Genomic DNA, 115,343 nt, shown 5'->3' with positions numbered 1-115,343 from the left:
TAATCATCGTACCCTATTATAATCATTTTAGCAATTTCCATCATTGAAGTTCTTTTATCCATACTTAATTTTCTTATTATATTGTATGCTTCATCCTCAGAAACTTTAAACTCTCTTATAAGTATACCTTTTGCTCTTTCTATTAACTTTCTTTCATTTAATTTAGAATTTACTTTCTCTAAATCTTTTTTCATTCTTTCAAATTCATTTACTTTATTTAAACACATTTCTATAGTTGGTATAAGTGATTTTTCACTTGCTGTCTTTACTAAATATCCATAAGCACCTATACTTTTAGCTTTTTCTATGTATTCTTTATCTTCAAATGAAGTTAATAAAAGTACTCCACCTGCTAGATTTTCCTTACATATTATTTTACCTGCCTTTATACCATCAAGAATTGGCATTTCTATATCCATTATAACTAAATCAGGCTTATGTTTTTTACAAATTTCAACAGCTTCAAACCCATCGCATGCTTCTCCTATTATTTCATAACCATTATTTTCTAGGACATCTTTTATATCCATCCTTAACAGTGGTTCATCATCAACCAATAGTATTTTTTTCCCCATGTTCCTACCTCACTTAAAGATTAAATCTTCTTAAAATAGTTTTATATATATTTTTATGTTTTTATAAAATGCTAAATTTATATTTTATTTAACTCTCTGTTTAATTTAATTCTATCATATTTTTGAGTTAAAAAAATATTTTCCCCTAAATTTCGTCTATTTTTTTAGATTTTTCTAGATATTCAAACAATTTTTCAAGTCCTATACCATCAATTGTATCTATTTTAAATATTTGACTTGCTCCTGCTAGTGATAATCGTTCATAAGCTATATTAATTTCATCTTCAGTAGACATATTTATTTTGGTTATAATTCCTATTACATCTTTACAAAACATACTTGCAAATCCTGGTGCTATATAATTTTCTTCTTGTGTAGCATCATATACTATTGCTATAATTTTTGCATCTACAGATGTTGTTATCAATGCATTGTACAAGCTTCTATTTTCCATATATTCACCTGGAGTGTCTATTGCATCATTGTAAAGTTCTACTGATTGGGTTTTCTTGTATTTCAATTCCAATTGGTCTAGTTTTTGGCACAAAGTGGTTTTACCACTTCCTGTTTTTCCCATAAAAATTATATTTTTCATTGTATTATTATGTCCTTGTTATTTTAGTAGATGAGAAGTTCAACATATTTCCTAAAATTTCTAAAACATCATTTAATGCTGATTCTACAGAACTTACATCACCTGATATTACTACAGAACCACTAAATCTATCTATAAACCCCAAAGATACATTTGAAGATTTTGTAGCAACATCTGCTGCTATTATTGATGCTTCACTTGGTGTTATTGTGAGTATTCCTATCGCATCTTTTTTATCAAGCACTAATCCTAATTTCTTATATATATCTTCATTAGGATTGGCTATTATATGTGCCAATGTAACCTGTTTTCCAGGAACATATTCTTGAATAACTCTTTGCTTAGATTCTTCAGCCAAATTTATTCCCTGCTTTCTTTAAGTATAGTTTATTAAAAAATTACTTGCTAAAAATAAAAGGAGCTCCATAAGAATAATATTAATATTCCTAAGAAGCTCCATTGCTTTTTTACTAAAATATCACACCTTTGTGATACCTTTATTATAGTTTTCTGCTTTATATTTGTCAATATATAATTTATATTTTTAAAAACATTTTCCCTATTTGTATAATATTATGTTTACATGTAATAAAATGTAGTTATTTAATATTATTTAATATGTTTATTATATCCTCTTCAGTTGGTACCTTAGGGTTGGTTAATGTACAAGTATCTTTTATGGCAAGCCTTGCTATTTCTCTCTCTTCATTAATTATATCTTCTAGACTTAATTTACACTGTGTCAATTTAGTTGGCATATTCATTTCTTTTTGCAGTTTCTTTATTTCATTTACTAAGTTTTTAACAGCTATTCTTATATTACCATTACCAAACCCTACTAATTCTGCTATTTGTGCATATTTTATAGCTGTATCTGAGTAAGCTATGTTGGTATATCCTATTATTGATGAATTATATTCTATAACATGTGGAAGTAATATTGAGTTTGTTCTTCCATGTGGTATATGAAATTTTCCGCCTAATACATGCGCTATAGAATGATTTATACCAAGTGATGTTTGGTTAAATGCCATACCTGCTAAACAAGATGCATTGTGCATTTTTTCTCTAGCTTCTATATCATTTCCATCTTTGTATGCTTTTAATAAATACTTAAATACTAATTTTATAGCTTTTTCAGCAAGTGCATCAGAAAAATCATTAGCATTTGTGGATACATAAGCCTCTATTGCATGTGTTAATACATCTATACCTGTATCTGCTGTTATAAAATTTGGTACAGTTTTTACAAGTTCTGGGTCTAGTATTGCCATATTTGGAAGTAAATCATCACTTACTAATGGATATTTACACCCTTTTTGATTATCTGTTATTACAGAAAATGATGTTACTTCTGAACCTGTTCCACTTGTTGTTGGTATTGCTATAAATTCTATATCATTAGCATTTAATATTTTTTTAGAAAAATCCATTATAGATTTTGCAGCATCTATAGCAGAACCTCCTCCTAATGCTATTATTATATCTGGATTCATAGATTTAAATTTTTCTACTCCTGCTACTATTGTTTCTATTGGTGGGTCTGGTACTATTTCTTCAAAAACTTGATATGTTGAATTTATTAAGTTAAATGTTATTTTATCTATTGTTTTTGATTTAACCATAAATGGGTCTGTTATTATTAATACATGTTTATCTTTTAATTCTTGTAGTGCTTTTAATGCTCCTTCTCCAAATTTTATTTTGGTTTTAATTTCAAAGTTATTCAAATTTATCTCCTCCTTAAATTCAATGCACAAAAAAGCTCCATAGATAAAATCTATGGAGCTCCTTTGCTCTTTTAACACTTCATTGTGTTATATTAAAATATACTATTTGATTAATCTAATGTCAAGTTAATAGTATATAAAATACATCTAGATATTTTCTCATTTGTATATCTCTTTTTTATATTTAATCTTTAATTTTCTAAATCAATAATCGAAATTTATGCATCAGTTTTATTTACTTTTAAGTCTTCTTCTAAAGTATTAAAAGCTTTATCCAAAACTTCTTTAGAATATTTTTTGCTTACTATATTTACAAACCATCTAGCTTTAGCCATTTCTATTTCATTAAGTTTAGCCTCATCTTTAGGAAAAATCTCTATAACTTTGATTTCCATACACAAACCTCCTACAAAGTTTTTGCTATAAGGCTTAATTTTAAAAATTCTTCCTTATAAAATCATTTAGATTATAACTTTTTATATTAGTTTATGAAGTTATAGATTTGTCCTGATACAACTAAGTACTAAATTTAATGTATCTGCTGATTATTTACTAGATTTTTCGTGATATAGAAGTAAAATCTAAGAGACTGATAAAACTGATTTAGAATTTAAAAAGCAAAGAAATAAAAGAAATAAATAGTCATATATTATAAAGAATAGATTTATGATATTGTTAAAAGTTATGGTATTTTTTTAGCATTGAATACAATATAAATAACTACCTAACTTATAGGAGGTTTTAATTTTGAAAGCTGCAATTTATTCAAGAAAATCAAAGTTTACTGGTAAAGGTGAATCTATAGAAAATCAAATACAACTATGTATGGACTATGCTAAGTCTGTTGGTATAAAAGATTTTTTAATATATGAAGATGAAGGCTTTAGCGGTGGTAATATAGATAGACCTCAATTTAAGAAAATGATGCAAGATGCGAAAGCAAAAAAGTTTGATTATCTTGTGTGCTATAGATTAGATAGAATATCAAGAAATGTATCTGACTTCTCTACTTTAATAGAAAAACTAAATAAACTAGATATATCTTTTATATCTATCAAAGAGCAATTTGACACTTCTACCCCAATGGGAAGAGCTATGATGTTTATATCTAGTGTATTTGCACAGCTTGAAAGAGAAACAATAGCTGAACGTATAAAAGATAATATGTATGAACTTGCTCGTACTGGAAGATGGCTAGGTGGCAAAACTCCTCATGGATTTAGCAGTAAAAAGATTAAATACTTAGATGAAAACCTAAAAGAAAGAAGCATGTATCAGTTAGAAGTTAGTGATGGTGAAATGGAAGTTGTTAAAATAGTTTATGCTAAGTATCTAGAACTTAGGTCTCTATCTCAATTATACAAATATGTTTATCACAATGGAATAAAGGGTCCTCGTGGTGGTAAATTTGACCCTAGTTCATTATCTGGTATACTTAGAAGTCCTGCTTATGTGAAAGCTAATGATGATGTTGTAGAATATCTTAGAAATAACAATATGGAAGTTATCGGTACTCCTGATAATGAATGTGGAATACTTACTTATGCTAAAAATACATCTACACCTATAGCAGCTATTGCTAAACATAAAGGAATTATAGATTCTACTACTTGGCTTGAAGTTCAAGGTTTACTTGATGCTAATCGTGATAAGAGTCCAAGAACTGCTACTGGTAAAGTTGCTTTATTATCAGGACTTTTAAAATGTTCTAAGTGTGGTTCTAATATGAGAATTACTTATAAAGGTAAACGAACTGATGAAGAATTAAAGTATTATTATGTATGTGGTACTAAAAAGAATCTCGGTATTGATGCCTGTAATTGTAAAAATCTTAATGGGCCTTTAGTTGAAGATATTATTATTGAAAGAATTAAACATTGTAATGTCGAATCTATTATAGATGTTTTTCATGAAAATAAGATTAAAGTTGATGATGTATCAAATAGCGTTAAAAATGAGATTGATTTATTTAGGAATTCTATTGAGGATAAGGAAAAGAGCATTGGGAATTTGGTTATGGAGCTTGCTAAAAATACTGGTAGTGTTGCTTCTGATTATATTATCTCTCAGATTGAAAGTTTAAATAATGAAATTGAAGAATTAAGGATTAGGTTTAGAAACTTAGAAGATAAAAGTGTTGATATTAAAAATGCCAGTGTTAATTTAGATATTGTTGTTAGTAATTTAGAAAAGTTTAATGATATGGTTGATAATGCTAATCTGGATAATAAGAAGTTATTGCTTTCTACTCTTGTTGATTCTATAGTTTGGGATAGTTCTAGTGGTACTCTTAGTATTGTTTATATGGGTGCTGACATGGATGACTTAGTTTCTGTTGTCTGATAGGTCGCACTTCTGTAGTGATGGCAGAAGCAATAAGCATATCAGATAAAGTTGCAATACTATCTAAAAGACCAGCTACTATAAAAAATATTTATGACATTGAACTTAATATGGATGGAACAAAAACGCCTCTCAAAACACGTAAAGTTCCCGATTTTCAAAAGTATTTCGACATATTATGGAAGGAGCTAGATACACATGAGGCTTAATAAAAGATCTGAAGGATATATAAACTATATTAAAGGTGTAAAAAGAGAAAAAAGAAATGTATTATTTTATCAACTATTAATTTTAATTGGTTTTATTATAATTTGGGAGATTTTAGCTGATTTAAATGTTATAAATACTTTTCTATTCAGTAAACCAAGTGATATTTACAATTTGTTTATTCAATATGCATCTAGTGGCCAACTATTTAAACATATTGGAGTATCTGTATATGAAACAGTTCTTGGTCTTGTTATAGGAACTGTTTTAGGTATTCTAGTAGCAATTGCTCTTTGGTGGTCAGAAAAATTATCAAAAATATTAGACCCATTTTTGGTAGTTTTAAATGCTCTTCCTAAGACTGCTTTAGCTCCTATAATTATAGTTTGGGTTGGTGCTGGAATAGAAGGAATTGTAGTAACAGCTGTAACTATTTCTGTTGTTGTTACCATACTTTCAGCCTATAATTACTTTATTAATATAGATGAAGAAAAAATTAAGATGTTAAAGAGCTTTGGAGCTAGCAAATCACAAATCCTATTTAAACTTATATTACCTGCAAATACAGGAAATTTAATAAACTTAACTAAGATTAATATTGGTATGGCTTGGGTAGGTGTTATAGTAGGAGAATTTTTGGTATCAAGATATGGAATAGGATACTTGATAGTTTATGGTAGTCAAGTATTTAAGCTAGATTTGGTAATGATGGGTGTATTTGTATTAGCTATTTGTGCATGGGCAATGTATGCTGTAGTCAACATTATCGAAAAAATATACAATTCTAGATAAATAAAAAATCTTATTTAGTAAATTTAATCATCCTAGTATTTATACTATAGGATAGTTTTTTAGAAGCACTTTAATTGTACAATCAAAAAATTATAACTGTATAACTTTAATATTTGAAACTGTAGGAATATTTGTGAGAAATATAAAACAAATTTACCTACAGTTTTTAGTGTATAAAATCAGTAAAACAAGTTAGATTTTTACTGATTTTATTACATAAATCCAATAGCACAATTCATCTTTCTATAATATCTGGAAATGTGTCATACAATATTATTTTTTATTGAGTATATTATAAAGTAATAGAACAATTAAAATACCGATTACCCTATTTTGCAACCTACACAATTGTATATGAAAGACAAAAAATAATTACTATCAAATTCATAATTTTAAGGCTTAATGCATATAATTATATGTCGGTTAAAGGCGTATGAAAATAAAAGGAATTCATAAGTTATATGTTGTATAGATATTGTAGATGTAATATGTAAGAAATTTCAGCACTATTTATATTCTATACAAAAAGATATTTGAAGGGAGATTGAAAATGGGAATATTAGAAGGAGCTGCAATGATAAGAGAAATTGCAATTAAAATAGCTAAAGAAAAAGGTATTACAGAACAAAAGGCATGGCCTGAAGCTGTAAAAGAGTTTAAAGAAAAATATGAACTTGTATTATAAATTTTGATTATAAAAAACTGTCTTGATTTGATTAAGACAGTTTTCATATTTTATGATGAAATTTTTATAAAAAAGTTTAATGTAATAGAATTTAATTATTAAAAAAATAATTTGAAGTTTATTTTATATTTTATACTTTTATCTATAAAATAAATTTGTTTTTAATGCTATTTTTAAGGTATAAATCTTATATATTAAATATAAGATTTGGAGGTATTTAGTTTGGAAAATAAACTTGAAAATAGATGTTCATGGCAAGAGTATTTTATGAGATTATGTGAGACAGTAGCTGAAAGAGGTACTTGTGATAGAGCTTATGTGGGTGCAATAATCGTCAATTCAGAAAATAGAATCGTATCTACTGGATATAATGGTAGCATATCTGGAGATAAGCACTGTAGTGAAGTTGGTCACGAGATGAGAGATGGACATTGTATCAGGACCATTCACGCTGAACAAAATGCACTTTATTATTGTGCAAAAGAAGGTATACCAGTTAAAGATTGTTCTATTTATGTAACTCATTTTCCTTGTTTAAATTGTACTAAGGCTATAATTCAATCTGGAATTAAACATATCTACTATAAAACTGGATATAGGATGGATGAATATGCCTTGAGATTATTACAATCAAGCAATGTGTTATATACAAAACTGCAATTTTAATACTTACTACCTATTATTCTATAATTTTACAAAATATTTTATATTAGATAATTAAAGTATAAAAAGAAACAAAATTTTAAATAGCACATATATTAAATAGAAGTTAAATTTAATCATAAAGGAGATGTATAATTTGAAGGTAGTAGTAATACCAGGGCACACTTTAACTGGAAAAGGCACAGGAGCTGTTGGATATATAAACGAAGGTAAAGAAACAAGAATAATAAGTGACTTAGTAGTTAAATGGCTTAAATTAGGCGGGGCTACTGTTTATACAGGAAGGGTTGATAAGTCAGATAATCATTTAGCTGACCAATGTGCTATAGCAAATAAGCAAGAAACTGATTTAGCTGTTCAAATTCATTTTAATGCAAATGTCATAACTTCAGTTCCAGAAGGTACAGAAACAATATATAAAAGCAATAATGGAAAGACATATGCAGAAAAAGTAAATTCTAAATTAGCTACGGTATTTAAAAATAGGGGTGCAAAGGCTGATGTTAGAGGTCTTTATTGGCTTAATCACACTAACTCAACAGCAATATTAATAGAAGTATGCTTTGTAGATAGTAAAGTAGATACAGATTACTATGTTAATAATAAAGATAAAGTTGCTAAATTAATAGCAGAAGGAATATTAAATAAATCTATATCAAATTCTCAAGGGGGAGATAAAGTGTATGAAAATGTAATAGTTTATAAGGGTGACGCTGATAAAGTTGCTGCTCAAATTTTATACTGGCAATTGAAAGATGCTTTAGTAGTAGAAGCATCTAGCTATAAACAAGGCTTAGGCAAAAAAGTTTATGTTGTAGGTGGAGAAGCTAATAATCTTGTAAAAGGTGATGTAATAATAAATGGTGCTGATAGATATGAAACTGTAAAATTAGCATTAAGACAAATAGGTAAATTATAAAATAAATAATATTTAAATATTGTTTATTTTACAAAAAATATAATAAAAAGATGTATCTACTTATTATGTTTATTCATCAATAGATACATCTTTATTTATTCATACTTTATAAAATATTTTCTAAAAAATTAGTTTAGTAAGGTTTTAAATTTACAGAAATACTAAAGCTTATAGTATTAATATTTTTTATCTGAAAAAACATTTTTAATTATAGTTAATATATCAACTATGACATCCATGTTTGATTTAACACTATCTTTAGTAACAAGAAAGTCTGCTGTAACTTCAGTAACAGCTTCTGTTACATCTTTCATATTCTCGCCTACTTCTCCAAAACTATCTACAACACTAGGAAGATTATTTAAAGTTGTATTTATATTTTGAGTATTTTCATTTAATACATTTCCAACATTGTTTAAAATCTTATGTAATTTAGCAAGTACAATAATTAAATAAATTAAAGCGATACACCCAAGTATAGCTAATAATACATATATTATACTAATATTAATTGTTATTGTGTTATTCATTATTATTCCTCAGTGGCACTTACTGGCTCAATAATGTCTATTACTCTATCTTCCTCGCTAGAATCTTCAACTCGTTTTTTATTATCTATATAATTTCTTATTTTTTGCTTTGATTCAATGAAATTTCCTTTTCTGTCTTCTAATTTTTCAGATATTTTACCTTTTGCATCCACTGTTTTCATGTTTATTTTATCAGCAATTTGTTGAGATGCATCCTTTATATCCTCTCTTGTTTCTTTTCCTGATTTAGGTGCTAGTAATACTCCTCCAACTGCACCAGTAACAGCTCCTAATACGACACCAGCTGTTGCAATTTTAGCTTGTTTGGCTTTTTCAGCTCTTTGTTTAGCTTTTCTTTTATCTTCTATTTTTTTTGATAAACTCATATCCAATCGCTCCTTATTATAATATTTCTACATATTATAATACATTTTTTTCCATAATGATATAGTTTCTAACTAAATTTTTAAAAACTAATAAAAAATTCTTTCTAGTATTTCTTTTGTGCTAAATATCTCCATATTTTTTCACCCTTTTAAATAAATTAATTTTAAAAAACAAAAAGAGAGGAATTAATCCTCTCTTTTAAATTTAATTAGACTTGGCAGGGCGGCGTATCCTGCATCTCTATTAACTACTCTATAAGTAGCGTATTGGGTGCCTTTTCCAACCTCAAATCTAATTAATAAATATTTACATATATATTTATATTATAAGCTATTTGACAATATTTTTCAATGCTTTAGGAAAAATTAATAATATTATGTTAACCATCATATTGTAATACTCTTCCACTACTAATTCTACTTTCTAATTTTGCTTCTTTTATGGCATATAATGAAGAGACATATAGATATCCTTTTTTTGTATCTAGTTCTGTAGCAACTAATATATAATTATCAAGTTTTTTTACAAATTCTACACTTTTACCAGGTTTTTTAGGATGACTTCCTATATACTCAGGAGATTTGAGCACTGTTTTTATAGTTTCTAGTATATCGTTAAAAATGTCTTTACTTAATTGACCTCTATGTTTTTTCTTTATATGTTTTATAACACCAGAAGAAGCATAAATTTTACCAGTATATTTAATTCCAGCGAGTTCAGCTAATTCTTCATCTATGATTCCAACAACTTTGTCTGTAGACATATAAAGCACATTCCTTTCTAAGATAATTTACTGCTAAAATTATTAAATTTAAATATCTATATTTAAAGTATAGTTTATTCCAAAAAGAAAAGATAGTATAATATAGTTTTTTCATATCTGACTTTATATAACCTCTTTTTATATGATTTATAAATGGTAACTAAGTCTCTATTTTCAAATTATTTTTGGAAAATTTTTAATTTTTAAAGCTTATATTATATATATATAATTTTTTACTTGAAAATATATATATTCTGAATTATTATAATAGTAAGAATTAAAATGAAATTAGGCAAAACTAGGGAAATCTAGTAACGCAAAGCTATAGGGGCTAAAATTTGATAATATTATTTTTATATATCAAATAAATTACCAATAGGAGGAAATTATGAACGCTCAACAAGAAGTATATAAAAAATTGGATGAATTAAATATATCTTATGAAATTGTAAATCATCCTGCAGTCTATACAATTGATGAAATGGAACAATTAAAAACACTACAAATGGAGTTTGTTGTAAAAAATTTATTCCTTCGCGATTCTAAGGGTAAAGAGCACTTTTTAGTTGTCTTAGGTAAGGATAAAAAAGCAGATTTAAAGGATATACGCCAAAAAATTGATAGTAAACCTCTTAGTTTTGCTTCTGAAGAAAGACTTGAAAAATATCTAAAACTTACTAAGGGAGCTGTAACACCTTTTGGTATATTAAATGATACCGATGCTATTGTAAAAATTGTATTTGATAAAGATTTATTAAAAATGGATAAAATAGGTATACATCCAAATGACAATACTGCTACTGTATTTTTAAAGTTTGAAGATTTAAAAAAGCTTATAGAAGAAAATGGAAATGAAATATACTATGTAGAAGTATAAGTTTATTATTTTACATATAATAAAAAATAGATAAAGGGGATGTCTCAAAATAAAAATTTGAATTATCTCCTTTTTTATACAAAAAATAGAAAGGGGGTTCATAAGAACCCCTAATCTAATTCACATTACTTCTATATTATGAATTCTGTATTTTCAATGTCTAAATCGCCTTTCGGAACGATTGTGAATCATTTGAACTCAATCACACAGATGTTTCTTTAATTTTCTATTAAGTCATATCATCCCTAAGTGCATCAATAATATTTTCTCTTTTTATCTTACTAATGGCATACAACATTGTAATGAACACTATAAAGAGAACGACAAATACGCTGATTCCGATGCTGGCCCATGGAAGTACAAAATCTATATCATCCGTGACCATTCCTTTATGAATTAGCCAGGAAGAAATTACCGCTATAGGAAGTCCAAAGAGCAGAGCCCTCATTCCATAAAAGGCACACTCAAAATTCATCATCTTCTGGAAATCGCGTTCAGACATTCCCACAGAGCGAAGCATGGCAAGCTCACGACGGCGCAGCTTAATATTTGTGGAAATTGTGTTGAACACATTGGCGACTGCAATCAGTGAGATCATAATGATAAAAGTATAGGCGAACACGTTGGCAATGAAGATGTAATTGCGGTTTTCGTCCATCATTCCATACATATTGTACAGGTTGTACTCGGCTGTAATCCCCTCACTCTCGATGATTTTCTCTATTTCTGCAACTGACTGAGTGGGATTCTTTGATTGAAAGCTCAGACTTTTAATTCCTGTAGAAGCATTTGGAGTCTCAAACGCATCTTTGACAGAATAAGGTGCCAGCACTCTGAAGGAGGCTTTTCTCATCTTGGAGTTTCTGATGCCTGGGGGAGAATCTGGTGGCACGGTTTTGACAAACGTAATGTTTACGTTTTGTCTCTTGGACACCTTTGAATCGTCATTGGTTTCAGGAGTAAGGTCAACATTCGTAGAAGAATTTGTGAAGATATCAATAGTATGGTCATCCTCCACCATCATGGAAACGGCAATCATTTTTGCATTTTGCCCAGTATATTCTTCTTTTGGCAACCCCAAATCTTTGATAATATTGAGATAAGTACTGTCATCAAGAAACTGTATATCTACTGGCATATCAACCGTTTCATGTGGCGAATGTGAACCCTCATAGTTCAAGTAATCATCTGTAAGTTCACTTACTTTAACAACGCATGAATAGGTCATAAGTTCTTGATACAAGCCTTCGTAAACACCATTGGCAGTCTTCAGTTTATCGTAAAGCTGTAGCATTTTGCTGTCATTCATATCCTGCGTGGAAAAAATGATGTCCTGGTCAGTAACCTCTGACGCCTGATTTGAAACCCGTTTCAGATCTGCTACCAAAGCACTAGTTGATATGAACAGCACTATGCTTAAAACAAGCGACAACACAATGCTACGATAGCGTTTCTTGTTTCTTTTAAAATTTTTCAGTGCAAGAGTTCCCTCCAGACCGTAAATACGCTGTGCGAGCTTTGATATTTTCACGGCTTTGGATTCGATTTTTACCTCGTTCGTCTGGCGAATACACTCCATCACTGGTTTGCTAGCGGCCTTTCTGGCCGGAATATAAGCCGAGATTAAGATGGTAACCATGCTGACCACTGCCGCAACGACGATTGCGGGGATGGACAACGTCAAGGTCAAAGAGACGTTGGTGTAGAGAACATTTGCAAAATTTTTTGCGATAACAGAAATCACAAGCCCAATACTGACTATACCAACCGCAACACCAATCGGTATTCCAACAGCACCAATGCAAAGACCCTCAAACAGCACCGAATTACGTAGCTGCTTTGCTGTTGCTCCAACAGATGAAAGGATTCCGAACTGCTGTGTGCGTTCGTTCAACGACATGTTAAACGAATTATAGATTAGAAAAATCGAGCCGAGCATGATTATGGCGACTACAATACCCCCAACTGAGTACAAAAGCATATTGAACAAGTTGTTGTCGGAAATGCCCATAAAACGCAACACATTATCATTTAAAACGTAAGCATGGTCTCCAGTGCTTCTTGTATAGGAATGAACCTGATGTGGATTTTTCAACGTGACAAACAGGCTGAGGCTGTCCGATTTGACTTGTGCATCCGCTTTGGTTATCAATGTGTATCCTGGTGCGGAAGATTCCTCAAATACAGGCTTTCGGTAGGTACCAACAACTGTATAGCTTCTCTCGCCTTGTGACACAAGAGTTTCATCCCCAGCAGTATATGGATCACTCTGACTAAGCTTCTTATTTCCATTCATACGGTTTACCACGGGCAAGGAAATAGTGTCACCCACCGCGAATTTGACGCCACCGTCTGTTGCAACTTTCCCAGAAACAAGAATCTCACCACTGTTTTCAGGTAATCTTCCAGAAATCAAAGTTATAGGCAAAGTATCAAAGGCTTCTTTGCTGAATCCGGCTATAAAAAGATATGGCTTGCTCGGATTTCTGTTGCCATCAAGCGTTGCATAGCCAATATTTTCAAATGTTGCGGTATTTGCAACTTCATCGTTTCCTGTCTGTTCCTGTACGAAAGAGGGATTAACGTCCAAAAACTCGACATGCCAATCGCCATACTTCTCAATCGAGCCATTTACCATATAGTTTTGCAGGGAAATGGCAAGTGTAGCAACTGCTGTAATCATGGCAGCAGACAGAACAACTCCGATAACCGTTACAATCGTTCGTGTGCGTCTCTTTTTCATGTTTTGCAGAGCAACTTTGTTGAAAATGTTCATGACCTATCTACCTCCTCTCATCTCGTGTCACTTTGCCATCTGATATGCAGATAATGCGGTCTGCTTGCAAGGCTATATTTTCGTCATGTGTGACGATGATAAGGGTTTGACGATATTTTTTATTACTTAATCTCAGTAGATTGATAATTTCATGACCATTTCGGCTATCCAAACTGCCTGTGGGTTCGTCAGCAAGCATGACCGCTGGAGCGTTCATCAAAGCACGTCCTATGGAAACTCGCTGTTGCTGACCTCCAGAAAGCTGATTGGGTAAATGTGTTTTACGGTCTTTTAGCCCAAGCAGATTCATCAAGTCATTCAAGCGTTCCTCGTTGACCTTTCGCTTGTCCATCAGTATAGGTAAAGTGATGTTTTCCACAACATTCAGAGTGGGAATGAGGTTGTGAAACTGGTAAATCAGACCGACTTGTCGTCTGCGGAAAATGGCTAGCTTTTCATTGCTTTGGGCGTATACATCCTGCCCGTCCAAATACACCTTTCCGCTTGTTGGTACGTCCACTCCACCGATGATGTGAAGCAATGTAGATTTTCCAGAGCCAGATGAACCTATGATTGCGGTAAACTCCCCCTTTTCTATTGTAAGTGAAACATTGTCAAGTGCAGTAACTTGGTTCTCGCCCTTGCCGTAGACCTTGCATAGATTTTCAATTTTTAAGAACTCCATTATGTAAGTCTCCTTTCTTATGGTTTACCCATATAATATAACTTTCAACTTACATCTCTGTGACTTTCAGGTGAGAGATTAGTCACTTTGGGAAACGAATGACAAATATCGCGCCACCTTGTTGGTGATTTTTTGCGGTAATCGTCCCCCCCTGACGTGTTATAATTATCTTACAGAGAGCCAATCCAATTCCATATCCTGTGGCTTCTGAGTTTTTCCCACGATAAAACCTGTCAAACAAGTAGGGTAAATCTTCTTTTTCAAAGCCTGCTCCACTGTCATGGATAGCAATCTCAGTAAACAGTGGGTTGTCCTCACAAACAATCTCAATCTTCCCACTATCACCTGCACTTTCTATGCAATTTTTGAGAATATTTTGAATTGCTTCCGAAAGCCAACCTGAATCGCCCTGAATAATCATTCCTTTAGGCACGTCTATTTGCAAAGCAATGTTATGCAGTTCAATTGGGATTAGAAATGGTCGAAGTGAGTTGCATATCAAGTTGTTCACATCTATCTGCTCGCTTTGGAAAACTACAATACCTGCGTCCAAGCGAGATAATTTCAATAGGGAAGTAATCAGCCAATCCATCTGTACAAATAATTCCTCTGTTTCCCGCACTAATGCTTTTCGTTGATTTTCATCAAGGTTATTTGATAGCAATGACAGAATAATGTTCGCAGATGTGAGAGGTGTGCGGAGTTGGTGGGCTATGTCAGCTAACGAATCGGCAAGATGTTCTTTTTCTTTTTTTAGCGCATCATTTTGTTCCCGAATACACAGCGTCATTTTTGTTATCTCGCTGTGCAGAATGGAAAGTTCGCCTTCATCCGATTCACCAATATACAGATGGTCATCATTATGAAGCACAAGATCGATTTGATTTGAAATCTGTGCAATGCTTTCATATCGAGCTTTGGTAAAAGCGAAAAACGCTATGCCAAAAGCAGTAACAGAAGCAATGGCAAGGATTCCCGCAGCCATATTTATTGCAAATCCAAGTGTTACAGTGGTGACAGCCATTAAAGAGAATAAAATGGCAAACTTCTTAAACTCTCTATTCCGAAGCATAACCGCCCCCCAATCTATATCCTGTACCACGAACGGTCAGAATTATTTGTGGGTTTGCTGGGTCACTCTCTATCTTCTCCCTCAAGCGCTTTATGTACACAGTCAATGTATTATCATTGACAAACTCACCCGCCGCGTCCCATAATTCGTCAAGTAGCCTGCTTCTTGTAATAATACTTTTTGGGTTACTGATAAACACCAACAACAAGCGGTACTCTAAAGCTGAAAGAAAAACCTCATTTCCATTTTTTTTCACGACACCACTTGCCATATCTACATGAAGTCCACAGATTTCAAAAGCCGATTCTGAACGTCCGCTTTTTCGTAGGGCAGTTCCAATTCGCGCAATCAATTCACGCGGACGAAAAGGCTTGGTTATATAGTCATCTGCCCCTATATTCAGTCCAGTAACAACACTCGCCTCATCGCCTGAAGCTGTCAGAAAGATAACGGGAACATCTTGCATTTCTTTAATTTCCGTGCAAACTGTAAAGCCATTTCCATCAGGCAAGGAAATATCAATCAATGCCAAGTCAAACTTATTACTGGCAAGTGTGGCAATAGCTTCACCTCGCGTAGGAGCGTGGGTAACTGTAAATCCCTCTGATTGTAGCAAAAGCATAAGATTTTTAGCAATTGCCTTATCATCCTCAACCAAAAATATTCGTTTCATTTATTTTCACCATCCTTTAGTTTATACTACTATGTAGTCTGTTAGCTGAAACAAACCACATATTCCTCATTTTTTTGCCCACTTAATCCGCATAGCAGAGCAACGGCAGATTACCATCCAGGTTTGCTCCAATTTGCCCATAATCACTTGCAACCAAAATTCCACTATTTTTTATTACTTTTTCCTTGCAGAAACAAGTAACATCATAGGTCTACGTAATTCATCTTTCATTTCAGCAATTGTATTTAATAATTTCTCTTCTGGTTGAGGTTCAATGATTTCTAATATCTCAAATCCAGCTTTAACTAAAGTATTTAGATAAGTAGTTAATGTTTTATGATATTTTATAACTTCTTCACCTAAAAAATTTGATTTTCGAAGTCCCTCTGTAAAATAGTTATCTACCGGCCAGTGTAAATTGTTTCCATCTTTATCACAGTACCATTCTTGAGTTCCATATGCAGTGAATATAGGATGTTCAACCGAAAATACAAAATCTCCTCCGCTTGAAAGACAATTACTTATATTTTTACATATCTCTTCAAATGATTGAATATAATGAAAAGCCAAAGAACTAATTACTACATTAAAACAATCTTTTGGGAAATCTATATCTTCAATAGGCATACATATGTATTTTATATTATCAGATTTTGTTTTATTTCTTGCTTCTTTTAGCATCTTTTCTGAAATATCAATTCCAATAGCAGACTCTGCACCATTTTCAACTGCATATTGACAGTGCCACCCAAAACCGCACCCTAAATCTAATACTCTTTTTCCCTCGAAATCAGGTAACATTTTTTTTAGAGTGTGCCATTCTCCAGCACCTTCAAGCCCTTTTTTAGAGCGGTCCATATTACTGTATTTGCCAAAAAATTCATCATTGTCATATTTATTTTGTTTCATTTAATTTCCTCCATTTTAACTGTACTTGTTTAAATATATTCGTTAGAGTATAAAATGTAAACTTTCACTACCTTACATAAAAATATTTTTAAATTTATAGAATTAAATTATTGTTTATATGGATTAATTTAATATCTATTATTAATAAACTTTATGCCTATATAATTTATATAAAAATATTACTGTTTTAATTTTATATCTTAATTTACAAATAATCAATACAATCTATTTAATATAGTTGATTACTTGAAAATCAAACATAAAAATTATTTTTAAATCTTGTAGAAATAAATTCTATATATATGTATTTTTGTAACAACTACAATAAATATTTAATATTATATATTATTCGGATGTCTTATAGGAGGTATTTATTATGTTTAAAAAAATAATCGCAATTGCAAGTTCTATTGTTATGAGTACAATATGCTTAACTGGATGTGATTTTAACTCTAACGATAAAAATGATAACTCTGCTTCAGCTAAAGATTTAGATAAAGTAACTATTGCAGAAGTTACTCATTCTGTTTTTTATGCTCCACAATATGCTGCTATTACAAAAGGATTCTTTGAGGATGAAGGAATAAAGGTTGACCTTATAAATACTCAAGGTGCGGATAAAACTATGGCAGCTTTAATTTCAGGTGAAGCAAATGTAGGCTTAATGGGTCCTGAAGCTTCCATATATGTATATAATCAAAACAAAAACGATTATGCTGTAAACTTTGCTCAATTAACTAAAAGAGATGGGAGTTTCTTAGTTGCTAGAGAAAAAATGCCTAATTTCTCCTACGATGATTTGAAAGGTAAAGAAATATTAGGTGGTAGAAAAGGTGGAGTTCCATTAATGACTTTTGAATATGTTTTAAAAGACAAAGGGCTTACTATTGGAGAAAATTTAAAAGCAGGCAATGTTAATGTAAGAACTGATGTACAAAAATCAGTCTATTTATAACTGTGATTTATAGCATCTAAAATACATATTATATAATTATTACTAAGTTTAATTTCAATATAATCTAAAAAAGATATAAATGAAGAATTCTTCGTTTATATCTTTTTTATGTTATTATTTTTATATTATGTATTTTAACTAACTTGATGTTTTCTAAAGTTATTCTTAATAAAAGGTAAAATAATAATTGATAATATTAAACCTGTAAAAATAATCATTGTAGGTAAATCTATTATTAAGCTTCCAAATCTGTAGTTTATATACTCAGAAAATGAGAATGAAATAGCATTTGATGGCAAAATTCGAAGAATCTGATTATATAGCCAATTTGTCTCACTATATTTTAAGAACAGTGGTATAAATAGTAGCGCTATATCTGTAATTAAAACAGGAAAAGGCGATTTCATGCAAGAGGATAATAAAAGTGTAAATCCAATTAATGCTATTAATATCATATAGATAACCAAAATACTCAATAAAGTTGCCTGTAAAAATGTAACTGGGTATGGTGTTGAGCTTACAGTAAGTTGTAATGGTAAATTCCATCCATCTACTCCAAAAGACAATAGAAGAATTCCAATAGATATAATTGTATTTATTGTAAAAACAATTGTACCAAATAGAAAGGAACTTATTATTTTAGCTGTTATAACTTTTGTTTTTCCATATTTAGAAGACAATATCACTGAATCAGTGCCTGATTGATATTCTCCTGAAAATACAGAAGCTATACTTATACATATAGCTAACATAGTAAAAATTAGTAGGTCTCTACCCAGTAAAAAATAATTCCATCCTTCATAATATCCATTTAAATAGGGTTCATTTATTTTCTTATTCTTAGATAACCAAAACTCTTTTTCTTTTTGTGTATAATTTCCATCTGAATATTCACTATTTAATATTGTATTTACCTTTTCATTTCTAAACTTATAAAAATTAGTTCTATTTTTTAATGATATTGATTGAAGTATCATAGAATTAATATCATTTGGTTCACTATATGATTCTGTTATAAAGTTATAAAAAGTTTTATTTGGGTAAAAGAATCTCAAATAAACATCTTGTTTAAAATTTGAAAAACCATTTTCATCTTTTACAATATTATTTGGATTATTAAATATCTTTTGATATTTTCTGATTGAGTTTTCTACTTTTTTATCTGTTATGTATCCCTCGTTTAATTTAGATTGTTGTTTTCCAAGTTCAATAGCTTGTAGACCTCTATACTCTTTTCCATTATCATCATAAGATTTTTCTTTAAGTGGCATTAAGGCAAAAAGAAATATACTTAAAACCAAACTTCCTAAAATAACTGCTATTGTAGATTTTCTTCTTATTATCTTTTTTAATTCAAATTTAATTAATGTAGACATATTTATCACCTCACACACATTTATAGTACTTCATTAAAACAATATAAATATAAATCTTCTAATGTTGGCCTTATATTACATGCATTATCATGTGGCTTTGTATTACTTATAATTCTAAGAGTGGCAACACCTCCAGAGTGATGAATATTTGCTAAACAATATTTACCAGTCATATAATCTACTTCATTTTTATTAACCACACATTTCCATACTTTATCTTCTATTTTCGATGTTACTGCTTCTACTGAGCCCTCCAAAATGAGATTTCCTTTTTTCAGTATTAAAATTTTATCTGCAATATGTTCTACATCAGATACAATATGAGTAGATAAAATTACAATCTTTTCCTTAGAAAATTCTGAAATCAAATTACGAAAACGGACTCTTTCTTTTGGGTCCAAACCTGCTGTTGGTTCATCTAGTATTAAAATTTTAGGGTCATTAAGTAACGTTTGAGCAAATCCAAGTCTTTGTTTCATACCACCAGAAAATGTTCTTATTTTTTTATTAACTACACCTGATAATCCAACCATCTCTAATAATTCTTGTGATTTTTCTTTTGCGTAGCTAGGAATTAACCCTTTTAATGAAGCTATATATAACATAAACTCTTTTGCAGTAAAGTCTGGATAATATCCAAAGTCTTGAGGAAGATATCCAATCATATCTCTAAAATCTTCTCCCATATCTAAATTATTTTTACCATCTACCTTCACTTCTCCAGAAGTTGGGATTAATACCCCACAAATCATTCTTATAAGAGTTGTTTTTCCTGCTCCATTTTCTCCCAAGAATCCATATATACCTTCATTTAGCTTGAATTCTATCCTATCTACTATAATTTTGTTATCATATTGTTTTGTTAGACGTTCTAAACTCAGTTCCATACAATTCCTCCTAATACTGTATATTGTTATTTATTATTTAAATGATAATGTTTTCAAATGAACAAAGATGTTTCCACGTTTTTTTTATTTCATATATTAATATTACTGATGTTACTAAAAAAATAATTAACCATTGGTCTATTGCTTCAAATTGATATATACTATTTTTGAAAGTACCAAGCATAAATATTAACAAGACAAGAGATATACCATAAATCATACAATAGTAATTTGTATACTTACCTTTATTTCTATTTATAATTTCTAAGCATCCAATACACATTAAGTTAAAAGGTACTAATATATAAATTATTATATACAAGATATTGATATCAATTATTTGTTTTGCTAGTAATAAGATAACGCACATAAATAATAAATCGCTTACTCCAAAAACAATCATTCTAGTAGCAATAATTTTATGTAATGTATTTTTTGTTGAAAATTCTATTTCCAATACACTATTATTATATACTTTTGCTATCTCCTCTATATTGGTCAATATAAAAAGTGGAGCTGCTACAGAAATCAAGGCTAACATCTCATAAAATGAGTTATTATCTCTTGATGTATTGAATAGCAATACACATATTGTACATAACACTAGAAATTGCATAATCCAAGTTCTTTTTCGTATAAAACCAATTTGAGACATAAAAAAATCTATACTATTCATTCTTTTATCAGTATTACTAAATGTTATTTTATGTATGGTTTCAATAGTCTTTTCAAAAGCTGAAGCTTCATATTTAGGAACTGTATACTCCATTAAGCTTTTTTTAATTTTTTTCTTGTTCATAGTTTACCTCCTTCCATATATGTTTCTAATTTTTTTAAGGCCATATTTATCCTATACTTTGTAACAGATACACTTGAATTCATAATCTTAGCAATATCCTTAAATTTTAAATCATGATAATACCGCAAAATTACTACTTCAAATTCTACTTCTGGCAATTTAGTCAAAGCTTCTTTTACAAATATTTTGTTTTCTATATCTACTAATTCTTGCTTAGACTCCTCTTTGTCTAGTGACTCTAAATAGATGGGTTGTTTTTTCTTCCAAAAATCCTTACACTTATTTCTAGCAATAACATATAAATAATTTTCAAATTTACCATAATGTTTATAATTACTTATATTTTTTATAACTGTTACAAATACATCTTGAGTCAAGTCCTGTGCAGTCATTTGATTATCTACATGGCGATAACAATAACAATAGACGCTATTATAATGTTTTTCAATTAAAGTATCAAACAATTCTTTTTTACCTGCTTTTATCTGTGCTATAATCCTAGCATCACTCACTATTATCACCTCCGTCACTATATATAACGATTTAAATTAAAGAAAAGTCAGTATTAAAAAATTTAATTTATTATTTTACATTTAAAAACAAAGGTAATCTTTAAGTAACTTTGCACCTTTAGATAATACCTTATTTATTCTTTATTTTATTTATCATCAAATTTTTATAGATAACTATTTTAAATTTAAATATAATATATAAAACTAAGCATTGACTATAATTTAATTATCCTCTCTTAAAGTATCGTGTTTATAACTTTTAATATCATCCTCAAGAACCTCTTTTGAGTTACTATTTAATTCCTTATTTATGTATATCTTGTCTATAAAATATTTAAGCTTTCCTCGATAAGACAATTTAAATATAATGTATGCAATAAAACCACCTAAAGTATTCATTATCAAATCATCTATATCTACAGCCCTTAACTGTGAAACTATAGATAAGCAGTTCATGATTAATTGAATAATTTCTATTGATAATGATATTAAAAAGGTAACTGCAATTGCCTTTTTAATATTTCTTACACTTGATTTTATTAAACATAGATATAATGTAAATGGGAACAACAACAAGGTGTTTCCAACTAAATTATTTTTTAGAAGATTTATATTTTTATATTCACCCTCTAAAAAATCTTTAAATGGTAATAGATTTATATTCATTTTTTCATAAATAGTAAATCCCGAAAAATAGCTTTCATTTGTATCTATTGGCAAGATAACTAAACTTATTAATATAAATAAATAAAGAACAAATAGATTAACAATTATTTCTTTCAAAAAAATATACTTTTCCTTATTCTTATACTTATTTATAAGTGAAATTACTCTAACTATTACCCATATTGGTAATCCATACACAAATAACTCCATTATATCAAATTTCATAATCTTCCTCCTTAGTATTTTGTAAATTGAAAACTTCAAGTAATTTTATCCTTATAAATTTGATTTATATAGTATAAATTACTTTTACTATCTTATATAACGATTTAAAGCTTCAAAAAGTCAGTATTAAAAAAATACTTTCTAATATTTATCAACAATGATTTGAAATTTATATACTGTCCAAAAAAATAAAAGCTATCTCCAAACATTTCACAAACTTAGAGAAAGCTTTTATTTTTAATAAATATATTTGATTTTCAATATTAAATATTGTAATGAAGGTATGTTATTATGATAAAAATAATTTAAGGTACAGTTTATATAAAGTCTATCTTTTATTTAAAAGTATAAATGTATCGTACATCAGTAATTTTTTTATCCATAATCTCAATAGTATGTACATCATTATTATAATAAAATTATCATATATAATCAAAGTCTCAATAAGTATATTATTAATTAAAGATTTATTATAAATTAAATTTTGTAGTTTTAATATTAAGTTTTTAAAGATATTTGTCCTACTTTATTTCATAAAGAAGTGCTAATTACTAGCAACTTCTTTACTTGAGTTTTGTACTTTTAATTGTCTATCCATCATTATTTTTTCTATTGCTTCATATATTATATCATCTTTATCCCGTTTTTCTTCTACTGTAAACTTTCTTCCTAGGATTGTTTCAGGAGATACTACATGGCATACAGTATTTCCATGTAGTACTGTCATGGATATTTTATAACCATTACCGTCTGTTGGAACATCTACATCATCAACAAGGTATGTTATAGTAGTTGTACCATCCAAATCTTTTTCTATCTTTGGCATGCAAATCCCCTCCCTTTTTACATTTTATGTATATTAAAAATTGTCCTATTCTCAATTAATATTTATAAATACTTGATTAGTATAAATTGTGAAAAATATCAATATATAACCAAAATCATCTATACAATTAAGTATTTAATTAGAGGTTATATATATCAAATTAAAACTATTATGTTCTAATAAAATTAAGTGTTAAACTATGATATACTAAATATAAAAAAGTTATATAATTAATAACTTTAATACTTAAGTTAATTTTTAATATTAAATTTATACTTTATTATGCTAGTTAATTTGTGCATAAAAAGAGAGGAAGAATTATTTAAAAATACGTATTATAAAAAGTATAAGGAGCTGATTTTATGGAATGGATTGAAAGATTAAACAAAGCAATTAACTATATTGAAGAAAATATAACAAAAGAAATTGAATATGAACAACTGGCAAAAATAGCTTGTTGTTCTACATATCATTTTCAAAGAATGTTTGCTTATATGGCAGATGTACCTCTTTCTGAGTATATTCGACGCAGACGAATGTCTTTGGCTGCTGTAGAATTACAAAATGATAATAAAAAAATAATTGATATAGCTTTAAAATATGGATACTCTTCTCCAACAGCGTTCAATCGTGCATTTAAAAGTATCCATGGTATTGCACCATCGATTATAAAAAAAGAAGAAACAATAAACTTGAAGGCCTTTCCTCCAATTAGCTTTAAAATTACTATAAAAGGAGCTGAAGAAATGAATTATAGAATTGAAAAGAAAGAAGCATTTCGTATTGTGGGTGTATCTCAACGCCTTCACACTGAGTTAGAAAAAAACTTTGAGATTGTTCCAAAAATGTGGCAACAATCTGCATTAGATGGAACCATTCAAAAACTACTACCTATGATGAATAGCCAACTAAAAGGTGTGTTAGGTGTAAGTGTGTGTAATGATTCAGAAGAGTGGAAATACTTTATCTCTGTTGCAAGCACAGCGTCCATAGATGATACATTAGATGAATACACTATTCCACCTTTTACTTGGGCAATATTTTCTGGAGAAGGACAATGCCCACAAGCGATACAAGAACTAGAAAAACGTATTGTAACAGAATGGTTACCTACTTCTGGATATGAGTATGAAAATGGTCCTGATATTGAACTTTACTTAAATCCAGACCCACAAAATGCTAAGTTTGAAGTATGGATACCTGTTATAAAAAAGTAGTTTTAAATTTAAGTTATATAAAAATATAAGATTGAAATTTATAAAAATGTAAATTTCTGTTTCAAAAATAAAAATTCTGATATCTGTCAAAATAAACATGTTAAAAGATAAAATCTATTTTTTACATGTTTATTTTTTATGTTTTAAATATAATCAGTTTACTGCTGAATATAATATATTCAAGGAGTGTGATTTAATGAATGTTTCTATTTATTTACGAAAAAGCAGGGCTGATGAAGAAGCAGAACACAGAGGCGAGTTTGAAACCTTAAGTAGACATAAAACAACTCTACTAAAACTAGCAAAAGAACAAAACTTAAATGTAATTGATATTAAGGAAGAGCTTATTTCTGGAGAAAGTATAGAATATAGACCTAAGATGTTGGAATTACTAGATGAAGTTAAAAATAATAATTATGATGCTGTTTTAGTAATGGATATTGACCGCTTAGGACGTGGGAATATGCAAGATCAAGGGTTGATATTAGATACATTTAAAAAATCCAAAACAAAAATTATTACTCCTAGAAAAATCTATGATTTAAATGATGAATTTGATGAAGAATATTCCGAATTTGAAGCTTTTATGGCTCGCAAGGAATTAAAGTTAATATCTAGGCGTATGCAAAGAGGAAAAATTAAAAGCATTGAAGAAGGTAAGTTTATTGCTCAGTCTCCTCCTTATGGATATGATATTAAATACTTAAACAACAAAGAAAGAATACTTGTAGTAAATAAAGATAAAGCAAATGTTATTAAAATAGTATTCGATATGTATCTAAAAGGAGTTGGAGCCTGTAAAATATCCAAGTATTTAAATGAACTTGGTTATAAAACCACAACAGGTAGAACTTGGTATGAAAAAGGTGTAAGGGATATTATAAAAAATAAAGTATATTGCGGATACATAGTATGGAATAAAGTTGAGAGGAAAAGAAATTCTAGTAGAACTAGAGGTATTGATGAACAAACGGAAGCAAAAGGAAAACACGAACCAATAATAAGCGAAGAAATATGGAATAAAGCACAAGATATAAGAAAAAAACGCAGTAACTCACCTACTCCAAACAGTAAAATAACCAATCCTCTAGCTGGAATTATAAAATGTGGATATTGTGGCCATACTTTAGTTGCAAAATCTAATACAACATCAAGTGGATATGAGAAATATATAGTCTGCACTAATTGTAAAAATAAATCTACTAAATTATACATATTAGAAAATAAAGTTTTAGAGGTTTTAAGTAAATGGCTAACAGATTATAAGCTACCTTTAAAACAAGAAGAAGTTACTTTTAAAGATAAATTTGAAGATAATTTAAAATGTACTTTAGCAGGTTTAAAAAAAGAACTTGAGAACCTAGAAAAGCAAAAGGGAGGATTACATGATTTTTTAGAACAAGGAATATATAGTTCAGATGTATTTATAGAACGTTCAAATATACTTACATCACGCATAGAAGATGTTAAAAGTTCTATAAATAAAGTAAATATAGATATTGAGATAGCAAAGAAAAAAAGTACTATTAGAATGCAAATCATTCCTCAACTTGAAAAAGTCTTAAGAGAATACACAGAAGAGAAAGAACCTTATCTAAAAAATATATTACTTAAAACTATGATTGACCATGCTGTATATAAAAAAGAACCTAATCAAAAATGCGATGACTTTTCTTTAATACTATACCCTACCATACCAAAGGACTAAGTGTATGTTTCAATGTTATAAACAAACTGATTACCAATTTGGAGTAATGGCTGGAGCTTTTGCAGGTGGTGAAGGTGACTTTACAACAGCATTTGAACCTACAGCAACTGCTATGGAAAAAGAAGGTAGTGGATATATAGTAACATCTATAGGAAAAGATTCTGGAGAAATACCATTTACAGCTTACTCTACTACTAGATCTTACATGAAAAATAACAAAGATTTAATTCAAAGATTTACAAATGCTGTTTATAGAGGTCAATTATGGGTTCAAAAAGCTCCTAGTAAAGAAATCGCAGAAGCTATGCAACCTTTCTTTGAAGATATCTCTCTAGAAGATTTAATAACAGTTGTAGATAGATATAAGTCAATAGATGCATGGTCTCAAACCCCTGTATTAAAAGAAGAAGGCCTAAATAAACTAATGGATGTTATGAAAGAAGCTAAGGAATTAGACAAAGAAGCACCTTACAAAGACATCGTAAACACTGAGTTTGCAAATAATGCAATAAAAAATATAAAATAAATATGTATCAGTTTTAACTAAAAGCTTACAAAACTTATAAAAAGAGTCTTTTAAAAGACTCTTTTTATAAGTGAGATTAAAGTTTATATTAAAAAATAGAAATCAAAGTATTGTAAGAATACCTATATATCTATCCTCTGTATTCTGCTCCAGCATTGATTTTTGTGATTTGAACAGCAACCATTTCCTCATTGCTTCCATTAGTAATTTCATGCCATTCTCCTGTTGGCACAAAAACAGTGTCGCCTTTTTTTACATCACATTCATGTTCTCCAAGTTTCATTTTCCCTTCTCCTTTTAAGAAAACAAATATTTGTTCACCATTAGGATGTCTATGGGCATTAAGAACTTGATTAGGTTTAAAATAATAAACTTCTGAAGTTATATCATTACCAGCAAATACTGGTATTTTTGGTACTGCTGCATCATTATATTGAGCTAAGCTTCCATCTAATAGATTCTTTTTATTTTCATGCATACTATAAATACCTCTTTTCTATATTATAGATTTACTATTATTATTCCAATATAAAAAAATAGTATTCTCTTCATATACAATAGGAATAAAATTCTTTTCTAAATATAATAAATATGTGTTACTATATTTTAAATAGTATATATCCATATATTTATAAAAAAAGGCATAAAATATACTATTTTATGCCTTTTTTTATAAATGCAGCTTTTTCAATACTTACATAAATATAATTTATTTATTTGTCAGTGAAATGTCAGTAATTTTTTTGGATTTTTTTATTGATTTTTCCTCTTTTTATGATTCTCATAAACATTATCTTTGTATTTATATTTTTAAAATTTATAGAAATCAAACATATTAATTTATTACTCTAAATAGTTTTTGCATTGAATTATTTATACTTTATAATTTTTTTGTTTTAGCTATACCATATTTCTATCATAAAGAGTTCATCTAATTTTATTTCCATTCAAATTCTTTTTAAATTAAAAATTAGTTATACTACATAAATTTCCATCGAAAATATTTGCGTTTCTGTTTTTTTATTTTAACAAACTTCGCTTTTAATTTTTTAATTAAATTCATAAATTTTATTTTTTATAAATTTCATCTAAAATTTACCTCTTTGTATTTTAGATTTTAAATACATTCTATAAAATCATGCGGTGTTTTATACCTATCCCATATAAAATTCCTTAAAATCCATTTAAATGTGTAATTAGATGCTTGGGTTATAAATGTGCCTAAAAAGTTAACTATATTTATATTATGTAAACTTAAATGGATTTTGAAAGCTTCATTTATATTTTTAAATAGTCAAGATAAACTTACAATTATTTTCGTAGTGATTTATATTAATATTATGAATATTTATTTTATATTCATAATATTAATATAAAATATAAAGGGGGTTTAGTTACGGAAAAAATAATGAATTTTTTTAAAGAAAATCCAATCTTCTACTTTGCTACAGTTGAAGATAATAAACCAAGAGTCAGACCATTTGGATTCCTTTATAATTATTGGATTTTTACATAAAAAATACTAGATATAAATTTATGATTTATATCTAGTATTTTTATTTGTCGCCTACTACTTTCATCTATCAAAAACAATTGTTTTCCATATTGCAAAAAATTCTCTTGTATAATATGTCGGAACAAATGAAAGCTTTGACTTACTAGCGTAAAAAGCAATATTTTTATATTCATTTCTAGATGCTAGTATTTTACTTCTAAGAACATGAAAATCAGTTGTTACAATTTTTACTTTTATATCTTTTATTCTTTTTCTACTATGCTCTTCTATCTTTAGCTTTGAATATTTAAAGTTTTCATAAGTATTTGTAGATTTATCTTCTTCTATTATTCTATTATTATCTATACCATTTTTAACAAGACAATGCTTCATAGCTTTTGCCTCAGTTATATTTTCTCCATTACCCTTACCACCTGATACTACTACATAGCACTCATTATTAACTTTTAAATATTTTAAAGCAGTGTTTAATCTTCCCTTTAATGTAGTACTTGGCGTAGTCTTTTTTACAGAAGCTCCTAAAATCAAAAGATAATCACTTTTTGTCTCAAAACTATTTTTAGGATAAAAGATTATTAAGCTTTCAGTAATTATGAATACTATTAAGAAAACACTAATTAGTATTTTTAGCACTTTATAAAAAACCTTCTTTTCTTTAATTTTCTTTTTTAAGATTTGATAAACAATTAATAGCGTTCCTATAACTAAGAAAAATCCACTAAATGAAATACCACCAAAAACTATTTTAAGATAGAAATAGTAAATTATAAATATTAAACCCAATATTAAATTAATCATATTTCCATAATCCTTTTTATTTGTTTTTATTTTTATATAAAGAAATATCTATGCACTCTATAAGACAGTTATATTCTCCATCTATCCAATTAATCCAACTTGCCATCGATACATTTTCTCCAAATATATTTGTCTCCGTTTTAAATTTTGAATCTTTATTTTCTTTTAATCCATTAATCGGACAGTTATTACAAGGAATATTAGATTTTAATAACGACTTATAACATTTATCTCCTATTTTTATTTCTAAACCTAAACTTGAGACCTTGTTATTAACAAAAAGAAGTTCATAAGTATTCGTATTTACTATATATATATAATTATCAATAGAATCAAGAACTTCTTTTAGTGATAGATTAGAATCTTCATATTCAATTTCCTCTTTAAGATTTTCTTCTTTCACGCTATCATTACTTATATTAGTTTCGAGTTTATTTTCACATATGCAATCATTATAAAGTGCATACTTATCTTTCCCTTTACTCTTTGCATAGTAAAGTGCCATGTCTGCTTTTTGATAAAGCTCTTCAAATACAGTTCCATGTTCTGGTACAAATGAAATCCCAACTGTACCAGATATCTTATACGTTTTTTTATTTTCAGTATAAGAATTTCTAAATATATTACATATTTTATCTGCTTTACTTTTAGCATTTTCAAAAGATTGTATATTCTTTAAGAATACTATAAACTCATCACCACCAATACGCCCCACTATATCATCTCTTCTAAATATAGGCTTTAATTGTTTAGAAACTTCATACAGAACTTTATCTCCAAAAACATGTCCTAAATTATCATTTATTGATTTAAAATTATCTATATCAATAATAAAGAAAGCATGAATCCCCGAATTTGATTCTTCTGAATTTAGAAAATCTTTAATAAGATTTTCTGTAGTACCTTTATTATATAATCCCGTCAAAGTATCTCTTTCAGCTTTTAATTTTAATTTGATTTCTTCATTTTTCTGTTCGTCGATGTCTTTAATATAAGCAAGTGCTTTTATATCATTCGTAATAGAATCTTTTATTAAATGCATTGTACAAAGCACCCAAATCATTTTATCATCTTGATTCATTCTTCTATATTCTAACTTTATTTCACTTATATTATTTTTATAGGCTTCTAATAAATGTTTACATAAAAATGTATTTAAAAATACTTCTTTATCATCTTTATGAATAACAGTCTCTGATATAGACTTCACAATTTCAGAGTAGTCATTACTTGGTTTAATTCCAAATTGTTGATACCAATTTTCATTTCCCATTATAAAAATATCCTTTGATACATTTATTTCATAGGTTATTATCGCTTCTGATAATATAGCAGAATGATATTTGTCTGCTTGATTATATCTTATTTCTGCTTCTTTTTGTTCACTTATATCTTCTTGTATCCCAATAGCTCTTATAGGTTTACCATCTTCATCAAAAATAGTAGTTAGTGTAATTTTGTTCCATATGTAGCCTTCATCTGGAACTCTTATTTTGACAACACAACTTGCAGTTTTTTCTCCATTTATTATCTTCTCATACATTTTTATAAAATCTTCACTAAAATCTTTATAAATAATTCCCGCTTCAACTAAAGAGTAAGGAACATTTTCATTTATTTTATCAATATTATAATTTCCCATGCTCTTATTAGTATTTACAAGCGATTTTGTATTTATATCATACTCAAATATAATATTTGATGTTTGATTTAATGCAATTCTAAATCTTTCTTCATTAATTTTGAGTTTTTGTTCTGCATTTTTTAAATCAGTTATATCAGTTAAAATCCAAATTCCTTTTTTACTACCATCGCTATCAGTAATGAGCCTTCCTTTGAGAGAAACCCATATAATATTACCATTGCGTTTTTTTATTCTATGTTCACCTACAGCAATATTTCCAATAATCAACTGATGCCTTATATTTTCAAGAATCTTTTTTCTATCATCATAAAAAACAAGATTACATGATTTATATTGAAGTTCCTCTTCTAACTGTTTACGTGTATATCCAATCATTGATAGATAACCAGAGTTAGCATATTGTATAGTAAAATCCTCATCAAATTCTGTTATAAGTATTCCACCTAATATATTTTCTGATACCATTTCAAGTTCTAAATTCTTTTGTTCCATCTCTTTTTCTAATTGTTTTGTTTTAGTAATGTCTACTGTAACACAACAAAGATATTTTTTACCATTAGGTTCTACTATAAGTTCCCCCTTATCAGCTATCCATACTGTATCACCACTTTTAGTTATAACTCTGTATTCCAATTCAATGGTTTTATTTTTATAGAGTTGTTCAGAAATTTCTTTTTTTACTCTTTCAACATCATCTTTGTGTATTATTTTATAAAAACTATTATTAAATAGTGTTTTTATTTCTTCTCTTGTATAACCAAATAAATCAACAAATCCATCACTTAAAAATTCAAACTCACATTTTTCATCAACAGTACATTTTTGAACTCCTCCAGGAATGCTATTTGTAATAGATGATATTTCCTTATTAGCTTTTAGAATATGCTTTTGCGATTTATTATTTTTATAAAAGATATATATTATTAGTACAATAAATAATAAGAACACTTTACAAATTAAAGAAAATGCTAATTGATTTATTTTATCAATATTTTTTCTTACAGTGTATTGTGGTATTACTGAAAGGACATACCAGTCATTTACACCTATTGGTGTATATGTTGCATAACGTTCTTTACCTTTATATTTATATGAAATAAAGCCACTCTTTTTATGTTTTGTATCTTCATATACTTTTTTATAGCTATAACCAATATCAAAAGAAGCTTCCTTGAATATATCATATATATTACTACTTGCTCCAACTATAGCATTTGTATGTGAAGATTTCAAAACAAATTGTCCACTAGATTCAAATATATCTATATATCCTTCACTATTGAAACTTGTTATATCAATAAATTCAGCTAACTTGTCATTATAGTATGAACCATATAAAACACCAATAACTTTATTGTTTTTATATACAGGTGTAGCTATAACAAAAGTATCCTTCCCATCAATAGGAGATTTTACTACTTCAGATATATTACTATCTCCACTAATTGCTTTCTTAAAATATTTATAATTTGATATATCAACAACTTTTCCATCGCTAGTATGACTTCTTCCATCAGGAGAAGCAATAGAAATTCTTTGAAAATCAGATTCCTTTGATATTTTAGCCAACAATGGAATTATCTCAGGATTATCTATAGTATCAAAATATGAAACCATATTCGCTACACTCTTAACAAATGATAATGAACTGTCTAGTTTTATTTTTATGGCATTAGAGCTCTGTAAAGATATTTCTTTTAAATTAACTCTATTGTTTTCTTCTTCTTGAACATTAGTTTTAAATGCAAAATCAGAAAAAGAAATTATTGTGAATAAAAATATTAAAATAATACTCATTGCGCTTTTTAACGATTTTGCTCTTATCACTTACTTACCACCTCCAAATTAAAATTCATTGACCTATATTTTATAGACTAATTTTTCAAATTCTTTAACTGGTAATGGTTTTGAAAAATAATAACCCTGAATAATATCACAATTTGCTTTTCTTAACATTTCTACCTGACTTTTAGTTTCAATTCCTTCAGCAACTACTCTTATTCCCAATTGCTTAATAAGCGAAACTATACTTTTTATGACAATTTGACTTTTATCAATATTCTTATCATCAATAAAAAATCCTCTATCTAGTTTAATTACGTTTAAAGGTATATTTTTAAGCATATTCACAGAAGAATATCCTGACCCAAAATCATCCATCGAAAGTATAAATCCAATATCTTGTAGACTTCTACTTACCTCAAACAGAGTATCCGTATCTCCAAACATACTAGATTCAGTAATTTCAATTTCTATTAAACTATATGGTATTTTATATTTATCACATATATTAACTATTTTTGTAATAAAATCTTTTTTAAAAAAATCAACTCTTGAAAAGTTTACAGATATAGGTAAAGGTGAAATACCTTTATCAAATAAAGTTCTAATTTCTTTACAAGCTTGTTCTAATATGTACATATCAATTTTTGTAATAAACCCATTCTTTTCAAATATAGGAATAAAATCACTTGGATATATAAATTCTTTTTCTGTATATTGCCATCTAACTAGTGCCTCACTTCCACAGAATTTCTCTGATTTAATATTGTATTTTGGTTGTAAATACATTATGAATTGATTATTTTCAAGTGCATATTCCATCTTTTTTTCTATTTTATCTTCAAGTAATAACTTATCTCTTAGCTCGTCATTAAAAAAAGCAAAATTTATATCTCTATTATTTTTTATTGATAATTTAGCAAGTGAAGCTCTATCACTATATGCACTTATAGATAAGCTCTTATCCTTAATTTCATATATTCCAAAAGATAAGTTTACAACATCATTATTGATAATGATTTTTTTAATAACATTTATTATATCTTCTCTTGTGTCATACGATAACAACATATTAAAATTATCAGAACTCACACGAGCAAAAGTTTCATTATTATGAGTTATACTATCTAATGTATCCGCAATATCTTTTAAAATTGAGTTTCCTTTTTTATGACCATATATATCATTAATTGCTTTGAATTTATCAATATCAAATATAACCATTGCATGTTTATCATTTTGTGATGCTTTCTTTAGCAGATTTCTAACATCTAACTCAAATTTTCGCCAGTTTGAATAACCAGTTACAAAATCTGTATATGCCATTTTTTCTATAGTTTTTTGACTCTTTGCTTTTGAATATAATATGTACAGTATAACACCTAAAAACAAAAATGAAAGTATAATCCATCCAATAATTGTAATTATCATTAAATTATTTAGTTTTTTAGATACGACCATCTTTGGAACGACTGATATTATAAACCAATCATTTATTCCTAAAGAAGTATATGCCATATAAAATTCTTTTCCTGATTCTTTAGCCTCTACTACGCCTTTATCTGATATTTTCATATTTTTAAAAGTAAATATTTTTTTAAAATTAACTTGTGAAAGATTTGTAATATTTGAATTTGAATTTTTATGATAAGATGGAATGATTATTTCACCATTGCTATCACATATAAGCGAAAAACCTTCACCATTAAAGGTTGAAATAGACAAAAATTCAGATACAAACTCAACATCATAATCAGCTGCAATAACAGCAACAATTTTACCATTATTGTATAATGGGACTGCATATGTTTTAGTCAATTTTCCAGTATCTTTATCTATTAGGGGCTTTGATATATTAGCTGTACCTTTAATGGCCAACTTAAAATAATCCCTATCTGAAAAATCTGTTCCAAAAATACCTTTAGCATAACCTTTACCATTCGGTAAAATCATACCAATGTTATTATAGTTGCTATTTTTATTATATGATTCCAAAATTTTCAAAGTTTCTTCTAAATCAAATTTATCTTCTATTTCTAAAAGCTTAGAAATATTTTCCAATTCGTTTAAATTACTTTTTAATTTACTATTAATTGCAATTTTACTCTCTTCACTAATTTCTGACAAGTAATTTTTTGTTTCATATTCAAGTACATCATCCATATTACTTATATAAAAAAACGCAAATACACTAAAAAAGAATACTACTATAAATGATATTAATATACTTTTTAATATTTGCCTACTGTATTTCAAGTGGCTACACCTCACCCTCTCAATTAGTTATATTTAGTTGATTCACTTTATTTTACTATTAAAAACTCTTTTTTACAATTGAGTTTCATAAATTGTTAATAAAGAACAAGTTAAATAAATATATTACTTATGGAATAATAAATTTAAAGGGTATAAATACAACAATAACATATTTAATCATATTAGTCTTATAGTTACTAATGTAATTAAATATGCTATTTTTTATATTTATACCCATTGACATGTACTTTTAAATTTATATAGCTTATATGAAGGTTTCTATTTTTCTAAATGTTCTCTTCTTATTGAAGATGTTTTAAAATATTCAACTAGTTTATTTTTATCGTTATTAAAGATAGCCTCTTTTATTAAATTTACTTCTATCTCAAAATTTTCTATACATTTTAATAAATTATCTCTGTTTCCTAAAAAAAGTTCACTCCATAGGTCTTCATTCATATTTGCAATACGAGTTAAATCTCTATAACTATCTCCAATAAATTTACCTGTATCTCTACCTTCTTCGTCACTATTTATAAGAGCAACTGCCATTACATGAGGTAACTGAGATGTAAAAGCTATCATTTCATCATGTTTTTGTGCAGTCAATTTTTTTACTCTTTTAAAACCTATTTCTAAAATTAAATTCTCAACAAACTCTAAGTTTTTTATATTATTTCTGCCAGTTGGAGTAATTATATAATTTGCTTTTTTAAATACCTCATCGCTAGCAAAATCAATTCCCTTTTTTTCTCTACCTGCCATTGGATGACCAAATATAAAATCTACATCATCTGGAATAATTTTCAAGACATCATTTATAAGAACTTCTTTTATTCCTGTGGTATCAGTAATTATAGTTCCTTTTTTGAAAAATTCTTTGTTATTTTCTAAAAAATTTACAATTAATCTAGGATATATAGACAATATAATCAAATCAGCTTGTTTAAAAAACTCCTTACCTGTAGTACATCCTTTTTTGATAATTTTTAACTCTTCTGCTTTTTTCAGAGTTTCAGAATCTATATCTACTCCAAACACATCTTCATATCCAGCTTTTTTTAATGCCTTAGCAAAAGAACCTCCTATAACTCCTAATCCTACAACAACAATATTCATTATTCTTATTTCCCCCTAGATTATTTTTTCGTTAAATTCAAATTTAAGATTTTTATTAATTGCATTTTTGATATTATATACAGCATCATTTAATGATTTAGCATTTAAAATTTCTATATCTGCAGCATTTTTATAAAGATTTATCCTTTCATTATAAAGATTATATAATTTCTCTTTTCCATCTTGTAATAAAGGTCTTGAATTAATATTTATATCCTCTAAAATTTTTTCTATAGGTCTATTAATAAAAAGTATTATTCCTACTTCTTTGAGTATCTCTATATTAATATCTTTTTTTATTACACCACCACCAGTAGAAACTACTGTTTTATCACTAGCAGAAAGTTCTCTACATGCTTGTGTTTCATAATTTCTAAAAACATCTTCTCCTTCCAAAAATAGCTCTGCTATACTTTTTTGAGATATTTTATTTATATAATCATCCATATCACAAAAACTACAATTATATTCCTGTGATAAAAGTTTTCCAATTGTAGTTTTTCCACTACCCGGCATACCTATTAATATTACCTTTTCTTTGTTTATCATAATCAATCCCCCTATAAAAAGTTTAATTTTATTTCTTCATATATAATATTTAAAGCACCACTATCTATTTTAATATTTTGCCATATTTCTTGAGACTTTACTGCTTGCCCAACCAACATATATAATCCATCACACGTTTTTTTACCTAGACTCTGACCAATTTCTAAAAAATAAGTTTTTTTAGGATTGTAAATCAAATCTACTAACATATCAAAATTCTGTATAATAGATTTTGGGACAGGTGATACTCCTACATTAGGATACATTCCTACTGGAGTTGCATTTAATATTATATCTCCTTTTATATTCTTAAGCTCTTCATAATCTATTAATATAGCTGAATTATTTGATAGCTTTTTATTATCTTTTTTTCTAGTTGAAACATAAACTTTACCTATTCCAGAATCAAGAAGGTATGTAATGGCTGCTTTAGATGCACCGCCAGTACCTAATATAACAGCTGTCTTTCCTTGAATATCAATATTAGCTACTTTGAACATAATATCAAGTCCAAAATAATCTGTATTATAGCCATATAATTTGTTCTCTTTAAGTAAAATTGTGTTAATTGCCCCTATACGCTTTGCTTCTGGAGATATAAAATCTAAAAACTCCATGACTCTTTCTTTATATGGGACAGTAATATTTACACCTTTGATTCCCAATAATTTTATAGCATCATCCAACATTGGTATATTTTCTTTTGAAATCTCAAAGTTCTTATAAGCACCTTCAATATTCAATATTTCAAATAACCTCTTATGAATTTGAGGGGAAACACTATGAGATAGCTTTTCACCTATTAGACCAAAAAAATTCATCTTTACACCTCCTAATCATTCTGTTTAAATAAAAAATTATATTTATCTATTCAATTTTATTTCTATATACACCGATAAATTTAAAGTATGCTGTATTACGTTCTATCATGTCTAACAAACTACATACTTTTGAATCATATATAGAACATTCGAAATCTATATAAAAGAAATATCTCCAAGAAGCATTTTTCATTGGTCTTGATTCTATTTTTGTCATATTTATATTGTTTTCAGCAAAGTATCCAAGTATTTTATAAAGCTTTCCAGCTTCATGCTCAACAGAAAATACGATACTCATCTTGTTTGACTCTTCTTCAATGTGTATCTCATTACTAATTACCACGAATCTAGTATAATTGTCTGTCATATCATTTATACATGGACTTATTATTTCTAATCCATAAATCTTTGCAGCTTTTTTACTAGCAATTGCTGCCTTTGTTTTATCCTGAAGTCTCTTAACAAGTTCAGCACTAGTTGCTGTGTTATTAAAAGGTATCAATTTCCATTGACTATTTTGTTTTAAAAATTCACTACTTTGACCTATTCCTTGTGGATGTGAATATATTTCTTTAATATCTTCAAGCTTTGTACCCTTTATCCCAATTAAATTTTGATTTATTTTTATACATTCTTCTCCAACTATATAAAATCCATATTTTCCTAAAAGGTCATAAGTCTCAGAAATCGCTCCTGTAGACGAATTTTCTATAGGTATTATTCCATAATTTATTTCTTTATTTTGAAGTGCTATAAAGACATCTTCAAATTCTTTAAATTGTTTTTTTATGATTTTAGTATTAAAAAATTTTGTTAGTGCTTCTTCTGTAAATGAACCTGATATACCAGGAAATCCTACTAGGAGATTTTTTTTATTAAGTTCGCTTTTTACTGATTTATATTTATATATATTTAACAAATCAAAATTTTCATTTAATGAATTTGAACTATTTTCATTTTTTTCCTCTACATTATTATCTATTAATCTTTTTTGCAAATTCTTACTAACTTCCATTATTGAATTAAAAAATTGCACAGTCTCTTGTGAATATTTTTTATCTTCTAGATTATTTACTGCTTTACTCAATACTTTTTCTTCTCTATCTTTTTGAAGTATAGTAGTATTATTTCTCATTTTATGCCTAGCAATTTCGAGAACTATATTCATCCTTTTTTCAAATAATTTGACAAGTTCCTTATCTATATCATCAATTTTATTTCTATATCTCGTTAAATCCTCCATTATTATCGTCCTTTCATCAAATCAAAAATTCCAATAGCTGTTACTGCTTCTATTACAGGTATAGCTCTTTGAACTATACAAGGGTCATGTCTACCTTTAATAGCTAAAACATCATCTTTTTTATCTTCTATATTAACAGTGTTTTGTTGTTTACTAATTGATGGAGTTGGCTTAATTGCTACTTTAAAAATTATTGGCATTCCATTTGTAATCCCTCCAATAACCCCTCCATTATTATTAGTTTTACTTTTTACTGTATCTCCAACGTAGTACATTTCATCATTGCTTTGAGAACCATACATATCTGTAATATCAAATCCCAATCCAAATTCTACACCTTTTATGGATGGAACAGAAAATAGTAAATGTGATAGAGTAGATTCAACAGAATCAAAAAACGGATTTCCAACACCTACATTGACACCTATCACTGCACATTCAATTATACCTCCAACTGAATCTCCCTGATTTTTTGCATCTAGAATAGTATTTTTTATGGCTTCTTCCTTTGATAAATCAAGTAAAGGTAATTCTAAATTTTGTAAATTTAATAATTCTTGTTTTGAAATGTCTACATAATTAAAACCCTTATCCTCTATATTCTTGATTTTTTTAATATGAGCTCCTATCTCTATACCTTCTTGTGATAAAATTTGTTTACATATAGCACCACAAAATACTAATGGAGCAGTTATTCTTCCTGAAAAATGTCCTCCTCCTCTATAGTCATTAAACCCAGAATATTTTATATGACCTGTATAATCTGCATGACCTGGTCTCATCAAGTTTTTAACTTCTCCATAATCTTTTGAACGAGTATCACTATTTCTTATAATCGCACATAATGGAGTTCCTGTAGTTTTTCCATCAAAATATCCACTTAAAATTTCTGGTATATCACTTTCATTTCTTGAAGTTGATATAGAATTTTTTCCTGGTGCTCTTCTTTTCATTTCTTTGTCAATCTTATCAAGGTCTAACTCGATACCTGCAGGAAGTCCATCTATATTTATACCTATAGCATTTCCATGAGATTCTCCAAAGATGGATATTTTCAAATTATTTCCCCATATTCCACTCATCAATTCTTCCTCCTAACATCTCAAAATCTTTAAAAAAATGTGGATAAGACTTTGATACACACTCAAAATCTTTCAATATGATTGGCTTATCACATCTACAAGAAGCAATTGCAAGTGTCATTGCAATCCTGTGGTCTTTGTGACTCCATACTTCTACACCTCCATTTAATTTGCTTACTCCTTCAATTATCAAACTATCCTCTTTTTCTTCTATATTCGCCCCTAGCTTACTCAACTCAATATTTATTGCATGAAGTCTATCACATTCCTTAATTCTAAGTCTTCCAGCATTTATTATGGTCGTCTTCCCTATACTTAAAGCTGCTACCACAGATAAAACTGGTATTATATCTGGACATTGAGATGCATCTATCAAAGTACTATTTAAACAGTTTGCTATTCCTTTGATTTTGTTGTCTTCTCTTAAAATTTCCATACCCATTCTTGATAAAATCTCGATAACTTCACTATCTCCTTGAAGAGAATTTTCTTTAAGGTCAAGTATGTTAATATCTTCTCCAATAGCATCTGCTGATAAATAAAATGCACCTTGAGAATAATCTCCTTCAACTTTATAATCTCTAGCTTTATAAGTTTGATTTCCTTTTATGATAAATTCTTTATAATTATTATTTACAATTTCTACTCCAAAATCTTTCATAGTTGAAATAGTTAAATCTAAATACCCTTTAGATTCTAGTTCAGTGGTAATTATTATCTTTGAATCACTATCTAATGTAGGCAATATAAATAATAATCCTGTTATAAATTGAGAACTTATATTTCCTTTTACTCTAAATTCATCTGGTTTAAGTTTTCCTGATACAATTAAATCCAGTTTATTTTCTTTGTAGCTATATTCTATCCCCTGTCTGTCAAATATCTCATAATAAGTATCAAGTGGTCTTTTTCCAAGATTACCTCTTCCTATAAATCTTTTTACTCCATCAAAAGCTAAAGATATAGGTACCAGAAATCTTAAAGTAGAACCTGACTCATTACAATCTATAGTCAGTTTAGGTTGATTCAATTGATTCTCTTTATTTAAGATTGCTTCTTTAGAATAGATTCCTGTGATTTCTAAAATATCTTCTTTTTTTTCTATAGTTGCTCCTAATGATATCATTGCTCTTATAGTAGCTATAATATCATCAGAAAAATCTATATTAGAAATTCTACTTTTTCCATCACTTAAAGCTGCACAAATAACTGCTCTATGTGCCATACTTTTTGATGGAGGAATTTTTACATTGCCTGATAATTTGCTTGGATATATTTTTAAGCTTCCCATCATTTTACCTCCTGAAAAAATTTAGAAGTAGTATCATATATAATACTTTCTCCAATATCCTTTAAAAGTATTATTTTTAGTGTATCACCTAGATTTTTTTTATCGAGAGATATAGTGTCTATTATAGATTTATTATCTCCTAATTCAACTTCATAAGGTAAATCATAATTTATTAAAATTGATTTTATAAGTTCTGATGTACCTTGTTTTGTAATCCCTCTTTTTTCACTCTCTAATGTTATCTTATACATACCTACACCAACAGCTTCTCCATGAGTATAACCTGTAAAGTTATAGTGTTTCTCAATAGCATGACCTAGTGTGTGCCCAAAATTTAAAAGCATCCTATCTCCTAAATCTTTCTCATCAGCTTCAACTACAGTTTTTTTGATAAGGCAACATTTGTGTATAATGTATTCTATATGTTGCATCACTTCTTCCCTGTTTTTTAAGTTTACAAGCTTATTAAAAAAAGTTTTATCTTTTATACATCCATACTTTATAACCTCTGCCATTCCATCTCTATAAAATTTTTCTGGAAGAGATGATAATACATCTGGGTCAATAAATACTGCTTTAGGCTGATAAAAACTTCCCACTAAGTTTTTTCCTCTTTCAAGGTCAACTCCAACTTTTCCACCTACAGAACTGTCCACTTGAGCTAATAGAGATGTTGGAATTTGAATAAAATTTACACCTCTTAAAAAAGTTGCTGCTGTAAATCCTCCTAAATCTCCAATTACCCCTCCTCCTAGTGTAATAATCAAATCTTTTCTAGTTAACTTAAAGTCAAGTAAACTATCATATATTTTAGGTAGAGTGTTAAATGACTTTGTCTCTTCACCAGCTTCTAATATTATGACTCTAGTTTCAAATCCAGATTCAATCAAATTATTTTTAACTTCATCTAAATATAATTTTGCTATATTTTCATCTGTAACAATAAAAATCTTATTCCCAGAATATATTTTTTTAATTTCTTTACCTATATTTTTTAATATACTTTTTTTTATAAATATATTGTAACTATTCTCTTTTAGATTAACTAATAATTTTTCTTCCACGTTTAACCATCCTTCTATAGATTATATTTCTCTTCCAACTGCTGATGCGATAGTTTTTAGTTCATTTATTAATCCATCATACTCATCTGGTTTAATTGATTGTTTACCATCACAAAGTGCATGAGCTGGGTCATTATGAACTTCTATTATTAAACCATCTGCTCCAACCGCAATTGCTGCTTTAGATAGAGAGTCAACCATCCATGATTTTCCTGCTGCATGACTTGGGTCAACTATGACTGGTAAATGGCTAAGTTTTTTCACAGCTAAGATTGCACTTAAATCCAAAGTATTTCTAGTGTATGTTTCAAAAGTTCTTATACCTCTTTCACAAAGAACTACATTTTCATTTCCTCCAGCCATTATATATTCAGCTGACATTAGCCACTCTTCAATTGTAGCAGATAATCCTCTTTTTAAAAGTATTGTTTTATTTGTTTTTCCTAATTCTTTTAATAAATCAAAGTTTTGCATGTTTCTTGCTCCAACTTGAATTACATCTACATTTTCTTCAAATACATCTATATCTTGTGTTGACATTATTTCTGTAACTATAGGAAGACCTGTTTTTTCTTTTGCTTTTTTTAATAAATCTAATCCATCATATCTTAATCCTTGGAAAGCGTATGGAGATGTTCTTGGCTTGAATGCTCCTCCTCTTAAAAATCCCGCTCCTGATTTTTTTACATCTTCAGCTATAGAAACTATTTGTTCTTCTGTTTCAACAGAACAAGGACCAGCTATCATAGTAAGTTTTTTTGACCCAATTTCCATACCATCGACATTTATAATTGAAGGTTCTGGATGAAATTTTCTATTTGCTTTTTTAAAAGGTTCTACTACATGCATAACTTTTTCAACTACCTTATTTGCTTCTATTCTTTTAGCATCTATTTTACTAGTATCTCCAACTAACCCTAAAACAGTTAATTCTTTTCCATCTATAGGATTCACTTCTACACCCTCTCTACAAATAGCTTCTATTAATTTCTTAACTTCTCTCTTATCTGCTCCTACTTTTAATACTACTATCATCTTTACTACCCCCTAATATTGTAATTTTATATTTGAGTTTAAAATAAAAAAGAGAACTCATTAATGAGTTCTCTAAAATAATCTATTAAGCATCAAATCTTACATGACCGTATAAAATAATCATTTTTATAAAATTTACCTATGCCCAAGGTTATTAAAATCAAGGCCTCACCAGAAAGGAATTACATGTATTTTTGTAAAAGAAATAGCCAGCGCTAAAATAAAAGCCCCAGAACATAAAATAAAAAAAGCTATAAAGTTTTGCCACTAGTTCTTTTAAAATCCCTTTCATAGTATTATCCTCCATTTTTATAATTTATTACTCTTCTTGTTTAATAATTATAGCAAAGAAAATATAATTGTCAATATTTTCTATAAATATTTTCAATTTAAAATATTTCTTTATTTTCTTAATTCACTTTTTCTTTTAATACCTTTTTCTAAAATCGTTTAAAAAGCATCTTATTTTTACAATAATTTTTTTATTTTAAATATTATAATTCCAACAAAAACTATGCCTAACATCAAAAGTAATGTTGCTGGATATCCATAAAGCCAATTTAGTTCTGGCATATACCTAAAGTTCATTCCATATATTCCCGTTATAATTGTAAGTGGTGCAGAGATAGCCGTAAGTAAAGTCAATTTTGTAATTAAGTGATTCGTTTTTTCACCTACTCTAGAAGAATAAATATCTAGGAGTTTATCTGCCAGCTCACGTGTTGATAATGCAAAATTATATAATTTATCAATACCAAAATCTATCCCTTGAAAATTTTCAAGATTATATTTTTTTACATTGGAGTATTTTAAATATCGTATATTTTCTTTAATTATTCTATCTCCAATATATAAAAGTGGTCTGGTGTTTTTAACTATAGTTCTAGTCAATCCTCTTACATCACTTATTCTAGAAACATGATTTTTATGAATATTGTCCATCATCTCATCTTCTATTTCAAGAATTAACTCTTCAACTTTTTCTAAAGATTCGAAGCCATTTTTTATAACTTCTCTAAAAATTAAATAATTTATCTTAAAAAGGTTGATGACAGGATTTTTTTCAAGTTGAGAATTTTTTAAAATAAGATTCTTTACAAATTCAAATAAAAAATGCTCTTCATTTACAACAACTAATATAAAATTATCTGATAAATACATATTTACTTCTTCTATAACAGCTTCTCCATTTCTCAATTCAAAGGTATTTAGGCTCAAAAAATCATAATTATCAAATAAATCAAGCTTTGTTATTTCATCAAATTTAAGACAATCATTAAATGTTATTTCATCTATATCCAAAGTTTCCTTGAGTAATTTTAAATTTTTTGGAGCACTTAATATAAGATATGAATTTTCTGGTATATAAAATTTCACTCTAAAATCTTCCACAATCTCTCTTGTATTCAAATTCAATATATACATAAATCTACTCCTAAACTTCAGTTTACATTTTAAAAATTACATATATTTATTACTGTAATTATTTTTCACTATTTCAGTAATTATTATTTAATATTTATTTATATTAAATTTATTAGAAAATAAATATTAAATCTTTTATCTTTTATCTTAGACTTTTCTTACAAATTATACCATACTTTTATTTTAAAATGTGTTTAATATTATCAATGCTAAAAAAGTACTAAAAAATGAAATGCATATACTTAAATTAATAATAGCATACACACTTCATTTTAACTTAATCTAAATTATACAATTGTAGTATCCATTTTGTCTATTCATCATTTAGTCTATATCCAACACCAACTTCTGTAATTATATACCTAGGGTCAGCGGGTTGCTTCTCTATTTTTCGTCTTAATGTTGCCATAAAAACTCTTAAGGACTTAGTTTCATTTCCTATAATACTACCCCATATTTCTTTTATTATAAAATTATGAGTAAGTACTTTTCCATGATGCTTTGCAAGTAATGAAAGAATATTATATTCAATTGGTGTCAAATGTACTTCGTTATTGTCAACAATGACTTTTCTTTTATCAAAATCAATAAATAACTCATCTACTTCAAACGTAGACCTAATCTCTTCTTTTTGCTGTAATTCTACTTGTGAGTGTCTAAACGCAACCCTTACCCTAGCTAATAACTCTACTATAGAAAATGGTTTTGTTAAGTAATCATCTGCACCTGCATCAAACACTTCTACCTTTTCTCTGTCTTGTTCTCTAGCTGAAACTACAATTATTGGTATATTTGAAAACTGCCTAATAGCTTTTATTACCTCTATTCCATCCATATCTTCTAGCCCTAAATCCAAGAGAACGACATCTGGAGAATATGAGACAGCAATTGATATTCCTTCTTTACCAGTTATAGCCTCTTTAACATCATAATCTTGTGTTGCAAGTGCAGTAGATATAAATTTTCTTATTGTTTTATCATCCTCTACTAATAATATAAGTTTTTTACTCATTTCTTCCTCCAAAACTAGATTTCAAAATTTCATACTATTCATTTTCTTTGGGCAAACTAAATTTAAAAGTTGAACCTTTATCTTTATTATTTACTACTAAAATTTCACCTTTATGAGCTTGAATTATAGATTTACAAATTGATAATCCAAGTCCAACACCTTTTCTAGAATCCTTAGTACCTTCTTCTCCAGTAAAGAATCTATCAAATATATGCTCCTTCAGTTCTTTGGATATTCCAGGACCATTATCAGACACTTCAAACCAAACATAATCTTCTTTTTCATATACAATTATATTTATTTTACAATCCTCTTTTGAATATTTTAAAGCATTATCTATTAGATTAATTAAAACCTGTTCTATTAATTTGGCATCCATAGGAACAAATAATATTTGCTCTGGTATATTAATATCTATAATTGCATTTTCAATTCTTTTTTTAATATTTTGTAATGCCTCTGATATAATTTCCTCAACAAGTTCAGAATGTTTTTTGACTTCTAACTTTCCTTCATCTATCTTAGTCATGCTAAGTAAATTTTCAACAAGTCTTATTAACCACTGAGTATCTTCATATACACCACTAAGTAGCTCGTCTATTATATCCTGACCTATAGTATCTTTATTTTTTATAATTGTACTAACTGCTCCAGATATTCCTGCTAATGGTGTTCTGAGGTCATGTGAAACTGCTCTTAAAAGATTACTTCTAAGCCTCTCTCTTTCTATCTCAAGATTAGTATTTTCTTTTGCTTCTGATAGAATTTCTCTATCAAGAGCTATTGCCATTTGAGCAGTTATTGTTTCAATTAAACTTATATCTTCTGTATCTAATTTTGAATCAACACACGATATACCAATAACCCCCAAAGTTGAATTCATACCTATAATTGGTATATAATATCCTTTTGAACCAGGAAGTGTATCTGTATCACTACCTGCTACTGTTGAATTAGACAAGACCCAACTTGCAACAGCTTTTTCATCTTCTATATCTAAATCGTTTTTATCCTTATTAGCAGTATTTTTTTTATAGAACTTTGATTTCTTATCCTTATCCATATTTAAATAGCAAACTATATCTCTACTTAGGCTAAGACATAAAAGTTCTATACCCTTATTTACTATATCATCTTTATTTGACAATCTTAAAAATCCCTTAATTATTTGATATATCATTTTTGTATTTTCTTCTCTTTTAGCAGCTGTATCTGCCTCATGTTGTATCTTAGATGTAAGAGTACTAGTTATTATACCAACTATTGAGAATACAACTAATGTTACTATATAATTTGAATCAGCTATTGACAATGTATATAAAGGTGCTGTAAAAAAATAATTTAACAGTACTATATTAAATACAGAGCTTATTATCCCTGTACTATATCCTTTGGTCCACATAGAAACCAAAACTACACCTAACATATATATTAGTAATATATTTTCTCTTATAAATCCCATACTTTGTACTATATATGCCAAAATGCTTATCACTAAAGTAATAATTATAAGTTTTATAAAATCAATTTTACTGATTTTAAATTTTGATTTTATTGATGAGTTATCCTTTTTAGGTCTATATTTAACTTCTGAAGCAAATTTGTAAGGGATTATATGTATATCTATATAATCAACTTCATCTATTAATTTGTCAACTATATCTTTTTTCAGTTTTTTACTCAATTTTTTAGTATTTGAATGATTTCTACCTATTACAATTTTTGTTACGTTTCTTATCTTGGCAATTCTAAGTATCTGTTCTATTACATTTTCACCATGTAAAACAATTATCTCACCACCTAACTTCTTAGCTAGTTTTAAATTGTTTTGTAATTGTTTTTGTTCCTCAAAAGGTAATTTTGCTGTATTTGGAGTTTCAACATATAAAGCTATCCACTTAGCAAATGTACTATCTGCTATTCTAGAAGCGGTTCTAATAACCTTTGCTGAAGATGGAGATGGGCTTATACATGCAAGAAGTGTATCTGATGTAGGTATTACTGTTACATCACCCTTTGATAATCTAGTCATTTGAACTTCTTTATTTACTCTTTCAGCTGTTTTTCTAAGTGCAATTTCTCTAAGTGCAACTAAATTGTCTTTTATAAAAAAATTATCTTTCGCTCTAATTGCCTGTTCCTTTTTATATATTTTACCTTCATTAAATCTTTCAAGAAGTACATCAGGTTCAACATCTATAAGCTCTAATTGCGTACTTGTATCTAAAAATTTATCTGGTATAGTTTCTTTGACTGATACATTTGTAATTATCTCCACGATATCATTTAAACTTTCTAGATGTTGTACATTTACAGTAGTATATACATTTATACCTGCTAATAATAATTCCTCTATATCCTGCCATCTTTTAGTATGCCTTAACCCAGTGACATTGGAATGAGCAAACTCATCAACTAATATAACTTCTGGCTTTCTTGCTAATGCCGCATCTAAATCAAACTCTTTTAATTTTATAGACTTATATTCTATTTCTTTTACAGGAAGAGTCTCTAATCCATCAAGTAATGCTAATGTTTCTGGTCTAGTATGTGGTTCAATATATCCAACTACCACATCAATCCCTACTTTTTTTAAATTTTGTGCAGACTCCAACATAGAATAAGTTTTACCTACACCTGCTGCATACCCAAAAAATATTTTTAACTGACCTCTATTTAGTTTTTTCTCTTCATTCTTTATTTTTTTTAATAGAATATCAGGATTTGGTCTGTCCATCAAACAACCTCCTTGTACATTTCATTACTATTATAATATCAATTCTAGTATAAAAATGTAGTTAAGATGTATTTTTAATGATTAAGATTATGTAAAGATACAAGTATGTACTTTAATTGTAAAATAAAAATGCCTAAATAATAGGCATTTTTATTTTTTATACATTCATTTTTGTCAATTCTCTTGTTTTGATTTATATATATTTTTTATTTATATTTTATTGAAAATGCATTAACAGTTTTAAATATGCAAATACATATTTAAATAAAACTATTACTACAATCTTTATTCCAACATATTTACTTTAAATTTAGTATTTCCATGAATTCATCACCTGTAATTGTCTCTTTTTCCAATAAATATTCAGCAAGTTCATGTAGCTTATCGATATTATTCTCTAAAATCTCAATTGCATTTTTATGACAAGTCTTTACTATTCTAAATACTTCTTCATCAATTTTAGCTGCAGTATCTGAAGAACAAGCAAGAGAAGAGTCTCCTCCTAGGTACTGATTACTTACTGTTTCAAGAGCAACCATATCAAATTCCTCACTCATACCAAGACGAGTAACCATAGCTCTTGCAATCTTAGTAGCTTGCTCTATATCATTTGATGCACCTGATGTACAAGTATTAAAAATAACTTCTTCAGCAGCACGACCACCTGTAAAAGTAGTTATTTTATCAATTGCTTCTTCTTTGGACATAAGTACACTTTCATCTTCTGCAACTTGCATAGTATAACCCAATGCACCTGAAGTCCTAGGTATTATTGTAATTTTATGGACAGGTGCAGAATGTTTCTGCATTGCAGCAACAAGTGCGTGACCTATTTCATGATAAGCTATGATTTTCTTTTCTTTATCAGAAATCACAGCTCCTTTACGTTGATATCCTGCAATTACGGTCTCAACAGATTCCTCAAAATCTTGTTGCTCAACTACATCCCTGCCAGATTTAACTGCTAAAAGTGCTGCTTCGTTTACAATATTTGCAAGTTCTGCTCCAGATGCTCCTGATGTAGACCTAGCGATTGCATTATAATCTATATTTGAGTCTACATTTACATTTTTAGCATGTACCTTTAATATAGCTTCACGTCCTCCAAGGTCTGGAAGTTCAACTGGTATACGTCTATCAAATCGTCCTGGACGAAGTAATGCTTTATCAAGACTATCAGGTCTATTCGTTGCAGCTAGTATTACTACACCTATTCCACCGTCAAATCCATCCATCTCACTTAATAACTGATTTAAAGTTTGTTCACGTTCATCATTTCCACCTAGTCCACTTCCATTATCACGCTTTTTACCTATAGTATCAATTTCATCTATAAACACTATACATGGAGCTTTCTCTTTAGCTTGCTTAAATAAATCACGTATTCTAGATGCTCCCATACCTACAAACATCTCAACAAATTCAGAACCAGAGATTGAGAAAAATGGTACATCTGCTTCGCCTGCTACAGCTTTTGCAAGTAATGTTTTTCCTGTTCCTGGAGGTCCTACTAAAAGTGCACCTTTTGGCATTTGTGCTCCTATTTTTTTATATTTTTCTGGGTTGTGTAAGAAATCTACTATCTCACTTAGAGCTTCTTTTGCCTCATCTTGACCAGCTACATCATTAAATCTTTTTCCACTTTGGGCAGATACATACATTTTGGCATTGCTCTTTCCAAATTGCATACTATTACCACCCATTCGTTTTTGCATTGATTTCATCATTAAATTACCAAATAGCATAAGAATACCTATAGGTACTATCCATGTAAGTAAAATACTTAAAAGAGGTGAATTTTCTTTAGGAATAATCTTAGTAAATTCTACTTTTGCATCTTTTAATCTATCAACTAGTTCTGGATCATCCATTCTACCAGTTATGTATATATTTTTATCCTTACTACTAGATGGGCTTATTGCAATTTTATTACTTTCTATCTCAACAGATTTAACCTTTCCTGTATCTAACATTGTAAGAAATTTTCCATAATCAATCTCAACCATTTTTTTATCCATTAGACTTGGAAATATTAAAGCATTTAAAAACATTACTACTATTATTATTATTGTATAGTAATAGAGTATTGACCTCTTTTGTGGTTTGTGTTCATCCATAATTTTGTTCTCCTTTAAATTAATTTTATGTTATTTGCAATCAATATGAGTTAAAAGCTTATTTAATTTTTTTAAGCCCTCTATTATATCTTCCATATCTTGCAATTTTTCACTAGTCATATTTTCAAAATAGTCATCAAAAATACTACTTGAAATATTTTCTTGTATATCTAACGATTTTTCTGTTACTTTAACTTTTACAATTCGTTGGTCTTCTTTATCTCTTATACGATTTAAAAATCCATTTTTTTCTAGTCTTTGGCATATTACTGATACATTGCTATTTGTCATATTCAAATTTTTACCTAAATCACTTATTTTTTTCTCTCCATGTTCACATAGTTCTGATAAAATCAAAGCTTGTACTGCTGTAATCCCAAGCGGTTGATAAAACTGACTTAATGAAGTTGTAAATTTAATATTTATATCTCTAGTTAATTCTAGCAGTGCTTTTTTAAAACTTATCTCATCCATATAAATTCTCCCTGTAAAAATACTTTATTTTACTAATATTTTTAACTTTAAATTCAAAAATATTTTATAAATAATACTTAACACTATAAATATTTAATGTATTAAATATTATAGTATTAAGTATTTATTGTCAATAACAATATTCTAACTTCAGTCATAAATAGTTTATCTTATTATTGAAATTTTTGTATAAAATATTTTTAATAAAAAATCGATGTATTTATTTTACACCGATTCCTCTCATTTTAATCTTATTTAAAAATTAAAATCTAAAGTTATTTACTATTACAATAAATTTAATCTTCTGTTAACATATTATATACAAAATCAAAACTTCCTTTATGTGCACCCAAAGTCGTTTCCATAATACAAACAAATGCCTTTGCTTTTTGTAGTATTTCATCATTATCCCAATCAAACATACCTTTATCAAATATACATTCAGAAGAAACAAGTAAAAACTCTATTGTCTCTTTTGGATATTTTGTATTGAATATTCCTTCTCTTATACCTTGTTCTACTACCTCTGTTAAAATAGGTGTAAAATTTAAAATAGTTTTAACTATTGTCTTTTGATGCATCTCAGCATTGTTGGGTTGGTGAAATTGATTAATCACTTTTTCTTTACTTCCTCCAACTTTAGGTCTTTGAGATATTAATATTTGAAAAAACTTTTCAACAACTGGAATGTCTGGATTTGAAGCAATTTCTTTTAACATATTTATATCATTATCTATAATTCTAGTTATAATTGCATCCATTACCTCTTCTTTAGATTTAAAGTAGTAATAAAATGTTCCTTTTGCAATTCCAATCTCATTTAAAATATCATTTATAGTAGTTTTTGTGTATCCTTTAGTACAAAAAAGCACTTCAGCTGTGTTGAGGATTTCACTTTTACGTTCTTCAGGGTCTTTTATAATTCTCATATAGTTTCTCCTTTCAATAGACCATCAGTCGGTTTAGTCTTATTATATAAAACTACTTTTATAATGTCAATTTTATAAAATAAAAATAAGGTATAAAGAAGTATTATAATTACTTTTATACCTTATAGATTCTCATATTTTTTTGGTTGTATTTTATATTATTAAATAGTTTTTTATCCAATTTCTAAACAAAAGTTCTGAATGTTTTTTCCATTTAACAGTTGGTTCTTTTGAAGGATCGTCATTTATATAGTAATTTTGAGGTATTGAGATTTTATCACCTCTATCTACATCTCTTTTATATTCTCTATCTAAAGTATATTTATCATATTCACTGTGACCCATTACAAATACATCTCTTGAATTTGTAATTATATAAGGACCAGCTTCTTTAGAATGACTTACAATGCTTAATTCATCATTATTTTTTAAAGTTTCAATATTTACAGTAGTGTGTCTTGAATGTGGAGCAAAAAACTCTTTTTCAAATCCATCTACTATCTTACTATTTTTATCTACTTCATGCTTAAATACTCCAAAACATTTTTGACTTAATGGAAGTTTTTTTACATTGTAGTATTTGTAAAGACCTGCTTGAGCTGCCCAACATATATATAATGTAGATTTAGCCTTACTTTTAGAATAATCCATAATATCTTTTAGTTCATCCCAATAATCAACTTCTTCAAACTCCATTTGTTCAACTGGAGCTCCTGTTATTATAAAACCATCAAAAGATTCTTTTTTTGCTTCATCAAATGTTTTATAAAAATTCTTAACATATTCATTACAACTTCTTTTACTCTCTCTTGTTGAGATTTTAATAAATTCTACAGATACATTAAAACCTGTCTTATCTATTCTTCTAAGTAAATCTAACTCTGTATCTATTTTTATGGGCATTAGATTTAATATAGCTATTTTAGTATCTATATTTTCTTTGTATTCTAAATGTTTATTAAAGTCTTCTTTACAAATCACATCTATTCCTTCATCTAATAATTTATTAATAACAGGTAGCCCCTTTGGTAGTATTAAAGCCATATCTTTTCACTTCTCTTTCTCTTATACTATTAGAAATTTAAAGCTTGATCTAAATCAGCTATTAAATCCTCTACATTTTCTATTCCAACAGATAATCTTATTAGTGAAGGTAATACTCCAGATGCAATTAATTGTTCTTCTGTTAATTGTCTATGAGTAGTTGAAGCTGGATGTATAACACAAGTTCTTACATCTGATACATGAGTGACTAATGCTGCTATTTGTAGTTTTTCCACAAATTTTTTAGCATTTTCAAGTCCCCCTTTTACTCCAAATGATAAAACTCCACTGCATCCTTTTGATAGATATTTCTTGGCATTTTCATAATACTTATTATTTTCAAGTCCTGGATAGTTAATCCAATCTACATTTTTATGTTTTTCTAAAAACTTAGCTATCTTAAGTGCATTTTCACTATGTCTCTCCATTCTAAGATGTAGTGTTTCAATATTTAAATTAGTAAGATATGCGTTAAATGGACTCAAACAATTTCCATAGTCTCTAAGTAATTGAACTCTTGTTTTAGTAGCATATGCAGCATTGCCAAACTTCTCAGTATAACTTATTCCATGATATGTTGGGTCTGGCTCAACTAATTCTGGAAATTTTCCATTGTCCCAGTTAAAATTTCCACCATCTACTATAATTCCACCAACACTTGAAGCATGGCCATCTAAATATTTTGTAGTAGAATGAGTGACTATATTTGCTCCATATTTTAGTGGATTACAAAGCACTGGTGATGCTAACGAGTTATCAACTATAAATGGAACATTAATTCTTTTAGCTACATTTGCTATTTTTTCAAAATCTATAACTTCAAGAGTTGGATTTGCAAGTGTCTCTGCAAATACAACTTTAGTATTTTCATTTGCAAGTTCTACTATTTCATCCTCGCTTGCATCTAAATCAAATGATATTAAATCTATTCCAAATTTTTTAAGACTAGGTCCTAATAAATTAAATGTTCCTCCATATACTTTTGAAGAACAAAGTATACTATCTCCAGATTTACATATATTTAAAACTGCCAACATATTTGCAGATTGACCTGATGATACGGCAACAGATGATACTCCTCCCTCTAACAAACTTATCTTTTCTTCAAAAGCTTGAACAGTAGGATTACTTATTCTGGAATACATATGACCATCAGCTTTTAAATCAAATAAGTCAGCAAGTTGGTCTATACTACTATATTTAAAAGTTGTACTTTGATATAAAGGTAAAACTCTTGGTTCTCCATTTCCTGGCTTATAATTTCCTTGCACGCATATTGTTTCTTTGTTATACATTTTTGTATCCCCCTTAGATTTTAATTAAGAAAATTAAACTATTTGTCAGATGAGATTTAAAATAAATAAAGCCTGAGTATATAACTCAGGCTCTGTATAAGCTTAATTATACTCATCTCTCAGCTTTCGCCGCAGGATTTAGCACCAATGTATATAAATATACTGGTTGCCGGGTTTCATAGGGCCAGTCCCTCCACCTCTCTGGATAAGATTTATTTAATTTTTCTATGTTTTATATCTTATATTTTTTTCCTAATTTTGTCAACTATTTTTTATATAATTTTCTTTTAATAAATTTTCCAACCTCTACTTGCACTACAGACATTATAGCTAAAATTACTGTTACAAGCCACTGTGAGCTATTTAAAACAGTTAAATTAAATGCATCTCTAAAATTAGGGACAAATAATATAACTGCCATAAGCAAAGCAGAAGTTAAAAATGAGATTAAAAGAAATGGGTTTTTACCACTATTTTTAGTAAACATAGAGTCTGTATTTGAACGTTGGCTAAATGCACGCAACATTTGTGAAAATGCTAATACACAGAATGCCATTGTTTGACCTACAGTATGGTTTCCTATATTAAGACCAATTTTATATGCTAAAATGGTCATTATTGCTACAAATATCCCCTGAGTAATAACTCTTTGTACAAGATTTTTTTCAAACAAACTTTCTGATTTAACAGGTTGATGCTTCATTATGTTTATACTTGGTGGGTCAACTCCAAGAGCAAGCGCTGGAAGAGTTGCTGTTGCAAGGTTTACCCATAGAATATGCACAGCAAGAAGTGGAGTATCCCAGTTTAACAATATTGCAACAAATAGTGTAAGTATCTCTGCTATATTTCCAACAAGCAAGAATTGTATAACCTTTTGTATATTTCTATATACACGCCTACCCTCTTTTATTGCATAAGCAATTGTGGTAAAACTATCATCCATTAAAATCATATCTGAAGAATCTTTTGCCACATCTGTACCACTTATACCCATAGCTATACCAATATCAGCAGACTTTAATGCAGGGGAGTCATTTACCCCATCTCCAGTCATCGCTGGTACTTCTCCGATTCTTTTTAGAGACTGTATAATTCTGAGTTTATCAAATGGTGATACACGAGCAAATACTGTAGCATTTTTAACAGCTTTATCCAGTTCCTCATCACTTAAATTATCAAGTTCATCACCAGATATAACAGTATTTCCTTCATTCCAAATTCCCAATTCATGAGCTATTGTTGTGGCAGTGACTTTATGGTCACCTGTTATCATTATGGTTCTTATGCCTGCTTCTTTACAAGTTTTTACTGCATCAATTACCTCAGTTCTTGGTGGGTCAATCATACCAACCATACCAATAAATGTCAAATCATATTCTATGTTTTCACTATCTTCCTTTGGTATCGATAAAATTTCACGCTTAGCAAAACCAAGTACACGTAATGCATCTTTAGACATAGCGAGACATAATTCGTGTATATTTTTTTTATCCAACTCTGTAATGTTTCTTTCACCTTTTGATGTTAATATTTTGGTACATAAATGGAGAAGTTCATCCACTGCACCTTTAGTATATACTGTGATTTTTCCATCTATATCATGAACAGTTGTCATACATTTTCTGTCGGAATCAAAAGGTTGCTCAAATACACGTGGATATTTCTCTTCAAGAGCTTCTTGATCTATTCCAAATTTATTAGCCATAAAAATCAATGAACCTTCTGTTGGATCACCTAATATTTCATCTGTTTTATCTGGATTTATACATGCATCATTACAAAGTGCACCAGCATAAACAATCTCTTTGTATACTAGTGGATGTTTCTCAGACGCAGTATCTATTGATGTTACTTTTCCAGATTCAAAATCGCCATTTACAGCAATATGTGTAACAGTCATTTTATTTAAGGTTAATGTACCAGTTTTATCACAACATATTACTGTAGCTCCTCCTAATGTTTCAACTGCTGGTAACTTTCTAATCAAAGCATTTTTTTTAGCCATACGTTGCACACCTAGAGCCATTACAATGGTTGCTGTTGCAGGTAATCCCTCTGGAATGATTGATATAGCAAGGGAAATTGCAATCATAAACATTGGTAAGAGAGGTCTCTGGTAAAATGCACCTATTGCAAATATAATAACGCATACAATAATACCTATAACACTTAATGTCTTTCCAACAGTATTAAGTTTACGTTTTATAGGAGTATCAAAATCATTTTGTGAATCTAAAAGATGTGCTATATTACCTACTTCTGTGTCCATACCAGTTGCAACTACAACGCCTATACCTCTACCATATGTGACAATTGAAGACGTATAAGCCATATTACTACGGTCTCCTAATACACTTTCTTCAGGTAAAAGGTCATCTGAATCTTTTTCTGATGGTACAGACTCTCCTGTTAAAGAAGCTTCTTGAATTTTTAAGCTAGATGTATCTATTAAACGAATGTCTGCTGGAATCATTGCTCCATCTTCTAAAAAAACAATATCTCCTATTACAAGATTACTTGCTTGGATAACATTTTCTTCACCATCACGCATAACACGTGCTGTAGGTGAATTCATATTTTTTAGTGCTTCTAATGATGATTCTGCTTTTTTTTCTTGAACAATACCAATAACTGCATTTACTGTTACAATTATTAGAATTACAAAAGCTTCTGTAAATTCTCCAAATGCTAAAGATAATACTGATGCACCTATTAGTATCAATACCATAGCATCTGTAACTTGGGTCCAAAGCATTTGTAAAACTGTTCTAGGTGGTCTTTTTCTCAGTTCATTTAAACCATGCTCTTTAATCCTGTTTTCCGCCTCGGTATCGGTGAGCCCCTCCTCTGATGAGTCTAAACTCTCTAATACTTCATGTGTTGCCATCGAATGCCAAGGCATCTGTTTGTGATTTTCCATTTTGGAAGATCACTCCTTTCTTTTTTTGATTTAAGAATAATTATATTTTAAAATCCAATTCAATTCAATACTCAACAATTATATTTTACCTAAATTTAACAATTTGGTTTAAAATCTATATAAAAATATCTACTCTTTTACAAACACATACTCATTATTGTTAGATAAGTTTTCTTGATATTTATACCCTTCTAAATTAAATTTTTTTAAGTCGTTAATATCTTCTATTTTATTTTTAATAATATATTTTACCATCATTCCTCTAGCTTTCTTTGCTTGTGTTGATTCAACTTTTAATATATTATTTTTATTTATTTTAAAATTACATGTTACATATGTATGATTATCATTGATAAATTTTCCCACAGTTTTACTGTATTCACTTGATGCAAGATTGACAATAGCTGTATTTTCTTTACTTAATTCTTTATATATACTGTCTCCCCAATATTCATATAAATTTTTAAATTCTCTTATCTGTAGCTTTGTCTGCATTTCTAGTCTGTATTCATATATACTATCATAAGGTTTTACAACCCCATACAATCCACTTATGATTCGAATACAACTATTTGCAAATTCCTCATCTTGCTTTGTAAAACGCTCTGCTTCTATATTTTTATATTGTATTCCATCATAAGTTAAGATTGCAGGACTTCCTAGACTGTCAAATTTAAAATTATCAAATCTACTCTTGTTTAATATGGCTAACTTCTCGTTGATTTTCATTTTATTTTTAAAATCTTCTAAACTAAATTTTTTTATATTCTTTGATATTTCTTTTGCATTATCTATAAAACAAGGTAAGCTTAAATCTCTATCAACTGCTTGTGCATGTTTCATATTTTTAGCTGGTGATAACATTATAATCATAAATTCTTATTACTCCTGTTTTTCCAAATATTCAAGAATCTCTTGTGCATTTGTATCTGGTTTTGCTTTTTCAAAAACTTTTTCAATAATTCCACTTTCATCTACAATATAAGTTGCACGAACGACTCCTAGAGCAGTTTTCCCATACATTTTTTTCTCTTTCCACACATCAAAAGCCTTAATAGCAATTAAATCTGGGTCAGAAAGTAAAATAAAAGGAAGCTCATGTTTTTCTGCAAATTTTTGATGTGATTTAATACTATCTTTACTTATTCCAATAACTGGTATATCATTATTTTTAAATCCTTCATATGCGTTTCTAAATGCACATGCCTGACGTGTGCATCCTGGTGTATTATCTTTAGGATAAAAATATATTACCACTTTTTTCCCCTTAAAATCTGACATACTGACTTCATTTCCATCCTTATCTTCTAATGTAAATTCTGGTGCTTTTGTACCTATACTTAACATAAATATCTCTCCTTTTGTTTTTTAATCAATAATTTATACTATATTTATATTAATACCCTATATTTCTATATATAAATAAAATATTTTACTTTTTTATATGGAAAATTTCATGGATATGTAAATTTTATATACTAAAAATTTCAACTTTATTTGATTAGAGCATTTAAAATGGAATTTATGTTAAATAATTATAGTAATTAAAATAAGCAGGATTTAATTTATGTATTAAATCCTGCTTATTTATTTTTAATCTTCTAATACTCTAATCTATATAAATTTAAATTCTTCTACATCAAATAGACCTAAATCAGTAAGTCTTATTTTTGGAATAACAGGAAGAGCCATAAATGAAAGTGTAATAAAAGGGTCTACATACTTTGGAACTCCCATTTTTCTTGCTATTTTTAACATATTATCAGTTGTTTCTTGCACTTTATCTGCTGGAAGAGTACTAATTAATCCAGCTACTTGAAGACTTAAGTGAGCAAGTACTTTTCCATTTGATACAATTACATAGCCACCCTGTATATCTCTCAAGTAATTTACTGCAACTATAATATCTTCATCATTATCTCCTGCAACTATGATATTATGTGAATCATGAGCTACAGTAGTTGCTATTGCTCCATTTTTTATACCAAAACCTTTTAATGGTGCAACTGATATGTTTCCAGTCATTCTATGTCTCTCAACAACACAAAGCTTTGAATATTCTTCATTTGGATTGAAATATCCATTTTTGTTTGGTATAGATTCAAATAATTTATTTGTTAGAATCTGATATGGTACAATTTCCATTACATAATTTTTCTCATTTGACTTTAATTGTATTTTTTCTCTATCAATATCTTTAAATTTAACTGTATTAAGCAGCTCTTTATCCTTAATTTCATAATTATAATCAGAAAAAATTCCCTCATCTATCAATTTACCATCTTTATAAACACTACCTACCTCCATATTTTCTAAATTGTTTAGAACAACAATATCTGCTTTATACCCAGCACCTATTGCTCCAATTCTATTTAGACCATATGCTCTTGCTGAATTATAAGTTGCAATTTTAATAGCTTTAATTGGCTCCATACCCAAATCGATTGCACATTTTATATTCCATCTTATATGCCCTTGTTTTTCTATATCATCCAAATGTTTGTCGTCTGTACAAAACATAAATTCTTCAATTGGTAAGCTATATTTCAATAATCCCTTTATTATAGCTTCTAAGTTTTTTGCTGCACTTCCTTCTCTTATAAAAATTTTTAGACCTGCTCTTAATTTTTCATACACTTCATTAAAAGTTACACATTCATGGTCATTTTTTATTCCTGCACATACATATGCTTGAAGTGACTTTCCAGTTATATTTGGTGCATGTCCATCTGCCATTTTATCTTTAAAAGCCTCTAATTTATCTAAAATTTCTTTTTCAGCAGATATAACATCATTAAAACACATTACCTCTCCTAATCCTAAGATTCTAGGATTATTTATGTAGGCATCCATATCTTTTGCACTAAAATTTCCTATTCCATTAGTTTCGAATCTTGTTGCAGGTACAGATGATGGTAGCATAATATATACATTTAAAGGTATCTCTTCTGTTGATTCTAGTAAAAAGTCTATTGCACTTGCTCCTTTTACATTGACTAGTTCATGAGGGTCAGCTATAACAGTTGTTGTACCTGACTTTAGTAATTTTTTTGATAATTCAATTGGCATTACCATTGTAGACTCAATATGCATATGTGCATCAATAAAACCAGGTGATAAGTATTTACCACTACAATCAATCTCTACTTTTCCACTATATTCGCCGATTCCAACAATTGTATCCTCTACTATTGCTATATCTCCTACTATTAATTCTTCTGTGAATACATTTATAATTGTTCCATTTTTAAGTACAATATCAGCTTTATCTCTTCCACTTGCTACATCACACTTTTTTTTCAAATTACTCATTTTTACAACTCCTCTTAAATTTTTTATATCAATATACTTGTTGTATCATATTAATTTATATTAGCATATTTTATGCTTACATCTCTACCCTACTTACGTTGAGTATGGAGTATTTGGCCTATCTTCGATAAAAAGCATTTATTCCATAATTTATTAAATTAAATACAAAAACATGAGAAACAATAATATTATTTCTCATGTTCTTTATAAATATTTTAATTATATTAAATTTTATTTTTTATATTTTTAATATTTGTTACTATATCCATAGTATAGATTTATGTATTTTTATCATTTATACTAATAACTACTTTTAATTAACCTAAAAATGCATAAACTATCATTCCTACGATTATAGCTGGTATAGTAGTAATAATCATAGCCCATAAGGAAGATTTTTTGTCCATTGCTAAAAGTGGAAAAAGAGCATCTCCATCTTGAGATATGGAATTAGCTATTACTGCACCAAGTGGTATAGTTCCTTTCAAGTAAAATGACATAAGTACAATTTGTATACCACACCCTGGAATAAGCCCGAGACCTGCACCTATAAATACACTAATTACACCTGTTGATAAAACTAAATTAACTAAGTATTCATCTCCACCTAAAACCAATATTATCAAATCGTAAATAAGATATGCAATAAAAATCCATGTAATAACAAATGAAATTTCACCTACAGAATGTATAAGCATTTCTCTTAAGGAAATCTTCTTATTTTCTTCCTCTTTTTGATTAGAATTTTTAAATACTTTTTTAAAACACCACATATAAACTATTGAGAATAGTATTCCTATAACTGCTATTGCTTCTTCTAGTGAATGTAATTTTTCAATAATAGGAAGATTTATTCCAGAATGAGCAAGAGACATAAATATAAAACCTATTAATACAATTCCTATATAAACTTTGTACCCTTTACCATGTGTTATTATAAATGCAAGTCTATTCGTATTTCCATGAGATTTAGCTAAATTATCCAAAATGATACCATCATGATTATGCGACTCTTCATTCTCTTTATGGTCACTTTTATCTATATTATGTTTGTCTGATTTTCTATATTTATTTAATTTCAATTTTTTTTCTAATTTAAAATAATCTACTAGTTGTCCCGTTATTATTCCTGTAATTGTACTAACTATAGTCACAAAAAAATACATTTTAATATTTGATGAAATAAGTATAAATGCAGCATCCCCCATACTTGCTATTAAACTTGCAATGATTGCTCCAAAGCTTAATTTTCCACTTATATATAATGGCATGATTGCCAAACTCCCACCACAACCTGGTATAGCTCCTATCAAAGCTCCTATTAAAGGTTGATATTTTCTATTTTTTGATATAATATTAGTAAAATTACCACTAGTTTTATAGTTTATATATCCAAATAGCAAAATAAAAAATCCAATCATAGAACCCACATGTAAAAATGCTTCTTCAGAAGCAGATATTAACATTTCCATTAATTTACCTCCTATATTAATTTCGCAATAATTATATTATTTTTCATTTGTTATTGATAATCAATATCATTATACCTTTTAAATTTCTAATATTAAAAAGTGCATATCTTATATTGTTAATTTCTTGCATATTAAGATACACACTTTCTGATATTAGGTTATCTAGTTATGACATGTAATAGTATAAAATTACATATAGATATTACAATAAATTTTATATATTATACCAATAGTACACATGTTTTTATTGTTTACTATATTTATAAATTCTCAATAAATGTTATTACTTCCTCTATTATCCAATCTGGTGTAGATGCTCCTGCTGTAACTCCTACATTTTTATACTTCTTAAGCATATTTACATCCAATTCGTCTTTAGTTTCTATTGCAAAGGTTGGAACTAAATCTTCACAAACTTTTACTAACTTTTGAGTATTAGAACTGTGTTTTCCACCTATAACTATCATACAATCAACTTCTCTTGCTAATTCTTTAGCTGCTTCTTGTCTAGTTTTTGTAGCTGAACAGATTGTATCATTAAACACTATATGTTCTAGTTTATCAGCTAATTTGTCAACTATATTTGAATATAAATCTGGATTTATCGTTGTCTGTGCAACAACACAATATTGTTTTGAATTGTCAAATTCCATATTCTCCATTCGCTCTACAGCTTTTATTATTATTGCTGAGTTTTCGCACCATCCATTTATACCTATCACCTCTGGATGTTTCATATCTCCAATAACTATTATTTCATAACCCTTATTATGATACTCACTCACTACTGTATGTATTTTCTTTACAAATGGACATGTAGTATCTACAATTTTAAGCTTTTTATTTTTAGCTTCTTTGTATACTTTCTCAGGAACTCCATGAGATCTTATTATCATATTTTCATAATCTGGTATTATATCAATTTCATCTACAGTTTTAAGACCTTTCTGTTCATATCTTGCTACTGCTTGTTTGTTATGAATAAGAGGTCCTAAAGCATATATTCCAGAATCATTTTTCTCTACTTCATCCCATGCCATTTTCATTGCTCTCTTTACTCCAAAGCAAAATCCTGCATTTTTTGCTATTTTAACATTCACAAAATTCCCCCCTTATTTTGAATATTTAAAGTAATTCTGTTTTATTATTTCTAAAACTTCTTGTGACATTCTTTCATGGTCATCATTACTTAACTTTTCTTTAAAATGTTCTTCAAATGATATTGGCTCTCCAAAATACACAATTACCTTACTAAAAAGTTTATACTTAGATATTATCGACACTGGTACAACCTTAGATTTACTCTTTATTGTAAATAGAGAAAGACCTGCCTTAGCTTTGCCAAAGTTATCTCCTTTAATTCTTGTTCCTTCTGGAAATATTCCCAACACATAACCATCTCTAATTGACCTTAAAATAGTTTTTATAGTAGATACATCTGGCTTTTCTCTATTTATAGGCATAACATGCAATTTTTTTAATATAAAACCTAATGGTTTCACTTTAAATAATTCTTGTTTTGCAATAGCTGCTATCTCCCTATTCTCTATAGCTGCAGCTAAAAATACAGGATCAAGATTTGACTTATGATTTGAAGCCACCACTATATTTCCTCTATCTGGTATATTTTCGGCACCTATAACTTCATATTTAAAAAACACTTTAGAAAAACATCTAAAAATATTTATTGCAAATCTATAAAAATTCACGTTTATCTCCCTTCAATACTACATTATATTCTCGTTTTAGATACATTGAGCTTAAAAACTTATCTTAGATACAACTTCTTGTACAACCTGCTCTATAGTCTTTCCTGTAGTATCTATTTCTAGTGCATCATCAGCTTTTACTAGTGGTGCAAATTCTCTATTTGAATCAATTTCATCTCTCTTTACTATATCTTCAATTACTTCTTTTAAAGTAGTATTATATCCTTTATTACAAAGTTCTTTATAGCGTCTACTTCCTCTTTCTTCTGGTGTAGCTACTAAAAAGAATTTATAATCTGCATTTGGAAAAACATATGAACCTATATCTCTACCATCTAATATTACTGAACTTTTTGTTCCAATTTTTCGTTGAACTTCAACCATCAACTTTCTTACTTCTTTTATCTTAGCTACATTGGAAACATTATTGCTTACTTCTATTGTTCTGATTTCCTCATTTATAATTTTTTGGTCTAAATATATGCTATTATTTTTAAAATCTATATCCGAATTTTCAGCTATTTTAATAACTTCTTTTTCATTATTGACATCAATATTATTTTTTAAACACTTATAAGTAACAGCTCTATACATAGCACCTGTATCTATATAATTTATATTTAGTTTTTCTGCTACTATCTTAGCTATTGTACTTTTACCAGCCCCTGCTGGTCCATCCACAGCTATAATCAAATTACTCATATCTACACCTCTATTTTATTTATATTTAATAATCGACTTATTAAAAACTATACTTATACACTAGTCCCTGCAAGATATCCAGTTGAAAATGCTATTTGTAAATTATATCCACCAGTTTCTGCATCTACATCTATTACCTCACCTGTAAAAAATAAATCCTTTATTAACTTAGACTCCATTGTAGAAGAATTAATTTCTTTAACTGAAATACCACCAGAAGTAACCATTCCAGTGTTTATGCCTGTAGTTCCATTACAAGTTATTTTCATATTTTTTATATACTCAATAATTTTAATTTCATCAGCCTTAGACAACTCATTTGCTTTTTTATCACTTAAAGATAATATAGAAAGAATTTCTCTTAAGAAGTTTTGAGGTAATATCTGTTTAAGATTATTTAAGATATTTTTATTTGGAATTTCTCTAATTATATTAGAAATTTCATTGACATCTAAATTTGGTAAAAAATCTATATTTAATTCTACCTTATCTTTTTCAATAATCTTATTGATATAAGAAGACATTATAAGTACACAAGGACCTGTTATCCCAAAATGTGCAAATAGCATGTCTCCTGATTTTGATATTTTCTTTTTCTTAATCTTACAAGATATTTCTACATTTCTCATAGATATTCCTTGTAAAGCTTTAATCCATTTTTCTTCTATTGTAAGTGGAGCTAAAGCAGGATATAGTTTATTTAATGTATGTCCATGATTTTGAAGAACCTTATACATTAAACCATCTGAACCTGTTTTTGAATAACTAACTCCTCCAGTTGATATAATAACTTTATCACCTAATATATTATCTCCATTATCTAAAATGACACCCTTTATTGAATAATTTGCTTTATTATTGTTATGGTCATCTTGTTCAGTGATTTTTTCAATTATAATATCCACAACTTTTTTATTATACATTATCTTTACATTATGATTAATTAAGTCCTTATTTAATACTTCTATTACTTCTATCGATTTATCATTCTTAGTATAAACCTTATGGTCATTTTCTTCTTCAATCTTATACTCTAAATTTTTACTTTCAAAATACGATATAAGATTTTTATTTGTAAATGCATAAAAGCTACTATATAGAAATTTTTTATTGTTTACAACCTTATCAAAAAAAGCTTCTATCTCTCTATTGTTGGTAAAGTTACATCTACCTCCACCAGTTGCTCTTAACTTTCTCCCTAACTCTCCATTTCTTTCAATCAATATTACTTCATTATTGTTTTTTGAAGCTGACAAGGCTGCCATCATGCCAGATGGACCTCCACCAACCACTATAACTTTACTCATAAACTTCTCCTTATAATTTGATACTTACTCAAGTGCAGAATTATTTATTTTTACATGATTTTTTATATGACTTGTATCATTCATCTTTATTACTACTGGACCGTAATCTTTAAATTCTACTATATTTAAAGCAGTGTTATCTTGCTTAATTCTGTATATATTTTCCATACCTGACTCTAGGAATGATAGTAACATAACCCTCAATGTAATTGAATGTGTAACAAGAACTATATTTTTATCATTGTATTTTTCATTTAATTCCTTTATAAAAGTATCTACTCTTTCTTTTATAATTTTAAGAGTTTCTCCTTCTGGTATATTTACTAAATGTGGCTCATTTCTCCATGTTGAATATATATCTGAATAGTCTTTTTGAATTTCTTTTATTAAAAGACCTTCCCAAACTCCAAATCCCATTTCTCTAAGTGCTTCAGTTTTTTGGACTTCAATATTGAGCTTATCACCTAAAATTTGAGCTGTTTGCATTGCTCTTCCTAAATCACTACTAAAAATATAATCAATTGAATACTTACCAATGTCTTCAGAAAGTTCTCTTGCTTGTTCTATCCCTTGTGCTGTAAGGTCAGAATTACCATGACCTTGTGTTTTTCCTAATAAGTTCCAATCTGTTTGTCCATGTCTTACTATATAAAAAGTATTTCCCATATTTCCTCCTAATATATCTGTCTATTTTTTATTAAATATAAATTGTCACTTCTCAAAATTTAATTATATCATATAACAGTTTACTATGTTTCTATTTTATAACTTAATCTAAGATATTCTTCTCTTCTCAGCTCATCCTATTTATATTTACCACAATTTATTATATAATAACAGTTTTTTTCTTAAATTATAAAATGTAATCATCATATTTTATTTATAAAATTCTTCAAATCTATATTCTTGAATCGGATTAAAATATTTATCTCTATCTACTTTTGATAAAAACATGTCTAGTGGCCTTACAAATACTCCTGTATCATCATATAAAGTTTTATATAAGACCAAATTATTATTATCTTCTTCTTTTTTATGATAAAAGTTTCCATTCAAGTCTCTATATATAAAAATATTTTCATCTAGCTCAGTATGCTTAACATCTAGCTTATACCTAACTGTGTTTTTAGTTAACCCTTTTTCATTATATGTTTCACAGATTTTTTCTATATCATTACTATCAATGGCTTTGCTCAATCCCATTGTAGCATAATATTTTCCTTTAAAATGTTTATAAATACAAGGATATTTTAATTTTCTTTCATCAATGTTTAGACTATTTTTTGGTTTATCCATTTTACTATCCTCTCCTACATGTATTGTTTGAAAAAGTTGTTTATGAGTTTAATTTTTATTTATATAAATATATTCTACTTTTCTTATTACGCAGTTATATAAAATCATGTAACTAAATAAAACTTATCCTATATTTTATTTATTAAAAGCAATACTTGTCTTATATTTTATCATAATTTAAAGTTTATTAATAATACAATAAAATAAATAAAGAGGCTGTATAAAATACAGCCTCTCAAAGTTAATATTTATAATCATATAATTTTTCTAACTTCTTTTCTAATTTCTTTTTTCTATCTAAACCTAAAACTCTTATAAAGTTATTTCCTACAAAAATACAATTATTGCTGAGATAAAATTCACACTTATCTAAATTTACAATATAACTGTTACTACATTTGAAAAAATTTTCTTCTTTCAGTAGTTTTTTTATACTAGAAGAATTTTCTCCAATATAATAAGTTTCATTTTCTGTATAAATTTTTGATTCATACTCTTGCTTTTCTATGTACAAAATCTCTTTAATGTTAATTGAAAAACGTTTATCTTCGTGTTCAATATTAATAAAACATTCCTCTTTCATTACCATCCCTCCAAGTATTCTTATTAATTTAATTTTAGTGTTTTTTATCAATTTAATCTATCGGAAATATATGTAAGATTAGTCTATTTGAAATATTTATAAAGTTATTTTTGATATTGACTTACAAACTCATTTTTTGGCATTAATTTTTAAAGTTAAAATAGCCTATTATAAATAATATCAGTAATTATAGATACATATTTCTTTAATAAAATAACTCTTCAATAAAGTTGTGTAAAATTATACATATAAAAGTAAATATTGACTTTTATATGTATAATTTTAAGGATTAAGATTTAATTACAGATTTGTTAAAATAATTTTATACTTCTTAATTATCAATTGAAAGTTCATAGACATATCACAAATATATAGCCAAAATCAATCTTGTGGTAACAACTAACAAACACAGATTATCTATAAAGTCTAAAGTAAAAAATATGGAATTATATAACTTGCAAAAGATTTCAGATTTGCACAAAGGATACTACAAAGTGTCTCTTGTCTTATTCACGGTCCAAAGACAATTATTATAATAGCTGGAATGAACAAAGTAGTTGATGATGTTCAGTCTGCCAGTGGAAGAATTTGAACATTTACTTGTTCTGCACTAGCATTAAATTGAAAACGTAAGGCCCCTTTAGAAAAAACTACTCATTACAAGGTAAGCATTTCTTGAAATTATTAAAAAGTTGATAAGTAATATTACATGGTATAGTTATGGACATAAAAAAACAGTCTATATGTTAAAATAAACTGCTCTATAAACTAAAACTTGATAATTTTTAAAATTGAACCTGTATAATTATATCTATAGGTTCACAATAACAATCAATCCTAAAAATCCTATCATAAGAATTGTTCTAATCAAAGCTAATACATTGATAATTATTTTTGTCTTATGTTTTTATATATACTATCAATAATCCTTTTGTAATATTGTACTGTCTAGACTTCATACTTTATATCCGTTCTAATTACTATTTTCCATCTGTTTATGTGCTTCTATTTTTTCATATCCAAGAATCTTGTATTCACAAAAGATATGTGAAAATACTCTTTTTTATTCTGAATAACTTGCTTCAATTTATTTAAAAATCTGCATAATATGTTGTCACTATTAGTTCTTCATAGTATTCTAACTTTAATACCATCTAATAATAGGAGGAATTTATGAACTACTTAATAGTTTTCTTAATAAGGTTATTTATATATTTTTTACTCCTACCATACAACTTAGGAATATCTGATTTAATCTTACTTATTTCACTAATACACTCATTTTAAAGAATCTTATCACAATCAACTTTATCTACTTCACCAGATAATTCAAGTTTCAATATTTTAAAACAAATAAGCTATAATATATCAATTAGAAATATTCACTAAGCTATTTTTATATGTATTAATTAATTTATTATATTATCTTTTTTAGCTTTAATTTTAAGTATTATACGTATTGATACAAATATTGAGATATTGGACAATATCAATAGTAAAACTATTACTAGAAAAACAACTCTCCTTTCAGGAGAAATTTTTAAAAGATTAATAATATAATCGTAAAGTATAAAAAAAGATAATAAATTTGCTATCATTGGAACACATATATACAATTCTTTTTTACTAATTTTAAAATTAGTAAAAGAAATTTTATATATGTACAATAATATAATTAAAATCAATTTTCCAAAAAAGATAGCTTCATATCTGTATAAATTTCCATTAAGTAAAATATTCATATTATCTAAATTGTTCATTGAAACTACTAATAGCATACTCAATGCATTTATACCTATTAACACCATCCAATAAAAAAACAAAATCACTAAACATTTATATATATTGACCTTATAATTTGACTTATAAAAAATAAAGGTTATAAGAATACATATCCATATTCTATCATTAGCTCCTACATTTATATAAAAAGAACAAATAATGAGAAAAACAGAAAATAAGAAAGATATATTTAACTTTATTAAATTAGTTTTTACTTTACTTGTATAATCAAATACTTTCTTGCATGCCCATATCTCTATAATAGAAGAAACAATTGTTATAAACGTGTCTAGCATAATAACTCCCCAAAAATAATTAATTTATATCTTCACAATAAAATATACCATTAAAAATACATACTCATTATAACATAAAAAGACACTTAAATTTAATATTATTACTTAATGATTTTAATAATAGTATAAAATCAACTATGAAATATTGACAATTAAGTTGTTAACAACACAATCAGAAAATATAAAAATTATTTCTTCATTTTATTTTAATTATGCTCAAAAATATAAGTCGACTCTAAGAACAATTAGAAACAATTAAGGCAGTTTGATATGATTAAATAAAATAATTGCTTGAATTAAGAAAAAATAGTGAATTAAAAGATTATTTTTAAAACTAAAAACATAGAGCACTAAAATAGGTGGTATCATTTAATTTGATACCATCTACTTTAATCATTATAGGTATTTTATTGAATTTACGCCTATTAATCATCAATTTATAAATAGTTGGTAACTTATTAAATAATACCAGCATAGATTTTTGTATATATCTATCTATTAAAAACTTAAACATACAAACACATATACTTATTCATCCTTTAAATTTTTAAAATGATTTTCAAATAAATCTAATGCATTTTTGTCAATAACTTCATCTTCATGTAATGCTGAAAGTAAACTTTGCAAAGAATTATCATGTATATTACTTAAAAAATCTTTTGTCTCAACATTTAAATATTCTTTGTGTCCAACAACTATTGTATAATGAGTATATCTATCTATTTTTTCTGCATCCAAGAAATGCTTTTTAACAAGTCTTGATAAAAGTGTCAATGTTGTTGTTTGTTTCCATCCATATTTTTGTTCCATAGCTTCAATAGTTTCTTTTGATGTCACTGTATCATTTTTTTCCCAAATAAACTTCATAACTTTTAACTCTGCTTGTGGTATTTTTGAAATTGTCATAACCTTACGCCCCTCTCAAACTTTTATTAAATTAATACTATCGCAATATAGTTTTTAAGTCAAAGATTTTGTCGATAATAATATTTTCCAATTTTTTCCATAAGTTATTTCTTGATATAATTCTATAACAAATTACATAAGAAATGTTTATTCTACATTATGAAATTAAATATATACACTATTAAAAAACTAAAAATTTAAACTTTTCTTTAATTGATATATAAAAATTGGATATATAGCATTTATATTTGATATTTTCTTTGAAAGAAGCGTACAAAAATTAAAAAATAATTTGTGTTCGATTTTCTTATAATATCACTTTTTTATTATTACGCTTTCAATTATAACTTTGCTATCTTGTATCTTTGACAACTATTTCATTTAGTATGGATGTTTATTTGCTTTTACATTTCATTTTATATTTCCTCACTTTAACTTATATATCCGATTTAAACACCATGTTCCTGGCATATTCACATCCATAATCTTTTTACCAATCTGTATCTGGCTACTTTATATTACATCGAATATGCTTAATTATAGTCTATTTAAACTTTCACTTTCCTGTTTTATTGGTACAGTTTTACTAGTAATAATATTTGTTTCACTTCATAAAGCTATGAAATTTTTTGAATATTTACTAATAATGTATCAGGTTGAAAATAATTATTAGTTTTAGATTCTTTTATTGGCTTGCATTATTAAATTCCTCCGTATTGTATTTTAGAAATATAATAAAACACTTACTTCAAATATATTGAAGTCTATATTTTTATAATTTCTACCATTATACAACAGGCAAACAAATGCTACAAGGAGGTTGTAAAAACACAATTTTAAGGTTAATAAAAATAAAAGAATTCATAAAAATGAATTCTTTTATCTATAATTTTGATTAGTTTTTTAAATATAGTACTAAAGCTACTCTTCTTTTTTATCAAAGTTTAAAGATTATTTTACATTATCTTTAGTAAATAATCCAGTAAATTTATACATCCAAAGTGCATTCAAAAATAATAATATACTTGTTGAGAAAAATACTGTTCTAATACCTAAATGGGCCGATATTTGTCCCCCTAAAAAAGCTCCTGATGAACATCCCATATACTGAGCAGATGCATTATATCCAAATATTTTTCCAACATATTCTTCTGGTGCAATTTTTTTTAATAAACTATTTACAGAAGGATTAAGCCCTGCCACTGATAATCCTAATAAAAATCTCAGCAACATCAGTTGCCATGCAGTTCTTACAAAAGCTTGTGGTATAAATATAATTCCTGCCCATAAAAGTGAAATTAGTAATACCTTTTGAGGTCCTATTTTATCTGACATTTTTCCAAGTTTTTGAGCTGCCAATAGGTTTGCTAATCCTGATGCAGAAAATGTCAATCCTGCTATTAAAGCTACATTTGATGCAAAATTTGTAAGCTGTGATATATATATTGTTACAATTGGTTCTATAGAATATAATGCCAGCTGAGTAATAAATGTAGTCACAAAAATAGATGCAATTAAAAACTTATTTGGCAATGGATTTAATTGTTCTTTAGGTATAGAAATTAACTCTTTTATTTCTTTAGGTCTAAAATTATCTACTACAAACAGAATAGATATGATAAATGATACAAATAATAATCCTCCTGTTATAATAAATACACTTTTAAGTCCTAAAATTGATTCTATATACCCTCCTACTGTTGGCCCAATTAATGAACCAGTAGTTGATGCAGTTGCAAGTGTACCTAAGGCCCAACCAGAATGATTTTTATCTGTCTGAGTTGCAATCAGTGTAGTACATGCAGTTGCATAACCTGTAAAAACACCTTGAAGAATCCTTAGCCCTAATAGCTGATAAACATTTTGTACAAATGTCATTGTAAATATCACTATTCCCATGCCAATACTTGCACGTAAAAGCATTGATTTTCTTCCATATTTATCAGCAGCTTTCCCTCAAATTGGCGAAAAAAATGCTGCTACTACAAAAGTACATCCAAAAATCATACCTGAATACTGTTGTATTAAGCCTACATCAGTTACACCCAACTGCTTAATATATAATGGAAGTATAGGTGCTATTTGGCTCATACCTATAGAACTAAAGAACATCCCTATCCAACATACAAATAAATTTCTTTTCCACAATTCCATATAGAACTACACCCCCTAAATTTTAAATTTCTTTGACAGCACTATAATTTTATTACCTTATACTATTAATTATAAAGTTTAAAAAACTTAATTTCCATGGATATCCATAAAAATAAAAATATTTTATGGATATTTCTATCTATTTCAAAAATAAATTTCAAATTTTTAAAAATTTACTTACGACAAAATTTTTCTTCATGTATAATCCTAATAGAAATAAATTACACTTGGAGGTAAATGAATATGCCACAAAATAGAAAAGAAAGTTTAATATTTACAGTGATTATGTGTGCCTTTATGGTATTTTTTATGAGTGTCTATAATGTCTCTTTGCATGAAGGCCTTTCGCTAGAAACTGTAAAAAATGCTTGGATGAGTTTTCCACTAGCATATGTAGTAGGTATGATTTTTGATTGGTTTGTTGTTTCTAAAATTGCTAAAAAAATCGCATTTCGCATTGTAAATCCAGAAAGTAGACAAATTGCAAAGGCCATTGTTATATCAAGTTGTATGGTATGTGGAATGGTTATATGTATGTCTTTATTTGGAGCCATTGAATCAGTTGGTTTTTCTAGTACAATCTTATTTGTATGGGTTGTTAATATATTCAACAACTTTATTATTGCATTGCCATTACAACTACTAATTGCAGGCCCTTTAGTGAGATTTGTTTTTAGGAGGTTATTTCCTGAAGGAACAATTGTAGATTGTTTATAACTATACAAAACTACATAAGACTTTATACTATAAGTATACTTATCCCAAATCAAGCTACTACACTATACAATAATTTTTAATTAGTGGCAAATAAATTTGTTACCAAATTTATTTGCCATCAAATTCATCGTTAATTATATTTTAGATTTATGAAATTCCATTCAAATTTATTAAATTTAATTTTCACATTATGTTCAAATTCACTCTTGGCAATGTATTTTTCATTTTGTAGAATCAAGTAAAAATTTTATTATATAGTAGACTCCCACTATTTTCATACTTACTCCCCTCTAAAAATAAAGTATGCTTATCATAATCAGTCATTACCAGTTAATCTATGATATAGGTGACAAATTAAATTCTTTTATGAATATTTTAATAGGTACTTTCGATAATTCTGAACAACACGAGGAATTACAAAATAGAAGAATCAAATTGACTTCTTATGAGATTCCAAATGGTTATGATAAAATAGCTTTTACTTATTAAAAATTAGGAAATATAGAATATTCCAGTTTGAAGATTTCAGAAAAATTCACTCAATCCACCCATCTTTTTTTTTATAATATTGTCTAGGAAATTCATAGTTTGAAAACATTAATGGAGATAGAGAATACGAGTAACTACCAGCATTATTAATTGAAACCACATCTCCTATAACTGCCTTTTTTAATTTAACATTATTGGCTAATACATCTAATGATGTACAAAGATTTCCAACTATTGTTACATACTCTTCTTCTTCTGAACTACTTAATACTGAAAAAGAAAATGCATGATTTGATGTATATAATGGTTCTTGCCCTTCTAATTCTACACCACAAGTTACTTTCTCAATTAAATTAGAAATAATAGGTCTCATAAATCCATTAAGACCATTTCTTACAACAAGATACTTTGTCCCTCTTGATACCTTAATATCGACAATTTTAGTATAGTAATTGCCTGATGTGCAAACTACAAAACGACCTGATTCAATAAAGAGTCTAGCCTTTAATGTATTTGCATTAGTAGAAACAATCTTTTCAGTTAATATCGAAAGCTTTTTAAAATTAACTGGACTTTCTTTAAGATTGTCATATGCTACTCCAATACCACTACCAAAATTTATAAACTCAATGTTTATATGTTCACTTTTATTTAAATTTAATGCTATGAGAAAACATTTTTCATAATAACATCCTAACTTTTCAAAATCTAACACTTGAGATTTAATATGTATATGTATCCCAACTACAGATATATAGTTACAAAGATTTAATATTTTAAAAACATTATCTATATCTTCTATATCAATACCAAACTTGCTTGATATAGAGCTATCATCATCCATAGTAAAATCAGGATTTATTCTAAGACCTATTTTAATTTTTTTATTATGTTTTTTTGATATTTTATTTATAAGTTCTATTTCTGTTATACTATCCGCAATAATTATACACTTATCTAAAACAGCTTCTATATCTTCCTCTGTCTTTCCTGGTGCAGAATAGTAAATATTATCTCTAACCACTCCACATTCTTTTGAAATCAATACTTCTTTCATTGATGCCGCATCTGTTCCAAACCCTTGTTTAGCAATACTTTTCACAATTTTATTATATGGATTTGTTTTTATGGAATATAAAAAGTCAAAACCTAAAATATTATTTTTTAACTCCATACATCTTTCGATTATATTAACCTCATCATATATATAACATGGTGCATGTTCTTTTATAAAGTTATATTCTTGATTTAAATACATATTTTATACCTCCATGGTTATAGATGATTTTATTAATTAAGTTCCTATACTAATTATAATATATTTTACTATAGAAATAATTTATTTCAACTTTGTTACAGATTAAAAAAGTATATTGTTGTTAATGTATTCTCGTAGTATCCTAAGTTTATATTAAACTTTAAAATTGTGAGGTTATATATGAAATTTTTAATAGTCTTTTTAGCATATTTTTTAATGTATATTTTACTGGTACGTATTGGAAAAAGAATTAATAAAGTATATCCATACAAAAATCATATTTTTACATGGATGATTTTAATTTTACTAGCATTCTACATAGTTACTAATATTGCTAGTTTTCTAAAAGTACTTCTTTAGACTATTGGTTTTAAACTACCAAATAAAATAAAAATCATTCTATGTAATATATATTTAAAAAGTTTTTATAAAATCTAAATATTACTATATGATTAAAAATTATTTTAAAATAATATGGAGGTGTTAATATGAAAGTATGTATTCTTATGGGAAGTCCTAAGAAGAATGGCAATACAGCTTCTATTTTAGAGCCATTTATAGAAGAACTAGAAAACTATAATGCAAATCTTGAAATGTTATGGTTATATGATTATCAAATAGAACCTTGTATTGCCTGTAAAAAATGTCAGAAAAATTTATCTTCTTTTGGATGTTGTCATGATGATGATGTTCATAAAATTTTCAAAAAAGTTCTTATGTGTGATTTGATTATTCTTGCAACTCCAATTTATTCTTGGTATTGCACTGCTCCAATGAAAGCTTTGCTCGATAGATTGGTATATGGTATGAATAAATACTATGGTGATGAAAAAGGACCAGCACTATGGTCAGGAAAATCACTAGCACTTATTACAACTTGTGGATATAGACCTGAAAAAGGAGCTGATATCTGGGAAGATGGTATAAAGCGTTATTGCAAACATTCACAGTTGAAATATATAGGAATGCTTGTTGAACGTGATTTAGGTAAACCTAATTTTATGGATACTGAAAAAGAAGAACACTCTCGTCAATTTGCAAAATATATTTGTAACATTGTACATAATTCATTTAAAGCAGATAACTATTAACTATACTACAATAAAATACTATTTTTTTGAGACACAATTTTTTATTTACAGTTATCTAAATTTTATAACTTAATAATACAAATAAAACAAATAAAGCTTATATAATTTAAAAATTATATAAGCTTTATTTCCACCTGTATTTTAGTTTTGAAATGATATATCATTTATACCACTATTTTTCACCTCTATAATTGGATGTCCATTACCTAAAGTATAATCATTAGACCAACCTTCTGGTAACTTGTTTAATCCTCTATCACCCAATTTTAAGTGTAAATTTGATGGTTCTTTTTTTAATTTTAATTTAAATACACCACTAAATATATCTGTGTCATCTTTCCCAAACACGCTTATATTTCCATTTATATTTGTAGCAGTTACCTCAACAACACCATTATTAGCTCTAAACTTTATTTCAGACAATATAGATTCAGCAACTACATTTGAAACTCCATTATTAATATTTATATTAAAAGGATATGTTATATCACTACCTTCAACTTTTACAGTTCCATTATTAACATTAATTGTAGCTCCTCCTTTGATATTATAAACTCTTACTGACCCATTTCCAGTATCTATCTTAAAATTAGAATAAACTCTATCAGGAAGTCCTATCTTTAATATATTTACCATCTTATCTTTACTTGCATTTATAATATTATCACCATTCATATCTTCTACAGTATTATCTGTATTTTTTTCTATTTTTTTCTTAGCACTTACAACCATCTTACCATCTTTTACATTATTAGAAGATTCTTCTTTATTTAAAGAAAAAGTACAATTTTTTTCATTGCTAACACTAACATAATCAAATTCAAATTTATTAGTATCTGTCTTTTCAATAATTACACCTAAATTATCCATCTCTATAGACATTTCAGATACTTCATTTCCATCAATTGTAGTTAAATGTTTTATTATATTTGGTGTTATGTCCATGTCACTATACTCTGCTATATCTAAACATTGTTTATATGTATTTGAATCGATTCCTCCAACTTTAATTATACTTTTAGCTCCTTTTAATATGCTTTTATTACTTCCATCAGCAACTAAAACGATTGGTTTTTCTTTTGCTAGAGGAGATAATGTCAATGCATCTATTAATTGATATCCTTTTGTTATGTAAAAACCATTTGCCCCATTATAAAACTTTTCTATTACTTTTTTATTAGTTTCAAATCTATCATTTCCCCCAACTCTAGTTGCATTGGTCTCTTTTATTAACTTTTCATCTATTGCAGAACTACCTCCTATAGCATAAACACTTAACTCTTTAGTACTAAACGGAATTTTTTTACCATCTGTAAGTATTATTGGCACCTTATTTTTTGCTGCTACAGGTGCTATACTCATAGCATCAGCCTCACCGACAAATCCATTTGTCATCATAACTTCTTTTACTTTACTAACTTCATTTATTTTTTTTGCTACATTGTAACTAGTTTCAATTCTACTATTTCCACTTATTCTTTCTACTTCAATATTTTTTCTTTTTATATCTTTTTCTACTGAATTATCAATTGTATTATAACCACCAATTATATATACTTTTTTTACGACATTCAAATTCTTATTATTTAATCTATTTAATGTCGCATTTGGCAGTTCATTTTTTTTAGTTAAAAGTATTGGAGCATTGATAGTACCTGATAGTCCACTTGATGAAAGCCCATCAGATAAATTTTCATCTCCATTAACTAATATTACAGTGTCATAAGTCTGCTTATCTGCTATAAGTCCTGCTGTTTCATATCTATCAGTTCCTATTATAGAATCCTCTTTAATTTGTGCACTTGCAGTTAAACTATTAAAAAGAAATAGAGTCAAAGCCAAAGTTGATATACCTATTTTTTTACTGAATTTTTTGAACTTTTTATTCATAATCCCTACTATTTCCCCCTTCTTATAATTAATTATTTTTTTAATTTTTATAAATTTACCTCTTTATTTACAAATTATAGCATAATTTTATAATTAAATAGCTATTCTCTTAAAATTATTTAATATAAAAAAGCTGTATTTCTATTTATTAATTAATAGTCAAGTAAGTAATAAATAGAAATACAGCTTAAAATATTCGACTTTTTACCAAGGTTATTTCATCTGATTAATAAACTAGAAATTTACACTTTACCAAATATAAGGTATAATACGATATTTCGTTTTTTGACAATATTCCTTATATCCATCAAGTTCAGCACTAAGTAACTTCTCTTCATCTAATATCCGAAACACAATTATTATGCATAAAGTAATTGCAGCAATCATTCCCCACCATGAATTCAGTGCTAGAGGTGTAAAAAGTATAATTAATATAGCACCTAGATACATAGGATGTCGCACAACTGAATATGGTCCATCAGTAATCACTTTTTGATTACTCATAACAGTTATAACTTTTGATGTAAAGGAATTGTATCGAAAAACAAAGAATACAATTATAAATCCAATTAAAATAAGTACATCTGATATTATTGTCAAAATAAGTGGAATACTAGACCAAGCAAAGCGGTTATCTAGAGCTGGTACTCCTAGCAATCCAAATAAGAAAAGAAATCCAGCAATACTTTGACCAAGTATTTGTTGTGGCAATTTGATGGCAAATTTTATTTTTATCTCTTTTTTTCGAAGATACTTGTATTAAAATATTTTTATTGCATAGTTTGATATTTTTCAGTATTTATACAGCTTTTATCATCATCTTGCCACCATCAAATACATATTCAACCATATTGTGTTCATATAAATATGTTATATAAGAACGTATTGTACTACCAACTAGAACGTATTGATTAGCATCTAATTTAACGTTGTACACATCACACATTTTTTCAATGACTTCATCAATCATAATTGGTTCACAACAAACCTTTTTAATATTAGATATTATCTCTTCCATCTTTTCTTTATTGACATCAATTAAATCTTGTATACTTGTAGTCTTGACAGAGTGACTTGGAACAAAAAAATCTGCATCAAGAGTTTTCATTTTTTCTAACGTTTTAAATTGTAAATCTATATCCAATAAAAAAAAGAAATGATATTTACTAATTATATTTTCTGGTGTAAGGCTATCTGCAACAAACAAAACATTATCTGGAGTTCTAACACCAATCATTTCAAAATAATGACCAGGAAGAGAAATCGCTTCAAGTTCTGTATCTAAAATTTTCCCATTTGAAGGTATAATATAATCAACTTCACTCTCTTTTGCTAATAAAAATTTATTTTTTAATGCTTTACTTGGATACCCTCCATACAAAAATGCTGATTCTAATATTGGATTTTCTGTAAAGTATCCTTCTATTTTAGTTGTAGCAATCTTGCATTTTGTTTGATTTTTCAAATATGCATTCCCTCCTATGTGGTCTGCATTTGAATGAGTGTTTATTATTAGTTTAGGATTTAAATTATGCTCCTCTAATAGTCTAAGAACTTGTCTGGCTGTATCTTTGTTATTTCCACTGTCAATTAAAATTGCATTATTTCCATCTACATATACACCTACTATTGTAGGAAGTGGGATATAATATGTATTTCCTTCTATATGTTCTAAAGTCAGTTTAGCCATTTTATAACCTCCCTTAAATTTATTTTTAATTATAGCATTAATTTTCAGAAAATTCCAATCAAATTATTTTTATAATATGTTTTTATTTTTTTTATTAAAAATTGGAAAAACTATATGATATATATTATAATCTATATATAAGGAGTGATGTTATTGAAAAAAGATAGAATAACTTTTTCAGAAATTTTAATATTAATTGTAGGCTGTATATTAATGGCAATTTCTCTTAACATGTTTTTTAATCCACATGCAATTGCTGCTGGTGGTATAACAGGTCTTGGAGTTGTTTTAAATTCATTATTTGGTGTACAACTTTGGATTGTCAATTTACTTTTAAATATACCTCTATTCATATTTGCTTACAGAATACTTTCAAAGAAAGATTGCTTTAAAACAGTCTTAGGTATAATTTTTCTTACTATAGCACTTAAAGTTACTGCAAATATGACTACACTAGATATTACAAATGATATGTATCTTGCAATTATATCTGGTTCTATTTTAATGGGAGTTGGTCAAGGCCTTATTTTTAGAATAAATGGCTCTACAGGTGGAACCGATTTGATGGCACTCCTATTAAATAAATATTTTCCTACACTTAGTATCCCTGTTTTGATGGGTATTGTCGACTGTGTTGTAGTAGTACTATCGGGAATAGTAAATAGACAAGTTGAGATTGCACTTTATTCAACTGTAGCACTATACATTTTAGTAAAAATTAGTGACTTACTTATTGAAGGATTTAATTATTCAAAATCATTTACTATTATATCTGACCTTTCATCAGACATAAGTAAAAGAATAATGGAAGATTTAGATAGAGGCGCAACTATTCTAAAAGGCGAAGGTGCTTATACTGGAGAAAATAAAAATGTACTTTTGGTTGTAGTTGAGAAAAAAGAAGTTGTTGAACTAAAAAAATTAGTGAAAAGTGTCGATCCTAATGCATTTATAATAATTACAGATATACATGAAGCTTTAGGAAATGGATTTAAAAAAATAGAATAATCACAAAAACAAATAGCAAGCATAAATTTCAGATATAAAAAACTTATATTTTTATATTTGAAAATTGTGCTTGCTGTTTTTCATACAATAAACAATCAAAAAATACACCACTTAGATTTAATTTTAAATTTATCTCATTGTGCTAAATTTGCATTATTTATTAGTTTAATATCTATATTTTATATACTTTCCTATCAATATAAATTTAAAATAGATTAATTACATTGACACAAATCTGTATAAAATATATGTTAAATTATCTACTACTATAATAAGTAATTGTAATTTACATATAAATTACGATTACTTATCTATAAATTTCTTTTTTATCTTACTATCAATGATAGGTATAGGAATTATCATCCCAATTATACTGATTAAAAGATTAATCAAACTTAAGTATTCAGGTCTAATTTTTATAAAAATTTTATTCAAACATACAACAATTACTAAAAATAATCCTATAATAATCCATATATATCTCCCAACTTTATATAAATTTCTATACATATAATCTTATCTACAAACTACAAGTTTTTATAATTATTATTCTCCATTATATCATTTATTGAATTTTTTAACAATTAAACGAAATATAAACTTAAACACCTATGCAATTACTAATTATAAAGTATTTTAAAATTACACAAGACCTATATTTATGGATTATAAGATATTTATATAATAAATGATTCATAAATATAGCCAAATTGGTCTAAATATGTATATAATAAAAATAATATGATGATTATATTTAACACTGTCAATAAAACTAAAAATATTAAAAAGGAGAACTTAAAATGAGTGTTAATTTACAAAAAGGACAAAGAGTAAGTTTAGTAAAAGATGCTAATCCTGTAAAAAATTTAGTTGTAGGATTAGGGTGGGATATGAACAAACTAGGTAAGAAAAACTATGATTTAGATGCATTTGCAATAGCATTAACTAATGAAGATAAAATGAAATCATCAAAAGACTTAGTTTATTTTGGACATCTTAAACATCCTTCTAAATCTATCATACATACTGGTGATAACTTAACTGGAAGAGGCGAAGGAGACGATGAACAAATAAATGTTAATTTAGGTGAGATACCTGAATATGTACACAAAATAGTTTTTGGAGTTTCTATATACAGAGCTAAAAAAAGAAATCAAGATTTTGGCCAGATGAATAATTCTTTTATAAGGCTAGTTGATTCAAATTCTAGACAAGAATTATTTAAATATAACCTTCAAGAAGACTTTTCTGGTAAAGTAACAGTTTTGGCAGGCGAAATTTATCGCAGAAATGAAGAATGGAAATTTAATGCCCTAGGAATTGGTCAAAATGAAGAGCTTCATGAATTAACTGATATATATCGTTAATACTAACTATAATAAAAAATTTATAAAAGGAGTTGTTTTAAATGGGTATAACTTTAGCAAAGGGACAAAAAGTAAGTTTAACAAAAACTAACCCAGGTCTTAAAAAAGTAATGGTAGGATTAGGATGGGATACTAATAAATATGATGGTGGTTTTGATTTTGATTTAGATGCTTCTGCATTTTTAACTGGAGCTGATGGTAAGGTAACAAATGATGGAGATTTCATATTCTATAATAATTTAAAACATGCTTCTGGAGCAGTTGAATACATGGGAGATAATAGAACAGGAGTTGGAGATGGTGATGATGAGCAAATAAGTGTTGACCTATCTAAAATACCACAAAACATTGCAAAGATATCATTCACTGTTACTATAAATGAAGCTACTACAAGAAGACAAAACTTTGGACAAGTTGAAAATTCATATATAAGAATTTATAATGAAGAAACTAATGAAGAGCTTATCAAATATGAATTAGGTGAAGATTTTAGTATAGAAACAGCAATAGTGGTTGCAGAGTTATATAAACATAATGAAGAATGGAAATTCAATGCCTTAGGTTCTGGTTTTGAAGATGGTCTTTCAGGATTATGTGGAAATTTTGGTGTTAATATAGGCTAATAAGTAATTTAAAATAAAAAGGATATTTTTAAATTATATTAAATTGATTTGTTAATTTTAAAAAAATACAAGTATTTAAAAAGTTTTCAAAATACTCTTTGACCATATAATACTTAGTAAAAAAATAGAAATGTGCTATTAGCACAACTCTAATAAGTATGTTTTCTGTTTTTAAGATTTGTCGTAGGATATTTACGTATTCTACGGCTTTCTTATGCGTAAATCTTATCAACAAAATTAAAGTACAAATATCCAATTTACCACAAATACAGTATCCTCATTCAGAATAATCCACTTAGAGTTGTCTTGGTCTTTTTTGTAGCTGTAGTAGAATTGTGAAAACCATACTTTCTACGTATTTGCTGAGTATCTAATCTTGCTGATGGTATCTTTCGTATTATCCTACAAACTCGTCTTCTTAGCTTAAATGTTAGTAGAGTACCATAACCTTCTCGTTTTGCTGTAATATTAAAATAACTCTTTCCTTTTGTTTTCGCATTCATGTTTTATTGTGTCAAAATTTTTATCATATTCCTATTTTAAAATATAGTCACTAATCTACCTCATCAATCACGATTTTAGAAAGTGGTGAAAAAAATGAGAAGATAAATTATACATAAGTTACTTTGATGAAAATAAGGAGAACAAAAACCAAGTGGCATTCCTTTGACAGAATCCTATCAGGATGAACAATATATCACTACTTTTCTTCCAAAGCCTAAATACATTTCCACAATTTATACATATTTTTATAAATAACAACAAAGGTAGTATCTATTTATTTATAAATACTACCTTTTAATCTATTCATCTTCTTCTTGATAACTTTTTATCCATTCTTCTAATACTTCCATTTTATAGCCACTTAAATCTTCTTTCTCATATAGTTTTGTATAATAAACATATATCTTATTTCTTGAATATATCAATCGCATGACTCGTAATACCCACTAAATCTTCACGCTCACAAGTAGCAAAGTGATATTTCAAATACAATTCAAATATTTCATCGTCCATAGCATCTACTGCTTCACGCATAAATAAGGAACAGCCGTCTGATGCAACATAGTGCAGTCTTGATACATCAAATACAGACATCAAATCGTCGATGTTTTCTTTACGTACAAGTTCAAGTAAATCCTTTGGCTGGGACTTGGTAGCAAATGTTTTGGAATCAAGCAATCCATTTTTAATATATTCGGCGACACTGATATTACCACGCTTGAACCCTTCGTCAAATAGACAACCATCAGATATGACATACGCGGCAAAAACTACGCCTCCCTGTTTTGTTACACGAATTGCTTCGTGCAAAGCTTGTTGATTATCTTCTGTGCTATAAATATGATACAGCAGACCTAACAGTAATATAACATCATATTGATTGTCTGAAAAAGCAGACAAATCCATAGCGTTACCCTGAATAATAGTTATATTTTCATCTGGTTGAGTATTTTGATGGAAAATCTCTATATTATGTTCAACTAATTCTACCGCATCAACGGCATATCCCTGACGTGCCAGCGAGTAAGTATTGGTTTGTTTCCATATTGCCCACCTTTCTATATTGGAAAATATAAATACTCTACTGTGCGCATTGTTCGACTAATGCGAACAAATACAACTCAATTTTCTCTCATTCTAATACATGCCAGTGGAAATGTCAAATGGCTCATTTCGTATCACTGTGCATAAGCCTTTTATTCATTCGGATACCATCTTACCTTTTGCAGATTGGACAGCTCATAAAAAAATGTAATCTCCATCGGCTTTTCTAGCTGGAAAAAGGAGTAAATAACCGCTGAACTTTACTATATCATATAATTTATGTTCTTAAGAAGAACGATTTGAATCGATTTTAAAATATGTTGAGTAATGCTCTTGATAGTTTATGCATTAATGAATTACAAAAAAGAAACACATCTATAAAAAATATGCTTTTGTTATATATTAATGAAATTTTCTAATACAGCTATAACATGTCTTATATTTTAGCATGGTAGTTTTTGTTCATTTTATTAGTACAACTTCTACTATAGTTTTATGTGTTTCTATTAATAACCATGTATATATCAAAAATTTTATACATATTTACACATATATAGTTAATATTTAACAACATTATCCCTAACTAATATATTTTATGATATAATTATTATAAATTTTCAAACCGTTTTTATATATAAAATTTATTAGTTATGGAGATTACTACAATGTTAAATATATCATTTTTAATTACACTTTTATCCTCTATTATAGAAATTTGGGTATGTAAAAAAGTATTTGATTATACAAGTAAAATAAAAACAAATTCAATGAAATTAAATATTTCTTTTTTAATTGCTGTTTTTGTTCTTATTTTTATTTTTTATTTAAATATTGACCCTAATATTAGAGTTTTGATATGTATTATTTCAACTTATAGTATTTACAAATTCAATTATAGAGTTAACTTTACTAAATGCCTAATAGTTGTATTTTCCTATTGGATGTTGTTAATAGGAATTGACGCATTAACTATGTCATTAACATTGTTTATAAATAATTTGGATAGTATGAATATCTTGTTAGAAGAAAATTTTTACAGATATGAATGCTTATTTATATCAAAAGTATTCTTATTTTTTATGCTATTTATCTACAAAGTTTCTTTTAACAGTGTAAAAATTGGCAAAAAGGAAATTTATTTATCTATTCCAATAGTAAGTAATTTGATATCCTTTATTATATTCTATAAATGTATTTTTTCATTTATAAATATTTCTTCTTCTACAAAATTTGATATTATGATTATGGCATTATTATTAACAGCATCAAATATAGCACTAATTGTTGGCATAATAAAAATGCTAAGAGATAATAAAAAATATCTTGAATTATTGAAATTACAAGAAAAAACAAATCTTGAACATAATTATTATCAAAATGTAAAAAATAACTATATAAAAACAAAAGAATTATATCATGATATGAAAAACCATATTATCTGTATAAAAGAAATGAGTAAAAATAATTACGATACTTCAAACTACATAAAAAATCTTGAAAAAAAGCTTGATGAATATAATAATATGTTTGATACAGGAAATATAGCACTTAATATTATACTCAAAGAAAAAAAGGAGCTTTGTATAAAAAAAGAAATCAGATTTATAACTGGTATAGATTTTTCTCAATGTAATTTTATCAATGAAGAAGATGTCTGTTCCATATTTGCAAATGCTATAGATAATGCAATTGAGGCTTGTGATAAAATAAAGAAAGGAAACAAAAGTATTTCATTACAGGGAAGATTAATAAATAATTTTTTTGTAATAAAAATTAGTAATACTAAATCCAATGTTATTATAGAAAAAAAGAAGAATTTCATTACTACCAAAAAAAATAAAGAATTTCATGGACTAGGAATAAAAAGTATAAAAAATACTTTAGAAAAATATGCTGGAACAGCCACTATAGAATTTACGGATACTATGTTTTCTTTAAATATATTAATACCACTTAATAATCCTTATTCAAATAATAGTGACATTACTAAAATGACAGAAAGTAAATCTTATGATTAAGTTTTTTTCTGACAAAGTATCCTATTTCTTTAGTTCAAAACAAATAATAAATGAAAATGATTTAGAAATATGTTCCTATGGATTACAAATCATATTTTCTCTATGTATAAATACTACAATATCATTACTAATAGGTTTATTATTAAATAAAATTATTTATACTATAATATTTTTAGTATCTTTTTGTTCAATAAGACAGTTTTCTGGAGGATTTCATGCAAAAAGTAACAGATTATGTATTATTACTTTTACTAGCATCTTTTCTCTATCTATGGTTTTTGGAATCGAATTAAACAAACTTAATACTTTCCCTATATATGTTATGTTGATATCTACTTTAAGCTTTTTATGTATATATTTACTTGCTCCAGTTTGCCATGTTAATAATCCATTGAATAAAAATAGATATAAAAAAAATAAATTTTTTTCTAGAGTTATATCTATAATTCTATTTATAATAATTCTTATAGGTTGTGTCTATACTTTTATTTATAACTACATTATATATATTTCCTTAGCTTTATTTTGGGTAAGTTTATTATTAATTATACAAATATCTATAAATATAAAAAACAAGGAGTTATAATATGAATAAAATTTTATGTAAATTTATGAAATTATTTGGAAGTGTAGCTATAGCTATAGCTTTCATATCTGCAAATACGACATCAGTATGGTATATTAACCAACCAGAAATGCCCAAAAGTTTAAAAGATAAACTATAAAAAACTAAAAAATAAGAACTTATTTAAATACTTAATTAATAAGTTCTTATTTTTCTATACTTTCATATGGATTTATTATAAAAACCTCTAACTCAATAATTTTTCTTTTACAAACTCTCTAGCTCTATCTATTATTGACCACACATCACTATCATATATCTGAGTAAATTTTTCTCCTGTAATCTTACTCAAGTCTTTAGCTTTATTGCAAGTTACTCCACCAATTACATACAGATTTTCTGTTTAGTGCGGTTTATACTCTTTTATATCTGTTACTAGATAACTTTCTTTTGCTCTTTTATAATATAGCGCTAAAATATCTGCTGATACTTTATAATCATCAGAATAAACTATTGTATGTTTATATATCTGCTTAACTACCTTATTACTTATAGTTTTATTTAATGTACCTTCTCCATGCTTTCATATCCAAGTTTCCTTGCTTACTCATAATCATCTTTATTATCACAAAAAAACTTTCAATTAATACTGATATATACTTTGAACTATTTAAAATATATAAACTTTTATCTAATTTAGCACCTCTATTTTTAATTCTTACATATTCTAGTTGCATACTCTAGACATTTATTACTATAATATAGAACCTCTGAACTTTCTCCTTGACCATCACTTGCATTTAAATGTAGTTGTCATATCCTTCACTATTAACTCTAGGTATTTTAAGATTTTTTATCACTCTTAGTTTTAAACTATCTTTCAGGACATATTATTACATCTACTTTATATCCTTCTTTTATGAATGTATCTACTAATACTGATGCCAATGACTTATTATATTGATATTCGTTAATCACTTCATCAGTGAAAGTAGATGCCCCATTTTTTAAAATACTGTGTCCTACTGTCATACATATTTTCATTATTTATTTTCCTCCTTTAACTGCTTGTAAGTTTGATTTATACCTATTGATATGCCACACAAATTACACCTTATAAGACTGCATCAGCATTTAATTCTAACATCCATACTAAGAAACCTACTCCAAGTATTAGTAATATAACTGGAATATACTTATTATATAATTGCTTATATTTCTTAAAACCAAACCTTAAAACATTAAGAGCAACCACTAATAAAAGCAGTTGCTCTGGTATAAAACTTATTAAATTATTCATTTTTATCCCCTGCAAAGTATAAAATTCAACTTCAATGGTCAATATCCTTCAAAAATTATTCCACAGTTACAAAATAATACAAACTTTCACTAAAAAAAGAACTCTTGTTATTGAGTTCTTTAATACGCTTTTATGGGTATCCTAAATTCTTTTGTTTCCATATTATCAGCTGATAATACTACTTCTATATACGCTTCTTTTTTAAGCATAACACAATTTTTAAAATTAAATTGTTCTATTCTAAAATTTATTCCTTTATGAATTGTAGTATTATCTTTTGGGTGCCATCTAAGCTCTTTATTTATTTGTTCAAAATTATTATTTTCTCCAATATCTACTTCCATATTAATAAATTTCAAACTTAATATAGGGCTTTTTGCAACAATAGTACTTTTATTTTCTATTACAAAATCAACTAAGTTGTTACTATGAATTTCGGCATAAACATTAGATTTATCATCTATCTTATTTGAATTAAGTCTAATATATCCATTACCATTTTCATAATAATCACCAGCCATATTATTCTCATTATTTCTTCTATATTTTAATATCAATTTGGCTTGTTTATTAGATTCCATAAAAGCCATAATTGATATAATTAAGGCTGCTATTGCTGCAAATGATGCAATTACAGAAATTATATTTACATAGTTACCAAGAAATTCATTAAACTGATTGAGCATATCTTTTTCTCCTTAAAAACATTCCTTTATCTTATTATAGTTGTATAATATTTTTTACATTTATTTTTAATTTATTACACAAACTTCTTGTATAAAAAAAGACCATCTATAAAGATGATTCTCTAGACTAAGTATCTATGTTTTTGTTTATACTCTGTAACAGCATCATTTCATGCATCTTGCTCTCTTATTCCCTTTTCTCTAGCAATTCTTTGTGCTATATTTCTAACTAATTCAGCACTTTTTAATATTCCTATACTAACCACTTCCTTATCTCTATTCTACATTATACCATATAATAGAGAATAAAGCTAATTCCTATTAAGTTCTGTTACTCTATTTCATAAATTCAAAAACTTAATCTCATAACATATTTACCATTCTCATTTTAATTTATTGTATAAAAAAGACCATCTACTAAGATGACCTTTTAACTTAATCTATTTTTATAAAGTTTTTACAGCAGTTCCATATGCAAATATCTCAACAACCTGTTTTTTACTTGCAAATCCATCTGCTACAGCAATACGATATTCAAATTGACAATTAATTATAGCATTTCCACCTAACTGTTCACATTTTTTCTTTAATTGTTCCTTTACTCCTTTAAATGCTGAGTTTGGGTCTGCACTTCTAAAAATACCTTCCTTATGAGAGTCTATTGCAAATATAGCATCTATAACCCCATATTCTTCTTTAATATCTCCAGTACTTATAATCATATTTATATCCTCCAATACCTTTTTCTTTAATAGTAGTCTAAATTATATGATATTTCAACAAAATCAATAATACTTTTCTACTACCTTAAAAAATTTAAAAAACCAGCTTACTGAAAAACTAACCTTTCCAAAAGAGGAGATGCTAATAGTATAAATCTAAAATTATGATTATAAAATTTAGAACGGTTAAACTTTCTAAATTTACTTACAATTTTTATGTAAAAAATTATGCCAAAATTAACTTTAATGCACTCCAAACAAGTATCAGTGCCATAGTAATGTTAAACACCCTATAATATCTGTTGATATATTTTTTCAAAAATCCTCCTGCTAGAGCCCATGTTATGGTTCCAGAAATTCCTACAATAGAACTACAAATAGCAGTTACCAATAAAAATACAATCGACTTTGACACAGGAATTACATATCCCATATAAACAGTGATACCATACAAAATAATTTTGACATTGACAAATTGTAGAATAAATCCTGACCAAAAAGATTTTGTTTGTGTTTTATTTTCATCATTTGGTCTACTCTTCGCAACATGAATTGCCAAATAGATAATATATACAGCTCCTATGTATTTCATGGTATCAATTAATGTTGGAATAAACTTTGACAATCCAAAACATCCTAAAGCACATATAATCATAACACACACAAATCCAGCACTAATACCTATAATCATTGATTTTCCTTTTTGCCATCCATTATTACTTATTGTATTTAATGCAAGAATGTTATTTGGCCCTGGTGTAAAACCTGTTACAAAAGCATAAGGTAAAAAAGATAATAAAATTTCACTCAACACTTGTAATCACACTCCTTTTATATTATAATACTTTAAATTAAATATTTAAACAAATCGAAATATTTAAAGTTATACTTTAAAATTATTGAACTATACAGGAGGAAAACATGTATATTAAATACCTGCAAACTTTTAAGACTATTGTTGAAGAAGGTAGCTTTTCAAAAGCAGCAGACAAACTGAATTACACACAATCAACAATAACTTTCCAAGTACAACAGTTAGAACAGGAATTATCTGTACATCTTTTCGAAAAAATTGGAAGAAGGATGGTGTTGACTAAGATAGGAGAAAATCTAATCCCATATGTTAATGAAGTGCTCTCTTCATTTGATAAAATGAAAAACTTTGGTACAGACCTTTCTGAACTACGAGGGGATTTACATATTGCAATCGCCGAAACATTACTTTGTTATAAAATACCTACAATACTAAAACAGTTCCATGACCTTGCACCAAATGCTCGCTTGTTTCTTCGCTCAATGAATTGTTATGATATAAGAGATTCATTACTATCAGGAAGTATTGATTTGGGACTATTTTATCAAGACATTGGTGGAATTGGAAATTCTATTTATACCTATCCAGTTGGAGAATACTCACTTACATTAGTGTCTTCACCAAAGATAAAAAATCAGTTTCCAGATTTTATTACTCCAAATCAACAATTAAAAATACCATTTATAATAGATGAGAATAACTGCATTTTTAGACAGATATTTGAGACATATTTACGAGAAAAGGATATTACTTTAGACCATACAATTGAACTTTGGAGTATCCCAACAATTAAAAATTTAGTGAAAAATGATATGGGTATATCTTATCTCCCCACATTTACGATAGAAAGTGAAATTAAATCAGGAGATTTATGTGAAATTAAAACAGATTTAAGTAGTAAAACTATCACAGCTGTATGTGCACATCATAAGAATAGATGGATTAGCCCTCTTATGCAGTTATTTATTGATTTAGTTACTGCAAATGAAAAATAGTAAAACAATAAATATATAAAAAAAATAAATATGACATAATTAACCACTCAACTTCTCAATTTAAAACTTTGTAGTTATGAATATGCTTTAGATATGAAAAAGAAGGTAACAACTATACTTAGTTGCTACCTCCTAATCTTCTTTCTCATTTCTTTTTTCCCAAACTCTACTGAAATATCAAAAAATGATGATATATTCTCAGTAAAAAACTTATTTTTATGATATGCAATATCAAATGTTCTGCATAAGTTAATGCCTTCAATATCACAAGACCATAAAAGATTTTTCTTTAAGTAATCTTCAACAAGAAGTTCAGATATAACAGCAATACCAAAATTATCTGTAACTGCTCTCAGGATAGCTTCAGAATTATAACATGACCATCTAATATTCATTGGTATTTTTAATTCTTTCAATTGATTTTCTAGTTGCGCTCTTGTTCCACTTCCCAGTTCACGCATAATTAATGGCTGGTTTGAAAGCTCTGAGACTTTTACTGAATCTCGATTGTAAAATTTATGCTTATTGGAACATACAAGTACAAGATGGTCCTTAATAATGCTTTTTACCACAATATCTGGATGATTAATCTTACCTTCTACAATTGCAATATCTAATTCACTATTAAGTAATTTTTTTACAATTAAGCTTGTATCTTCAACAAACACTTCAGGTTCTACTAAAGGGTTTCTTTTATATAACTCTAATATTATTGGACTTATTACACAAGTACCAACAGTTACTGTTGCTCCAACTCTTATTCGAATATTTTTAGCACAATGTTTCATACAATCAATCATCTCTTCATTTATAGATAAAAGATGCTTTCCATATCCTAGAAGCTTTTTTCCTGCTTCAGTTAAGTATAGTTTTTTTGAAATTCTATCAAATAATTTAACTCCATACTCTTTTTCTATTTCCGAAATAGCTTGACTAACCGACGACTGCGTAATATACATATTTCTTGCAACTTCACTCATTTTACCACATTCAGCAACCCTTACAAATATCTCCAAGCTACGAATAGTCATATTATCACGACCTTACCAAATATTAGCAAATACTTATGATTTTATTAACATTTTAGTATTTTACAAATACATTGTCAAGAACTATAATTTTAGCATAGAGTTATAAAAAGGATTGGAGTGTGATATTGTGAAAGTATTAATTATAGGTGGAGTTGCTGCTGGAACAAAAACTGCTGCAAAAATAAAACGTGAAATGGGTGACAATTGTTCTGTTACAATCCTAAATAAAGGCGAACATATTTCTTATGCAGGCTGTGGCTTACCATATTATGTTGGTAAGGTTATTGAAGATAAATCTTCTCTAATTGTAAATACACCTGAAAGCTTTTCTAAACTAACAGGAGCAGAAGTTCGCTGTGGAGTTGAAGTTACATCTATTGATAGAAAATCAAAACAAGTAATTTTGAAAAAGATTTCAACAGGAGAAGAAGAAACTATCAGTTATGATAAACTTGTAATTGCCACAGGAGCAGACCCAATAAAACCACCAATACCTGGAATCGACTTATCTGGAGTATTCTTCATGCGTACTCCAAATGATGCGATAGCATTAAGAGATACTGTGGAAGATGGAGTCAAGAGAGCTGTTGTTATTGGTGGAGGCTTTATTGGTCTTGAAATTGCTGAAAATCTTTCTGCTATGGGCATACGTGTAAGTGTTATTGATATGGCTGAACATGTTATGCCTGGATTTGATACCGACTTTGCTGAATATGTTGAAAATCATATGGCTGATAAAGGTATCATGATTTTCACAGGCGACCAAGTTATAGGTATTGAAGGTGAAAATAAAGTAGAAAAACTTCGTACCAAAAATAGAGTTATTAAAACAGATTTAGTGGTTATGTCAGTTGGAATTCATCCTAATACAGCCTTTTTAAAGAATACGGATTTAGAATTTGCTCCAAATAAAACACTTATAGCAGATGAATTTATGCTTACAGCAGATGAAAATATATATGTAGTTGGAGATTGTGCTTATGTAAAAAATGCTTTGACAAATAAATCTACATGGTCACCTATGGGTTCATCTGCAAATCATGAAGGTAGAATTTGTGCTCAAAATATAGCCGGAAAATCTAAAACTTATAAAGGTGTTCTTGGAACAACTGTAGTCAAATTACCAGAGCTTAATGTAGGAAAAACAGGCTTAAGCAAAGAATCAGCTAAAAAAGAAGGTTATGATGTTTGCTCTGTTACTATAGCTACTGATGATAAGGCTCATTATTATCCTGGTGCATCTAATTTTATAATAAGAATGGTTGCTGAAAAACATACTAGAAAGTTATTAGGTGTTCAAGTTATGGGCCCTGGTGCAACTGATAAGATAGTAGATATAGCTGCTACTGCAATAACTTTAGGAGCAGATCTTTATTCATTAGAAAGTATGGACCTTGCATATGCACCACCTTTCTCAACAGCTATTCATCCTTTTGTAGTAGCAGTAAACGTGTTACAAAATAAACTCGATAGAGAACTTGATAGTGTTTTACTTGATGAAATTGAAGATTTTGATAGCTGGACTAAACTTGATGTTTCAAAAGTTCCTTCTATTCCTAACCTACGTTATTTACCGGTTGGTGAAATTAATGGAGAAATTGAAGGTCTTTCTAAAGATGAAAAGATTCTTCTTATATGTGCAAAAGGTAAAAATAGCTACATGGCTCAAAATCGTTTGAGACGTTTTGGTTATACAAATACAAAAGTCCTTGAAGGTGGAATACTATTTTATCCAAATCTTAAAGTAATGGAGGATTAATTATGAATAATATTACAGCAGAACAAAAAAAGGAATTAAAAGGTAGAGGTTTTTTACCAAGTAGGGATGGAGAACATTTTGCTGCACGTATAATAACTGTAAATGGTGTAATTAACACATCACAAACAAAAAAGATTGCTGAGGCTGCCGAAAAATTTGGAAATGGTCAAGTAGCATTTACTACTAGATTAACAGTAGAGTTACCTGGTGTAAAGTTTGAAGATATTGAAGCTTTAAGTGAATTCATTGCCAGTGAAAATTTAATCACAGGTGGAACAGGTTCAAGAGTTCGTCCTGTTGTAGCATGTAAAGGAACTGTTTGTGTTCATGGGTTAATTGACACACAAGCACTAGCTACTGAAATTCACCAAGAATTTTATAAAGGTTGGTATGATGTAAAATTACCTCATAAATTTAAAATTGGTGTTGGTGGATGCCCTAATAATTGTATTAAACCTGACTTAAATGACCTCGGAATTGTCGGTCAACGTGTACCTGATTATGACCCTGAAATATGTGTTGGATGCAAAAAATGTTCTGTTATGGAAGTCTGTCCTGTCAAAGCAGCTAAATTAACAGATAAAGGAAAGCTTGAAATAGATAATAATTTATGTAATAACTGTGGTAAATGCATAGAAAGTTGTAATTTTGACAGTATTGAAGAAAAAGAATCTGGCTACAAAATATACATAGGAGGAAAATGGGGCAAATCTGTTCGCCCTGGAACACAAATTGATAAACTATTTTCAAAAGAGGAACTTATGACTTTAATTGAAAAAGCTCTTCTTTTATTTAGAGAACAAGGTAAAACAGGTGAACGTTTTGGAATTACTATTGACCGAATTGGTGTTGATAAATTTATAGAAATGCTTTTATCAGATTCTGTATTGGAAAGAAAACAATCTATACTTGATGCTCCTTTACATCTTAAAGGTGGAGCTCAGTGTTAATAATACGTATTTTAAATTTAATTTTTAAAAGCATATTTAGTGTATATAAACAACCTAATATAAAAATAATAGATTAGTTATATGCCAGATAGATATAGATACAAAGGATTTGTAAATATACATTCTTAATGCATCTTTATAAATCCTTTCTTTATCAACTGTATACTTATTTTATTCTAATTATATAAAAATATATAAGAACTAAAAAGAGTTAATAAAAGTAATAACCATTTTATATTCATATTTTTATTAACTTTATATACTTTATTAATGAATATATCTATATCAAATTCGTAATTATTGATTTAATTTATATTTATATATATTAACACTCTTTTCAATATTTGTTTATATAACTTTATATATAAACCATGACACAATAAAAAGACCTAGATATTAATCCAAGCCCTTTAGTATTAAATTAATTTTGAATTGTATTAATTGAAAAGTTTACTATACCACTATTTCCATTTTCATTTACAACCAGATACCAAGTTCCTGTATTAGGAACTTTCATTCTGCATGGAGTTTTCTTGGCAAATCCACCATAGTAATCATAGTTTCTTTGATTTTTAAATTTAACATAATTTATATGATCTAATAATATCACATTAGCTTGTTTCTCCAAATTTACTTCTACAATATCTCCTTTTTTCAGATGCATCTTACTATAACTATATTCCATTTAATTAACCCTCCACAATTGAATAACTTTTCTCATTTATTACATATTAGTCCTCTATATCTGAAAATTTATTTAAAATATTATAAATACTATATAATTACATTCTTAACCAGCTCTAACCTTATCTACTACAATCCAAAGTTTATTTAAAATATTATTAGCAACAATTTTTCCATCCCATATTTCTTTTTCATCCTTATTTTCTAACAGAGCATAATATCCAGAGTCAGAACTTTCATCTTTATAGATTGTAACACAAAATTCTTCATCACTATATCCAGGTCTATCTTTAAAGTCTTCAGATATTTTACATTTTATTATATATCCTTCTAATTCTTCCTCTATAAACAAATTAATTCCTCCAATCTCTATATTTTTACTAATTATACCATATTATGTCATAATCTATGTATTTTATAGTAAATTTCTATTTTTTCTTTATTTTATAAGAGCATTATATGATTTTATACTTTTTTACTTTATATTACATTCATTAATTCTTTTATTTTCTTATATATTTCTTTATAATTAATATATTTTTTTATTAGTTTGTGCAATCTTATAGACATAAATATATCGACTCTATATATATTAAATAATTTATTTTTATTTAGCATAGTATATTTTTTCTTGTCAATTAATATTTTCTATATTAAATTATATTGACTAAAATATAATCAAATTGATTTAAAAATTATATTAAAAGAAGATACTATTTATATAATAAAAAATAGCACTCCCCTAAATAGGAAATGCTCATTTCTTAAGATTATTTTTGATTTTCTAGTATATCATTTAAGGCATCATATGTGAAATTTATTATTTCACCACAGCTTACTTTATTTTTTTTCAATGAAGCACATATTTCTGTACTGTATTTGTCCCTTACTTTATTCATTAATTCTCTTGAATACTTTCTTGCTATATTTTCATCTAAATTATTATTTCGTCCATTTAGATACCCTATTATAACAACTGCTGCATTTACAGCTCCACAAACACTCCCTACAGTAATTCCAACCCCCATACCACTTCCTATTGAAATTGGTATATCTGTTTCATGTTCTTCATTATAAGATTTTATTAATGCTTCTGCACAAGTGTATCCTTGGTTATGATATATTGATGGTCTTGTCATTTTTATACTTCCTTTCAATTTTTATTTTAACTTATAATACTTTTTCATTTGTAGAATCATCTTTGTTATATCTTAATATTATATATTTTTATTATATCCTAAATTTACTTTTATTTCTGTGACTTAGTCACATACTCTATCTTTATACCTCATTAAGACTTAATTTAATAAAAAATAAATTTAGAACTTAAATAAAAGCAATCTTATAAGTATTACTTTTTAAATTTAATCCACTGTACATTTTGCCTATCTTTGTACTTTATCTATCTTTAAAAACAATCTCTATAAATAATACATATAAACATTTATATTACTATATCTTACCTATATACTATATACTTAATTTTGATATTTATTACATTAAATTCTGAAACATTTATTATGCTTTATTAAATTAAGTAATGCATTAATGGGTTTAATTCTTTGTATTTAAACAAAAGATTTGCTAAAATAAAAATAAGCAATAATACATAAATTAAACTCTAAGGAGGTTAGCAAATTGAAAAAAATACTTATAACAGGTGCATTAGGACAAATAGGCTCAGAATTAACAATCAAGCTAAGAAATGAATATGGAGAACAAAATGTAATTGCTAGCTCAAGAAGAATAAAAGAAGGAAATCCTGTATGTGAATCTGGTATATTTGAAATATTAGATGTCACAGATAAAAATCGATTCTTTGAAATCGCAAAAAAGTATGATGTAGATACTATAATTCATCTAGCTTCTCTGCTTTCTGCAGTTGCAGAAAGTAAACATTTAGAAGCTTGGAATTTAAATATGAATGGATTGATAAATGGTCTTGAAGTAGCTAGAGAATTGAATTGTAAGTTTTTTACACCTAGTTCAATAGCTGCATTTGGTGAAAATTCGCCAAAAAACATGACTCCTCAAGATACACTACAAAGACCTAATACTATGTATGGTGTCACTAAAGTTTCTGGTGAATTACTATGTGATTATTATCATTCAAAATTTGGAGTGGATACTAGAGGAGTTAGATTTCCTGGCCTTATTTCTTACGTTACTCCTCCTGGTGGTGGAACTACAGATTATGCAGTTGATATATATTATGAAGCATTAAAAAATAAAAAATATAAGTCTTACATAGCAAAAGGTACAAAAATGGATATGATGTACATGCCTGATGCCATTCAATCTATAGTAGATTTAATAGAAGCTCCAGCCGAAAAACTTATTCATAGAAATGCTTTTAATATCACCGCTATGAGTTTTGCTCCTGAAGAAATAGCTGATTCTATAAAAAAATATATACCTGATTTTACAATAGAGTATGATGTAGACCCTGTAAGACAAGGTATAGCTGATTCTTGGCCTAATTCATTAGATAGTAGCAGTGCTGTAAATGAATGGAATTTTAAAGCTAATTATGATTTAGATAAAATGACTAAGGATATGCTAGAAAAATTATCAGAAAAAGGAATTGGCAAATAACAAATTAAGAATTTAGTACCAAAAAATTCAGAGAATAAAACATCTTATCTTTATGATTCTATTTTATAAATCTTCACTTTTATATAGTTTTTATTCTCTGAAAATATAAAAGTTTTTACTTTTAACATACAACAAACTATTATTTATAAGCATATTAATAGTTTTCTAATATGGATTAGTCATATAAAAATAAACAGAAAGGAAAAAGCTACTATTGCAAGTATAATAAAAAAACTTAATCAAATTTTACTATACTTTGCATATTATAATACAAGTAGCAGGTGTTAATGTTGCTAAATTTAAGAGAAATTAGAGAAGAAATAATTAAAGAATATATAGGGAATAATTTAATCTCTGAACTTACAGAAGAGTTAAAGAATATTCTTATAGCTGATTTAAAATCTAACCCATTTAAAAGTAATATTGAACTCAGTATAATACCCGCAAATATAGAAATATTTAAAAAAATAGAAACTAAATTGATAGAAGCTAAAGTTAATCTAAAAATAGGTTGGGAAAGAATACTTATAAATTCTATCTTAAAAGATTCCTTTGATTTAAATTACGAAATAAATAAAAGTTGTAATGAGCCTTTGATGTTCAGAATCATTATATCGATTGATTCTTATGACGCTTAATCTCATTAAATAATATCTATGAGGATGTGCTTTTAATTTATGAAATACAAGTTATTTATAGACTTTGAATTTAATATATTAGATGATAATAAATACAAGCTAGAATATAGTGGAGCTGAGTTGATTTCCATAGGTTGTGTTTTGGTAGATAATGACTTTAATATAGTTGATGATTATTATTCTTTAGTTAAACCAAAATACAATGAATTACTTTCATCTAAATGTAAAAAACTCACTAAATTAAACCAGTTAGAAATTGATAATGCTCATAATCTTTTATATGTTATGGATGATTTTTGCAAATGGTTTAAAAAATTTAGTGATGTTACAATATATAATTGGGGTAATTTTGATATTGCTGGTCTTCTAAATTCCTTTAGAGTATATAAATATACGGGTATCTGCTTAGAGTTATTCAATATGATGATTGATATTCAACCTTTTATATCTCAGCATATTACATACAAAAATAGAATCTTATCTAAGCAACTATCTTTACTAAATATGAAAAAGATTTTTTCTGTAGAGGGAGAAATTAAACATAATTCACTTTCAGATGCTATGGATTTAATGAATGTATGTAAATGTTTTTACCTTAACTATCCTAAAGATACTAATATACTTGAAGAATTATACAATAAACTGCCTCCTATTAAAAATCCTTTATATTGTATTCCCTACTTTGAGGATGAAAATTTTGAACTTAAATTTGACAAGACTCCAGAGGATATAATAATGCATCTTAAACAAATATTCAATATATTAAATATAAGTAAAAAAGACATTTATTTTAAAAAAAGAAGTGTATTAGTAAATAATTCTAAAATTATCAGCTTTAAAAACTTATCTTCTTCTTTTAAATTAATAAAGCTCAATGAATTTGAAGAATACCCTGATTTTGTATTGAAATTAGGGGATAAAAAGAATTTTGTTGAATCTGTAGTTAAGATAAATAAAAGTAATAGAAAATCTATAAAAAATTTAATATTGAGACTATCAAGAGTACCTTAAATAATTGAATTCAATTGTTTAAGGTATTTTTTATAATCTGAATTAATTTTTTTATATAGGATATACTAACTTAGTGTAAATATTTTTTAAAGGAGTAATTGATAGATATGACAGTTGTATTAATAAGAAGTATTATATTATACATAACAGTGTTGATTGCACTTAGAGTCATGGGAAAAGGTGAAATCGCTGAGATGAACTGTTTTGACTTGGTCATAACACTTTTAATTGCAGAAGTTGCATCCGTCCCAATGGAAAATAATAATATACCAATTATAAATGGCGTTGCAGCAATAACTGGCCTTGTAATTATGCAGACTCTAATTTCATTTTTATCCTTAAAAAGTAGAAAATTAAGTTCATTTTTATCAGGTAAACCTTCTGTCTTAATTGACAAAGGAAAGATTGTATATAATGAACTTAAAAAAGAAAGAGTTAGTATAGATGAGTTGTTAGAGCAATTGAGAATTCAAGGCTACTTCAACCTAAAAGATGTACAATATGCTATTTTAGAGACTGATGGTAATTTAAGTGTAGTTCCAGCATCAAGTTACAATAGTACTCCTCCAAGAGCTTTTAATCATTTGCCAATTCCACTTATATTGGATGGTAAAATAATAAATAAAAATCTTGATATGGCTGAAAAAGATACTAACTGGTTAATGGGTATCTTAAAGTCTAACCACATAGAAACTTTTAAAGATGTTCTTATTTGTGTTTTAGATGAAAATGACAAAATATTTATTCAAAATAAGAAGGGTGATTAATATTGAAATCTGCAACATTTGTTATACTATGGGCTGTTTTATTTATGCTATTTGGATTTTATGTTAATAATAAATTATATGATTTTACAGAGGACTATAAAAGTAATATGTCTATCTTAGAAAAATCTATAGTAGATGAAGATTGGGAAAAAGCTCAAAAAGAAGCTGATTCTATATCTACTAGATGGTCTAAAGAAAGAAATCATTGGTATAAAGTTTTAAATCATGAATACTTTGATGAAATAGGTCTAAAATTTAATATTCTTGATAAGGCAATTTATACTGAAAATAAATTAAAATCTTTAGAAGAAGTTGAAAGTATAAAAACATATTTAGGAAATATTGTTGAAAGTGTTAAGTTCGATATAAATTATATATTTTAACAATCACAAGTAAGGATATAGATAAAGTAATAATTCTATATCCTTTTTCTACATTCAAAATATAATCAACTTTGCAATAATTTAGTTGCTATTTTTTATCCTATTTTACAATTTTCCATATTTGTTTACTTATATTTTACTATTATCAGAATAAATTTTTAGAGCTTCTCCAATGAATTTAGATGCCCCTTTACCATATTTCTTATCATTTACTTGTATATAAATAGAATTTTGTAAATAAAGTTCTGCTAAATAATCTAAATTATTCTCTCCTTCATCTATCTTGTAAAATTCATTACTTCTGTTAGTTTCATACACTATATCTTCAACAATATCTTGAATTTCCTTTGAAGATGGATTTTTACTTAAGTCTGCTACAAGTTTTTCATATAACATATTTATTTTGGGCTGTTTATTACCTAAATAATGCTTCAAAACTTCGCCAATAAATTTACATGCTCCATTACCATACTTTTTATCAACTTCTTTTATCCATATGGGATTTAGTAAATAATTTTGTACCATGCCATACCAATTATCATCTCCATACTCCATATTAAAAAGTTCATAATCTTTCTTAGATGTATCTGTTATCTCTTTAGCAATTTCTTGAAGTTCTTTTGATAAAGGATTTTTACTTAAATCTGCTACAAGTCTTTTATACAGTTCTTTTAATTTTGGATGATTGTCCTCCAAACAATCTTTTTTAAATTCATCAAATTGTTCTGCTAAAGTTAATATATCACTATTAAAATTCTTCTTTATAGCCTCAGCATATTTCTCAATACTTCCATATTTTTTTATAGCCATTTTAGCAATTTCATCTTCTTTAGATTTAAACGTCTCAATATGCTCATTATATTTCTCTACACTACCATAAGTTTTGATTATTTTATCTTCATGCTCTATTTTAAATTCCTCTAATACTTTAAAATATTCACTCATGTCAAATCCTTTGAAGTTCACTATATTTTCCCCTTTTAAAGTTTTGTCTATAATTTCTATTAGACTATCCAATCTTTTACGTTTTATAATAAGTAGCTTTTTTTGACTTTCTAGAGCATGCATTTTATCAAAGTATGGGCTTAACATTATATCTTTAACCTCTTTTAAAGGTATCTCAAGTTCTTTAAAAAATAAAATTTGTTGAAGCGTTTCAATAGCTTCATCATCATAAAGCCTATACCCTACTTCTGTAATTTCACTTGGCTTTAATAAGCCTATTTCGTCATAGTAATGTAATGTGCGCACACTTATTCCTGTCAAATCTGAAACTTGTTTTACTGTTCTCATTGCCTCACCTCAAAATTTTATTTTATAGCTACAAATATTAATAAATACTTATATACCTATCAGTATTTATTAATATTTTCAAACTATGTTTTCATATTACAATATGACGTGGTGTTAGGGTCAACACTTTATAAATATATAATTTGATTTTTTGAACTCATTTCATATTTAAATTTTGATTATCTAGCTAATACACTTTTATTAAAAAAGAAATCTTATTCTATATTCATATACCTAACATTAAGTATCCAGCTTTCATTTGTTTCAAAATTTCAGAAAATAGCAAAGAAAGTTTTTCAGTCTCATCAACCTTATTCGATAAATAATCTATTATTATATTAGATATTTTTTCAATTATGATTGAACTTTCTTCAAAAATCTCTGCTACTTGTACCCAACAGTCATTTTTGTATTCAGTTCCAATACACTTAAGCATCTTGCTCATTTTATCAAAACCACCTTTAAATTCAACACTATCTGGTTCTTCAATTCCTTTGATTGCATTTGGAATAGTTGGTACCGTTCCAAAAAGCATAACCATATTAGCTAAAATCCTATCATAGTCATCTTTTTCCAATTCGTGTTTCCATTGTGGCAATTCTTTAATAAACTTTTCAAAACCTTTGTATCCTAAAAAACCTGTAGATGGATTTAAAAACATATCCCGCTTTATAGCAAGTGCTTCTTGGGCAATCTGATATTTATTCTTTGAACTATTCATTCTAACTGTACAAATTGTATTTGCTTTGCTTAACCCAGGATAACTACAATTCATACATTCACATAGTTCATCATAAGAAAGAGAAAGTAACTCAGTTCTCCCACAATCATATAAATATATTCTCTCTGCCATATCATCATACCCTACCATAAGCACATAATGAAAAGGAATATGCTCCTTATGATATAATTTTTCATAATATGGCAGATAATACATATCTAAAGCTCCTAAAACAACTGGATAACCAGAATCAATTTCTGATTTTGCTTTTTTTAAAGCTTGTTCATACTTTTTAAACTCATAGTGTTTATATTCAAAACCAACAATAGGTGCTAAAAATTCATACATTTTTTTGGTTCTTCCATCTCCCAAAGCAACCATTCTCTTTAATTCTTTTTTGTTTGTCCTCAGATAACAAAATGAACCAAAACCTGCTAATAAAAAGAAAAAATCATTTGGCAGAGATTCATCCATTTTATTCATATATATATCTTCTATACCATTCCACATACATTCATAATCATGCGAATGGTGTTTTATTTCAATTATTTTCCTCATTTAATCTACCTCCGTTTATAAATAATTTCATTATGGAATTAATAGTATTTTCATAAATTATATCTTTATAATTTCAAATGATATGGTTACTACCTTCTACTATGCGCAGCTTTTGCATGTAGATTTTTAATTAAACTTAGTATAAACCCTCTTATAATGTGAGAGTCAATAGCAAAATTCAAAAATAAGTATTCATATTGTGTAACTTATAAGAAAACCATACTTTTAATGCTTACAAATAATTAGGAAGTCTTGAAGAAAAATAAGTTTTAAAATTTCTTATATTGTAATAACTAAACTGTTACAAATTGCATAATGTAATAATTTTATATAAAAAAGAGTATATAAAAAACTAAAAAACATTTCTTATATACTCTAATAATTTTAATTTACTATATTCTATTATTTACAAGCCTTCATAGCTCTAATTTTCAATGGTAAAGTAAATAAATTAATAAATCCTTCTGCATCTTTATGGTCATAAAGTTCACTATCTCCAAAAGAAGATATTCCTTCATCATAAAGTGCATTTTCAGTAAATATTCCAGCAGGTTTTATGTTACCTTTGTAAAGTTTAACTTTTACTGTACCTGTAACATTATCTTGAGTTTGTTCCATAAATGCATCTATAGATTCTCTTAATTTACAGTACCATAATCCATTATAAATAAGTTCTCCATATTTGTAAGATACCATTTGCTTAAAGTGTAGTGTATCTTTATCCAAAGTAGCACTTTCTAAAATATTGTGTGCTTCATAAAGGATTGTTCCTCCTGGAGTTTCATATATCCCTCTTGATTTCATGCCAACAAGTCTATTCTCAACTATATCTATAACTCCAACTCCATGCTTACAACCTAACTCATTTAATTTATGAATTAGTGCCACTGGAGATAATTCTTCCCCATTTATCTTTTTAGGCACACCTTTTTCAAAATAAACTTCTACATATTCAGCTACATCACATGCATCCTCAGGATCTACACATTGTTTATATACATCCTTTTTGTGTTCATTTTGTAGATGTTCTATGTCTCCACCTTCTGTTGATACATGCCAAAGGTTAGCATCTACTGAATATATTTTAGCTTTAGTTGCTGTTACTTTTATATTGTGTTTCTCAGCATAATCTATAGCATCTTCTCTTGATTTTATATCCCATATTCTCCAAGGAGCTATAACTTTTATAGTTGGGTCAAGAGCTGCAATTGTAGCTTCAAATCTAACTTGGTCATTACCTTTTCCTGTACATCCATGGCATATATATTTTGCGCCTTCTTTATGAGCAACTTCAACTAATTTTTTAGCTATTATAGGTCTTGCTAAAGAAGTTCCTAATAAGTATTTTCCTTCATATTTTGCTTCTGCTTTTACAGCTTTAAATATAGTTTCAGTCACAAACTCTTCACTTATATCATCTACATAAGCTTTTGATGCTCCACTTTGTAGAGCTTTCTCATAAACATCTTCCATTTTGTCTTCTTGACCTACATTTCCACAAACAGCTATAACTTCTATATCTTCATAATTTTCCTTTAACCAAGGTATTATAATTGATGTATCAAGTCCTCCTGAATATGCTAATACTACTTTTTCCTTCATTGTTAATTCCTCCCAATTTTAAATTATGATTTTTATATTTTTTAATAGAAACTCTTAATATTGAATGACTTTAAAAATGTAGATTCTTATAAAATCATTTTAATACTAAAAAAACCCCTCAGTATTTTTAAATACTAAGAGGCGAAATATCCGCGGTACCACTCTTATTGATAAACTTAGCTAATCAATCAGTAAATGTACAACTACTAAATACACATTAGTAAATAAATATATTAAAAAACGCCTCTTGGAAAAACCAAGAGACGAAATATATCCGCGTTACCACTCTAATTGATAAGATAAACTTATCCACTCTTTCTCTTAAGGCGAGATTACCTACTAACATACTAAATTCAATTAGCATCCTCCAAAGTTCTTTTCACTAATACTTATTTGCTAAGCTTCCACCATCCTCAGCTCTCTATAAAATACATAAAAGTTACTCTCTTTTTCATCGGATTTAAATATCAAATTTTTTAGATATCTCTTATAGAATATATAATAGTTTATTTTTCCATTTATGTCAACTATATAATTTATTTTCTTTTTAAAAGGTTTTCTCTTTAAGCTTACTCATATTTTACTTTCCAAAGGCATAGTCCTTTAGCTGGTGCGGTGTCTGATGACTTACTTCTGTCTTTCAACTCAAGCATATACTTAATATCTTGTGGTGCTTTTCTTTTAAGACCAACATCTATTAATGCTCCTACTATTATTCTTACCATATTATACAAAAATCCATTTCCCTCTATATATATTTCTACAATATCATCATTTTCTTTTATATTTATTGAGTAAATTTCTCTTACATTAGATTTTTTCTTAGACTTAGAAGAAGCAAAGCTAGTAAAATCATGTTCTCCTATTAAGTACTCACTTGCTTTTCTCATTCTATCTAAATCTAATTTTTTACTTATATGTGTAGCATACTTTCTCATAAAAGGACTGTGATATTTATTATTATCAATCTTATATAAATACGTTTTTGATTTTACATTGTATCTTGAGTGAAATCTTTCATCAACTTCCTCAACAGTTTTTACAACTATATCTTCTGGCAGATATTCATATAGATATTTTTGAATTTTATCTACTGAATCCATACAATTTGTTTTAAAGTTTATAACTTGACCTCTTGCATGTGCTCCCATATCAGTTCTCCCAGAACCAGTTATCTCAATGGTTTCATTGGTCATTTTGCTTAAGACAGACTCAAGCTTTTCTTGTATAGTCATGTCATTATCACCTAATTTTTGATAACCTTTATATCTTGAACCATCATATGCTACTATCATTTTTATATTTCTCATCTTAATCCTCTTTCTAAGAATTTATGCCTGTTTAGCAAATTTATTTTTTATATTAAAAATTATTTTTGTTCCAACGTTCTTTTCACTTTCTATTTTCATTACTCCACCATGAAGTTTTACAATTTCATTGCTAATTGCAAGACCTAATCCACTTCCAGCCTTATTGTAATCTTCTTGGAAAAATTTATCTAAAACTTTATTTAAATTTTGCTTTTCTATACCTGAACCATTATCTTCAACTGATATAGTCGTTGTATCTTCATCCTGAGAAGCTACAACTTTTATGTAACCACCCTGACTAGTGAATTTAAATGAATTTTGTATTAAATTTATAAGAACTTGTCTTAGTCTATTTTTATCTCCTTGTATATTTTCTATGAATTCATTTTCAAATTCAAATAAAAGTGATATATCTTTTTCAGCTGCTTTAACTTTCAACTGATTTACAACCCCAACAACTAATCCTTCAACATCAACTATATCAACATGAAGCTTTATCCTATCAGAGGAAAGCCTTGAAAAATCCAATAATTCTTCTACCAACTTTATAAGTCTTTCTGTCTCATCTTGTATAATACCTAGACCTAAATCTAACTCTTCTCTAGTTATACTTTCATATCCTAATGTTTCACTCCATCCCTTTATAGATGTAAGAGGAGTTCTCAGCTCATGAGATACAGAAGATATAAATTCTTCTTTCAATTTTTCACTCTTATCAATTTCATGTGCCATATGTTCAAATGTCTGTGCTAAATCACCAATTTCATCATCTACAATCTTCATATTTTCCAATTTTATATTGTAGTTTCCTACAGCTAATTCGTTTGCAAACTTCTTTAGCTCTCTCAATGGTTTTATAAGAGTCTCAGCAAATTTGAGACTTATTAGTATAGCTATAATAAGTATAAATATTCCTGCCAATATAAGCCATGTAGCTTGCTTTAATATGGCGTTATCAATTCCATCTAATGAAACAGTATATCTAACAACACCTTCTATAATATTATTTACTTTGAGTGGTAAGGAGATACTCATGACATGTTCTCCTGTATCTGGTATTTTGTAAGTATATGGTGTTAAATTCTTAGTCTTTACATCTCTTAATGCATTATCTACATCTTCATAATTTGCTTTTTCTTTACTTTTAAATCCATATTGGTCCAATATAACATTTTTATTCTTATCTATTATTGAAATCCCAAATTCTGAATTCTTTGTTAATGGTTGTTTATCAAAAATGTTTTTGACTTTTTTCTCAAAGCTTGTAGTTTCCATTGTAATAGCATTATATTCATCAGCATATTTTATTTCAGATTCAAGTAGCTGTTTAACAGAATCATAGTAATAGTTTTGTATATAAAACATGAATAGCCCTTCAAACAGAGTTACCATTATAATAATTATTATAAAATAGTTTTTTATTACTTTTTTTCTCAGACCTTCAAAGTGTAACACTATTATTCTTCCTTTCTAAAACAGTATCCATAACCCCAAATAGTTTGTATATATTTTGGTTTTGATGGGTCATCTTCTATTTTATTTCTTATCCTTCTTATATTTACATCTACTATTTTAAAATCATACAAATAATTAGTTCCCCATACCTCATCTAATATCTGATCTCTACTTAATGATTGTTTAGCATTTGATATCAGATATTTTACTATTGAAAATTCTGTTGGAGTAAGTTCAATCTCTTTACCATTCTTAAATAATTTTCTTTTATCTATATCAAGTATAAATGGTGGTGAGACTATCTCACTTGACTTAACATTTGAATCATCTTTTGCAACTCTTCTAAGAAGAGCAGAAACCCTGACTAAAAGCTCCTTTATACTAAATGGTTTTATGATGTAATCATCTGCTCCTGAAATAAATCCTTCTATTTTATCATCTTCTTGAGCTTTTGCAGTAAGCATTATTATACCAACTTGATCAAAATTTTCCCTTATAAATTTACAAACCTCTATTCCACTTATATCTGGAAGCATTACATCCAAAAGAGCTATTGTAATGTCATTTTCTGTTGTCATTTTTTCTATAGCTTCTCTACCTGTACCAGCTTCAACTATTTCATAGCCTTCTCTTTTTAAGTTTATACTGACAAAACTTCTAATTCCAATTTCATCTTCTAGTATAAGTATTTTTTCCTTCATAAAATAAAACCTCCAATTGAGTATAATATTAACCATATATTAATGAGAAATACTCTTTTAATGCGTCTATAGTAATATCTAACTTATCCATTTCATTTGCATCATTTATAACTAGTAAAAAAGTATATTCATCACTTTCTTGAAGTACAATAGAATTTTGTGTATTTGCACTTTTTCTATCTTCAAGTTTATTTTTACTCTCTACTACTATATTAAATAAATTCTTACGTTCTGAATAATCAAAATAGTAAAATTTAAATACTGCTTTTTCACCAACAAACTCTTGTTCAACAATTATTTTATCCACTAAATTATTTTGCATAAATAACCTAAAATTGTATTTATAATTATAGTATATCTGGCTTATAAATATTAATTTTGAATTAGAACCTTCTTTCCCATTCCATCTGTACCAACTTATATTAGCAGATGCTTTAGAGGTATAGGTATTTCTATTTCCTCCAGCAACTATAGGTATCTCTATAATTTTATCTTTATCAACATCATCAACAGGTATGTAGTAAGGTTTAGTAATAGTTTTATCATAATCACTAAACGCTTTTTGAATTTTATCATTTTTCATATATAATATCTGTGTGATATAATTATTTTCCTTTAACATGGGAATATCAAGTACAACACCTTTGATGGATGCAGCCGAGTTTCCAACAGATGAAGCAACATTACCTAGAGTTATATATAACTCATTTAGATTTTTTACATTTTCAAATTTGACATAATCCTTAACCTTCATAGTTCCATCAAAATTTGCAACAGTTGCAAACATCTCATTAGTTTTATTATTCAAATGAAGCATTAGTATATCTATCTTGTCATCTCCATCTATATAACCAATCTTTACTTTCATATCGTTAAAATCTTCTTTATTTTGAATCCAAGAAGCATCTAAATCGTATACTTTTGTGATTTCATTATCCCTTACTTTGTATATATGCATATTAGTTTTATCTTTGGATTTAACAAGTAAAATAACTTCCTTATATCCATCTGAATCCAAATCATAGAAATTAGCATATTCTATTGATTCTCCATTTTCTAAATAATGGTCTCCTAGTACATATTTTTCACCATTGTAACTTAAGGTTACAAAACCTACTTTATTAACATTATTACTTAAATCTTCTTTTTGCTCAAATACTACTAATTCATCAACTCCATCACTATTTAAATCTACCTTATTTATTTTTCCTACCTCTTTTGTATTAGAAGGCAATATCATAGATGAGTCTGGTTTTAGTAGCTGATCTATACCATCGTACAATACTTTTTTTGTATCATCATAGTCAGGTATCTTTGCCAATTGCTCTGGAGATTCAGTTTTAACATTACATCCAGTAACAAATAACATCATTAAGCCTGATACAATAATAAGTTTTAATAACTTCATTTAACTCCTCCTAATCCTACAATCTTAAATTTTTCTCGCAAAAATCTCCTCACAATAGTTAGACGTTTCAAATCCTCATAAGGTTTTACTTATTTTAACAAAACTTTATTATTTTGATAAAACTTATGATAAATATAAAATCTAATTATTATTTCTAGGAGGTTTAGGCCCTGGATATTGGAAAAAGTTAGTTTTTAGCATACCATTATATAGTTTTCTCTTTTTAGCTGCTTTTTGTCCAAATTCATATTCAAATTCTTCATAAGAAGTTATCAGATAATATGACCAATTTTTTAACTTTCTAAATGCATAACCAAGCTCTTTATATAATTGTTTAACACTATCCTTATCTTCTAATCGTTCTCCATAAGGTGGATTGGTAACTATAAATCCAAATTCTTCTTCACTTTTAAACTTAGTTGCATCTCCTACATTAAATTCTATATATTCATCTACACCTGCTATTTCTGCATTTTCTCGAGCTATATCTATACATTCTGCATCTATATCATATCCATAAATTTTAAATTTAGATTCATTGTCTATTTTATTAAAAGCATCTTTTCTTACATCCCACCAAATCTTTTTATCAAGTGTTCTCCATTTTTCTGATATAAATTCTCTATTTAAGCCAGGCGCCATATTTATACCTATCATGGCTGCTTCAATTAATATAGTACCAGAACCACACATAGGGTCTACTAAAGTCCTACCTGCTTTCCAAGGAGTTAAGTAGATAAGTCCAGAAGCTAAAGTTTCTCTTATTGGAGCTTTATTTGCTTTTTCTCTATATCCTCTTTTATGTAGAGCATCTCCAGTTGTGTCTATTGAAAGAGTTACTTTATCTTTGTGTATAAATACAAATATAGGGTATTTTTCTTTATCTTCTTTAAGCAAACCATCCTCTAAATAACTTTTCTTTAAGCTTTCTACAATAGCTTTTTTTACTATAGCTTGTACATCTGGTGTACTGTATAATTTTGATTTTATAGAAGAAGCCTTTGAAATAGGAAATTGCGCTCCATAAGGTATATATTTAGACCAGTTTATCCTTTTTGTATTTTCAAATAATTCATCAAAGCTTTTTGCTTCAAATTCAGCAATCTTAAGATGTACTCTTTCTGCACATCTCAACCACATATTTGATTTTGCTATTCCAAATTCATCAGTCTTATATGTTATTCTTCCATCTTCTGTTTTTATTATTTCATATCCCAAATTAGTAATTTCTCTAGCCAACATTTTTTCCATTCCAAAAAAACATGGCGATATTAGTGTATAGTTTTTCATAAAACCTCCTGTTTCTTATATTAATTATAACGATTATTTATTTTTTAACCTATTTACATATTTACATATTTAAATTCATACTTCCCATTTGATATCCTGACATATCTAGTGTAACATATTTAAAGCCAAATTCTTTTAATTTAGTGTCAACTTTACTAAAATTGTTATTTTCAAAAAATTTACCTAATTCTTCCTGGTTAACTTCTATTCTAGCTATATTTCCATGCATTCTTACTCTAAATTGAGAAAATCCCAAGTCGGATAAATATTCTTCACTTTTTTCTATTATCCTAAGCTTTTCATCTGTAATTTCAACACCATAAGGAATTCTGCTTGCCAGACATGCAAATGATGGTTTATTAAAAGTTTCTAACTTCATATCTCTTGAAAGTAACCTAATTTCATCTTTCTTTAATCCACTTTCTTTTAATGGACTAATTACTTCTAATTCATTTAGTGCTTTAAGACCTGGTCTATAGTCTCCTAAATCATCTACATTGGTTCCATCTACTATGTACTTTATATTATGTTCCTTTGCGACCTCTTTTATTTTAGTAAATATATATTTTTTACAATGATAACATCTTTCAGCACCATTTTCTTTGAATTCCTTTAAATCAAAATCTTCTATTTTTAATATAATATGTTTAACTCCAAAATCCTTAGTATATTGTTTTGCTTCTTCTATTTCTCTATTTGAGTGCATCATTGCATGAACAGTTACAGCTATAACATTATCTCCTAATGTATCTCTTGCTACTTTAAGTAAGAAATTACTGTCAACTCCACCTGAATAAGCAACTGCCACACTTTCTAACCCAATCAAATTTTCTCTTAATTTTTCTAGCTTTTCTCTTTCCTTCATTAAATCTACCTCCATATCAAGAAAATATGAACTCTAAAACTATTCTTATTTTTTACATACTTAATGATTATAACATATAAAGTATATATTTAAAAAATTAGAATGTCTTTTAAGTATATTAATTATAATATTAAAGTACTTTTATTTATATCTTTATAATTTAAGCATATTACTGTACTACACTATATAAAAACAAAACAGTGTAATACAGCAATATACTTAAAAGCCATGAAGTGTAAGTAGCCTATCTTCATGGCTAAGTTCACGATTTTATTATCATATAATTACTCTTCTTAGTAATATAATTGTAAATTACAAAAAGATACTATCATTAGAAATGTTCTAAAAACTTAAACTTAATACTCATAGTTTACACAGTTCTATATCAATCCCACCAAAAAAGCCATATAGTAGAACCTTGTATTACCTCTTTTAGAGCTCTTAATGTCTCATATCCTTGTACAATAATATCTTCACAGTACAAGATTAATTCTATGCATAAGTTATTAAACATTTTATTATCACTAGTTATATTTTTTGAAAAATATTGAACTGTGTCACATCCAATTGCTATCGGGTATGCTCCATAGTTTTCGTACCAATATTTCGCAACTGCTATATGCTCTTCATCACTAGGACAATCGTTAAATCCACCAATTGGTATATATGCAAATACTTCATAAGGTTTAGTTGTTGGGACTTTAGCTATGTAAACTTTGTTATTTTCTTGAAATATATCTATATTTGTAATTGGGTTAAAACTTTTATAGTCACAAAAAGTATCTTCTGAATCTATGAGTTCTTTTATCATCTCTGAAATTTCACTCTTCCTATACTTGAAAAATTCATTTACATCAATTTCATTATATTTTTTCAGACAATACTCTTTGTAGTTCTCAAGAGATCCATACTCTTTATTAATAATATCGATGTTTTCTTTTAGCAATCCTACCTTTTCATCGATAATTATAATTGGTGTATACCCTTTTTCTTTTCCATCTTCTATCATCGTCTCTAATAAATTGTCAATATCAATATCATTGTTCACAGGAACACATTCAAAACCATATAAATCTTCAATACCCATATTTATCTCCTATTCTTTTTAGATTTAATTCTTTTGAAAGTTTTCTTTTTTTGTTGTCAAATTTTTAAATACTATTATTATTTGTAAAACTATAAGTAGAGATATAATTTATAAAAAATATTAATACCAAATAAATTTTTAATTTAATTTTTTGTATGAATATAATGTTTTTTATGACAATATCCTCATATAAATATAATATCATAAAACAAATGTTCATGGTTAATAATAAGTAATTTTGTAATAATTCGTTGTAATATTATGTTATTTTAAATAAAATTCAATTATTATCCCGTTTTGCTCTTGATTTACGGTCATTTTCAAAGGATTGCAGGCTGATTTTACTACTAATTTACTACTTACGGAGCGAGCTTTGATATGCCGCCTAAATCCTTTTGAAGATAGAACCCATACTGCCGTTGGAAAATGACATGGCACATCAGCAATAAAATAGAGAAACACCATACACCACCGTACAGGCGGCGTTTACTAATTCCCATATGGGAAGATAGGAACGCCACTTTTTTATGGCATTCATGTCACGTATTAGGGGCAAACGAAGCCTTGATTTAAGCGGCTTTGCGAACGCGGTTTTGCCGGGGCAAGGGTTTTATACCTTTTCTCTCAATAATGGCATTCTACTTCGTGACAAATCTAATCGAAAGGAGTTGATGAAGCTATGGCAGTTTTCAGAGTTTCCCAATCGCTCTACAATCTCAAAGACGTGGCGAATACCTACCTCAAACATGTGATGAACGGCAATACTAACCTGCCAGTAAAGGCGTTGAAAGCTGAATATGTCAAGCTGACTGCCGAGCATTGAACACTTAATCAGCGGTCCATTTCCCTCAAAGACGAGATAAAAGAAGCCAAGTAATCTGCAAGAGCATTTACAGTATTTTGTGGCAGGAACAGTGGGAACAGCAACCACGCAGAGTGCAGGATGTGGAATTGTAAAAGCATAGGAGCAAGATGGATGAACCCTTATCTCGCCGCTATGCTTTCTCTTGTTGGTCTTTTACGCATTAGTTCAATAAGATGCGCATTCAGAGTTTAATAATAATATGCCATATCCACAAGACCATAGGTGCGAAACAGACTAATGAAGCAAATAAAAAGAACATGCTTATCATTCTATTTCATCTCAAGCGATTTGAGTAATTACCAAGTGTGCAGAAACAGGCCTTGTACCTCCAGCAAGAGGTGTGATGGTTAGTGCTGTCGAATTTCCCGCTGGATTTCTTACCGTGAGCAATGAGTTTATGACTGTTGTAGTAACAAGAGCCATACCTACAATTTGAGAAGTACCTGTTGCTCGGCCTTCCACTGTATAGTCTAAATCTGCACCATTGAGCGTTAAAATAAATTGACCAGCTTCATTTACGCTAACTTGAAATAAAACTTGATAGGTGCCGATTTCAGATAAATTAAATGAACTAGGGCCAGTGCGGGTAATAGCCGTACCACTGCTAGGTCCGTCTTGTGGAAAGCTAACATCTGTACCAGGTGCAACTGTGACGGAATTGTCTGGTGGCATCAGAGCAAAAAAGTCAGCAAAGTTTAATATACCGTTGGGACCAGTTGACCCCGTACTGCCAGTTGCTCCAGTTGCACCTGCTGGGCCAATTGGGCCTGTGTTGCCGGTTGGACCGGTAGTTCCTGCGATGCCCGCAGAACCAGTTGGTCCAGTGCCGCCTGTTGCTCCGGTTGCTCCAGTAGGGCCACTTGGACCTGTATTGCCGGTTGCTCCGGGCGCTCCTGTGTTACCGGTTGGACCGGTAGCTCCTGCGATGCCCGCAGAACCAGTTGGCCCCGTGCTGCCCGTTACTCCGGTTGCTCCAGTAGGGCCACTTGGACCTGTATTGCCGGTTGCTCCGGGCGCTCCTGTGTTACCGGTTGG

The 115,343-nt window shown here is 27.8% G+C and carries 111 protein-coding genes, 3 pseudogenes, 1 riboswitch and 1 other annotated feature (2 of these 116 only partly in view); of the genes and pseudogenes, 31 read left to right on the top strand and 83 right to left on the bottom strand.

Annotated elements, in window-relative coordinates; all coding sequences use genetic code 11:
• A protein-coding gene (locus tag KGF41_RS02980; RefSeq protein ID WP_227828060.1) for a histidine kinase N-terminal domain-containing protein crosses the window boundary here: on the bottom strand, positions 1 to 7 show its beginning. 1,391 nt of this gene lie to the left of the window's left edge; the window shows 7 of its 1,398 coding nt (coding positions 1–7); it begins with the start codon at positions 5 to 7; its stop codon lies beyond the left edge, outside the window.
• Positions 1 to 575, bottom strand: partial view of a response regulator gene (locus KGF41_RS02975; RefSeq protein ID WP_227856347.1) — the 5' portion only. The gene continues 1 nt to the left of window position 1, outside the view; 575 of the gene's 576 nt are visible here — the first part of the coding sequence; it begins with the start codon at positions 573 to 575; the stop codon is cut by the window's left edge — 2 of its three bases fall inside, at positions 1 to 2. Before KGF41_RS02975 ends, KGF41_RS02980 begins: the two co-directional genes overlap by 8 nt.
• Before the next feature lie 145 nt (positions 576 to 720).
• Entirely contained in the window at positions 721 to 1,170 is a 450-nt protein-coding gene (locus tag KGF41_RS02970; RefSeq protein ID WP_227828062.1) for a EutP/PduV family microcompartment system protein, read from the bottom strand.
• A gap of 7 nt (positions 1,171 to 1,177) precedes the next feature.
• Positions 1,178 to 1,528, bottom strand: a complete 351-nt coding sequence (locus tag KGF41_RS02965) for a BMC domain-containing protein (protein WP_227856346.1) — start codon at positions 1,526 to 1,528, stop codon at positions 1,178 to 1,180.
• Positions 1,529 to 1,769: 241 nt separating this feature from the next.
• Positions 1,770 to 2,900, bottom strand: coding sequence for a 1-propanol dehydrogenase PduQ (locus tag KGF41_RS02960; protein ID WP_227828063.1), 1,131 nt, complete (start codon positions 2,898 to 2,900; stop codon positions 1,770 to 1,772).
• 218 nt (positions 2,901 to 3,118) lie between these two features.
• A complete protein-coding gene (locus KGF41_RS02955) occupies positions 3,119 to 3,295 on the bottom strand; it encodes a hypothetical protein (RefSeq protein WP_227856345.1) in 177 nt (58 codons plus the stop codon).
• A 352-nt stretch (positions 3,296 to 3,647) separates the two neighbouring features.
• On the opposite strand from KGF41_RS02955, the gene KGF41_RS02950 reads away from it, so the two are divergent.
• From KGF41_RS02950 to KGF41_RS02930, 6 genes are all read left to right on the top strand, one after another.
• The gene (locus KGF41_RS02950; protein WP_227856344.1) at positions 3,648 to 5,243 is read left to right on the top strand and encodes a recombinase family protein; all 1,596 of its coding nucleotides are present in this window, start codon (positions 3,648 to 3,650) and stop codon (positions 5,241 to 5,243) included.
• 17 nt (positions 5,244 to 5,260) lie between these two features.
• Positions 5,261 to 5,452 (top strand): hypothetical protein, encoded by a 192-nt coding sequence (locus KGF41_RS02945; RefSeq protein ID WP_255287799.1) that lies wholly within the window; start codon positions 5,261 to 5,263, stop codon positions 5,450 to 5,452.
• Positions 5,442 to 6,242: an ABC transporter permease gene (locus KGF41_RS02940; protein ID WP_227828066.1), complete on the top strand. Its 801-nt coding sequence runs from the start codon at positions 5,442 to 5,444 to the stop codon at positions 6,240 to 6,242. The genes KGF41_RS02945 and KGF41_RS02940 overlap by 11 nt, the downstream gene beginning before the upstream one ends.
• Before the next feature lie 550 nt (positions 6,243 to 6,792).
• Positions 6,793 to 6,927, top strand: coding sequence for a hypothetical protein (locus KGF41_RS20820; RefSeq protein WP_009889851.1), 135 nt, complete (start codon positions 6,793 to 6,795; stop codon positions 6,925 to 6,927).
• A gap of 222 nt (positions 6,928 to 7,149) precedes the next feature.
• On the top strand, positions 7,150 to 7,593 hold the full coding sequence (locus KGF41_RS02935) for a deoxycytidylate deaminase (protein WP_227850360.1): 444 nt from the start codon (positions 7,150 to 7,152) through the stop codon (positions 7,591 to 7,593).
• 133 nt (positions 7,594 to 7,726) lie between these two features.
• Positions 7,727 to 8,509: an N-acetylmuramoyl-L-alanine amidase gene (locus KGF41_RS02930; protein WP_227850359.1), complete on the top strand. Its 783-nt coding sequence runs from the start codon at positions 7,727 to 7,729 to the stop codon at positions 8,507 to 8,509.
• 176 nt (positions 8,510 to 8,685) lie between these two features.
• Here the strand turns inward: KGF41_RS02930 and KGF41_RS02925 are convergent, their stop codons facing one another.
• The 3 genes from KGF41_RS02925 to KGF41_RS02915 form a co-directional block, all read right to left on the bottom strand.
• Entirely contained in the window at positions 8,686 to 9,039 is a 354-nt protein-coding gene (locus tag KGF41_RS02925) for a hypothetical protein (RefSeq protein ID WP_227828069.1), read from the bottom strand.
• A 2-nt stretch (positions 9,040 to 9,041) separates the two neighbouring features.
• Positions 9,042 to 9,425, bottom strand: a complete 384-nt coding sequence (locus KGF41_RS02920; RefSeq protein ID WP_227828070.1) for a YtxH domain-containing protein — start codon at positions 9,423 to 9,425, stop codon at positions 9,042 to 9,044.
• Between the two features lie 380 nt (positions 9,426 to 9,805).
• Complete coding sequence (locus KGF41_RS02915) at positions 9,806 to 10,189, bottom strand: PBECR2 nuclease fold domain-containing protein (RefSeq protein WP_227828071.1); 384 nt, start codon at positions 10,187 to 10,189, stop codon at positions 9,806 to 9,808.
• A 388-nt stretch (positions 10,190 to 10,577) separates the two neighbouring features.
• Between KGF41_RS02915 and KGF41_RS02910 the strand changes: the two genes are divergently transcribed.
• A complete protein-coding gene (locus KGF41_RS02910) occupies positions 10,578 to 11,066 on the top strand; it encodes a prolyl-tRNA synthetase associated domain-containing protein (RefSeq protein WP_255611304.1) in 489 nt (162 codons plus the stop codon).
• Positions 11,067 to 11,295: 229 nt separating this feature from the next.
• On the opposite strand, the gene KGF41_RS02905 is transcribed toward KGF41_RS02910, so the two are convergent.
• The 5 genes from KGF41_RS02905 to KGF41_RS02885 form a co-directional block, all read right to left on the bottom strand.
• Complete coding sequence (locus KGF41_RS02905) at positions 11,296 to 13,842, bottom strand: ABC transporter permease (protein ID WP_227856343.1); 2,547 nt, start codon at positions 13,840 to 13,842, stop codon at positions 11,296 to 11,298.
• A gap of 7 nt (positions 13,843 to 13,849) precedes the next feature.
• On the bottom strand, positions 13,850 to 14,527 hold the full coding sequence (locus tag KGF41_RS02900; RefSeq protein ID WP_227828072.1) for an ABC transporter ATP-binding protein: 678 nt from the start codon (positions 14,525 to 14,527) through the stop codon (positions 13,850 to 13,852).
• An 82-nt stretch (positions 14,528 to 14,609) separates the two neighbouring features.
• A complete protein-coding gene (locus tag KGF41_RS02895; RefSeq protein ID WP_227856342.1) occupies positions 14,610 to 15,599 on the bottom strand; it encodes a sensor histidine kinase in 990 nt (329 codons plus the stop codon).
• Entirely contained in the window at positions 15,586 to 16,272 is a 687-nt protein-coding gene (locus tag KGF41_RS02890; protein WP_227828074.1) for a response regulator transcription factor, read from the bottom strand. Before KGF41_RS02890 ends, KGF41_RS02895 begins: the two co-directional genes overlap by 14 nt.
• Positions 16,273 to 16,446: 174 nt before the next feature.
• Positions 16,447 to 17,181, bottom strand: coding sequence for a class I SAM-dependent methyltransferase (locus KGF41_RS02885; RefSeq protein ID WP_227856341.1), 735 nt, complete (start codon positions 17,179 to 17,181; stop codon positions 16,447 to 16,449).
• A 376-nt stretch (positions 17,182 to 17,557) separates the two neighbouring features.
• Here KGF41_RS02885 and KGF41_RS02880 point away from each other — a divergent pair, with 376 nt between their 5' ends.
• Positions 17,558 to 18,136 (top strand): ABC transporter substrate-binding protein, encoded by a 579-nt coding sequence (locus KGF41_RS02880; protein WP_227841167.1) that lies wholly within the window; start codon positions 17,558 to 17,560, stop codon positions 18,134 to 18,136.
• A 134-nt stretch (positions 18,137 to 18,270) separates the two neighbouring features.
• Here KGF41_RS02880 and KGF41_RS02875 read toward each other — a convergent pair whose 3' ends face one another.
• The 6 genes from KGF41_RS02875 to KGF41_RS02850 form a co-directional block, all read right to left on the bottom strand.
• Positions 18,271 to 19,512 (bottom strand): ABC transporter permease subunit, encoded by a 1,242-nt coding sequence (locus tag KGF41_RS02875; protein WP_227856340.1) that lies wholly within the window; start codon positions 19,510 to 19,512, stop codon positions 18,271 to 18,273.
• 20 nt (positions 19,513 to 19,532) lie between these two features.
• Entirely contained in the window at positions 19,533 to 20,399 is an 867-nt protein-coding gene (locus KGF41_RS02870; protein WP_227856339.1) for an ABC transporter ATP-binding protein, read from the bottom strand.
• A 37-nt stretch (positions 20,400 to 20,436) separates the two neighbouring features.
• On the bottom strand, positions 20,437 to 21,198 hold the full coding sequence (locus tag KGF41_RS02865; RefSeq protein WP_227856338.1) for a hypothetical protein: 762 nt from the start codon (positions 21,196 to 21,198) through the stop codon (positions 20,437 to 20,439).
• Entirely contained in the window at positions 21,195 to 21,710 is a 516-nt protein-coding gene (locus KGF41_RS02860) for an RNA polymerase sigma factor (protein ID WP_227828080.1), read from the bottom strand. Before KGF41_RS02860 ends, KGF41_RS02865 begins: the two co-directional genes overlap by 4 nt.
• A 222-nt stretch (positions 21,711 to 21,932) precedes the next feature.
• Positions 21,933 to 22,601: a VanZ family protein gene (locus KGF41_RS02855; RefSeq protein ID WP_227828081.1), complete on the bottom strand. Its 669-nt coding sequence runs from the start codon at positions 22,599 to 22,601 to the stop codon at positions 21,933 to 21,935.
• A gap of 544 nt (positions 22,602 to 23,145) precedes the next feature.
• On the bottom strand, positions 23,146 to 23,427 hold the full coding sequence (locus KGF41_RS02850; RefSeq protein WP_227856337.1) for a hypothetical protein: 282 nt from the start codon (positions 23,425 to 23,427) through the stop codon (positions 23,146 to 23,148).
• Between the two features lie 362 nt (positions 23,428 to 23,789).
• Here KGF41_RS02850 and KGF41_RS02845 point away from each other — a divergent pair, with 362 nt between their 5' ends.
• The 3 genes from KGF41_RS02845 (at position 23,790) to KGF41_RS02835 (ending at position 26,878) form a co-directional block, all read left to right on the top strand.
• Positions 23,790 to 24,644, top strand: a complete 855-nt coding sequence (locus KGF41_RS02845) for an AraC family transcriptional regulator (RefSeq protein ID WP_227841663.1) — start codon at positions 23,790 to 23,792, stop codon at positions 24,642 to 24,644.
• 196 nt (positions 24,645 to 24,840) lie between these two features.
• Positions 24,841 to 26,352, top strand: coding sequence for a recombinase family protein (locus KGF41_RS02840; RefSeq protein WP_227856336.1), 1,512 nt, complete (start codon positions 24,841 to 24,843; stop codon positions 26,350 to 26,352).
• A 4-nt stretch (positions 26,353 to 26,356) separates the two neighbouring features.
• Positions 26,357 to 26,878 carry a hypothetical protein gene (locus tag KGF41_RS02835; protein WP_227856335.1) on the top strand — a complete coding sequence of 174 codons (522 nt, stop codon included), beginning with the start codon at positions 26,357 to 26,359 and terminating at the stop codon, positions 26,876 to 26,878.
• Positions 26,879 to 27,008: 130 nt separating this feature from the next.
• Here KGF41_RS02835 and KGF41_RS02830 read toward each other — a convergent pair whose 3' ends face one another.
• A complete protein-coding gene (locus KGF41_RS02830) occupies positions 27,009 to 27,356 on the bottom strand; it encodes a cupin domain-containing protein (RefSeq protein WP_227856334.1) in 348 nt (115 codons plus the stop codon).
• 930 nt (positions 27,357 to 28,286) lie between these two features.
• Here KGF41_RS02830 and KGF41_RS21065 point away from each other — a divergent pair.
• On the top strand, positions 28,287 to 28,394 hold the full coding sequence (locus KGF41_RS21065; RefSeq protein WP_413840325.1) for a hypothetical protein: 108 nt from the start codon (positions 28,287 to 28,289) through the stop codon (positions 28,392 to 28,394).
• A gap of 60 nt (positions 28,395 to 28,454) precedes the next feature.
• Here the strand turns inward: KGF41_RS21065 and KGF41_RS02825 are convergent, their stop codons facing one another.
• From KGF41_RS02825 to KGF41_RS02670, 33 genes and pseudogenes are all read right to left on the bottom strand, one after another.
• The gene (locus tag KGF41_RS02825) at positions 28,455 to 29,192 is read right to left on the bottom strand and encodes a YdcF family protein (protein WP_227856333.1); all 738 of its coding nucleotides are present in this window, start codon (positions 29,190 to 29,192) and stop codon (positions 28,455 to 28,457) included.
• A 16-nt stretch (positions 29,193 to 29,208) separates the two neighbouring features.
• Positions 29,209 to 32,664 carry a PAS domain-containing protein gene (locus KGF41_RS02820; RefSeq protein ID WP_227829925.1) on the bottom strand — a complete coding sequence of 1,152 codons (3,456 nt, stop codon included), beginning with the start codon at positions 32,662 to 32,664 and terminating at the stop codon, positions 29,209 to 29,211.
• 33 nt (positions 32,665 to 32,697) lie between these two features.
• Complete coding sequence (locus tag KGF41_RS21060) at positions 32,698 to 34,050, bottom strand: putative bifunctional diguanylate cyclase/phosphodiesterase (RefSeq protein WP_413840484.1); 1,353 nt, start codon at positions 34,048 to 34,050, stop codon at positions 32,698 to 32,700.
• A gap of 54 nt (positions 34,051 to 34,104) precedes the next feature.
• Positions 34,105 to 34,782: pseudogene (locus KGF41_RS21055) on the bottom strand (cache domain-containing protein); the annotation flags it as partial.
• Between the two features lie 372 nt (positions 34,783 to 35,154).
• On the bottom strand, positions 35,155 to 35,994 hold the full coding sequence (locus KGF41_RS02810) for a prephenate dehydrogenase (RefSeq protein WP_227829927.1): 840 nt from the start codon (positions 35,992 to 35,994) through the stop codon (positions 35,155 to 35,157).
• Between the two features lie 15 nt (positions 35,995 to 36,009).
• Positions 36,010 to 36,543, bottom strand: a complete 534-nt coding sequence (locus KGF41_RS02805; RefSeq protein ID WP_227829928.1) for a shikimate kinase — start codon at positions 36,541 to 36,543, stop codon at positions 36,010 to 36,012.
• 11 nt (positions 36,544 to 36,554) lie between these two features.
• A complete protein-coding gene (aroE, locus tag KGF41_RS02800; protein WP_227829929.1) occupies positions 36,555 to 37,364 on the bottom strand; it encodes a shikimate dehydrogenase in 810 nt (269 codons plus the stop codon).
• 46 nt (positions 37,365 to 37,410) lie between these two features.
• Positions 37,411 to 38,607 (bottom strand): prephenate dehydratase, encoded by a 1,197-nt coding sequence (gene pheA, locus KGF41_RS02795; RefSeq protein WP_227841666.1) that lies wholly within the window; start codon positions 38,605 to 38,607, stop codon positions 37,411 to 37,413.
• A gap of 2 nt (positions 38,608 to 38,609) precedes the next feature.
• Positions 38,610 to 39,689 (bottom strand): chorismate synthase, encoded by a 1,080-nt coding sequence (gene aroC / locus KGF41_RS02790; protein ID WP_227856332.1) that lies wholly within the window; start codon positions 39,687 to 39,689, stop codon positions 38,610 to 38,612.
• Positions 39,667 to 40,980, bottom strand: coding sequence for a 3-phosphoshikimate 1-carboxyvinyltransferase (gene aroA, locus KGF41_RS02785; protein ID WP_227829932.1), 1,314 nt, complete (start codon positions 40,978 to 40,980; stop codon positions 39,667 to 39,669). The genes aroC and aroA overlap by 23 nt, the downstream gene beginning before the upstream one ends.
• Complete coding sequence (aroB, locus tag KGF41_RS02780) at positions 40,980 to 42,044, bottom strand: 3-dehydroquinate synthase (protein WP_227856331.1); 1,065 nt, start codon at positions 42,042 to 42,044, stop codon at positions 40,980 to 40,982. Before aroB ends, aroA begins: the two co-directional genes overlap by 1 nt.
• Positions 42,045 to 42,065: 21 nt before the next feature.
• The gene (gene aroF, locus KGF41_RS02775) at positions 42,066 to 43,079 is read right to left on the bottom strand and encodes a 3-deoxy-7-phosphoheptulonate synthase (RefSeq protein WP_227840866.1); all 1,014 of its coding nucleotides are present in this window, start codon (positions 43,077 to 43,079) and stop codon (positions 42,066 to 42,068) included.
• Positions 43,080 to 43,547: 468 nt separating this feature from the next.
• Positions 43,548 to 44,504, bottom strand: a complete 957-nt coding sequence (locus KGF41_RS02770) for a CorA family divalent cation transporter (RefSeq protein ID WP_227829935.1) — start codon at positions 44,502 to 44,504, stop codon at positions 43,548 to 43,550.
• Positions 44,505 to 44,817: 313 nt separating this feature from the next.
• Positions 44,818 to 45,516 (bottom strand): response regulator, encoded by a 699-nt coding sequence (locus KGF41_RS02765; protein WP_227829936.1) that lies wholly within the window; start codon positions 45,514 to 45,516, stop codon positions 44,818 to 44,820.
• A 34-nt stretch (positions 45,517 to 45,550) separates the two neighbouring features.
• The gene (locus tag KGF41_RS02760; RefSeq protein ID WP_227856330.1) at positions 45,551 to 48,253 is read right to left on the bottom strand and encodes a sensor histidine kinase; all 2,703 of its coding nucleotides are present in this window, start codon (positions 48,251 to 48,253) and stop codon (positions 45,551 to 45,553) included.
• Between the two features lie 299 nt (positions 48,254 to 48,552).
• Positions 48,553 to 50,370 carry an ATP-dependent zinc metalloprotease FtsH gene (ftsH, locus tag KGF41_RS02755; protein ID WP_227829938.1) on the bottom strand — a complete coding sequence of 606 codons (1,818 nt, stop codon included), beginning with the start codon at positions 50,368 to 50,370 and terminating at the stop codon, positions 48,553 to 48,555.
• 30 nt (positions 50,371 to 50,400) lie between these two features.
• Positions 50,401 to 50,844 (bottom strand): MarR family winged helix-turn-helix transcriptional regulator, encoded by a 444-nt coding sequence (locus KGF41_RS02750; protein ID WP_227829939.1) that lies wholly within the window; start codon positions 50,842 to 50,844, stop codon positions 50,401 to 50,403.
• 296 nt (positions 50,845 to 51,140) lie between these two features.
• A complete protein-coding gene (locus KGF41_RS02745) occupies positions 51,141 to 51,773 on the bottom strand; it encodes a TetR/AcrR family transcriptional regulator (RefSeq protein WP_227829940.1) in 633 nt (210 codons plus the stop codon).
• Positions 51,774 to 51,926: 153 nt separating this feature from the next.
• Complete coding sequence (locus KGF41_RS02740) at positions 51,927 to 52,817, bottom strand: homoserine O-succinyltransferase (protein ID WP_227829941.1); 891 nt, start codon at positions 52,815 to 52,817, stop codon at positions 51,927 to 51,929.
• A 29-nt stretch (positions 52,818 to 52,846) separates the two neighbouring features.
• Entirely contained in the window at positions 52,847 to 54,112 is a 1,266-nt protein-coding gene (locus KGF41_RS02735; RefSeq protein WP_227829942.1) for an O-acetylhomoserine aminocarboxypropyltransferase/cysteine synthase family protein, read from the bottom strand.
• A gap of 109 nt (positions 54,113 to 54,221) precedes the next feature.
• Positions 54,222 to 54,324: riboswitch (SAM riboswitch) on the bottom strand.
• Between the two features lie 53 nt (positions 54,325 to 54,377).
• Positions 54,378 to 57,035, bottom strand: a complete 2,658-nt coding sequence (locus KGF41_RS02730; protein ID WP_227856329.1) for a cation-translocating P-type ATPase — start codon at positions 57,033 to 57,035, stop codon at positions 54,378 to 54,380.
• Positions 57,036 to 57,164: 129 nt separating this feature from the next.
• Positions 57,165 to 57,908, bottom strand: coding sequence for a peroxide stress protein YaaA (gene yaaA / locus KGF41_RS02725; protein ID WP_227856328.1), 744 nt, complete (start codon positions 57,906 to 57,908; stop codon positions 57,165 to 57,167).
• A 9-nt stretch (positions 57,909 to 57,917) separates the two neighbouring features.
• On the bottom strand, positions 57,918 to 58,382 hold the full coding sequence (gene bcp, locus KGF41_RS02720; protein ID WP_227856327.1) for a thioredoxin-dependent thiol peroxidase: 465 nt from the start codon (positions 58,380 to 58,382) through the stop codon (positions 57,918 to 57,920).
• Positions 58,383 to 58,649: 267 nt separating this feature from the next.
• Positions 58,650 to 60,347: an adenine deaminase gene (ade, locus tag KGF41_RS02715; protein WP_227856326.1), complete on the bottom strand. Its 1,698-nt coding sequence runs from the start codon at positions 60,345 to 60,347 to the stop codon at positions 58,650 to 58,652.
• Positions 60,348 to 60,664: 317 nt separating this feature from the next.
• Positions 60,665 to 61,819 carry a putative manganese transporter gene (locus KGF41_RS02710; protein WP_255611302.1) on the bottom strand — a complete coding sequence of 385 codons (1,155 nt, stop codon included), beginning with the start codon at positions 61,817 to 61,819 and terminating at the stop codon, positions 60,665 to 60,667.
• A 260-nt stretch (positions 61,820 to 62,079) separates the two neighbouring features.
• Positions 62,080 to 62,919, bottom strand: a complete 840-nt coding sequence (locus KGF41_RS02705) for a 4-hydroxy-3-methylbut-2-enyl diphosphate reductase (protein WP_227856325.1) — start codon at positions 62,917 to 62,919, stop codon at positions 62,080 to 62,082.
• Positions 62,920 to 62,931: 12 nt separating this feature from the next.
• The gene (locus tag KGF41_RS02700) at positions 62,932 to 63,528 is read right to left on the bottom strand and encodes a lysophospholipid acyltransferase family protein (RefSeq protein ID WP_227829949.1); all 597 of its coding nucleotides are present in this window, start codon (positions 63,526 to 63,528) and stop codon (positions 62,932 to 62,934) included.
• A gap of 51 nt (positions 63,529 to 63,579) precedes the next feature.
• Entirely contained in the window at positions 63,580 to 64,230 is a 651-nt protein-coding gene (gene cmk, locus KGF41_RS02695) for a (d)CMP kinase (protein ID WP_227829950.1), read from the bottom strand.
• Positions 64,231 to 64,283: 53 nt separating this feature from the next.
• Positions 64,284 to 65,537, bottom strand: a complete 1,254-nt coding sequence (locus tag KGF41_RS02690; RefSeq protein ID WP_227856324.1) for an NAD(P)/FAD-dependent oxidoreductase — start codon at positions 65,535 to 65,537, stop codon at positions 64,284 to 64,286.
• 24 nt (positions 65,538 to 65,561) lie between these two features.
• Positions 65,562 to 66,203, bottom strand: coding sequence for a histidine phosphatase family protein (locus KGF41_RS02685; protein ID WP_227829952.1), 642 nt, complete (start codon positions 66,201 to 66,203; stop codon positions 65,562 to 65,564).
• Positions 66,204 to 66,413: 210 nt separating this feature from the next.
• The gene (locus KGF41_RS02680; RefSeq protein ID WP_227829953.1) at positions 66,414 to 66,833 is read right to left on the bottom strand and encodes a DUF1653 domain-containing protein; all 420 of its coding nucleotides are present in this window, start codon (positions 66,831 to 66,833) and stop codon (positions 66,414 to 66,416) included.
• A gap of 241 nt (positions 66,834 to 67,074) precedes the next feature.
• Positions 67,075 to 67,416 (bottom strand): LytTR family transcriptional regulator DNA-binding domain-containing protein, encoded by a 342-nt coding sequence (locus tag KGF41_RS02675; RefSeq protein ID WP_227829954.1) that lies wholly within the window; start codon positions 67,414 to 67,416, stop codon positions 67,075 to 67,077.
• Between the two features lie 2,606 nt (positions 67,417 to 70,022).
• Positions 70,023 to 70,400: a BlaI/MecI/CopY family transcriptional regulator gene (locus KGF41_RS02670; protein WP_227829955.1), complete on the bottom strand. Its 378-nt coding sequence runs from the start codon at positions 70,398 to 70,400 to the stop codon at positions 70,023 to 70,025.
• 403 nt (positions 70,401 to 70,803) lie between these two features.
• Here KGF41_RS02670 and KGF41_RS21050 point away from each other — a divergent pair.
• Positions 70,804 to 71,073, top strand: a pseudogene (locus KGF41_RS21050) (HXXEE domain-containing protein); the annotation flags it as partial.
• A 278-nt stretch (positions 71,074 to 71,351) separates the two neighbouring features.
• Here the strand turns inward: KGF41_RS21050 and KGF41_RS02665 are convergent.
• Both KGF41_RS02665 and KGF41_RS21045 read right to left on the bottom strand, forming a co-directional pair.
• Positions 71,352 to 72,323 (bottom strand): MFS transporter, encoded by a 972-nt coding sequence (locus KGF41_RS02665; protein ID WP_413840311.1) that lies wholly within the window; start codon positions 72,321 to 72,323, stop codon positions 71,352 to 71,354.
• 33 nt (positions 72,324 to 72,356) lie between these two features.
• Positions 72,357 to 72,554 carry a multidrug transporter gene (locus KGF41_RS21045; RefSeq protein WP_413840309.1) on the bottom strand — a complete coding sequence of 66 codons (198 nt, stop codon included), beginning with the start codon at positions 72,552 to 72,554 and terminating at the stop codon, positions 72,357 to 72,359.
• Between the two features lie 243 nt (positions 72,555 to 72,797).
• On the opposite strand from KGF41_RS21045, the gene KGF41_RS02660 reads away from it, so the two are divergent.
• Both KGF41_RS02660 and KGF41_RS20815 read left to right on the top strand, forming a co-directional pair.
• Positions 72,798 to 73,271 (top strand): DUF2798 domain-containing protein, encoded by a 474-nt coding sequence (locus KGF41_RS02660; RefSeq protein ID WP_227829956.1) that lies wholly within the window; start codon positions 72,798 to 72,800, stop codon positions 73,269 to 73,271.
• Between the two features lie 366 nt (positions 73,272 to 73,637).
• Positions 73,638 to 73,760, top strand: a complete 123-nt coding sequence (locus KGF41_RS20815) for a hypothetical protein (protein WP_255287797.1) — start codon at positions 73,638 to 73,640, stop codon at positions 73,758 to 73,760.
• Between the two features lie 46 nt (positions 73,761 to 73,806).
• Here KGF41_RS20815 and KGF41_RS02655 read toward each other — a convergent pair whose 3' ends face one another.
• Positions 73,807 to 75,018: a diaminopimelate decarboxylase family protein gene (locus KGF41_RS02655; protein ID WP_227829957.1), complete on the bottom strand. Its 1,212-nt coding sequence runs from the start codon at positions 75,016 to 75,018 to the stop codon at positions 73,807 to 73,809.
• Positions 75,019 to 75,506: 488 nt separating this feature from the next.
• On the opposite strand from KGF41_RS02655, the gene KGF41_RS02650 reads away from it, so the two are divergent.
• Positions 75,507 to 76,109: a flavodoxin family protein gene (locus KGF41_RS02650; protein WP_227829958.1), complete on the top strand. Its 603-nt coding sequence runs from the start codon at positions 75,507 to 75,509 to the stop codon at positions 76,107 to 76,109.
• A gap of 141 nt (positions 76,110 to 76,250) precedes the next feature.
• Here the strand turns inward: KGF41_RS02650 and KGF41_RS02645 are convergent, their stop codons facing one another.
• From KGF41_RS02645 to KGF41_RS02635, 3 genes are all read right to left on the bottom strand, one after another.
• Positions 76,251 to 77,999 carry a cell wall-binding repeat-containing protein gene (locus KGF41_RS02645; protein ID WP_227856323.1) on the bottom strand — a complete coding sequence of 583 codons (1,749 nt, stop codon included), beginning with the start codon at positions 77,997 to 77,999 and terminating at the stop codon, positions 76,251 to 76,253.
• A 249-nt stretch (positions 78,000 to 78,248) separates the two neighbouring features.
• Positions 78,249 to 78,710, bottom strand: a complete 462-nt coding sequence (locus KGF41_RS02640; RefSeq protein WP_227828541.1) for a methyltransferase family protein — start codon at positions 78,708 to 78,710, stop codon at positions 78,249 to 78,251.
• Between the two features lie 88 nt (positions 78,711 to 78,798).
• On the bottom strand, positions 78,799 to 79,689 hold the full coding sequence (locus KGF41_RS02635; RefSeq protein ID WP_227828540.1) for an MBL fold metallo-hydrolase: 891 nt from the start codon (positions 79,687 to 79,689) through the stop codon (positions 78,799 to 78,801).
• 147 nt (positions 79,690 to 79,836) lie between these two features.
• Between KGF41_RS02635 and KGF41_RS02630 the strand changes: the two genes are divergently transcribed.
• The 3 genes from KGF41_RS02630 (at position 79,837) to KGF41_RS02620 (ending at position 82,687) form a co-directional block, all read left to right on the top strand.
• A complete protein-coding gene (locus tag KGF41_RS02630) occupies positions 79,837 to 80,697 on the top strand; it encodes a YitT family protein (RefSeq protein ID WP_227828539.1) in 861 nt (286 codons plus the stop codon).
• Between the two features lie 800 nt (positions 80,698 to 81,497).
• Complete coding sequence (locus KGF41_RS02625) at positions 81,498 to 82,064, top strand: TerD family protein (RefSeq protein ID WP_227828538.1); 567 nt, start codon at positions 81,498 to 81,500, stop codon at positions 82,062 to 82,064.
• A 41-nt stretch (positions 82,065 to 82,105) separates the two neighbouring features.
• Complete coding sequence (locus KGF41_RS02620; protein ID WP_227828537.1) at positions 82,106 to 82,687, top strand: TerD family protein; 582 nt, start codon at positions 82,106 to 82,108, stop codon at positions 82,685 to 82,687.
• 281 nt (positions 82,688 to 82,968) lie between these two features.
• Here the strand turns inward: KGF41_RS02620 and KGF41_RS02615 are convergent, their stop codons facing one another.
• From KGF41_RS02615 to KGF41_RS02610, 3 genes are all read right to left on the bottom strand, one after another.
• Positions 82,969 to 83,190: a hypothetical protein gene (locus KGF41_RS02615; RefSeq protein WP_227828536.1), complete on the bottom strand. Its 222-nt coding sequence runs from the start codon at positions 83,188 to 83,190 to the stop codon at positions 82,969 to 82,971.
• A gap of 300 nt (positions 83,191 to 83,490) precedes the next feature.
• Positions 83,491 to 83,616, bottom strand: coding sequence for a hypothetical protein (locus tag KGF41_RS20810; RefSeq protein WP_255611301.1), 126 nt, complete (start codon positions 83,614 to 83,616; stop codon positions 83,491 to 83,493).
• Complete coding sequence (locus KGF41_RS02610) at positions 83,597 to 84,211, bottom strand: class I SAM-dependent methyltransferase (protein WP_413840481.1); 615 nt, start codon at positions 84,209 to 84,211, stop codon at positions 83,597 to 83,599. The genes KGF41_RS20810 and KGF41_RS02610 overlap by 20 nt, the downstream gene beginning before the upstream one ends.
• Before the next feature lie 1,268 nt (positions 84,212 to 85,479).
• Here KGF41_RS02610 and KGF41_RS02605 point away from each other — a divergent pair.
• From KGF41_RS02605 to KGF41_RS02595, 3 genes are read left to right on the top strand one after another with little or no spacing between them, the layout of a single operon-like run.
• Entirely contained in the window at positions 85,480 to 86,253 is a 774-nt protein-coding gene (locus KGF41_RS02605) for an ATP-binding protein (protein ID WP_227856322.1), read from the top strand.
• Complete coding sequence (locus KGF41_RS02600; protein ID WP_227828534.1) at positions 86,246 to 86,839, top strand: accessory gene regulator B family protein; 594 nt, start codon at positions 86,246 to 86,248, stop codon at positions 86,837 to 86,839. The genes KGF41_RS02605 and KGF41_RS02600 overlap by 8 nt, the downstream gene beginning before the upstream one ends.
• Before the next feature lies 1 nt (position 86,840).
• Positions 86,841 to 86,978, top strand: coding sequence for a cyclic lactone autoinducer peptide (locus KGF41_RS02595; RefSeq protein WP_227828533.1), 138 nt, complete (start codon positions 86,841 to 86,843; stop codon positions 86,976 to 86,978).
• 87 nt (positions 86,979 to 87,065) lie between these two features.
• On the opposite strand, the pseudogene KGF41_RS02590 reads toward KGF41_RS02595, so the two are convergent.
• From KGF41_RS02590 to KGF41_RS02570, 5 genes and pseudogenes are all read right to left on the bottom strand, one after another.
• Positions 87,066 to 87,862 (bottom strand): annotated as a pseudogene (locus KGF41_RS02590) (N-acetylmuramoyl-L-alanine amidase).
• Positions 87,863 to 87,932: 70 nt separating this feature from the next.
• A complete protein-coding gene (locus tag KGF41_RS02585; RefSeq protein WP_227828532.1) occupies positions 87,933 to 88,118 on the bottom strand; it encodes a phage holin family protein in 186 nt (61 codons plus the stop codon).
• Positions 88,119 to 88,237: 119 nt separating this feature from the next.
• A complete protein-coding gene (locus KGF41_RS02580; RefSeq protein ID WP_227828531.1) occupies positions 88,238 to 88,804 on the bottom strand; it encodes a hypothetical protein in 567 nt (188 codons plus the stop codon).
• Between the two features lie 446 nt (positions 88,805 to 89,250).
• On the bottom strand, positions 89,251 to 89,526 hold the full coding sequence (locus KGF41_RS02575) for a heavy metal-binding domain-containing protein (RefSeq protein WP_227828530.1): 276 nt from the start codon (positions 89,524 to 89,526) through the stop codon (positions 89,251 to 89,253).
• Positions 89,527 to 89,752: 226 nt separating this feature from the next.
• Positions 89,753 to 90,340 (bottom strand): LysE family transporter, encoded by a 588-nt coding sequence (locus tag KGF41_RS02570; protein WP_227828529.1) that lies wholly within the window; start codon positions 90,338 to 90,340, stop codon positions 89,753 to 89,755.
• Positions 90,341 to 90,447: 107 nt separating this feature from the next.
• Here KGF41_RS02570 and KGF41_RS02565 point away from each other — a divergent pair, with 107 nt between their 5' ends.
• Complete coding sequence (locus tag KGF41_RS02565; protein ID WP_227828528.1) at positions 90,448 to 91,335, top strand: LysR family transcriptional regulator; 888 nt, start codon at positions 90,448 to 90,450, stop codon at positions 91,333 to 91,335.
• A 125-nt stretch (positions 91,336 to 91,460) separates the two neighbouring features.
• Here the strand turns inward: KGF41_RS02565 and KGF41_RS02560 are convergent, their stop codons facing one another.
• Positions 91,461 to 92,366, bottom strand: a complete 906-nt coding sequence (locus KGF41_RS02560) for a LysR family transcriptional regulator (protein ID WP_227828527.1) — start codon at positions 92,364 to 92,366, stop codon at positions 91,461 to 91,463.
• Between the two features lie 127 nt (positions 92,367 to 92,493).
• Between KGF41_RS02560 and KGF41_RS02555 the strand changes: the two genes are divergently transcribed.
• Positions 92,494 to 94,125: an FAD-dependent oxidoreductase gene (locus KGF41_RS02555; RefSeq protein WP_227856321.1), complete on the top strand. Its 1,632-nt coding sequence runs from the start codon at positions 92,494 to 92,496 to the stop codon at positions 94,123 to 94,125.
• Between the two features lie 2 nt (positions 94,126 to 94,127).
• Entirely contained in the window at positions 94,128 to 95,075 is a 948-nt protein-coding gene (locus KGF41_RS02550) for a 4Fe-4S dicluster domain-containing protein (protein WP_227856320.1), read from the top strand.
• A gap of 421 nt (positions 95,076 to 95,496) precedes the next feature.
• Here the strand turns inward: KGF41_RS02550 and KGF41_RS02545 are convergent, their stop codons facing one another.
• The 3 genes from KGF41_RS02545 to KGF41_RS02535 all read right to left on the bottom strand — a co-directional run bounded on the left by KGF41_RS02545 (position 95,497) and on the right by KGF41_RS02535 (position 96,898).
• A complete protein-coding gene (locus KGF41_RS02545; protein WP_227828524.1) occupies positions 95,497 to 95,760 on the bottom strand; it encodes a DUF1883 domain-containing protein in 264 nt (87 codons plus the stop codon).
• A 105-nt stretch (positions 95,761 to 95,865) separates the two neighbouring features.
• The gene (locus KGF41_RS02540) at positions 95,866 to 96,111 is read right to left on the bottom strand and encodes a hypothetical protein (RefSeq protein ID WP_227856319.1); all 246 of its coding nucleotides are present in this window, start codon (positions 96,109 to 96,111) and stop codon (positions 95,866 to 95,868) included.
• A gap of 418 nt (positions 96,112 to 96,529) precedes the next feature.
• The gene (locus tag KGF41_RS02535) at positions 96,530 to 96,898 is read right to left on the bottom strand and encodes a C-GCAxxG-C-C family (seleno)protein (protein WP_227840564.1); all 369 of its coding nucleotides are present in this window, start codon (positions 96,896 to 96,898) and stop codon (positions 96,530 to 96,532) included.
• Between the two features lie 499 nt (positions 96,899 to 97,397).
• Here KGF41_RS02535 and KGF41_RS02530 point away from each other — a divergent pair, with 499 nt between their 5' ends.
• From KGF41_RS02530 to KGF41_RS02510, 5 genes are all read left to right on the top strand, one after another.
• The gene (locus KGF41_RS02530) at positions 97,398 to 98,354 is read left to right on the top strand and encodes an L-threonine 3-dehydrogenase (protein ID WP_227840565.1); all 957 of its coding nucleotides are present in this window, start codon (positions 97,398 to 97,400) and stop codon (positions 98,352 to 98,354) included.
• A 287-nt stretch (positions 98,355 to 98,641) separates the two neighbouring features.
• The gene (locus KGF41_RS02525; protein ID WP_227828520.1) at positions 98,642 to 98,992 is read left to right on the top strand and encodes a hypothetical protein; all 351 of its coding nucleotides are present in this window, start codon (positions 98,642 to 98,644) and stop codon (positions 98,990 to 98,992) included.
• Positions 98,993 to 99,031: 39 nt separating this feature from the next.
• On the top strand, positions 99,032 to 100,003 hold the full coding sequence (locus KGF41_RS02520; protein ID WP_227828519.1) for a 3'-5' exonuclease: 972 nt from the start codon (positions 99,032 to 99,034) through the stop codon (positions 100,001 to 100,003).
• Positions 100,004 to 100,110: 107 nt separating this feature from the next.
• Complete coding sequence (locus tag KGF41_RS02515) at positions 100,111 to 100,770, top strand: DUF421 domain-containing protein (RefSeq protein ID WP_227828518.1); 660 nt, start codon at positions 100,111 to 100,113, stop codon at positions 100,768 to 100,770.
• A 2-nt stretch (positions 100,771 to 100,772) separates the two neighbouring features.
• Complete coding sequence (locus KGF41_RS02510; protein WP_227828517.1) at positions 100,773 to 101,153, top strand: DUF4363 family protein; 381 nt, start codon at positions 100,773 to 100,775, stop codon at positions 101,151 to 101,153.
• Between the two features lie 129 nt (positions 101,154 to 101,282).
• Here KGF41_RS02510 and KGF41_RS02505 read toward each other — a convergent pair whose 3' ends face one another.
• From KGF41_RS02505 to KGF41_RS02460, 10 genes are all read right to left on the bottom strand, one after another.
• On the bottom strand, positions 101,283 to 102,446 hold the full coding sequence (locus KGF41_RS02505; RefSeq protein WP_227828516.1) for a MerR family transcriptional regulator: 1,164 nt from the start codon (positions 102,444 to 102,446) through the stop codon (positions 101,283 to 101,285).
• Between the two features lie 226 nt (positions 102,447 to 102,672).
• Positions 102,673 to 103,725 carry a BtrH N-terminal domain-containing protein gene (locus KGF41_RS02500; RefSeq protein WP_227840566.1) on the bottom strand — a complete coding sequence of 351 codons (1,053 nt, stop codon included), beginning with the start codon at positions 103,723 to 103,725 and terminating at the stop codon, positions 102,673 to 102,675.
• 402 nt (positions 103,726 to 104,127) lie between these two features.
• Entirely contained in the window at positions 104,128 to 105,327 is a 1,200-nt protein-coding gene (locus tag KGF41_RS02495; RefSeq protein WP_227841685.1) for an argininosuccinate synthase, read from the bottom strand.
• 256 nt (positions 105,328 to 105,583) lie between these two features.
• Positions 105,584 to 105,791 (bottom strand) — a binding site (T-box leader).
• 105 nt (positions 105,792 to 105,896) lie between these two features.
• The gene (gene truA / locus KGF41_RS02490) at positions 105,897 to 106,637 is read right to left on the bottom strand and encodes a tRNA pseudouridine(38-40) synthase TruA (protein ID WP_227850341.1); all 741 of its coding nucleotides are present in this window, start codon (positions 106,635 to 106,637) and stop codon (positions 105,897 to 105,899) included.
• A 21-nt stretch (positions 106,638 to 106,658) separates the two neighbouring features.
• Positions 106,659 to 108,092: a cell wall metabolism sensor histidine kinase WalK gene (gene walK, locus KGF41_RS02485; protein WP_227828512.1), complete on the bottom strand. Its 1,434-nt coding sequence runs from the start codon at positions 108,090 to 108,092 to the stop codon at positions 106,659 to 106,661.
• Between the two features lie 2 nt (positions 108,093 to 108,094).
• The gene (gene walR, locus KGF41_RS02480) at positions 108,095 to 108,793 is read right to left on the bottom strand and encodes a cell wall metabolism DNA-binding response regulator WalR (RefSeq protein WP_227850340.1); all 699 of its coding nucleotides are present in this window, start codon (positions 108,791 to 108,793) and stop codon (positions 108,095 to 108,097) included.
• Positions 108,794 to 108,821: 28 nt separating this feature from the next.
• Entirely contained in the window at positions 108,822 to 110,201 is a 1,380-nt protein-coding gene (locus tag KGF41_RS02475) for a hypothetical protein (protein ID WP_227856318.1), read from the bottom strand.
• A 141-nt stretch (positions 110,202 to 110,342) separates the two neighbouring features.
• Entirely contained in the window at positions 110,343 to 111,491 is a 1,149-nt protein-coding gene (locus KGF41_RS02470) for a THUMP domain-containing class I SAM-dependent RNA methyltransferase (RefSeq protein WP_227856317.1), read from the bottom strand.
• Between the two features lie 61 nt (positions 111,492 to 111,552).
• Entirely contained in the window at positions 111,553 to 112,356 is an 804-nt protein-coding gene (gene larE / locus KGF41_RS02465) for an ATP-dependent sacrificial sulfur transferase LarE (protein WP_227841688.1), read from the bottom strand.
• Positions 112,357 to 112,741: 385 nt separating this feature from the next.
• On the bottom strand, positions 112,742 to 113,443 hold the full coding sequence (locus KGF41_RS02460) for a DUF4253 domain-containing protein (protein ID WP_227828508.1): 702 nt from the start codon (positions 113,441 to 113,443) through the stop codon (positions 112,742 to 112,744).
• A gap of 679 nt (positions 113,444 to 114,122) precedes the next feature.
• Between KGF41_RS02460 and KGF41_RS02455 the strand changes: the two genes are divergently transcribed.
• A complete protein-coding gene (locus tag KGF41_RS02455; protein WP_227856316.1) occupies positions 114,123 to 114,266 on the top strand; it encodes a hypothetical protein in 144 nt (47 codons plus the stop codon).
• 321 nt (positions 114,267 to 114,587) lie between these two features.
• Here KGF41_RS02455 and KGF41_RS02450 read toward each other — a convergent pair whose 3' ends face one another.
• The gene (locus KGF41_RS02450; RefSeq protein ID WP_227856421.1) at positions 114,588 to 114,770 is read right to left on the bottom strand and encodes a hypothetical protein; all 183 of its coding nucleotides are present in this window, start codon (positions 114,768 to 114,770) and stop codon (positions 114,588 to 114,590) included.
• Positions 114,771 to 115,343 lie beyond the last annotated feature (573 nt).

Source organism: Clostridioides sp. ZZV14-6150 (assembly GCF_020657875.1).
GTDB lineage: Bacteria > Bacillota > Clostridia > Peptostreptococcales > Peptostreptococcaceae > Clostridioides.
The sequence above is the reverse complement of the archived record's forward strand: the minus strand, read 5'-3'. Positions and strand labels throughout refer to the sequence as shown.

Coding starts and splice junctions, on each gene's coding strand:
- KGF41_RS02970 (WP_227828062.1), bottom strand. CDS start 1,170: ATGAAAAATATAATTTTTATGGGAAAAACAGGAAGTGGTAAAACCACT.
- KGF41_RS02955 (WP_227856345.1), bottom strand. CDS start 3,295: ATGGAAATCAAAGTTATAGAGATTTTTCCTAAAGATGAGGCTAAACTT.
- KGF41_RS02940 (WP_227828066.1), top strand. CDS start 5,442: ATGAGGCTTAATAAAAGATCTGAAGGATATATAAACTATATTAAAGGT.
- KGF41_RS20820 (WP_009889851.1), top strand. CDS start 6,793: ATGGGAATATTAGAAGGAGCTGCAATGATAAGAGAAATTGCAATTAAA.
- KGF41_RS02925 (WP_227828069.1), bottom strand. CDS start 9,039: ATGAATAACACAATAACAATTAATATTAGTATAATATATGTATTATTA.
- KGF41_RS02920 (WP_227828070.1), bottom strand. CDS start 9,425: ATGAGTTTATCAAAAAAAATAGAAGATAAAAGAAAAGCTAAACAAAGA.
- KGF41_RS02915 (WP_227828071.1), bottom strand. CDS start 10,189: ATGTCTACAGACAAAGTTGTTGGAATCATAGATGAAGAATTAGCTGAA.
- KGF41_RS02910 (WP_255611304.1), top strand. CDS start 10,578: ATGAACGCTCAACAAGAAGTATATAAAAAATTGGATGAATTAAATATA.
- KGF41_RS02905 (WP_227856343.1), bottom strand. CDS start 13,842: ATGAACATTTTCAACAAAGTTGCTCTGCAAAACATGAAAAAGAGACGC.
- KGF41_RS02900 (WP_227828072.1), bottom strand. CDS start 14,527: ATGGAGTTCTTAAAAATTGAAAATCTATGCAAGGTCTACGGCAAGGGC.
- KGF41_RS02895 (WP_227856342.1), bottom strand. CDS start 15,599: ATGCTTCGGAATAGAGAGTTTAAGAAGTTTGCCATTTTATTCTCTTTA.
- KGF41_RS02890 (WP_227828074.1), bottom strand. CDS start 16,272: ATGAAACGAATATTTTTGGTTGAGGATGATAAGGCAATTGCTAAAAAT.
- KGF41_RS02885 (WP_227856341.1), bottom strand. CDS start 17,181: ATGAAACAAAATAAATATGACAATGATGAATTTTTTGGCAAATACAGT.
- KGF41_RS02880 (WP_227841167.1), top strand. CDS start 17,558: ATGTTTAAAAAAATAATCGCAATTGCAAGTTCTATTGTTATGAGTACA.
- KGF41_RS02875 (WP_227856340.1), bottom strand. CDS start 19,512: ATGTCTACATTAATTAAATTTGAATTAAAAAAGATAATAAGAAGAAAA.
- KGF41_RS02870 (WP_227856339.1), bottom strand. CDS start 20,399: ATGGAACTGAGTTTAGAACGTCTAACAAAACAATATGATAACAAAATT.
- KGF41_RS02865 (WP_227856338.1), bottom strand. CDS start 21,198: ATGAACAAGAAAAAAATTAAAAAAAGCTTAATGGAGTATACAGTTCCT.
- KGF41_RS02855 (WP_227828081.1), bottom strand. CDS start 22,601: ATGAAATTTGATATAATGGAGTTATTTGTGTATGGATTACCAATATGG.
- KGF41_RS02850 (WP_227856337.1), bottom strand. CDS start 23,427: ATGCCAAAGATAGAAAAAGATTTGGATGGTACAACTACTATAACATAC.
- KGF41_RS02845 (WP_227841663.1), top strand. CDS start 23,790: ATGGAATGGATTGAAAGATTAAACAAAGCAATTAACTATATTGAAGAA.
- KGF41_RS02840 (WP_227856336.1), top strand. CDS start 24,841: ATGAATGTTTCTATTTATTTACGAAAAAGCAGGGCTGATGAAGAAGCA.
- KGF41_RS02835 (WP_227856335.1), top strand. CDS start 26,357: ATGTTTCAATGTTATAAACAAACTGATTACCAATTTGGAGTAATGGCT.
- KGF41_RS02830 (WP_227856334.1), bottom strand. CDS start 27,356: ATGCATGAAAATAAAAAGAATCTATTAGATGGAAGCTTAGCTCAATAT.
- KGF41_RS21065 (WP_413840325.1), top strand. CDS start 28,287: ATGAATTTTTTTAAAGAAAATCCAATCTTCTACTTTGCTACAGTTGAA.
- KGF41_RS02825 (WP_227856333.1), bottom strand. CDS start 29,192: ATGATTAATTTAATATTGGGTTTAATATTTATAATTTACTATTTCTAT.
- KGF41_RS21060 (WP_413840484.1), bottom strand. CDS start 34,050: ATGATAATTACAATTATTGGATGGATTATACTTTCATTTTTGTTTTTA.
- KGF41_RS02810 (WP_227829927.1), bottom strand. CDS start 35,994: ATGAATATTGTTGTTGTAGGATTAGGAGTTATAGGAGGTTCTTTTGCT.
- KGF41_RS02805 (WP_227829928.1), bottom strand. CDS start 36,543: ATGATAAACAAAGAAAAGGTAATATTAATAGGTATGCCGGGTAGTGGA.
- aroE (WP_227829929.1), bottom strand. CDS start 37,364: ATGAATTTTTTTGGTCTAATAGGTGAAAAGCTATCTCATAGTGTTTCC.
- pheA (WP_227841666.1), bottom strand. CDS start 38,607: ATGGAGGATTTAACGAGATATAGAAATAAAATTGATGATATAGATAAG.
- aroC (WP_227856332.1), bottom strand. CDS start 39,689: ATGAGTGGAATATGGGGAAATAATTTGAAAATATCCATCTTTGGAGAA.
- aroA (WP_227829932.1), bottom strand. CDS start 40,980: ATGGGAAGCTTAAAAATATATCCAAGCAAATTATCAGGCAATGTAAAA.
- aroF (WP_227840866.1), bottom strand. CDS start 43,079: ATGATAGTAGTATTAAAAGTAGGAGCAGATAAGAGAGAAGTTAAGAAA.
- KGF41_RS02770 (WP_227829935.1), bottom strand. CDS start 44,504: ATGTATATATTGAATTTGAATACAAGAGAGATTGTGGAAGATTTTAGA.
- KGF41_RS02765 (WP_227829936.1), bottom strand. CDS start 45,516: ATGAGTAAAAAACTTATATTATTAGTAGAGGATGATAAAACAATAAGA.
- KGF41_RS02760 (WP_227856330.1), bottom strand. CDS start 48,253: ATGGACAGACCAAATCCTGATATTCTATTAAAAAAAATAAAGAATGAA.
- ftsH (WP_227829938.1), bottom strand. CDS start 50,370: ATGGATGAACACAAACCACAAAAGAGGTCAATACTCTATTACTATACA.
- KGF41_RS02750 (WP_227829939.1), bottom strand. CDS start 50,844: ATGGATGAGATAAGTTTTAAAAAAGCACTGCTAGAATTAACTAGAGAT.
- KGF41_RS02745 (WP_227829940.1), bottom strand. CDS start 51,773: ATGAGAATTATAAAAGACCCTGAAGAACGTAAAAGTGAAATCCTCAAC.
- KGF41_RS02740 (WP_227829941.1), bottom strand. CDS start 52,817: ATGGCTTTAATACTACCAAAGGGGCTACCTGTTATTAATAAATTATTA.
- KGF41_RS02735 (WP_227829942.1), bottom strand. CDS start 54,112: ATGTATAACAAAGAAACAATATGCGTGCAAGGAAATTATAAGCCAGGA.
- KGF41_RS02730 (WP_227856329.1), bottom strand. CDS start 57,035: ATGGAAAATCACAAACAGATGCCTTGGCATTCGATGGCAACACATGAA.
- yaaA (WP_227856328.1), bottom strand. CDS start 57,908: ATGATTATAATGTTATCACCAGCTAAAAATATGAAACATGCACAAGCA.
- bcp (WP_227856327.1), bottom strand. CDS start 58,382: ATGTTAAGTATAGGTACAAAAGCACCAGAATTTACATTAGAAGATAAG.
- ade (WP_227856326.1), bottom strand. CDS start 60,347: ATGAGTAATTTGAAAAAAAAGTGTGATGTAGCAAGTGGAAGAGATAAA.
- KGF41_RS02710 (WP_255611302.1), bottom strand. CDS start 61,819: ATGGAAATGTTAATATCTGCTTCTGAAGAAGCATTTTTACATGTGGGT.
- cmk (WP_227829950.1), bottom strand. CDS start 64,230: ATGAGTAATTTGATTATAGCTGTGGATGGACCAGCAGGGGCTGGTAAA.
- KGF41_RS02690 (WP_227856324.1), bottom strand. CDS start 65,537: ATGAGTAAAGTTATAGTGGTTGGTGGAGGTCCATCTGGCATGATGGCA.
- KGF41_RS02685 (WP_227829952.1), bottom strand. CDS start 66,203: ATGGGAAATACTTTTTATATAGTAAGACATGGACAAACAGATTGGAAC.
- KGF41_RS02680 (WP_227829953.1), bottom strand. CDS start 66,833: ATGGATAAACCAAAAAATAGTCTAAACATTGATGAAAGAAAATTAAAA.
- KGF41_RS02675 (WP_227829954.1), bottom strand. CDS start 67,416: ATGAAAGAGGAATGTTTTATTAATATTGAACACGAAGATAAACGTTTT.
- KGF41_RS02670 (WP_227829955.1), bottom strand. CDS start 70,400: ATGACAATTTCAAAAATACCACAAGCAGAGTTAAAAGTTATGAAGTTT.
- KGF41_RS02665 (WP_413840311.1), bottom strand. CDS start 72,323: ATGCTTTTACGTGCAAGTATTGGCATGGGAATAGTGATATTTACAATG.
- KGF41_RS21045 (WP_413840309.1), bottom strand. CDS start 72,554: ATGGAATTGTGGAAAAGAAATTTATTTGTATGTTGGATAGGGATGTTC.
- KGF41_RS02660 (WP_227829956.1), top strand. CDS start 72,798: ATGCCACAAAATAGAAAAGAAAGTTTAATATTTACAGTGATTATGTGT.
- KGF41_RS20815 (WP_255287797.1), top strand. CDS start 73,638: ATGAATATTTTAATAGGTACTTTCGATAATTCTGAACAACACGAGGAA.
- KGF41_RS02655 (WP_227829957.1), bottom strand. CDS start 75,018: ATGTATTTAAATCAAGAATATAACTTTATAAAAGAACATGCACCATGT.
- KGF41_RS02650 (WP_227829958.1), top strand. CDS start 75,507: ATGAAAGTATGTATTCTTATGGGAAGTCCTAAGAAGAATGGCAATACA.
- KGF41_RS02645 (WP_227856323.1), bottom strand. CDS start 77,999: ATGAATAAAAAGTTCAAAAAATTCAGTAAAAAAATAGGTATATCAACT.
- KGF41_RS02635 (WP_227828540.1), bottom strand. CDS start 79,689: ATGGCTAAACTGACTTTAGAACATATAGAAGGAAATACATATTATATC.
- KGF41_RS02630 (WP_227828539.1), top strand. CDS start 79,837: ATGTTATTGAAAAAAGATAGAATAACTTTTTCAGAAATTTTAATATTA.
- KGF41_RS02625 (WP_227828538.1), top strand. CDS start 81,498: ATGAGTGTTAATTTACAAAAAGGACAAAGAGTAAGTTTAGTAAAAGAT.
- KGF41_RS02620 (WP_227828537.1), top strand. CDS start 82,106: ATGGGTATAACTTTAGCAAAGGGACAAAAAGTAAGTTTAACAAAAACT.
- KGF41_RS02615 (WP_227828536.1), bottom strand. CDS start 83,190: ATGAATGCGAAAACAAAAGGAAAGAGTTATTTTAATATTACAGCAAAA.
- KGF41_RS02605 (WP_227856322.1), top strand. CDS start 85,480: ATGGCATTATTATTAACAGCATCAAATATAGCACTAATTGTTGGCATA.
- KGF41_RS02600 (WP_227828534.1), top strand. CDS start 86,246: ATGATTAAGTTTTTTTCTGACAAAGTATCCTATTTCTTTAGTTCAAAA.
- KGF41_RS02595 (WP_227828533.1), top strand. CDS start 86,841: ATGAATAAAATTTTATGTAAATTTATGAAATTATTTGGAAGTGTAGCT.
- KGF41_RS02585 (WP_227828532.1), bottom strand. CDS start 88,118: ATGAATAATTTAATAAGTTTTATACCAGAGCAACTGCTTTTATTAGTG.
- KGF41_RS02580 (WP_227828531.1), bottom strand. CDS start 88,804: ATGCTCAATCAGTTTAATGAATTTCTTGGTAACTATGTAAATATAATT.
- KGF41_RS02575 (WP_227828530.1), bottom strand. CDS start 89,526: ATGATTATAAGTACTGGAGATATTAAAGAAGAATATGGGGTTATAGAT.
- KGF41_RS02565 (WP_227828528.1), top strand. CDS start 90,448: ATGTATATTAAATACCTGCAAACTTTTAAGACTATTGTTGAAGAAGGT.
- KGF41_RS02560 (WP_227828527.1), bottom strand. CDS start 92,366: ATGACTATTCGTAGCTTGGAGATATTTGTAAGGGTTGCTGAATGTGGT.
- KGF41_RS02550 (WP_227856320.1), top strand. CDS start 94,128: ATGAATAATATTACAGCAGAACAAAAAAAGGAATTAAAAGGTAGAGGT.
- KGF41_RS02545 (WP_227828524.1), bottom strand. CDS start 95,760: ATGGAATATAGTTATAGTAAGATGCATCTGAAAAAAGGAGATATTGTA.
- KGF41_RS02535 (WP_227840564.1), bottom strand. CDS start 96,898: ATGACAAGACCATCAATATATCATAACCAAGGATACACTTGTGCAGAA.
- KGF41_RS02525 (WP_227828520.1), top strand. CDS start 98,642: ATGTTGCTAAATTTAAGAGAAATTAGAGAAGAAATAATTAAAGAATAT.
- KGF41_RS02520 (WP_227828519.1), top strand. CDS start 99,032: ATGAAATACAAGTTATTTATAGACTTTGAATTTAATATATTAGATGAT.
- KGF41_RS02515 (WP_227828518.1), top strand. CDS start 100,111: ATGACAGTTGTATTAATAAGAAGTATTATATTATACATAACAGTGTTG.
- KGF41_RS02505 (WP_227828516.1), bottom strand. CDS start 102,446: ATGAGAACAGTAAAACAAGTTTCAGATTTGACAGGAATAAGTGTGCGC.
- KGF41_RS02500 (WP_227840566.1), bottom strand. CDS start 103,725: ATGAGGAAAATAATTGAAATAAAACACCATTCGCATGATTATGAATGT.
- KGF41_RS02495 (WP_227841685.1), bottom strand. CDS start 105,327: ATGAAGGAAAAAGTAGTATTAGCATATTCAGGAGGACTTGATACATCA.
- truA (WP_227850341.1), bottom strand. CDS start 106,637: ATGAGAAATATAAAAATGATAGTAGCATATGATGGTTCAAGATATAAA.
- walR (WP_227850340.1), bottom strand. CDS start 108,793: ATGAAGGAAAAAATACTTATACTAGAAGATGAAATTGGAATTAGAAGT.
- KGF41_RS02475 (WP_227856318.1), bottom strand. CDS start 110,201: ATGAAGTTATTAAAACTTATTATTGTATCAGGCTTAATGATGTTATTT.
- KGF41_RS02470 (WP_227856317.1), bottom strand. CDS start 111,491: ATGAAAAACTATACACTAATATCGCCATGTTTTTTTGGAATGGAAAAA.
- larE (WP_227841688.1), bottom strand. CDS start 112,356: ATGAAGGAAAGAGAAAAGCTAGAAAAATTAAGAGAAAATTTGATTGGG.
- KGF41_RS02460 (WP_227828508.1), bottom strand. CDS start 113,443: ATGGGTATTGAAGATTTATATGGTTTTGAATGTGTTCCTGTGAACAAT.
- KGF41_RS02455 (WP_227856316.1), top strand. CDS start 114,123: ATGGCAGTTTTCAGAGTTTCCCAATCGCTCTACAATCTCAAAGACGTG.